Origin of the sequence: Streptomyces sp. XM4193 (assembly GCF_023072595.1) — a bacterium.
Taxonomy (GTDB): Bacteria; Actinomycetota; Actinomycetes; order Streptomycetales; family Streptomycetaceae; genus Streptomyces.
This window is the reverse complement of the sequence record NZ_JALLGK010000002.1, coordinates 402,192-517,534: the sequence shown is the minus strand read 5'-3', so window position 1 is coordinate 517,534 and position 115,343 is coordinate 402,192. Positions and strand designations below refer to the sequence as shown.

At 72.3% G+C, this 115,343-nt stretch carries 89 protein-coding genes, 1 other RNA gene and 4 pseudogenes (2 of these 94 cut by a window edge); 41 read left to right on the top strand and 53 right to left on the bottom strand.

Annotation, left to right across the window (positions count from 1 at the left end; all coding sequences use genetic code 11):
• From MTQ01_RS09480 to aztA, 4 genes are all read right to left on the bottom strand, one after another.
• Positions 1-1,148: the 5' portion of a glycine C-acetyltransferase gene (locus MTQ01_RS09480; protein ID WP_247488543.1), read on the bottom strand. It extends 61 nt beyond the left edge of the window; the window shows 1,148 of its 1,209 coding nt (coding positions 1-1,148); it begins with the start codon at positions 1,146-1,148; the stop codon falls past the left edge of the window.
• Positions 1,149-1,287: 139 nt separating this feature from the next.
• Positions 1,288-2,316, bottom strand: coding sequence for an L-threonine 3-dehydrogenase (gene tdh / locus MTQ01_RS09475; protein WP_247488541.1), 1,029 nt, complete (start codon positions 2,314-2,316; stop codon positions 1,288-1,290).
• 526 nt (positions 2,317-2,842) lie between these two features.
• Positions 2,843-3,043: a CsbD family protein gene (locus MTQ01_RS09470; RefSeq protein WP_247488538.1), complete on the bottom strand. Its 201-nt coding sequence runs from the start codon at positions 3,041-3,043 to the stop codon at positions 2,843-2,845.
• Between the two features lie 379 nt (positions 3,044-3,422).
• A complete protein-coding gene (gene aztA, locus MTQ01_RS09465; protein WP_247488536.1) occupies positions 3,423-4,175 on the bottom strand; it encodes a zinc ABC transporter ATP-binding protein AztA in 753 nt (250 codons plus the stop codon).
• 51 nt (positions 4,176-4,226) lie between these two features.
• Between aztA and aztB the strand changes: the two genes are divergently transcribed.
• The 6 genes from aztB to MTQ01_RS09435 all read left to right on the top strand — a co-directional run bounded on the left by aztB (position 4,227) and on the right by MTQ01_RS09435 (position 13,838).
• The gene (gene aztB / locus MTQ01_RS09460) at positions 4,227-5,135 is read left to right on the top strand and encodes a zinc ABC transporter permease AztB (RefSeq protein ID WP_247488534.1); all 909 of its coding nucleotides are present in this window, start codon (positions 4,227-4,229) and stop codon (positions 5,133-5,135) included.
• Positions 5,132-6,388, top strand: coding sequence for a hypothetical protein (locus MTQ01_RS09455; RefSeq protein WP_247488533.1), 1,257 nt, complete (start codon positions 5,132-5,134; stop codon positions 6,386-6,388). Before aztB ends, MTQ01_RS09455 begins: the two co-directional genes overlap by 4 nt.
• Positions 6,385-7,452, top strand: a complete 1,068-nt coding sequence (gene aztC, locus MTQ01_RS09450) for a zinc ABC transporter substrate-binding protein AztC (protein ID WP_247488530.1) — start codon at positions 6,385-6,387, stop codon at positions 7,450-7,452. Before MTQ01_RS09455 ends, aztC begins: the two co-directional genes overlap by 4 nt.
• Positions 7,453-7,530: 78 nt before the next feature.
• Complete coding sequence (gene aztD / locus MTQ01_RS09445) at positions 7,531-8,805, top strand: zinc metallochaperone AztD (RefSeq protein ID WP_247488528.1); 1,275 nt, start codon at positions 7,531-7,533, stop codon at positions 8,803-8,805.
• A gap of 265 nt (positions 8,806-9,070) precedes the next feature.
• Complete coding sequence (locus tag MTQ01_RS09440; RefSeq protein WP_247488527.1) at positions 9,071-11,335, top strand: protein kinase; 2,265 nt, start codon at positions 9,071-9,073, stop codon at positions 11,333-11,335.
• A 1-nt stretch (position 11,336) separates the two neighbouring features.
• Positions 11,337-13,838: a protein kinase gene (locus tag MTQ01_RS09435; RefSeq protein ID WP_247488525.1), complete on the top strand. Its 2,502-nt coding sequence runs from the start codon at positions 11,337-11,339 to the stop codon at positions 13,836-13,838.
• Between the two features lie 91 nt (positions 13,839-13,929).
• Here MTQ01_RS09435 and MTQ01_RS09430 read toward each other — a convergent pair whose 3' ends face one another.
• Complete coding sequence (locus MTQ01_RS09430) at positions 13,930-14,505, bottom strand: restriction endonuclease (RefSeq protein ID WP_247489175.1); 576 nt, start codon at positions 14,503-14,505, stop codon at positions 13,930-13,932.
• Between the two features lie 426 nt (positions 14,506-14,931).
• Here MTQ01_RS09430 and MTQ01_RS09425 point away from each other — a divergent pair, with 426 nt between their 5' ends.
• Complete coding sequence (locus MTQ01_RS09425; protein WP_247488522.1) at positions 14,932-15,279, top strand: hypothetical protein; 348 nt, start codon at positions 14,932-14,934, stop codon at positions 15,277-15,279.
• Positions 15,280-15,524: 245 nt separating this feature from the next.
• Positions 15,525-15,881, top strand: coding sequence for a hypothetical protein (locus MTQ01_RS09420; protein WP_247488520.1), 357 nt, complete (start codon positions 15,525-15,527; stop codon positions 15,879-15,881).
• 226 nt (positions 15,882-16,107) lie between these two features.
• Here MTQ01_RS09420 and MTQ01_RS09415 read toward each other — a convergent pair whose 3' ends face one another.
• The 3 genes from MTQ01_RS09415 to glnA (MTQ01_RS09405) all read right to left on the bottom strand — a co-directional run bounded on the left by MTQ01_RS09415 (position 16,108) and on the right by glnA (MTQ01_RS09405) (position 19,613).
• Positions 16,108-17,250, bottom strand: a complete 1,143-nt coding sequence (locus MTQ01_RS09415; RefSeq protein WP_247488518.1) for a Fic family protein — start codon at positions 17,248-17,250, stop codon at positions 16,108-16,110.
• Between the two features lie 179 nt (positions 17,251-17,429).
• Entirely contained in the window at positions 17,430-17,939 is a 510-nt protein-coding gene (locus MTQ01_RS09410; protein WP_247489173.1) for a GNAT family N-acetyltransferase, read from the bottom strand.
• 258 nt (positions 17,940-18,197) lie between these two features.
• Positions 18,198-19,613 carry a type I glutamate--ammonia ligase gene (glnA, locus tag MTQ01_RS09405; protein ID WP_247488516.1) on the bottom strand — a complete coding sequence of 472 codons (1,416 nt, stop codon included), beginning with the start codon at positions 19,611-19,613 and terminating at the stop codon, positions 18,198-18,200.
• A gap of 313 nt (positions 19,614-19,926) precedes the next feature.
• Between glnA (MTQ01_RS09405) and MTQ01_RS09400 the strand changes: the two genes are divergently transcribed.
• Positions 19,927-20,394: an RDD family protein gene (locus MTQ01_RS09400; protein ID WP_247488515.1), complete on the top strand. Its 468-nt coding sequence runs from the start codon at positions 19,927-19,929 to the stop codon at positions 20,392-20,394.
• A gap of 269 nt (positions 20,395-20,663) precedes the next feature.
• On the opposite strand, the gene MTQ01_RS09395 is transcribed toward MTQ01_RS09400, so the two are convergent.
• The 4 genes from MTQ01_RS09395 to lipB all read right to left on the bottom strand — a co-directional run bounded on the left by MTQ01_RS09395 (position 20,664) and on the right by lipB (position 24,169).
• Entirely contained in the window at positions 20,664-21,350 is a 687-nt protein-coding gene (locus MTQ01_RS09395; RefSeq protein ID WP_247488512.1) for a DUF4191 domain-containing protein, read from the bottom strand.
• A 9-nt stretch (positions 21,351-21,359) separates the two neighbouring features.
• On the bottom strand, positions 21,360-21,560 hold the full coding sequence (locus MTQ01_RS09390; RefSeq protein ID WP_247488510.1) for a hypothetical protein: 201 nt from the start codon (positions 21,558-21,560) through the stop codon (positions 21,360-21,362).
• 420 nt (positions 21,561-21,980) lie between these two features.
• Positions 21,981-22,922 carry a lipoyl synthase gene (lipA, locus tag MTQ01_RS09385; protein WP_247488508.1) on the bottom strand — a complete coding sequence of 314 codons (942 nt, stop codon included), beginning with the start codon at positions 22,920-22,922 and terminating at the stop codon, positions 21,981-21,983.
• Between the two features lie 452 nt (positions 22,923-23,374).
• Positions 23,375-24,169, bottom strand: a complete 795-nt coding sequence (lipB, locus tag MTQ01_RS09380) for a lipoyl(octanoyl) transferase LipB (protein WP_247488506.1) — start codon at positions 24,167-24,169, stop codon at positions 23,375-23,377.
• Between the two features lie 274 nt (positions 24,170-24,443).
• On the opposite strand from lipB, the gene MTQ01_RS09375 reads away from it, so the two are divergent.
• On the top strand, positions 24,444-25,910 hold the full coding sequence (locus tag MTQ01_RS09375; RefSeq protein WP_247488503.1) for a regulator: 1,467 nt from the start codon (positions 24,444-24,446) through the stop codon (positions 25,908-25,910).
• A gap of 364 nt (positions 25,911-26,274) precedes the next feature.
• On the opposite strand, the gene MTQ01_RS09370 is transcribed toward MTQ01_RS09375, so the two are convergent.
• The 4 genes from MTQ01_RS09370 to MTQ01_RS09355 form a co-directional block, all read right to left on the bottom strand.
• Positions 26,275-27,150: a Gfo/Idh/MocA family protein gene (locus MTQ01_RS09370; RefSeq protein ID WP_247488501.1), complete on the bottom strand. Its 876-nt coding sequence runs from the start codon at positions 27,148-27,150 to the stop codon at positions 26,275-26,277.
• Positions 27,147-27,518, bottom strand: a complete 372-nt coding sequence (locus MTQ01_RS09365) for an isomerase (protein WP_247488499.1) — start codon at positions 27,516-27,518, stop codon at positions 27,147-27,149. The genes MTQ01_RS09370 and MTQ01_RS09365 overlap by 4 nt, the downstream gene beginning before the upstream one ends.
• 128 nt (positions 27,519-27,646) lie before the next feature.
• Positions 27,647-29,317 carry a PepSY domain-containing protein gene (locus tag MTQ01_RS09360; RefSeq protein WP_247488497.1) on the bottom strand — a complete coding sequence of 557 codons (1,671 nt, stop codon included), beginning with the start codon at positions 29,315-29,317 and terminating at the stop codon, positions 27,647-27,649.
• A gap of 188 nt (positions 29,318-29,505) precedes the next feature.
• Positions 29,506-30,213, bottom strand: coding sequence for a hypothetical protein (locus MTQ01_RS09355; RefSeq protein ID WP_247488495.1), 708 nt, complete (start codon positions 30,211-30,213; stop codon positions 29,506-29,508).
• Positions 30,214-30,525: 312 nt separating this feature from the next.
• On the opposite strand from MTQ01_RS09355, the gene MTQ01_RS09350 reads away from it, so the two are divergent.
• The 4 genes from MTQ01_RS09350 to MTQ01_RS09335 all read left to right on the top strand — a co-directional run bounded on the left by MTQ01_RS09350 (position 30,526) and on the right by MTQ01_RS09335 (position 36,060).
• Positions 30,526-31,803 carry a sensor domain-containing protein gene (locus MTQ01_RS09350; protein ID WP_247488493.1) on the top strand — a complete coding sequence of 426 codons (1,278 nt, stop codon included), beginning with the start codon at positions 30,526-30,528 and terminating at the stop codon, positions 31,801-31,803.
• Positions 31,804-32,067: 264 nt separating this feature from the next.
• Positions 32,068-32,721, top strand: a complete 654-nt coding sequence (locus MTQ01_RS09345; protein WP_247488492.1) for a response regulator transcription factor — start codon at positions 32,068-32,070, stop codon at positions 32,719-32,721.
• 300 nt (positions 32,722-33,021) lie between these two features.
• Positions 33,022-35,064: a hypothetical protein gene (locus tag MTQ01_RS09340; protein ID WP_247488490.1), complete on the top strand. Its 2,043-nt coding sequence runs from the start codon at positions 33,022-33,024 to the stop codon at positions 35,062-35,064.
• Between the two features lie 246 nt (positions 35,065-35,310).
• On the top strand, positions 35,311-36,060 hold the full coding sequence (locus tag MTQ01_RS09335; protein ID WP_247488488.1) for a TetR/AcrR family transcriptional regulator: 750 nt from the start codon (positions 35,311-35,313) through the stop codon (positions 36,058-36,060).
• Positions 36,061-36,109: 49 nt separating this feature from the next.
• Here MTQ01_RS09335 and MTQ01_RS09330 read toward each other — a convergent pair whose 3' ends face one another.
• The 3 genes and pseudogenes from MTQ01_RS09330 to MTQ01_RS09320 all read right to left on the bottom strand — a co-directional run.
• Positions 36,110-38,149, bottom strand: a complete 2,040-nt coding sequence (locus tag MTQ01_RS09330) for a hypothetical protein (protein WP_247488486.1) — start codon at positions 38,147-38,149, stop codon at positions 36,110-36,112.
• Positions 38,150-38,344: 195 nt separating this feature from the next.
• Positions 38,345-41,014 (bottom strand): annotated as a pseudogene (pulA, locus tag MTQ01_RS09325) (pullulanase-type alpha-1,6-glucosidase); the annotation flags it as partial.
• Between the two features lie 250 nt (positions 41,015-41,264).
• Positions 41,265-42,662 (bottom strand): annotated as a pseudogene (locus MTQ01_RS09320) (alpha-amylase family protein); the annotation flags it as partial.
• A 594-nt stretch (positions 42,663-43,256) separates the two neighbouring features.
• On the opposite strand from MTQ01_RS09320, the gene MTQ01_RS09315 reads away from it, so the two are divergent.
• The 3 genes from MTQ01_RS09315 (at position 43,257) to MTQ01_RS09305 (ending at position 46,426) form a co-directional block, all read left to right on the top strand.
• On the top strand, positions 43,257-44,381 hold the full coding sequence (locus MTQ01_RS09315) for an NADH:flavin oxidoreductase (RefSeq protein ID WP_247488484.1): 1,125 nt from the start codon (positions 43,257-43,259) through the stop codon (positions 44,379-44,381).
• Between the two features lie 400 nt (positions 44,382-44,781).
• Positions 44,782-45,786 carry a hypothetical protein gene (locus MTQ01_RS09310; RefSeq protein WP_247488482.1) on the top strand — a complete coding sequence of 335 codons (1,005 nt, stop codon included), beginning with the start codon at positions 44,782-44,784 and terminating at the stop codon, positions 45,784-45,786.
• A 163-nt stretch (positions 45,787-45,949) separates the two neighbouring features.
• A complete protein-coding gene (locus MTQ01_RS09305; protein ID WP_247488480.1) occupies positions 45,950-46,426 on the top strand; it encodes a hypothetical protein in 477 nt (158 codons plus the stop codon).
• A 225-nt stretch (positions 46,427-46,651) separates the two neighbouring features.
• On the opposite strand, the gene MTQ01_RS09300 is transcribed toward MTQ01_RS09305, so the two are convergent.
• The 5 genes from MTQ01_RS09300 to MTQ01_RS09280 all read right to left on the bottom strand — a co-directional run bounded on the left by MTQ01_RS09300 (position 46,652) and on the right by MTQ01_RS09280 (position 53,020).
• A complete protein-coding gene (locus MTQ01_RS09300; RefSeq protein ID WP_374207670.1) occupies positions 46,652-47,719 on the bottom strand; it encodes a LacI family DNA-binding transcriptional regulator in 1,068 nt (355 codons plus the stop codon).
• The gene (locus MTQ01_RS09295) at positions 47,707-49,389 is read right to left on the bottom strand and encodes an alpha-amylase family glycosyl hydrolase (RefSeq protein WP_247488478.1); all 1,683 of its coding nucleotides are present in this window, start codon (positions 49,387-49,389) and stop codon (positions 47,707-47,709) included. The genes MTQ01_RS09300 and MTQ01_RS09295 overlap by 13 nt, the downstream gene beginning before the upstream one ends.
• Before the next feature lie 114 nt (positions 49,390-49,503).
• Positions 49,504-50,466 carry a sugar ABC transporter permease gene (locus tag MTQ01_RS09290; protein ID WP_247488476.1) on the bottom strand — a complete coding sequence of 321 codons (963 nt, stop codon included), beginning with the start codon at positions 50,464-50,466 and terminating at the stop codon, positions 49,504-49,506.
• Positions 50,467-50,471: 5 nt separating this feature from the next.
• On the bottom strand, positions 50,472-51,485 hold the full coding sequence (locus MTQ01_RS09285; RefSeq protein WP_247489169.1) for a carbohydrate ABC transporter permease: 1,014 nt from the start codon (positions 51,483-51,485) through the stop codon (positions 50,472-50,474).
• Positions 51,486-51,751: 266 nt separating this feature from the next.
• On the bottom strand, positions 51,752-53,020 hold the full coding sequence (locus tag MTQ01_RS09280; protein WP_247488473.1) for an extracellular solute-binding protein: 1,269 nt from the start codon (positions 53,018-53,020) through the stop codon (positions 51,752-51,754).
• A 457-nt stretch (positions 53,021-53,477) separates the two neighbouring features.
• Here MTQ01_RS09280 and MTQ01_RS09275 point away from each other — a divergent pair, with 457 nt between their 5' ends.
• The gene (locus MTQ01_RS09275; RefSeq protein WP_247488471.1) at positions 53,478-54,509 is read left to right on the top strand and encodes a LacI family DNA-binding transcriptional regulator; all 1,032 of its coding nucleotides are present in this window, start codon (positions 53,478-53,480) and stop codon (positions 54,507-54,509) included.
• Between the two features lie 168 nt (positions 54,510-54,677).
• Positions 54,678-55,784, top strand: a complete 1,107-nt coding sequence (locus tag MTQ01_RS09270) for a phosphatase PAP2 family protein (RefSeq protein WP_374207698.1) — start codon at positions 54,678-54,680, stop codon at positions 55,782-55,784.
• Positions 55,785-55,903: 119 nt separating this feature from the next.
• Here the strand turns inward: MTQ01_RS09270 and MTQ01_RS09265 are convergent, their stop codons facing one another.
• The 3 genes from MTQ01_RS09265 to MTQ01_RS09255 all read right to left on the bottom strand — a co-directional run bounded on the left by MTQ01_RS09265 (position 55,904) and on the right by MTQ01_RS09255 (position 61,812).
• A complete protein-coding gene (locus tag MTQ01_RS09265; RefSeq protein WP_247489167.1) occupies positions 55,904-58,969 on the bottom strand; it encodes a bifunctional [glutamine synthetase] adenylyltransferase/[glutamine synthetase]-adenylyl-L-tyrosine phosphorylase in 3,066 nt (1,021 codons plus the stop codon).
• Positions 58,966-60,327 carry a type I glutamate--ammonia ligase gene (gene glnA, locus MTQ01_RS09260; RefSeq protein ID WP_211038345.1) on the bottom strand — a complete coding sequence of 454 codons (1,362 nt, stop codon included), beginning with the start codon at positions 60,325-60,327 and terminating at the stop codon, positions 58,966-58,968. Before glnA (MTQ01_RS09260) ends, MTQ01_RS09265 begins: the two co-directional genes overlap by 4 nt.
• 267 nt (positions 60,328-60,594) lie before the next feature.
• On the bottom strand, positions 60,595-61,812 hold the full coding sequence (locus MTQ01_RS09255) for a S8 family peptidase (protein ID WP_374207668.1): 1,218 nt from the start codon (positions 61,810-61,812) through the stop codon (positions 60,595-60,597).
• 363 nt (positions 61,813-62,175) lie between these two features.
• Between MTQ01_RS09255 and MTQ01_RS09250 the strand changes: the two genes are divergently transcribed.
• Positions 62,176-63,933, top strand: a complete 1,758-nt coding sequence (locus MTQ01_RS09250) for an NAD+ synthase (RefSeq protein ID WP_247488468.1) — start codon at positions 62,176-62,178, stop codon at positions 63,931-63,933.
• A 137-nt stretch (positions 63,934-64,070) separates the two neighbouring features.
• Here MTQ01_RS09250 and MTQ01_RS09245 read toward each other — a convergent pair whose 3' ends face one another.
• The gene (locus MTQ01_RS09245) at positions 64,071-65,360 is read right to left on the bottom strand and encodes an aspartate aminotransferase family protein (protein ID WP_247488466.1); all 1,290 of its coding nucleotides are present in this window, start codon (positions 65,358-65,360) and stop codon (positions 64,071-64,073) included.
• 107 nt (positions 65,361-65,467) lie between these two features.
• On the opposite strand from MTQ01_RS09245, the gene MTQ01_RS09240 reads away from it, so the two are divergent.
• Positions 65,468-66,445, top strand: coding sequence for a LysR family transcriptional regulator (locus MTQ01_RS09240; RefSeq protein ID WP_247488464.1), 978 nt, complete (start codon positions 65,468-65,470; stop codon positions 66,443-66,445).
• A gap of 121 nt (positions 66,446-66,566) precedes the next feature.
• On the opposite strand, the gene MTQ01_RS09235 is transcribed toward MTQ01_RS09240, so the two are convergent.
• Complete coding sequence (locus tag MTQ01_RS09235) at positions 66,567-67,784, bottom strand: MFS transporter (protein WP_247488462.1); 1,218 nt, start codon at positions 67,782-67,784, stop codon at positions 66,567-66,569.
• A 274-nt stretch (positions 67,785-68,058) separates the two neighbouring features.
• Entirely contained in the window at positions 68,059-69,084 is a 1,026-nt protein-coding gene (locus MTQ01_RS09230) for an endonuclease/exonuclease/phosphatase family protein (protein ID WP_247488459.1), read from the bottom strand.
• A 444-nt stretch (positions 69,085-69,528) separates the two neighbouring features.
• Between MTQ01_RS09230 and panB the strand changes: the two genes are divergently transcribed.
• The 3 genes and pseudogenes from panB to MTQ01_RS09215 all read left to right on the top strand — a co-directional run bounded on the left by panB (position 69,529) and on the right by MTQ01_RS09215 (position 72,806).
• Positions 69,529-70,392 (top strand): 3-methyl-2-oxobutanoate hydroxymethyltransferase, encoded by an 864-nt coding sequence (gene panB, locus MTQ01_RS09225; RefSeq protein ID WP_247488457.1) that lies wholly within the window; start codon positions 69,529-69,531, stop codon positions 70,390-70,392.
• A gap of 234 nt (positions 70,393-70,626) precedes the next feature.
• Positions 70,627-71,637 (top strand): annotated as a pseudogene (locus MTQ01_RS09220) (ATP-binding cassette domain-containing protein); the annotation flags it as partial.
• 314 nt (positions 71,638-71,951) lie between these two features.
• A complete protein-coding gene (locus MTQ01_RS09215; RefSeq protein WP_247488455.1) occupies positions 71,952-72,806 on the top strand; it encodes an ABC transporter permease in 855 nt (284 codons plus the stop codon).
• Positions 72,807-72,933: 127 nt separating this feature from the next.
• On the opposite strand, the gene MTQ01_RS09210 is transcribed toward MTQ01_RS09215, so the two are convergent.
• On the bottom strand, positions 72,934-76,260 hold the full coding sequence (locus MTQ01_RS09210; RefSeq protein ID WP_247488453.1) for a BTAD domain-containing putative transcriptional regulator: 3,327 nt from the start codon (positions 76,258-76,260) through the stop codon (positions 72,934-72,936).
• A 56-nt stretch (positions 76,261-76,316) separates the two neighbouring features.
• Between MTQ01_RS09210 and MTQ01_RS09205 the strand changes: the two genes are divergently transcribed.
• Positions 76,317-77,084 carry a site-2 protease family protein gene (locus MTQ01_RS09205; protein WP_247488451.1) on the top strand — a complete coding sequence of 256 codons (768 nt, stop codon included), beginning with the start codon at positions 76,317-76,319 and terminating at the stop codon, positions 77,082-77,084.
• 114 nt (positions 77,085-77,198) lie between these two features.
• Here MTQ01_RS09205 and MTQ01_RS09200 read toward each other — a convergent pair whose 3' ends face one another.
• From MTQ01_RS09200 to MTQ01_RS09190, 3 genes are all read right to left on the bottom strand, one after another.
• Positions 77,199-77,426, bottom strand: a complete 228-nt coding sequence (locus MTQ01_RS09200) for a hypothetical protein (protein WP_247488449.1) — start codon at positions 77,424-77,426, stop codon at positions 77,199-77,201.
• Between the two features lie 147 nt (positions 77,427-77,573).
• Entirely contained in the window at positions 77,574-78,284 is a 711-nt protein-coding gene (gene npdG / locus MTQ01_RS09195; RefSeq protein ID WP_247488447.1) for an NADPH-dependent F420 reductase, read from the bottom strand.
• Positions 78,285-78,390: 106 nt separating this feature from the next.
• Entirely contained in the window at positions 78,391-78,669 is a 279-nt protein-coding gene (locus tag MTQ01_RS09190; RefSeq protein ID WP_247488445.1) for a hypothetical protein, read from the bottom strand.
• A 52-nt stretch (positions 78,670-78,721) separates the two neighbouring features.
• On the opposite strand from MTQ01_RS09190, the gene map reads away from it, so the two are divergent.
• Together map and MTQ01_RS09180 are read left to right on the top strand one after the other, a co-directional pair.
• On the top strand, positions 78,722-79,579 hold the full coding sequence (gene map, locus MTQ01_RS09185) for a type I methionyl aminopeptidase (RefSeq protein WP_247488443.1): 858 nt from the start codon (positions 78,722-78,724) through the stop codon (positions 79,577-79,579).
• A gap of 390 nt (positions 79,580-79,969) precedes the next feature.
• Positions 79,970-80,635: a heme oxygenase (biliverdin-producing) gene (locus MTQ01_RS09180; RefSeq protein WP_247488441.1), complete on the top strand. Its 666-nt coding sequence runs from the start codon at positions 79,970-79,972 to the stop codon at positions 80,633-80,635.
• A gap of 55 nt (positions 80,636-80,690) precedes the next feature.
• Here MTQ01_RS09180 and MTQ01_RS09175 read toward each other — a convergent pair whose 3' ends face one another.
• Together MTQ01_RS09175 and MTQ01_RS09170 are read right to left on the bottom strand one after the other, a co-directional pair.
• Positions 80,691-81,359, bottom strand: coding sequence for a YdcF family protein (locus tag MTQ01_RS09175; protein WP_247488439.1), 669 nt, complete (start codon positions 81,357-81,359; stop codon positions 80,691-80,693).
• Positions 81,356-81,532 (bottom strand): annotated as a pseudogene (locus tag MTQ01_RS09170) (UTRA domain-containing protein); the annotation flags it as partial. The gene MTQ01_RS09175 and the pseudogene MTQ01_RS09170, both read right to left, overlap by 4 nt.
• Positions 81,533-81,645: 113 nt before the next feature.
• Between MTQ01_RS09170 and MTQ01_RS09165 the strand changes: the two are divergent.
• A complete protein-coding gene (locus MTQ01_RS09165) occupies positions 81,646-82,740 on the top strand; it encodes a protein-L-isoaspartate O-methyltransferase (RefSeq protein ID WP_247488437.1) in 1,095 nt (364 codons plus the stop codon).
• Positions 82,741-83,345: 605 nt separating this feature from the next.
• Positions 83,346-84,533, top strand: a complete 1,188-nt coding sequence (locus MTQ01_RS09160) for a hypothetical protein (protein ID WP_247488435.1) — start codon at positions 83,346-83,348, stop codon at positions 84,531-84,533.
• A 167-nt stretch (positions 84,534-84,700) separates the two neighbouring features.
• Here MTQ01_RS09160 and MTQ01_RS09155 read toward each other — a convergent pair whose 3' ends face one another.
• Both MTQ01_RS09155 and MTQ01_RS09150 read right to left on the bottom strand, forming a co-directional pair.
• Positions 84,701-86,308 (bottom strand): HtaA domain-containing protein, encoded by a 1,608-nt coding sequence (locus MTQ01_RS09155; RefSeq protein WP_247488433.1) that lies wholly within the window; start codon positions 86,306-86,308, stop codon positions 84,701-84,703.
• On the bottom strand, positions 86,305-87,741 hold the full coding sequence (locus tag MTQ01_RS09150; protein ID WP_247488431.1) for an HtaA domain-containing protein: 1,437 nt from the start codon (positions 87,739-87,741) through the stop codon (positions 86,305-86,307). Before MTQ01_RS09150 ends, MTQ01_RS09155 begins: the two co-directional genes overlap by 4 nt.
• A gap of 102 nt (positions 87,742-87,843) precedes the next feature.
• Between MTQ01_RS09150 and MTQ01_RS09145 the strand changes: the two genes are divergently transcribed.
• From MTQ01_RS09145 to MTQ01_RS24930, 4 genes are all read left to right on the top strand, one after another.
• Entirely contained in the window at positions 87,844-88,866 is a 1,023-nt protein-coding gene (locus tag MTQ01_RS09145; RefSeq protein ID WP_247488429.1) for an ABC transporter substrate-binding protein, read from the top strand.
• 233 nt (positions 88,867-89,099) lie between these two features.
• Complete coding sequence (locus tag MTQ01_RS09140; protein WP_247489165.1) at positions 89,100-90,131, top strand: iron ABC transporter permease; 1,032 nt, start codon at positions 89,100-89,102, stop codon at positions 90,129-90,131.
• Positions 90,122-90,973 carry a heme ABC transporter ATP-binding protein gene (locus MTQ01_RS09135; RefSeq protein ID WP_374207665.1) on the top strand — a complete coding sequence of 284 codons (852 nt, stop codon included), beginning with the start codon at positions 90,122-90,124 and terminating at the stop codon, positions 90,971-90,973. The genes MTQ01_RS09140 and MTQ01_RS09135 overlap by 10 nt, the downstream gene beginning before the upstream one ends.
• 329 nt (positions 90,974-91,302) lie before the next feature.
• Positions 91,303-92,292, top strand: coding sequence for a hypothetical protein (locus MTQ01_RS24930; protein ID WP_282613413.1), 990 nt, complete (start codon positions 91,303-91,305; stop codon positions 92,290-92,292).
• Positions 92,293-92,404: 112 nt separating this feature from the next.
• Here MTQ01_RS24930 and MTQ01_RS09125 read toward each other — a convergent pair whose 3' ends face one another.
• Entirely contained in the window at positions 92,405-93,136 is a 732-nt protein-coding gene (locus tag MTQ01_RS09125; RefSeq protein ID WP_247488427.1) for a bifunctional DNA primase/polymerase, read from the bottom strand.
• Between the two features lie 520 nt (positions 93,137-93,656).
• Between MTQ01_RS09125 and ddaH the strand changes: the two genes are divergently transcribed.
• Positions 93,657-94,466, top strand: coding sequence for a dimethylargininase (gene ddaH / locus MTQ01_RS09120; RefSeq protein WP_374207664.1), 810 nt, complete (start codon positions 93,657-93,659; stop codon positions 94,464-94,466).
• Positions 94,467-94,645: 179 nt separating this feature from the next.
• Here the strand turns inward: ddaH and MTQ01_RS09115 are convergent, their stop codons facing one another.
• The 4 genes from MTQ01_RS09115 to MTQ01_RS09100 form a co-directional block, all read right to left on the bottom strand.
• Positions 94,646-95,713, bottom strand: a complete 1,068-nt coding sequence (locus MTQ01_RS09115) for a small ribosomal subunit Rsm22 family protein (RefSeq protein WP_247488425.1) — start codon at positions 95,711-95,713, stop codon at positions 94,646-94,648.
• 4 nt (positions 95,714-95,717) lie between these two features.
• The gene (locus MTQ01_RS09110; protein ID WP_374207663.1) at positions 95,718-96,839 is read right to left on the bottom strand and encodes a serine hydrolase domain-containing protein; all 1,122 of its coding nucleotides are present in this window, start codon (positions 96,837-96,839) and stop codon (positions 95,718-95,720) included.
• Positions 96,812-98,149: a multidrug effflux MFS transporter gene (locus MTQ01_RS09105; protein WP_247488423.1), complete on the bottom strand. Its 1,338-nt coding sequence runs from the start codon at positions 98,147-98,149 to the stop codon at positions 96,812-96,814. The genes MTQ01_RS09110 and MTQ01_RS09105 overlap by 28 nt, the downstream gene beginning before the upstream one ends.
• 199 nt (positions 98,150-98,348) lie before the next feature.
• Complete coding sequence (locus tag MTQ01_RS09100) at positions 98,349-100,031, bottom strand: alkaline phosphatase (protein WP_247488421.1); 1,683 nt, start codon at positions 100,029-100,031, stop codon at positions 98,349-98,351.
• A gap of 139 nt (positions 100,032-100,170) precedes the next feature.
• Between MTQ01_RS09100 and MTQ01_RS09095 the strand changes: the two genes are divergently transcribed.
• The gene (locus MTQ01_RS09095) at positions 100,171-100,971 is read left to right on the top strand and encodes an SDR family oxidoreductase (RefSeq protein WP_247488419.1); all 801 of its coding nucleotides are present in this window, start codon (positions 100,171-100,173) and stop codon (positions 100,969-100,971) included.
• A 333-nt stretch (positions 100,972-101,304) separates the two neighbouring features.
• Positions 101,305-102,243, top strand: a complete 939-nt coding sequence (locus MTQ01_RS09090; RefSeq protein ID WP_247488417.1) for a PhzF family phenazine biosynthesis isomerase — start codon at positions 101,305-101,307, stop codon at positions 102,241-102,243.
• A 22-nt stretch (positions 102,244-102,265) separates the two neighbouring features.
• Here MTQ01_RS09090 and MTQ01_RS09085 read toward each other — a convergent pair whose 3' ends face one another.
• The 3 genes from MTQ01_RS09085 to MTQ01_RS09075 all read right to left on the bottom strand — a co-directional run bounded on the left by MTQ01_RS09085 (position 102,266) and on the right by MTQ01_RS09075 (position 104,164).
• Positions 102,266-103,168, bottom strand: a complete 903-nt coding sequence (locus tag MTQ01_RS09085; RefSeq protein WP_247488415.1) for a bile acid:sodium symporter family protein — start codon at positions 103,166-103,168, stop codon at positions 102,266-102,268.
• Positions 103,169-103,296: 128 nt separating this feature from the next.
• Positions 103,297-103,533 (bottom strand): hypothetical protein, encoded by a 237-nt coding sequence (locus MTQ01_RS09080; protein ID WP_247488413.1) that lies wholly within the window; start codon positions 103,531-103,533, stop codon positions 103,297-103,299.
• 253 nt (positions 103,534-103,786) lie between these two features.
• Positions 103,787-104,164 (bottom strand): RNA-binding S4 domain-containing protein, encoded by a 378-nt coding sequence (locus MTQ01_RS09075; RefSeq protein WP_247488412.1) that lies wholly within the window; start codon positions 104,162-104,164, stop codon positions 103,787-103,789.
• Positions 104,165-104,318: 154 nt separating this feature from the next.
• On the opposite strand from MTQ01_RS09075, the gene MTQ01_RS09070 reads away from it, so the two are divergent.
• Entirely contained in the window at positions 104,319-105,278 is a 960-nt protein-coding gene (locus tag MTQ01_RS09070; protein WP_247488410.1) for a MerR family DNA-binding transcriptional regulator, read from the top strand.
• 235 nt (positions 105,279-105,513) lie between these two features.
• Positions 105,514-106,281 (top strand): S1 family peptidase, encoded by a 768-nt coding sequence (locus MTQ01_RS09065; RefSeq protein ID WP_247488408.1) that lies wholly within the window; start codon positions 105,514-105,516, stop codon positions 106,279-106,281.
• A 174-nt stretch (positions 106,282-106,455) separates the two neighbouring features.
• On the opposite strand, the gene MTQ01_RS09060 is transcribed toward MTQ01_RS09065, so the two are convergent.
• Both MTQ01_RS09060 and rnpB read right to left on the bottom strand, forming a co-directional pair.
• On the bottom strand, positions 106,456-106,923 hold the full coding sequence (locus MTQ01_RS09060) for a peptidoglycan-binding protein (protein WP_247488405.1): 468 nt from the start codon (positions 106,921-106,923) through the stop codon (positions 106,456-106,458).
• Between the two features lie 398 nt (positions 106,924-107,321).
• Positions 107,322-107,741: RNase P RNA component class A (rnpB, locus tag MTQ01_RS09055), an RNA gene on the bottom strand.
• A 140-nt stretch (positions 107,742-107,881) separates the two neighbouring features.
• Between rnpB and yaaA the strand changes: the two genes are divergently transcribed.
• Positions 107,882-108,688, top strand: coding sequence for a peroxide stress protein YaaA (yaaA, locus tag MTQ01_RS09050; protein ID WP_247488403.1), 807 nt, complete (start codon positions 107,882-107,884; stop codon positions 108,686-108,688).
• A gap of 220 nt (positions 108,689-108,908) precedes the next feature.
• Here yaaA and MTQ01_RS09045 read toward each other — a convergent pair whose 3' ends face one another.
• The 3 genes from MTQ01_RS09045 to MTQ01_RS09035 form a co-directional block, all read right to left on the bottom strand.
• Complete coding sequence (locus MTQ01_RS09045; RefSeq protein WP_247488401.1) at positions 108,909-109,343, bottom strand: SRPBCC domain-containing protein; 435 nt, start codon at positions 109,341-109,343, stop codon at positions 108,909-108,911.
• Positions 109,344-109,420: 77 nt separating this feature from the next.
• Positions 109,421-109,801: a metalloregulator ArsR/SmtB family transcription factor gene (locus tag MTQ01_RS09040; RefSeq protein ID WP_247488400.1), complete on the bottom strand. Its 381-nt coding sequence runs from the start codon at positions 109,799-109,801 to the stop codon at positions 109,421-109,423.
• 103 nt (positions 109,802-109,904) lie between these two features.
• Complete coding sequence (locus MTQ01_RS09035; RefSeq protein ID WP_247488398.1) at positions 109,905-110,912, bottom strand: DMT family transporter; 1,008 nt, start codon at positions 110,910-110,912, stop codon at positions 109,905-109,907.
• Between the two features lie 183 nt (positions 110,913-111,095).
• On the opposite strand from MTQ01_RS09035, the gene MTQ01_RS09030 reads away from it, so the two are divergent.
• Both MTQ01_RS09030 and MTQ01_RS09025 read left to right on the top strand, forming a co-directional pair.
• Entirely contained in the window at positions 111,096-111,395 is a 300-nt protein-coding gene (locus tag MTQ01_RS09030) for a hypothetical protein (protein ID WP_247488396.1), read from the top strand.
• A 279-nt stretch (positions 111,396-111,674) separates the two neighbouring features.
• The gene (locus MTQ01_RS09025; RefSeq protein ID WP_247488394.1) at positions 111,675-112,721 is read left to right on the top strand and encodes a LysR substrate-binding domain-containing protein; all 1,047 of its coding nucleotides are present in this window, start codon (positions 111,675-111,677) and stop codon (positions 112,719-112,721) included.
• A 186-nt stretch (positions 112,722-112,907) separates the two neighbouring features.
• On the opposite strand, the gene MTQ01_RS09020 is transcribed toward MTQ01_RS09025, so the two are convergent.
• On the bottom strand, positions 112,908-114,152 hold the full coding sequence (locus MTQ01_RS09020; RefSeq protein ID WP_247488392.1) for an epoxide hydrolase family protein: 1,245 nt from the start codon (positions 114,150-114,152) through the stop codon (positions 112,908-112,910).
• A 314-nt stretch (positions 114,153-114,466) separates the two neighbouring features.
• A protein-coding gene (locus MTQ01_RS09015; protein WP_247488390.1) for an alpha/beta fold hydrolase crosses the window boundary here: on the bottom strand, positions 114,467-115,343 show its 3' portion. The gene runs 23 nt beyond the window's last position; only the last 877 of its 900 coding nucleotides appear in the window; the start codon falls outside the window, past its right edge; it ends in the stop codon at positions 114,467-114,469.

The window sequence follows — 115,343 nt, the reverse complement described above, 5'->3', positions numbered from 1 at the left end:
CGACGGACGTCGGCGGTGGAGTGGGCCGCCGAGAGCTGGACGCGGATGCGCGCCTGGCCGAGCGGGACGACCGGGTAGGAGAAGCCGATCACGTACACCCCGCGCTCCAGCAGGAGTTCGGCCATCCGTCCGGCCTCCGCCGCGTCGCCGATCATCACCGGGGCGATGGCGTGGTCGCCGGGCAGGATGTCGAAACCGGCCTTGGTCATCTCCTCGCGGAAGAGCGCGGTGTTGGCGTTCAGCCGCTGCCGCAGGTCCCCCGCGCCCTCCAGCAGGTCGAGGACCTTCAGCGAGGCGGCGGCGATGACCGGCGCGAGCGAGTTGGAGAAGAGGTACGGGCGCGAGCGCTGGCGCAGCAGCGCGACGATCTCGGCGCGGGCGGCCACGTACCCGCCGGAGGCCCCGCCGAGCGCCTTGCCGAGGGTGCCGGTGATGATGTCGATCCGGTCCATGACGCCGTGCAGCTCGGGGGTGCCGCGTCCGCCTTCGCCGACGAAGCCGACCGCGTGGGAGTCGTCGACCATCACCATGGCGTCGTAGCGGTCGGCCAGATCGCAGATCTCGCGGAGCGGGGCGAGGTAGCCGTCCATGGAGAACACGCCGTCGGTGACGATGAGCCGGCGCCGGGCGTCCTGGGTGTCCTGGAGCTGCTTCTCCAGATCGGCGAGGTCGCGGTTGGCGTAGCGGTGGCGGCGAGCCTTGGAGAGGCGGATGCCGTCGATGATGCTGGCGTGGTTGAGGGCGTCGGAGATCACCGCGTCCTCGGCGCCGAGCAGGGTCTCGAAGACACCGCCGTTGGCGTCGAAGCAGGAGGAGTAGAGGATCGTGTCCTCCTGGCCGAGGAAGGCCGACAGCCGGGCCTCGAGCTCCTTGTGCACGTCCTGGGTGCCGCAGATGAAGCGAACCGAGGCCATGCCGTAGCCCCAGCGGTCCAGGGCCTGCTTGGCGGCGGCGACGACCTCGGGGTGGTCGGCGAGGCCGAGGTAGTTGTTGGCGCAGAAGTTGAGCACCTCGCCCTTGGTGCCGCCGGCGGTGACGGCGACGGAGGCCGACTGCGGGCTGCCGATGACGCGTTCCGGCTTGTAGAGGCCGGCTTCGGTGATCTCGTCGAGGGTGGTGCGGAGTTCGTCGCGGACGGACGCGTACATGTGTCGTCTCCCGTGGGATGAGGGTGTGGCCTGCGAACGCGGTGCCGGATGCGGGTCCTGCGACCCGGTGCGGTGCCGGAAACGGGTCCGGATGCGGATTCGGATTCGGACCCGGACCCGTGCGATGCCGGGTACGCGGTCAGTCGGTCCAGTTGAGGATGATCTTGCCGCCGCGGGCGGTGGCCGCCTCGTCGAAGGCGGCGTCGAAGTCCCGGTAGTGGTAGCGGCCGGTGATCACCGGGCTGAGGTCGAGACCGCCCTCCAGCAGGACGGTCATGGCGTACCAGGTCTCGTACATCTCGCGGCCGTAGATGCCCTTGACGGTGATCATCGAGGTGACGATCTTCGCCCAGTCCACCGCGAACTCCTCGGCGGGCAGGCCGAGCATCGCGATCCGTCCGCCGTGCGTCATGTTGGCGATCATGTCGCGCATGGCCTCGGGCCGGCCGGACATCTCCAGCCCGATGTCGAAGCCCTCGCGCAGCCCCAACTCGTTCTGGGCGTCGGCGATCCCGGCGTCGCGCACGTTGAGCGCGAGCGTGGCGCCGACCTTGCGGGCGAGGTCGAGGCGCTCCTCGCTGACGTCGGTGACCACCACGTTGCGGGCTCCCGCGTGCCGGGCCACCGCGGCGGCCATCACACCGATCGGTCCGGCGCCGGTGATCAGCACGTCCTCGCCGACCAGCGGGAAGGTGAGCGCGGTGTGCACGGCGTTGCCGAACGGGTCGAAGATCGCGGCGACGTCCAGGTCGACGCGGGTCCGGTGCACCCACACGTTCGACGCGGGCAGGGTCACGTACTCGGCGAACGCGCCGTCGCGGCCCACCCCGAGACCCAGCGTGCTGCGGCACAGATGCCGCCGTCCGGCGAGGCAGTTGCGGCACTTCCCGCAGACCAGATGACCCTCGCCGCTGACGAGTTGGCCCACTTCCAGGTCCTCGACGTCGTCGCCGACGTCCGCGATCTCGCCGACGAACTCGTGGCCGAGCACCAGCGGGGTGTCCACCGCGCGCCGCGCCCAGCCGTCCCAGTCCCGGATGTGCAGATCGGTGCCGCAGATCCCGGTGCGCAGCACCTTGATCAACACCTCGGAGGGGCCGACCTCCGGCTCGGGTACGTCGATGAGCCACAGTCCCGGCTCGGAGTGCTGTTTGACGAGTGCCTTCATGCGGTGCGTGGCTCCAGAGGTACGACGTCGCTGTCGGTGTGCCGGGTTGCCGAGTTTCTCGGGGCTGCCGGGCCTGTCGGGCTCCGCGCGAACCGGACGGGTGAGACGTTCGCCGTGCACGCGCGGTGCGCACCAAGATGCCGACCGGCCACCCTGAAGTCCATCGAGACTTTCTGAAACACTTGTGCAGCTCGCCTTCAAGGCGCAGGTCAGAGGGGCGAAGCGGGGCGTCAGGGACGCCGCGCGGGTTCACCCGGGAGGACCGTGCGCAGTGGCCGGAAAGTGCCGCCGCCGCGCGGGCGCACACCCCGTGCCGGGCGGGGCACGCGCCGCGCCCCGCCGGACGAGCACGCCCCTCCGCCGACGCGGGAGGGGCCCGTACCTCCGCCGCCGGAGCACACACCCGCACGGACGGACGGCGGCGCGCGGCCCTTCGGCCGCGGCCTCCTGCGCGGCGTCGCCCGCGCACGGCAGCGGCGCCGCCGCCCTGCGCGGGCGACGGCGCCGTGTGAGGCGGCGGGGACGCCTACTTGGCGTCGTCCTTCTTGTCCGTGAGGGAGTCCTTCACGCCCGCGGCGCGGTCCTTCACCTCACCGACGGCTCCCTTGGCGTCACCCTTGACCTGGTCGGTCTTGCCCTCGGTCTCCGTGCGCTTGTCACCCGTGACCTTGCCGGCCAGTTCCTTGGCCTTGCCCTTGAGCTTGTCCATCGCGCCGTTGTCGGCCATGGTGACCTCCTCGCATTGTCGCGTGCACACGCCGCAGCCTCCCGGAGGACGCCGCCGCGCGCTGCCCGCGGGATGTGTACAGCCCCGCGGACTTGCGAACCTGCCCAACTTCGGCCGCCCCTAACGTCCGAAGCGGAATCGATTCTCCCGCAACGAGCCAACGGTCGACCCCGCCCCGCTTCACGCCCCGTCACTTCCGCGCCCCGCGCCCCCACATCACGTCGCCCCCGCACCACCTCGCCCGGATCGCGTCGGACGCACGCCTCACCCGGGCCGCCTCGTTTCGGTCGCGTCAGCACCGCACCGTCTCGCGCGGGCCGCGCCGGCACCGCGCCGACCCCTTCGCACCGGGTGACGCCCACGGCCTTCGGGCGCCCCGTCAACTCCCGCTGTGCGCGGGGAGTTTGGGGACGGCCCAGACCTGCTCCACGGCCTCGGCGGTCAGCACGGCACGGGGTGGACCCTCGGCGACGAGGCGGCCGTCCGCGAGGAGCAGACAGTGGTCGGCCTTCATCGCCTCGGGGAAGTCGTGGGTGGCGTGCACGACGGTGACGCCCTGCTCCCGCCCCTCCCGCAGGACCTGCGAGATGCGCTGCCGGGCGGCGGCGTCGAGGCCGGTGGTCGGCTCGTCCAGGAGCAGCAGCGGTGAGCACTGGGCCAGTCCCTGCGCGACGAGCGCCCGCTGCCGCTGGCCGCCGGAGAGCCGGCCGAGCTGTCGGTCGGCGAGGTCGGTGATGTCCAGCCGCGCCATGCACTCCTCGACGATCTCCCGGTCGCGACGGGTGAGTCGACCAAGCAGCGGGCGGTGCGGCCAGCGCCCCATCGTGACGGCGTCGCGGACCGTGAGCGGCAGGGTGTCGCTCACCGCGCTGCGCTGCATCACCAGCGCGGGGCGCTCGGCCGCTCGACGGGAGACCTCACCGGCAGTGGGCGGGATCACTCCGGCGAGCGCGGCCAGCAGCGTGGACTTCCCCGAACCGTTCGGTCCGACGATCGCGGTGGTCGCCAACTCCGGTATGTGTGCGGTGAGTTGGTGAAGCGCGGGACGACGTCCGTACCCGGCGGACAACTCCCGGAGCAGGACCGCCGCGGCGGGCGGTTCGGTGGCGGCGGCCTCTTCGTCGACTGGCATGACAACCCCTTGATTGTGTTGATAACCGTTTTCATTATATGTTCCCTCACCATGGAGTGGTTGTGGAGTCCCTTCGAGGTCGCCTTCGTGCAACGGGCCCTGTGGGCCGGAGTGCTGGTCTCCTGCGTCTGCGCCCTCGCCGGGACGTGGGTGGTGCTGCGCGGGATGGCCTTCCTCGGCGACGCGATGTCGCACGGGATGCTGCCCGGCGTGGCCACCGCGTCCCTGCTCGGCGCGAACCTGCTGCTCGGTGCCGCGATCAGCGCCGCCGTGATGGCGCTCGGCGTCACCGCGCTCAGCCGCTCGCCCCGGCTCTCCCAGGACACCAGCATCGGTCTACTCTTCGTGGGGATGCTCTCGCTCGGCGTGATCATCGTGTCGAGATCGCAGTCCTTCGCCGTCGATCTGACCGGCTATCTCTTCGGCGATGTGCTCGCCGTGCGCCAACAGGACCTGGTGCAGCTGACGTTGGCGCTCGCCCTGGCGGCGCTGCTCGCGCTGCTCGGCCACCGGGCGTTCGTCGCGCTCGCCTTCGACCCACGCAAGGCGCGGACGCTCGGGCTTCGCCCCGCGCTCGCCCACGCCGCGCTGATCGCACTGGTGACGCTGGCGATCGTCGCCTCCTTCCGCGTCGTCGGCGCGCTGCTGGTCTTCGGACTGCTGATCGCGCCGCCGGCCGCGGTGCTGCCGTGGGCGCGCCGCATCACCACGATCATGCTGGGCGCCGCACTCGTCGGCTCGCTCTCGACCTTCCTCGGGCTGCTGCTCTCCTGGCACCTGGGCATCGCGGCCGGCGCCACCGTGGCCGCGGTCGCGGTGCTGCTCTTCCTGCTGTCGACGGCCCTTGCGGCGGTGCGCGAACGCCGCACCGCGCCCGCACCCGCCCGCACACCCCGCTCCTCCCCCGGCTCCGCCGACTCCCCGCAGACCGCTTCGAGAACCGAGGTCGAGACCGTATGAACCCCCGAATACCCCGCCGCGCCGCGGTCGTCGGCGCACTGCTGCCGCTGGTGCTGCTCGCCGGCACGGGCTGTGTGCGCAGCGATTCGGCCGGCGACGCCGGATCGAAGGAGACCGGCGCCGAGGACGCCACCCCGCACGGCTACGTCGAGGGCGCCGAGGAGGCCGCCGAGCACCAGCCCGGGTTGGTCGTGCTGGACCGCGGCACCGGCCGGGTGCGGCTGCTCGACCCGCTGAGCGAGAAGGTCACCGCGCTCGGCCGCGTCCAGGGCGCCGAAACCCTCACCGGCGACGGTCGGTTCGCGCAGGTCGGCACCGCGCGCGAGGCCCATCTCTTCGACAGCGGCGTGTGGATGGTCGACCACGGCGACCACACCCACTACTACCGGGCCGATCCGGCCGCCGTCGGCAGCGTGCCCGGCGGGCGGGTGCACGGCACCTACAGCGACCCCGCCACCACCGCGCTGACCGGACCGGACGGACGGGTCGGCCTGCTGGACCGCGAGAAGCTGGAGGACGGCAGGGCGGTGCGCGTCCGTACGCTCGCCGCCAACGGATCCGCCGGAGCGGCCGTACCGTACGAGCGTCAACTGCTGGTTCCCGTACGGCAGTCGGGCACGGACACCGACCGGATCCGGGTCCACGCGCGCAACGGCGACAAGGGCCGGACGCTGAGCGGCGACTGCCCGCAGCTGGAGGGCCAGGCCGTCACCCCGCGCGGCGTCGTGTTCGGCTGCGCGGACGGCGCGCTGCTCGTCGCCCCGGGCGAGGGGAAGGACGAGAAGCTCACCGCCACGAAGATCCCCTACCCGCAGAAGGTCGAGAAGGCCGACCGCGCACGGGAGTTCCGGCACCGCCCCGGCAGCGCCACCCTCGCAGCCCCGGCGGGCCGGACGGGGGTGTGGACGCTGGACGTCGGCGAGCGCGAGTGGAGCCGTCTGGACGCCGGCCGCCCCGTGCTCGCGGTGAACTCCGTCGGGCAGGGCGAGCCGACACTCGTGCTCACCGACGACGGCACGCTGCGCGCCCACGACGCCGCCACCGGCAAGGAGACCGCGCGCACGAAGCTGCTGTCCGAGGTCCCCGACCCGGACACCGCCAGGCCGGTGATCGAGGTGGACACCTCGCGCGCCTACGTCAACGACCCGCTCGCCGGCAGGGTCCACGAGATCGACTACCAGGACGAGTTGCGGCTCGCCCGGAGTCTGACCGTGCCCGGCGCCCCGACCGACATGGTGGAGACCGGACGATGACCGCCCCCCACGCCCCCCACGTCGCCCACCTGCCGTCGGCCGGAAGCACTGCCGCCCAGCTGCCGTCGGCCGGCGACGCCGACCTCCCGTCGACAGTCGGCGACGCCGCCGGCCGGACGGCCACCGTGCGGCGCGCCGCGCGCGGACGCGGGCCGGTGCTCGCCCTGCTGCTGTTCGCCCTCGCCGCCCCGGCGCTGCTCGCGGGCTGCGGTACGGGCTCGGACCGCGAGCCCACGATCGTGGTCACCACCAACATCCTCGGCGACCTCACCCGCAACGTCGTCGGCGAGGAGGCGGAGGTGAAGGTGCTGATGAAGCCCGGCGCCGATCCGCACTCCTTCGGCGTCTCCGCCCGGCAGGCCGCGGAGCTGGAGCAGGCCGACCTCGTCGTGCACAACGGCCTCGGCCTGGAGGAGAACGTCCAGCGGCACGTGGACGCGGCCAAGGAGTCGGGCGTCCCCGCCCTCGCGGTCGGCGAGGAGGTCGACCCGCTGCCGTACCGCTCGGATGCGAGCAAGGGCGAGCCGGACCCGCACTTCTGGACCGATCCCGTACGGGTCGCGGAGGCGGTGCGGGTGCTGACCGAGGAGATCGTCGAGCAGGTGGACGGCGTCGACCACAAACGGGTCAGGGCCAACGCCGCGGCGTACGGCAAGCGGGTCGACGCGCTCCAGGAGTGGACGGACCGGGAGTTCGCGAAGATCCCGCGCGAGCGGCGCAGCCTGGTCACCAACCACCACGTCTTCGGCTACCTCGCCGAACGCTACGACTTCCGGGTGGTGGGCGCGGTGGTGCCCAGCGGTACGACGCTCGCCTCGCCCAGCGCGGCCGACCTCAAATCGCTCGCCGACGCGATCGACAGAGCGGGCGTGCCCGCCATCTTCGTGGACTCCGGGCAGCCGGACCGGCTGGCCCAAGTCCTGCGGGACGAGGCCGAGTTGGACGTCCGCGTCGTACCGCTGTTCACCGAGTCGCTCACCGCGAGGGGCGGCGGCGCGGCCACGTATCTGCAGATGGCCCGCGCCAACGCCGAAGCCATCTCCGAGGGGCTCCGGCGGCCCTGACCGCGCCCGCCACCCCACTCCCCACACCCGTCCCCCACCCGCTTCCCACGCCCACACCTCGAACGAAGGAAACCGGCCATGTCGATCACCCCTGCCCGAAAGTCCGCCGCCGCGGCTCAGACGCCCGGCACCTCCCGCACCTCCCGAACCGCTCGCGCCTCCCGCACCAGCGCGGCGATCGGCACCGCGGTCGTCGCCGCGCTGCTCCTCACCTCCTGCGGTCAGAGCGACGACAACGACGGGGACAAGAAGAAGAGCGCCTCCGGCTCCGAGGGCAAGAGCGCCGTCAAGGCAACCGAACCGCTGGTCGCCACCTACGACGGCGGCCTGTACGTGCTGGACGGCAAAACGCTCAAGGTCGTGGAGGACATCCCCCTCAAGGGCTTCAACCGCGTCAACCCGGCGGGCGACGACCGCCACGTGGTGGTCTCCACCTCCAAGGGCTTCCAACTCCTGGACGCCGGCGGCGCGGAGCTGACCGACGTCACCTTCCCCGGCGCCGAACCCGGCCACGTGGTGCGGCACGCCGGCAGGACCGTGCTGTTCACCGACGGCACCGGCGAGATCCGCAGTTTCGACCCCGAGGACCTGGGCGACGGCGAGCCGAAGACCGCCTCCCACAAGACCGACTCGCCCCACCACGGCGTCGCCGTCGAGCTGGAGAACGGCGAACTCCTCACCACCGTCGGCGACAAGGACGGCGGCTTCGGCATCAGCGTGCTGGACGAGGACCGCAAGGAGATCGCGCGCAACGAGGACTGCCCCGGTGTGCACGGCGAGGCCACCGCCAAGGACGAAGCCGTGGTGATCGGCTGCCAGGACGGCGTACTGCTCTACCGCGACGGCAAGATCAAGAAGATCGACAGCCCCGACGACTACGGCCGCATCGGCAACCAGGCCGGTTCCGACCGGTCCCCCGTCGTCCTCGGCGACTACAAGACCGACGAGGACGCGGAGTTGGAGCGTCCCGAGCAGATATCCCTGATCAACACCGAGACCGGCAAGCTCGAACTCGTCGACCTCGGCACGAGCTACACCTTCCGGTCACTGGCCCGCGGTCCGCACGGCGAGGCACTGGTGCTGGGCACCGACGGCAAGCTGCACACCGTCGACCCGGACTCCGCCGAGGTCACCGGCTCGGTCGACGTCATCGACAAGTGGCGCGAGCCGCTGGACTGGCAGCAGCCGCGCCCCGCCCTCTTCGTCCGCGACCACACCGCCTACGTCTCCGACCCCGCGCAGAAGAAGCTGCACGCGATCGACCTGGAGACCGGCAAGAAGACCGGCACCGCCGAACTGCCCTCCGCGCCCAATGAGATCAGCGGCGTCGACCTGCCCGGCTCCGCCCACTGACCGCACACGCACCCCGCCGAAGGCCGCCCGCATCCCGGGCGGCCTTCGCACGTCCGCCCCCGCGCACACGCGGGGCGTGTCCACCGGCAACGCGCAGCCACCGGGCACGCGTGTCCGCCGGGCACGCGTGCGCACCTGAGGCCGTGGGGCGGGCGCCGCCCGGCGGCATCCCCAAGAGCCGTGCGGCGGCGGGTGGTTGGGCCGATACGCCCGTACCCGCCCGGCCACTGGCAGTAATCTGACGGCTTCACGTCTTGGGGGTGCGATGAAGCAGTTGGGGGACGCGGACCCGCGTCGGGTCGGCCCGTACACCTTGCTCGGCAGGCTCGGCGCGGGCGGTATGGGCGCCGTCTACCTGGGGCGTTCGGCCGGTGGGCGAACGGTCGCGGTGAAGGTCGTACGGCTGGAACTCGCCGAGGACGACGCGTTCCGGGACCGCTTCCGGCACGAGGTGTCGGCCGCGCGCAGGGTCTCCGGGGGTTTCACCGCCGCCGTCGTGGACGCGGACGTCGAGGCGGCGGTGCCGTGGATGGCAACCACCTTCGTACCCGGCGTCGCGCTGGACAAGGCAGTGCGCGAGCGCGGGCCGCTGCCCGAGCGCACCCTGTGGACGCTGACTGCCGGTGTCGCCGAAGCCCTGGTCAGCGTGCACGAGGCCGGGCTGATCCACCGGGACCTCAAGCCGGCCAATGTGCTCCTCGCCCTCGACGGGCCGCACGTCATCGACTTCGGCATCGCCCGGGCCGTCGACGGCACCGCGCTGACCTCCACCGGAGCGGTGATCGGCTCGGCGCCGTACATGTCGCCGGAACAGGCCGTCGGTTCGCCCCTGACCGAGGCGAGCGACGTCTTCTCGCTGGCCTCGACGATCGCCCACGCCGCGCGCGGCGACAGCCTCTACGGCGACGGGGCCGCCGCGGCGGTGCTGTTCCGGATCGTGCACACCGAGCCCGATCTCGCCCGACTGCCCGCCGGGCTGCGGGAGTTGCTCGCCTCGTGCCTGGCGCAGGACCCCGCCGCCCGCCCGACGCCTCGCGAGATCTGCGACGCCGTCGAACGGGCGGGCGCCCCGCTGACGTCCGCCAGTTGGCTGCCCGACGAGGTGGCCCGCGACGTGGTGGCGCTGCGTTCGGTCATGACCGCGCTGCCCGCTCCCGCTCCCGAGCCCGACGCCGACGCCGACGCCGATGCCGATGGCGCGACGGACCCGCCGACGGTGCTGCTGGGCCGCCCGTCGAAGGAGAACGACCCCTCGCCCGTCGCCGACCGGCGCGGCCCCTCCCGACGGGTGCTGCTCCTCGGAGCCGCCGGCGGCGCCCTCGCGGCGGGCGGGCTCGGAGCCTGGTTCACCCTCGGCGACGAGGACGGCGGTCCCGGCTCGGGCAAGTCCGGTGCGGAGAAGCCGATTCGGCGCCCGGCGGCGGACGACGTCCGGGAGGCGACACTCGCCTGGAAGGTCAAGAGCGCCGAGCCCTGTCCGCAGGTGCTGTGCGCGAAGGACGTGGTGCTGGGTGTGTCGCTGCGCCAGGTCGTCGCGCTGGACGGCGACGGCAAGCAGAAGTGGTCGGTCAACCCCGCCGACCCGCAGACCACCTTCGCGCTCTCCGGGACGATGCCCAAGACCGTCGCCGCGCTGGACGGCGACCGTCTCTACGTGGGCGGCATGTCGGTGACCCTCGACGGCGTCGGCCCCGCCGTCACCGCGGTCGACCTGACCGAGGCGAAATCGCTGTGGACGACGAGGCTCGACCGGGAGCACACCTCGGGCGTCCACGCACTCGCCGGGGTGCGGGACGGCAAGGTGTACACCTTGGGCTTCGGCGACGGCCGCGAGGACGGCTCCGCCTCCTCCGGGTCCCACGTCTGGTGCCTGGACGCCGCCGACCGCAAGACCACCTGGTTCCACGGCGAGAAGGACCACGTCCTGTGGTCCGCACTGCCCTCCGGCAGCGGGACGGTCGTCCTCGCCGGCTCGGAGCGGACAGCCGCGCTCGATTCGCGGGGCGAGACCGACTGGAGCGAGAAGGCACGCTCGCACTCGGTCTTCGCCTTCGGCCCGCACTTCGTCCACAGCACCACCGACGGTCGTACGACCCTGCGCGACACCGCCGGCAAGAAGCTGTGGAGCACGACCGGCCTGGTCGCCTCCGCACGCGGCGACGGCATGGCCACCGGAGAGAAGGAGACCCTGCTCTACGTGCTGCGCGCGGACGACGACGGAGGAGCCACGCTGCGCGCGCTGGATCGCGACAGCGGCAAGGCGTCCTGGCAGGCGCCGCTGCCCGCTCTGCGCAAGGACGGCAAACTCGGCGCCGCACGACTGCTGCACTCCGACGGGAACCTCTACAGCATGGACAACGACGGCGTCGTCTGGGCCTTCAACTCCTCGAGCGGAAAGCCCCGTTGGAAGTACTCCGGCTTCCGCGGCACCGATCCGCTCAAACTCGTCTGGCACGCGGCCCACGGCCGACTCGCCCTCTGCGACCCGACCGCGACGACCATCGCCGTACTGCACGCGAACGGAGCCTGACATGGAGCCGCTCTCTCCCGACGACCCCACCCGCATCGGTCCGTACACACTCCTCGGCCGACTGGGCGCCGGCGGCATGGGCTCGGTCCACCTCGGCCGCTCCAGCGGCGGCCGCACGGTCGCGGTGAAGCTGATCCGGCCCGAACTCGCCGACGACGAGGGGTTCCGCGCGCGCTTCAGGGCGGAGGTCTCCGCCGCGCGGGCCGTCTCGGGGGCGTTCACCGCGCCGGTGGTGGCCGCCGATCCGGACGCGGAGGTGCCGTGGATGGCGACCGCGTTCGTACCGGGCGTCTCCCTCCACCGGGCGGTGACCGACCACGGGCCGCTGCCGGAGTCCGCGCTGCGTTCGCTGCTCGCCGGGATCGCCGAGGCACTGGTCAACATCCACGCGGCAGGTCTGACCCACCGCGACCTCAAGCCCGCCAACGTGCTCCTGGCGCTCGACGGCCCCCACGTCATCGACTTCGGCATCGCCCGCGCCGCCGACGGCACCGCGCTGACGGCGGCCGGCACGGTGCTCGGCACCCCCTCGTACATGTCGCCCGAGCAGGCGCGCGCCGGTGAGGTCACCACCGCCGCGGACGTGTTCTCGCTCGGCGCGACCCTGGCCTTCGCCGCACGCGGCCACGGGCTCTTCGGCTCGCCCGGCGAACCGCCGCTGAGGGTGCTGCGCCGTGTGGCGGAAGAGGAACCCGACCTCGCGGCCGTACCGCCGAGTCTGCGACTGACCGTCGCGGCCTGCCTGGCCAAGTCCCCGCAGGACCGGCCGACGCCGGGTCAACTGGTGGAGTTCGTCCAGCAGTTGGCGGTACGCATCGAGCCGGGCAGCTGGCTGCCGCCGGCGATCGTCGCGGCGGTCGAGGAAGCGGCCGACGTGATGGCGCCGCGCGCCACCGACGCATCCGCATCCGCAGGCGCAGGCGGGGACGCGGGCGGGGCGGGGAGCCCGGCAGGCGGCGCAGGCGGGCCGTACGGCGTCGGCGGCGCAGGCGGACCGTACGGCGCGGGGCCGGCGGGAGCGCACGGCCCGTCCGCACCAGGAGTGGTTCCGCCGCCCCCGTCGCATCCGCCCGCCTCGCCACCGGATTCCGGGCGGCCCTCGCCCTCCCGGCGCGCTCTCGTTCTCGGGCTCGCGGCGGGCGCGGTCGCACTCGTCGGTGGCGGTGGCGCCGCGGTGGCGCTGTGGCCGCGCGGCGAGGAGCCCAACGGCCCCTCGGGCAAGGGCGGTTCGTCGTCCAAGGCGAATCTGGCCGACCCGGGGCGGTCGCTGAGCACCGAGACCGAGGCCAAGCCCCGCTGGTCCGTAACGGTCTCCGGCAACCTCACCGAGATCGGAGGCGCGGGCGAGACGGTCGTTGTCGGCGCGGGGAAGCAGATCCTCGCGTTCAGCCGGGAGGGTCGCGCACTGTGGGGGCCGAACCCGCTCGCCGCCGAGCTCAACACCGGCGGGATGGGCGGCAACGCCTTCGCGGTCGACGACAAGCACGTGTACGCCCTGGTGACCGCACCCTCCGATTCGACTTCCGGCCTCCCCTCCCGCGCGCTCAGAGCGGTCCGGCTGGAGACCGGCGAGACCGTGTGGACGGCGAAGGGCAAGACTTCCTCGGTCTCCATGGCGTGGGTGCCCGGAGTCCTCGGCGACACCGTCTACGTACGCGGCGACACCGCCCCGAAGATCGAGCTTCCCGACGACATCTCGGACTTCCCCACCGACCCCTCCGATCTCGCCTCCGGCTTTCCGAGCGGTCCCGCCGGAGGCAGATCGACGTTCGTCTGGGCCGTCAACACCGGTACGGGGAAGGTGGGTTGGGAGCGAAGTTTCAAGAACACCATGATGAACCAGACCTCTCTTCGCATCCCGTCCACCGGTCGGCGCCTGTTCTGGCTCGCCGACGCGGACATGCAGGGCACCGCGCCGCGGATGTCCGCGCTCGACGCCGACCGCGAGGGCCGTCAGCTGTGGGAACAGCCCGCACCGGGCGGCGGGCACATGGCCGGGACCGGACCCGAGGTCTTCATGCAGTCCTGGTTCGACGGCCCGCACACCTCCGCCGGCGGCCACTTCCTCTACCCGTCCAACAAGCTCTACGCGGTCGATCCGGAGAACGGCCAGGTCGCCTGGTCCTCAACCGAACGGATCGTCTACTACGCGGTGTGCGCCAACGCCGACGGCAGCACGGTGTTCGCCGCCGGGCCCGACCACCAGGGCAAGGTCCTCGTCCACGCGTTCGACGCCAGAACCGGCGACGTGCGATGGGCCGGCCACGTCCCCACGCTCACCACGGGCTCCGTGGCCATCCGCTGCGCCGACGACACCGCGTACCTGTGGACGAACGGCAGGGTGTGGGCGCTCGACGAGGAGGACGGCAGAGCGCGTTGGCACTTCGACTTCCGCGCCGGCACCTCTCCGCTGTCGGAGCCGGTCGCCATGTGGGCGGGCGGCGGCCTCCTCTACGGCCCGGGCGAGGACGGCCTCACCGCCGTGACGACGAGGGGGAGTTGACCAACTCGCACCTGACGTGTGGCGATTGACCAACACCCGCGCGCCAGGCCGATTTTGACGCGCCGTCAGTTGCGCACTGCCGGAACGGCGTTCACGCACGGTAGGTCTCCTTCCACCGCCGGCGGTGGCGGCGGTCCCCCTGCCCGGATCCGTTCATCGGCAGCAGCTCGGGGAGCGGGGTGCCGGTGTTCCACTGGCCGAGCAGGTCACGGTGGACGGCGAGCACCCCGTGGCGCACGGCGAGCGCCATGGCGGGCTTGCTGAAGGTGCAGGTCGCCACGAACACCGCAACATCTGCGCCGTGGTGCAGATAGGCGGTGCCGACGAACTTCTGCATGTCGCCGCTGGGCACGTACCGGTGCGGCGCATAGTGCTTGCACTGCACGACCAGGCGCCGACCGTCCGGCAGCACCGCCATCACGTCGGCCCCCAAGTCGCCGGACTTCCCGCTCACTTCGACGTTCCGGCAACCGTCCCGCCGACAGAGCCACGCGATGTAGCGCTCGAACTCCTGCCAGCTCATCGCGTCCACCTCGGCCAACGATCTGCGACCGGCCGCACGCCCCTCCTCGTCCCGGCGCGCCCGCTCCCCCACACGCAGCAGCCGATCCGTCCGCCACAACCACCACACCAGCCCGCCGACGGAGCCACCGACCGCAGCCGCCAGCACGTACGGCCACACCGTCGACCAGTTCACCACCAGCACGGCGAGCCCCACCAACACCGCCAGTGCCACGTTCCGACGGGCCTCGCGGCGACGCCTCGCCGCCGACCGCCTCCTGCGTTTCGCAACCAACCAACTCTCCGCTCTCACCGCCCGGTTGCGCCCATCCTCACCAGCTCCGACCGGTCCGGAAAGGCCGCAGATCCGGCCGCACGCAGGATGTTCAAGCCATCCCGCCGGCGGCAATCGCCAACCCCGTCGCGCAGCGCCGAAAGCTGCGATACCGTCTCCATAGACACGCGTGTAAGACGCTTGTCCAACTCTCGCGTGCCGCGACGAGAGTGGGGGGCACCACCCGACCCGCCCCAGAGACACAGGCGGGGATCGACGAAGCACCGCGGCACGACCGACAGAACAAAGGGGAGACAGATGACATCCAGCAGACGGCTGACCACCGCCCTCGCGGCGACCGCCCTTCTGGGCGCGAGCCTGCTGACCACCACCGGTACCGCATCCGCATCCGCACCGACCCAGGCGGGCAACCCGTCGGTCCAGTGCACCAAGTACGTGGCCGTCGAGGACCTGAACATCCGCGCGCAGCCCTCGTCCGGCTCCACGTTCCGCGGCACCCTCAAGAGGGGTGAGTCGATCTGCGGCACACCGTCCAAGTCGGGGAGCAGCTACACCGCCTGCGGCAAGACCAGCGCGAAGTGGATGTACTTCTCGCACAAGACCAAGGGCAGGGGCCACGTCGTCGCCACCTGCCTCAAGGGCTGACCGACACCACCCGGAACACCCGCAGCACTCGCACTCCACCGCGCCGCCGTGCCTGCCGCAACACGCGGAGCACGGCGGACCGCGGGCTGCGCAGCGCCCACCACCATTCCGCCCCACACCGCCTGCACGCCAACTCGGCCCGCCCGCGCCCGACTTCACCGTCCGTCGAAGTCGACCCCGGAGCCCGGCCGGGCAACCGCATGCCCACGCCGGGGCGGATCACCCACATCGAAGGAGAGACTCCGATGACCAACAGACGGAAACTGGCCACCGTCCTCACCACCGCCGCCCTCCTCACCACCGGCACCCTCGCCACCGCCGGCACCGCAACAGCCACCACCACCGACGGACCCCAGGGTCCGCCGATCTGCCGCGGCTACGTGGCCATGACCGACACACACATCCGGACGGTGCCGTCGACCACCGGCACGAGCCTGGGCACTCAGAAGAAGGGCACCAACGTCTGCGGATCGAGCCCGATCGTCGGCGACAAGTACACGGCGTGCAAGCAGACCAGCCATCAGTGGATCAAGGTCTACCGCAACAGCAAGCTCTACGGATACGTGGCCGCCGCCTGCATGGCGAACATGCCCGAGTCGTAACCACCCAGCCCGACAACAGCCCTGCTGCCCGCCTTCCCCGAGAGGCGGGCAGCAGCGCCCCCACTCCCCTCGCAACCCCGGCCACCTGGCCGGGTATCACCCGAAACTCTGCGGTCCGACGCCCACGGTCAGCTGCCCGCTGCCCCGCAGAACTATGTTCGATGAGCGACAAGAACCTCGCCACCTCCGGCGGCCACAGGTCGCAGGTCCGACCAGACTCCTGCCCCTACCGCCGCCCGTAGGGTTCGGTCAGCGTCATCGGTGTGCGGGCGAGGTCCAACGCCCTCTCGGGAAAATTCGGTCCGGCCAGGTAGTAGCGCGCCCGAGTACGTCCAACCGGCTCCAGAATGCCGGCACTCACCAGATCCCGCAGGTCCCGCTGCGCCTGCTGACGGCTGAGCCCTTCGGCCTGCTCGTACCGTGAGCGCCGTACGCGGCCCGCGAGCGCCACGTCGTGCAGTGCCGCCAACACCCTTTCGTCCAGGCCGCCTTGGTCACCGAACTTGGCAAGAGCGCTCCAGACGCGACCGGAACGGTCCAGCCTCCCCTGCACCGTCTGCGCCTGTTGGTGGTACGCGGTCAGATTGAACCGGATCCAGCTGCGCACATCCTGGTCCGGCACATAGGTGGCACCGCGGTCGGCCAGCTCGCGGTAGTACTCCCAGGTGTTTCCGGGCCGGCCCAGCCACGCCTCGATCGAGGTGAACTCCGGCGCCAGCACTCCCTCTCGCGCGATCAGCAGCGTCTGGAGGCTCCGCGACATCCTGCCGTTGCCGTCCGCCCAGGGATGGATGGAGACAAGGTGCAGGTGCGCCATCGCCGCACGTACCAGCAGATGCGCATCGCCATCGGCGTCGTTGAGCCATTCGACGAGCTCCCCCATCAGTCCGGGAACTGCGCTCGCGTCCGGGGCGGTATAGGCGGCAATGCTCGCGTCGCGAGCATCCGTGACATAGACCGGACCGGTACGCCACTGTCCTGCCGGCTTGCGCTGGCTGTGACGGTGCCCCTGCAGCATCCAGTGCAACGCGTTCAGCTGACCCTTGCCGTAGCTGAAGTCCTCGGCTCCGTGCAGGGTTTGGATGTACGACATCATCCGCTGGTAGGCGAGGGTCTCCTCGCGGTTCTCCTCCGAGACCTCGACGTCCCGCTCACCAGCGGACAGATCCTCCACATCAACCGTGGAGACCTTGAAACCCTCGATCGAATTCGAGGCGGCGATGGCATCCGCGATGAGGAACTTGCGCAGCCCCGCGGTCCGCTTGGCCGGAGCAGAGCGCACCTGACGCCGCAGATCACCCTGCATACGGTCGACCTCGGCAAGCACGCGCTCGTCCTCTGCGCCGAGGCCTGGTGTCGGATACAGCATGCGGTCAGAATGCTTTGACTCAATCATTGCGTCAAAGGATGTCCCCACCGGTGCAGCTCTTCCTCCCTCCTGCGATTCGCCGAGCAACGGGGCCACGTCGTCCCCTCACGTCTGGGACGGGGTGGGCGCAAGCCGGGAGCACGCCCCGGCAGAGCTCGTCCTGACGACGCGGGAAAGTGCTAGCGGTCTTCCACCGGGCTGACGTAGCAGGTTGCCTGCATGCTCCGACCATCGCCGTAGCGGTGTTCCGCCGTGCCGATCGGTCGCCATCCGAGCCGTTCGTACAGTCGCTTCGCCGCCTGGTCCTTGGCGAGCACGTCGAGCACCAGACGCTGCCCCTGCTCGTGGCCGTAGCCCATGGCGGCACGTACGAGCCGTTCCCCGACAGCACGGCGCCGTGCTTTCCGCAGTACGAAGAGCCTCGCCAGGACGAGGAGTTGCGCCTGGCTCTCTCCGCTCCGCTCGGCCCACAGCACGGCGGCCGCTTCCCCTCGGGGCCGGACAAGAGCTACGTGCCCGGTGATCTCGCCGCCGCTGTCGGCCACCCACGCCTGTCGCACACGGACCGACCTGAGCCAGGATTCCGGCGCGCTCACGCCCTCGACCGGATACCCGTCCGTCCCATGAACCTCGATCAACGCCTTCGCGGCACCGGGCAGGTCGGACTCCCGAAAAGGTCGCACGTCCATGAGATCCACGAGTTCTCCCCACTCTCCGAGCCGGGCAGCCGGAACAGCAGCCCGGTCAAGTCTGCTCCGTCAACAGCCCGGTGAATGCGCGCACTTGTGCCCGGCCGTCCATCAGTGCCCGCCGGCGGCCGAGAGCGCACATCGCCGGCGACCCGCACAGCGAAACGGCCGTGGGCCGCACCTCCCGGACTGGGAAGTGCGGCCCACGGCGCGTGCACGGCCCAGGTCAGAGAGAAGACGCTCTGACCTGCGAGCTTCCTAGAGGTCGAAGTAGAGCTCGAACTCGTGGGGGTGGGGGCGGAGTTGCATCGGGGCGATCTCGTGGGTGCGCTTGTAGTCGATCCACGTCTCGATGAGGTCGGTGGTGAACACACCGCCTGCGAGCAGGTACTCGTGGTCGGCCTCGAGGGCGTCGAGGACCGCCGGGAGGGAGGTGGGGACCTGGGCGACGTCGGCGTGCTCGTCGGGGGCGAGCTCGTAGAGGTCCTTGTCGATCGGCTCGGCCGGCTCGATCTTGTTCTTGATGCCGTCCAGGCCCGCCATCAGGAGCGCGGCGAAGGCCAGGTACGGGTTGGAGGACGGGTCCGGGGCGCGGAACTCCACGCGCTTGGCCTTGGGGTTGGCGCCGGTGATCGGGATGCGCATCGCGGCGGAGCGGTTGCGCTGGCTGTACACCATGTTGACCGGGGCCTCGAAGCCCGGGACCAGACGGTGGTACGAGTTGATCGTCGGGTTGGTGAAGGCCAGCAGCGACGGGGCGTGCTTGAGGATGCCGCCGATGTAGTGGCGTGCGGTGTCCGAGAGGCCGGCGTAGCCCGCCTCGTCGTAGAACAGGGGCTCGCCCGCGGTCCACAGGGACTGGTGGACGTGCATGCCCGAGCCGTTGTCTCCGAAGATCGGCTTCGGCATGAAGGTGGCGGTCTTGCCGTTGCGCCAGGCGACGTTCTTGACGATGTACTTGAACAGCATCAGGTCGTCGGCGGCGGCGAGCAGGGTGTTGAACTTGTAGTTGATCTCGGCCTGCCCGGCGGTGCCCACCTCGTGGTGCTGGCGCTCGACCTCCAGGCCGGCCTCCTCCAGCTCCAGCGAGATCTCGGCGCGCAGGTCGGCGAAGTGGTCGACGGGCGGGGCGGGGAAGTAGCCGCCCTTGTAGCGGACCTTGTAGCCGCGGTTGCCGCCGTCCTCGATGGCGCCGGTGTTCCAGGCGCCCGCCTCGGAGTCGATGTGGTAGTAGCCGGCGTTGGCCTTGGTCTCGAAGCGCACGTCGTCGAAGACGTAGAACTCCGCCTCGGGGCCGAAGAACGCGGTGTCGGCGATACCGGAGGAGGCGAGGTACGCCTCGGCCTTCTTCGCCACGTTCCGCGGGTCACGGCTGTACTGCTCGCCGGTGATCGGGTCGTGGATGAAGAAGTTGATGTTGAGCGTCTTGTCCTTGCGGAACGGGTCGAGGCGCGCGGTGGAGATGTCGGCGACCAGCGCCATGTCCGACTCGTGGATGGCCTGGAAACCGCGGATCGAGGATCCGTCGAACATCAGGTTCTCGGTCGGGTCGAAGGTCTTGGCCGGCACCGTGAAGTGCTGCATGATGCCGGGCAGGTCGCAGAAACGAACGTCGACGAACTTCACGTCGTTGTCCGCGATGAACGTCTTCAGCTCGTCGGCGTTCTGGAACATCCAAGTCCTCCTAGGCCCGCCGCGCGAGGACGGGGTTTGCAGCTCTTTTCGCAGTGCCAGTGCGGTGGCCTGCGGGCTTGACCCTAGGCATACGGGATTTCTCTCGCATGACCCAGTTGTTTCGCCGGTGTTAACCGACGAGCGGCCCCATTTGCCGCCTTTCGGGGAGCCGGGCGGAAGGCTTCGATCAGCGGTTCCCCGCCCTCGCCGTCCACCCGTCGTCACCGTCCTGCTGCGAGTCTCCGACCGGCGGCGGAGCACCGCAAGCCCGGGCGGCGTACGATGCTCCGCGCCCGCGCGCTACCGTGGACGGGTGGACAATCGGCAGGTACTTGGATCGTGGCTCTCCGGCCCCCGTGCGGCAGCGGAGCAGATGGGCGTCGAGTTCGGCTACCGGGGCGAGCGCCTCGGTCTGCCCAAGGAGGGGCCCGGCTCGGTCGCCGCTCCGGGCCGCCGCATCGCGGCGATCTTCGTCGACTGGTTCCTCTGCCTGCTGATCGCGTTCGCCATGCTGAGCGGGGGCGAGGCGCAGTCGACGAGCAACTGGACGCTGGTCGTCTTCGGCGTCATGACGTTCCTCACCGTCGGCACGCTCGGATTCACGCCGGGCAAGCGCGTGTTGGGGCTGCGTGTGATCGCGCTGAACGGCGGCCGGCTCACCGTCCCCCGTGTGCTGGTGCGCACCGTGCTGCTGCTCCTGGTGATCCCCCCGCTGGTGTGGGACCGGGACGGCCGCGGCCTGCACGACCGCATCAGCGGCGCCGTCCAGGTGCGGATGTAGCACCCGCGCCGAGCGCCTGACAGCTCCGGTGGCTCGGAGGTCGCGCACCGTGGGCCGCGGGCTTCCCCGCCGACCCGTGGCCGCGCGGCGGCGTACGGCGTCCGCGGACGGTCGACGCACAGTGCGTGCCGCCCTGCCCACTCCACGAGCCGCCGACGCGAGCGGGCAGTGGGCGGACCGGGGCCGGAGACAGCAGGCCGGTGGGTGGAGACAGAGAAGCGGGGTGGGGACGGTCGAACCGTCCCCACCCCGCTTCGCGTCGTGGGTGATCAGCGCGGCGGCGCCTTCGGCATCTTCATTCCCTTGGGCATCGGGCCCTTGGGCATCGGCATATTGCTCATCAGATCGCCGACGGCGCGCAGCCGGTCGTTGACCTCGGTGACCTGACCGCCGGGAAGCACCCGGGGCTTCTTGACGATGGTCTGCCGCAGCTTGCGCAGCGGCACCTGGCCCTCGTCGTTGCCGACGACGATCGGGTGCACCGGGACGTCGCCGAGCAGCCGCGACATCTTCTTCTTCTCCGCGTTGAGCAGACCGCGGACTCTGTTGGGGTTGCCCTCGGCGACCAGCACCACGCCGGGCTTGCCGACGACACGGTGGATCACGTCCTGGTTCCGGTTCATCGCCACCGCGGGGGTGACGACCCAGCCTCGGCCGATCCGGTCGAGCACCGCTGCAGCCGCTCCCGGTTGGCCCTCCATCTGCCCGAAGGCCGACTTCTCGGCACGCCGTCCGAAGACGATCGCCGTAGCGAGGAAGGCCAGCAGGAAGCCCAGGATGCCCAGATAGATCGGGTGCCCGATCAAGAAACCGATACCGAGGAGCACACCGAAGGTGACCAGGCCGACACCCAGCAGAATCAGACCGATCCAGCGATCGGTCCGCTTGGTCATCTTGTAGGTGAGGGCGATCTGCTTGAGTCGCCCGGGGTTCTCGGAATTTTCCTTCCTCGCCATGGGAAGAGTTTACGTCGCCACCGAAGCACCTTCAGCCGCGGCCTCGAGCACATGCTCGGTCTCGGTCCGCACACGTGCCCTGCTGCGGTCCTCCAGCACGGCGTTCCAGGCGTTTCGCCGGGCCGTCTGCTGCTCGCCGCGCATCAGGACGGACTCGAGAGCGCGCAGCGCTCCGGCGAGGGACGGACGGACAGGAACGGCAGCCGACATGGCGGTGATCCCCTTCGAGGGCACGGGCGGGAGCGGACGGGCGGTACGGGTACTGCGGGCGGTGCGGGTACTGACGGGCGGCACGGGTACTGCGGGCGGTGCGGATGCGACGGGCCGGTACTGGGCGGAGCACCAAGACCACGGCGCACACTTTGTGTTGCTAAAGCATCACCCTCTGGTGTTACCACCAGATGTCGTCGCGGTCAAAAGGCTCGAAAGGAACTGAGCCGCGCGTCACACCGGAACGCGCCACACCAAGACTGGTGCCCCGCACGCCACTTCGCGCGCGAAGGTCACCCGGGCACCGCACGCACCACGCACGCGGCACCCGCACGGTGGTGGTGCGGGTGCCGCGTGCGTCGCGGTGTCGTACGAGGGGTGCGGGACTCAGGCGGCCCGGCCTCGGTCGCCTCGCGGGGCTCAGGCGGCCTCGGTCGCCTCGCGGCGCTCGACGGCCTGCTTGTACAGCCGGCCCGCGCGGTAGGAGGAGCGGACGAGGGGACCGGACATGACGCCCGCGTAACCCATCTCCTCGGCCTCCTGCTGGAGCTCGACGAACTCCTGCGGCTTCACCCAGCGCTCGACCGGGTGGTGGCGCGGGCTGGGGCGCAGGTACTGGGTGATGGTGATCAGCTCGCAGCCGGCCTCATGCAGGTCGCGGAGCGCCTCGCTGACCTCCTCGCGGGTCTCGCCCAGGCCCAGGATGAGGTTGGACTTGGTGACCAGCCCGTCCTCGCGCGCCCTGGTGATGACCTCCAGGGACCGCTCGTAGCGGAAGGCGGGGCGGATGCGCTTGAAGATCCGGGGCACCGTCTCGACGTTGTGCGCGAGCACCTCGGGGCGCGAGGAGAAGACCTCGGCGAGCTGCTCGGGGACCGCGTTGAAGTCGGGGATCAGCAGCTCGACGCCGGTCTCGGGCATCCTGGCGTGGATCTGGCGCACCGTCTCGGCGTAGAGCCAGGCACCGCCGTCCTCCAGGTCGTCCCGCGCAACGCCGGTGATGGTCGCGTAGCGCAGCTCCATCTGCTCGACGGACTCGGCGACCCGACGCGGCTCGTCCCGGTCGAACTCGGCGGGCTTGCCGGTGTCGATCTGGCAGAAGTCGCAGCGCCTGGTGCACTGTTCACCGCCGATGAGGAAGGTGGCCTCGCGGTCCTCCCAGCACTCGAAGATGTTGGGACAGCCCGCCTCCTGGCACACCGTGTGCAGTCCCTCGCGCTTGACCAGGGACTGGAGTGCGTTGTACTCCGGGCCCATCTTGGCTCGGGTCTTGATCCACTCCGGCTTGCGCTCGATGGGGGTCTGGCTGTTGCGGACCTCCAGGCGGAGCATCTTGCGACCGTCGGGTGCGACAGCGGACACGTCCGGCTCCCTCAAACTTTTGATTCTTCGGCTCAGACCAGAGTACGCCCACGGGTCTGCGGGACATCACCGGCGTCAACCCGCTTTAGCAAGGCCTCTATTCCCCGGACACACCCGGGCGGCGCCCCGCGGCTCGACCCGGAGCCGCCCTTCGGCGGCCCGTGGGCGCTCGTTCGCGCCCGACTTCGGCAGTACGGGTCGGTAGGGCTACAGCGGGTGCACTTCTCGGACGAGGAGGTGCACCCGGGGCGAACTGCGCGATGTGTCGTAGGTCATGTGCCCGGACCTGGCCGGGACGTACGTCATCTGCCGTACGTCCGGCTGTCCAAGTGCCCTGGTGCCTACGTCGTGTGCCCTGGGGAGGGTGCCCTACGCACAATTCCTCAGGGCAGTTGACGTCGGTGCGCCGATTCGGGTCCGCTCGCCGGACGCAGCGCGCGGGACGGTGCGCGTCAGCCGGCCCGGGTCAACTCGACGGACTCCAGCACCGTGCGCAGATGCCGCTCGACGGTCGGCAGCACCTCCTCGATCGGGACCTCGCGGCCCAGCTCGGCGGAGAGCGAGGTCACTCCGGCATCCCTGATGCCGCAGGGCACGATCCGGTCGAAACCGGTGTTGTCCGGGGCGCAGTTGAGAGAGAAGCCGTGCATCGTCACGCCCTTGGCGACGCGGATCCCGATCGCCGCGAGCTTGCGGTCCTCGCCGCGCTGGCCCGCGTTGGAGGGCGCGTACTCGGGGCCCATCAGCCGCGCGTCGTACTCCTCGTCGGGTGCGGGGGCGTCACCGATTCCGCCGGCCAGATCCAGCGACAGCCCGGCGCGGGCGGCCCGCTGCTCGACCGGGTCGCCGAGCACCCACACTCCGCTGCGCCCCTCGATCCGGGTCGCCTCCACACCGAAGTCGGCGCAGGTGAGCAGCAGTGCCTCCTCCAGCCGCCGGACGTGGGCGACGACGTCGACCGGCCGCGGCAGCTTCAGGATCGGGTAGCCGACGAGCTGGCCCGGCCCGTGCCAGGTGATCTTGCCGCCGCGGTCGACGTCGATCACCGGGGTCCCGTCCAGCGGACGCTCGCTGTCCTCGGTGCGGCGGCCCGCGGTGTAGACGGCCTGGTGCTCCAGCAGCAGGCAGGTGTCGGGGATCTCGTCGTCGATCCGGGCGGCGTGCACCTCTCGCTGGCGCTGCCAGGCGTCCCGGTACTCGACCGCCTCGTCGCCGAAGCCCAGACGGACAAAGCGCAGCTCGCTCACGACGGCTCCTCACCGTGCAGTCACACAGGCGCCGCCCGCGGCCGTCCGGCCGGGCCCCGCCTCCTCGTTCCGTCACTCTACGGCGCGCCGACAACCGGGCCGTCAGCACCCGAGAAGGGGCAGCTCACACGTACGGATGAATACCCCCGCATGCGGAAGAGGACCCATTGCGGGCCCGCTACATTCGCGCCGTTCACGCCGTTTCGCCCCGGACACCTGCTCCCGGGTTTCCCCGGCACGCGACCAAGCCGAGAGGCAGGAGACCCAAGCGTTGATGTCGACGGACCGACCCGCGCCACCGCGCACCCCCAACCGGCAGCTCGCCGCGCTCATCTCCGAGGCGGGCTTCTCCCACGCGGGGCTGGCGAGAAGGGTCGACCAGCTCGGCCTGGAGCACGGCCTTGACCTGCGCTACGACAAGACCTCCGTCACCCGCTGGCTGCGCGGCCAGCAACCGCGCGGCACGACACCGGCGTTGATCGCCGAGGTGTTCACCCGGCGGCTGGGGCGGCGGCTGACCGCGCAGGACCTGGGGCTGGACGCCTGCGCTCCGGTGTACGCGGGGCTGGAGTTCGCCGCGGGCCCGGGCGAGGCGATCGACATCGTCTCCGGGCTGTGGCGCAAGGACACCGGCCACCACGCGGAGCTGCGCAAGATCGCCTTCACCTCGGCGGGGCTGGTGGTGCCCAGCCGCGACTGGCTGATCGGACGGCCGGACGAGCGGGTGGCCAGCGTGCCCTCCCCCGCGCCCGCGCGGGTGCCCACCCAGGGCGGCCGGCCGGGTTCGCCGCCGGCGGCGCGCGCCGAGGCGTACCCGCTCCAGGAACGGGGCCCCGGCGAGCCGGTGACGCACGGGGACATCGCGGCGCTGCGCTCGGTGGGCGAGATGTTCCGGGCGCTGGACCAGGCGCACGGCGGCGGGCACGCCAGGCCCGCGCTGGTGCGCTATCTGGAGCTCGAGGTCGAGCCGATGCTGCGCGGCGTCTACGGCGAGCAGACCGGGCGCCGACTCTTCGGCGCCGCGGCGGAGTTGACACGGCTGGCGGGCTGGACCGCCTTCGACATCGCGGCGCACGGGCTGGCCCAGCGCTACTTCGTCCAGTCCCTGCGGCTGGCGCAGGCCGCGGCCGACCGCGGGTACGGCAGTTTCGTACTGGTGACGATGAGCCGGCAGGCGGTGCATCTGGGGCACGGCCGGGAGGCGGTGCAGCTGGCCCGGGTCGCCCAGCAGGGCGTGGGCGGCGCGGCTCCGCACGTCGTGCAGTCGCTGCTGCACTCGGCCGAGGCGCGCGGCCAGGCGGCGCTCGACGAGCCGCGCGCCGCCGAGGCCTCGTTGGCCAGAGCGGAGCAGGCGATGACCGACAGCAGGCCGAGCGAGGAAGTCCCGCACTGGGCACGGTACTTCGACGAGTCGCGGATGGCGGCGGACTTCGCGCACGCCTGCCTGGCGCTGCGTCAGTACCGCAGCGCGGCCACGTACGCGGAGAGGTCGCTGCGGCACAGCGGCGGCGACCGCGCACGGAACCGCCTGCTGTGTCAGGTGACGCTGGCCGCGGCGCGGCTGGGTCTGGGCGAGGTCGAGCCGGCCTGCACGCTGGCGCTGGAGGCGGCCCGGGCGGCGGTACACATGCGCTCGGCGCGGGCGATCGAGGCGGTGCGGGAGTTCGAGGCGCTGCTGGAGCCCTACCGCGACGCCCCGCCGGTGCGCGGCTACCGCGACCGCGTCGCCGCTCTGGGCTGAGGCGCCGCCCGCGCACAAGAAGCGGGGCCGGGCAGAGGCGCGGGGTGAGCAGGGCGCGGGCCCCGGCGGAGGCGCGGGGGTGGGCAGGGGCGCGGGCCCGGCGGCGAGCGGCCCGGGTGCGCGAACAGCCGTCGTTCTCCGGGGAGTTGAGTGGCGCCGGGTCGTCCGCGCCCGGCCGCGACGCCCCGGGCGGCGGCCGACTCCCCTGCGCCGCAACGGACTCGGCGCGGCGCAGGCACGGCCGCCCGCCGCGGAAGCGTCCCCGTCACATACGGCCCTCGGGCAGCGACGGCGCCGTGCCCGCCTGCTCGGCCGTCCGGCGTGCCGCTGCTCCTCGGCGGAGCGGCGGCACGCCGGATTCCGCTCAGAGCGGCGGGAGTTGGGCGTCCGCGGCTTCGAGCAGCCGGGTGACGCGGACACCGAAGTCCAGGTCGCAGTCGTGCCGTTCGGGAGCCATCAGCGCGTCGATGGCCCGGCCGAAGGCGGCTTCGGCCGGCGCCTCGCGCTCCGGCATCCGCACGACCCCGGCGCTTCCGCGCAGCTCCGCGCTCACACCGGCCGCCGCGGGCGGTACCGAGTGGGTGACGGTGACCGTGCTGGAGGCCCCGTTCACGTGCCGCAGCACCAGGTGGACGGTGTCTCCGGGGCCCCTGACCGCTGTCACACCGCTCGGCTCGACCTCGCCGAGCGCGGGCAGGAGCACCGAGAGGGCGTGCGGACCGATGTCCCAGAGCGCGCCCTTCTCCTGCCGCCAGGGAGAGGCCGCGTACGGCGATTGGGAACCGCCGAAGACCGGCGAGTACCAGTCGGCACGACCGGCCGACCAGCCGCCGGTGACGCGCTGTTCGGCGATCCAGCGGGCGGTCTCGGGCGAGAAGCGCAGGGTGAAGAAGACCACCGAGCGGACCCCGGCACGTTCCGCCGCCGCGGCGAGGCGTTCGGCGGTGTCGCCGGTGGTGGCGACCGGCTTGTCCAGCAGGAGGTGGCAGCCGGCCTCGGCCGCCCGGATCGCCAACTCGGCCTGTACGTCGGGCGGGAGCGCCACGGCAACGGCGTCGCAGTCGGCCAGCAGCGCGTCGAGATCGCGGTGGGCGGTGGTGCGGTGCTCGGCGGCCAACTCCTGTGCCGCTTCGGGCCTGCGGCCCCAGACACCGACCAACTCGGCCCGCGGGTGCGCGGACAGCGCGACGGCGTGGGTGCGGCTCGCCCAGGGGCCCGTGCCCAGAAGTCCGAACCTCATGCGGACGCCTGGAGCTTGTGCGAGACGTACGTGGCCGGGTCGAGCTCGCTGACGTGCGCGGACAGATGGAGCCGCCGCCCGGGCCTGGCCGCGAGCCGCTCCTTGAGCGAGGCGAGTACGCCGGCGGCGAGTTCGGCCTTGGCCTCCCTGGTGCGGCCGGCGTGGATCGCGACGTCCACGTGCACCATGTCGACGTCCTCGTCGCCGTCCGCGATGACGCCGTCCTGGATTGGGCGCAGTACGGTCTTGCAGCCCGCGACCTGCGCGCCGACCGCCTTCTCGGTGATCCGGTGGAGATCGCGGCCGAGGGCCCTGCTGTCGAAAGTGCCGGTCAGTGGTGCGGAGTAGTCGACTGTCAGATGGGGCACGGCGACTCCCTGATGCGGTGGCGGGCTGTCCGCCTCTGGCGGTTCGCGCTCCAGGGTATGGCCCGATCGGCGGTGGCGCGGGGAGCGGTGCCGGTCCGCTGCTCCACGGACCGGCACCGCCCCGCCTCTCAGGAGCGTCCCGCGGAGTCCGGCGCCTCGTCCGGCACCTCGGAGCGGCCGGAATCACCGGCGGTGGCGAGCGTTTCGCCGTTCCCGCCCGCAGCGCCGCTCCCGCCCGCGGCGCCGTCGCCGTCGGGTCCGCCGGCGGGTCCGCCGTCACCGTCCGGGCCGCCGGACCCGCCGGACCCGCCGTCGCCGTCGGAGCGCGTGCGGGTGCGTGCGCGGAGCCCGAGTGCGGCGTCCAGCGCCAGGAAGGCCAGCAGGCTGATGCCGAGCAGCGGCATGAACCAGCCCACCAACGCGGTCACTCCCACCAGTGGCAGCCACCAGGTCACCGGCACCTGGCGCCAGGTGCCGCGCGGGTGTGCGCGGCCGAAGGCCAGACGCGGGCCGTCGGTGGGCCTGCGCTGCCACCACATGCGATAGCCGAGCACGATCATCGCGACCACCGAGAGAGCGAGCGCGAGGAGCATCAACTGGTTGGGCAGGCCGAAGAGTTGACCGTTGTGGAGACTGACGCCCCAGCTGCTGAGGGAGGCGAGCAGCGGGTAGTCGGCGAAGTCCAGGCGGTCGGTGAGTTCGCCGCTGGAGGCGTCGAGTGCGACCTGGTCCATGCGCTGCGGGAGTTGGGTGTCGATCTCCTTGACCACGTACGCGCCGGGAACACCGTCCTCGCCGACCGCCGGCGGCAGGATCTCCAGCGGGCCGGAGAGGCCGTGCTCGTCCTGGGCGATCTCCACGATCCGGTCGACGGCGAGGATCGGATGCTCGGAACCGTCACCGCCGCCCTCCCCGTGGCCCTCGTGGCCCTCGTGGCCCTCGTGACCCTCGTGACCGTCGCCGCCGGAGCCGCCGTGCTCCTCGTGTCCCGCACCCGGATCGGTGGAGATGACCGGTGTACCGCCGCCGACCTTCTCCCGCAGCTCGCTGATGTTCCCGCCGGCGTAGGCGGACCACGTCAGACCGGTGGCGGAGAGCATGATGACGCCGAGCGCCGCCCAGAGCCCGATCAGGCCGTGCAGCGAACGGGTGCGTCGCAGGCCGGTGGTGCCCTTCAGCCGTCGCTGGGAGCGCCTCCTGCCCAGCCACAGCAGCACACCGCCGAGCGCCACCACCCACAGCCAGCTGGCCGCCAACTCGCTGTAGAGGCGGCCGGTCTCGCCGAAGTGCAGCATGCGGTGCAGCTCGGACACCCAGGCGCGGTACGGCAGCGCGCCGGAGCTTCCGTAGCTGTCCAGCGCGCCGCGGACCTCGGCGGTGTAGGGGTCGACGAAGACGGCGAGCAGTCTGTTCTCGGCGGCGCTCGGGTCGTCCAGCATCACGCGGGTGGTGGCGCCGGGTTCGTCACCGGGGCGTACCGCGCTCAACTCCCCGTCGGGGTGGGCTCGTTGGGCCGCGGCGACCTGTTCGGAGAGCGGCAGCACCTGTTCGCCGACCGGAACGGTCAGCTCGTCGGAGTACAGGACCTTCTCCACCTGGTACGAGGTGGAGTAGAGCGCCCCGGTGAGCGCGGCGACCAGCAGGAAGGGTGCGATGAGCAGCCCGGCGTAGAAGTGCAGCCGCATCACCAGGGGGCGGATCGGCCGCAGGCCGGAGCGGCGGGGCGCGGCGGACTTCGGCCGGGAGGAGGGCGGCGGGGGGTCGGTCTCGACTTCTCGCGCAGGAGAGGATGAGGACATGTCTGGGTGTTCCCTTGTCAGTGGCGACGTTGGCCATGGGGGACGTCGGGAGTCACGAGCGGGCACCGGGCAGCCGTGCGGGCACGACTGCGCGCCGGGTCGGCGGGTGCGGGTGAACTCCTCGACGGCGCACGGCGGTTGCCGCACGCCCGGCACGGGGCGCGGGACCGTGCGGGCCTCTCGCAGGTTCAGACGAGGGCGACCGCCGGGAGGTCCCGCCGAGGGCGCGGCGGTGCGCGGCCGTGGCGCGAGTGGGCCAGCAGTACGGTCCGCGGCGCGGCCGGCGCGGCCACGGGCCGCGGCCCGGTGGCGGCCGACGGCTCCGGCGCCGGGGCGAGCAGCAGTACGAGCACGGTGTGCGCCCGGTCGCCCAGCAGTCGCAGCAGCGTGAAGAGCGCGGCCTCCCCACGCCACAGCCACAGGGCGCAGCCGAGCGCGGCCAGCAGGTGGACGGAGGTCATCGCGGGCGAGCCGTGCACGGCGCCGGCCAGCAGGGCGTCGGACCCGTCCTGCGCCGCGCCGTGGTGGCCGCCCGAGTGTCCGACGGTCGCGGCGGTGTGCGTGCCCGGGTGGCCGTGGCCGGCCGGGGGCGGATGCCCCGCGGCCGGGTGTGCCGCGGGCGGTGTCGGGGCGAGTCGCGCGAAGAGCAGATGCAGGCCGGCCTGGAGTACGAGCAGCGCGCCGCCGATCGCGTACGGGCCGCGCCGGCGGGAGACGCCCGCCCAGGCCAGCGCGCCCACTGCGACGCAGGCGGCCAGCAGCACCCAGGGCGGTACCGCCCGGCCCGAGACCGTCGCGTGGCCGGCACCGGCGAGTACCACGCACACGGCTGTGAACAGCGTGGCGCGTACGGCGCGGAGCGGCGCGGCTTTGGTCTGGACTATTCGGGGCGGCATGGTGGCGGAATCATGGCACGGTCATCGACTCGCGTCTGCGGTCGGTACAGGAATTTTTCCGCTCCGATTGGGTCGCCGCTCCGAGTTTATTCGCCAACAACCCCGCAGGCCAGGGACGTTGGCACGGCCCGGCCGGTCGACCGCCGACCGGCAGCCGACCGCGGCGGCCGTCGGGGTGTACCTGGGTGCACCCCGACCTCGGGTGGGAGACCCCGTGCCCCGCGGGCCCGCGGGCGGCAAGAATCAAGGGGCACACCACAGTGCGCACAAGGACCTTCAGCGCACACAAGGATCTTCGGGAGAGGCTGAGGCATGGACGGGACGACGGGGGTGCGGGGCGGAATGATCGCCGCCGTACGGGGATTCTGGTTGGGGCTCGTCGCGATGACGGCGGGCATCGTTCTGGGTTCGCTGTTGCTGGTCTCCCTGGCACTCGTGCCCGCCGCCGGCATCGGGCTGCTCACCACCCCGTACGCGGTGCTGGCGCTGCGGGCGTACGCGAACAAGCACCGTGAGCTGAACGGGGCGTGGGCCGGCATCCCGGTGAGCAGCGCGTACCACAGGCTTCCGACAGAGCGGGGGCTCTCCGGCCACTTCAAGCGGTTCCTCGCGCTGGTGCGCGACCCCTCCACCTGGCGCGATCTGCTCTGGGTCCATGTGGACGGCACCGCGGGCGCCGTGCTGGCGATCATCCCGCTGGGGATGATGGCGCAGGGCGTCTTCGGGGTGCTGCTGCTGTGGCTGTGGGACCCGATCACCTCGGGCGGCGCCGGCGACACCCACTGGTACCTGTTCGTACCGGTCGACTCCTTCTTCACCGCGCTGATCGCCGCCGCACTGGGCGTGCTGCAGCTCGTCGCCGGGCCGCTGCTGGCCCGACCGCTGATGCGGGTGCACGGCCGTCTGACCCACACGCTGCTCAGGCCGCCCCCCAAGGCCGCGCTGACCCGCAGGGTGAGCGAGCTGTACGAGACCCGGCACGACGCGGTCGACAGCTCGGCCGCCGAACTGCGGCGCATCGAACGCGACTTGCACGACGGCGCACAGGCCCGGCTGGTGGCCATGGGCATGTCCCTGGGCACCATCGAGGCACTGATCGAGAGCGACCCGGCGACCGCCAAGAGGCTGATCAGCCAGGCACGGGAGAACTCGGCCGAGGCGCTGACCGAACTGCGCGACCTGGTGCGCGGCATCCATCCGCCGGTGCTCGCCGAGCGCGGGCTGGGCGACGCGGTACGGGCCCTGGCGCTGCGGATGCCGCTCACGGTGGAGACGGACGTCCGGTTGCCGGACCGGTTCGAGGAGCCGGTGGAGTCCGCGGCGTACTTCGCCGTCAGCGAGGTGCTGACCAACGCGGCCAAGCACTCGGGCGCCGACCGGGTCTGGCTGGATGTGCACTACGAGCGGGACGCGCTGCGGATAGCGATCACCGATTCCGGCAGGGGCGGGGCGGATCCTGCCGGCGGCACCGGTCTGAGCGGTGTGGAGCGGCGGCTCGGCCCGTTCGACGGTGTGCTCGCGGTCAGCAGCCCGCCCGGCGGCCCGACCATGGTCACCATGGAGATCCCCTGCCGCCCGGTCGGCCCCTGACCCCGGTGGCTCGGGTCGCGCGCCCGAACCGTGGACGCGCGACCCGAGCCGTCCGGCCGCCTCCGTACGGCCGCCTCCGGAGCGCAGGTGTCCGCCCCGGCACTCCCGGACGTTCGACGGCCGGAGTCGGCCACGCTTCGGCCGACTGCGGTGCCGGGGCACCCTGTTGTAGTTTCGGGCGGGCGCCTCTCCCGACCCGCCCCTCCCGCTGGTGCCACTCCCTCTCGTCCCGCTCCCCCACCCCTTCGCTCCCCCGGAGAAACCGTGCGCGTCGTACTGGCCGAAGACCTCTTCCTCCTGCGCGACGGACTGGTGCGGATGCTGGAGGCGTTCGGCTTCGAGATCGCCGCCGCGGTGGAGAGCGGACCCGAACTGACCAAGGCGCTCGCCGAGTTGCGGCCGGACGTGGCGGTGGTCGACGTACGACTGCCGCCGACCTTCAGCGACGAGGGCCTGCAGTGCGCCCTGCGGGCCCGGCAGGAGCGGCCCGGGCTTCCGGTGCTGGTCCTCTCCCAGCACGTGGAGCAGCTGTACGCCTCGGAGTTGCTCGCCGACGGCAACGGCGGGGTCGGCTATCTGCTCAAGGACCGGGTCTTCGACGCCGAGCAGTTCATCGACGCGGTGCGGCGGGTGGCCGCGGGCGGCACAGCGATGGACCCGCAGGTCATCCAGCAGCTGCTGACGCGGCGCGAGCGCGACCGTCCGATGGCCGCACTGACACCGCGCGAGAAGGAGGTCATGGAGCTGGTGGCCCAGGGCCGTTCCAACGCGGCCATCGCCGAACGCCTGGTCGTGACCGAGCGGGCCATCGCCAAGCACACGGCGAACATCTTCCAGAAGCTCCAGCTGCCGCCCGCGGAGGACAGCAACCGCCGGGTGCTCGCCGTGCTCGCCTATCTGGACCACGGCAGCAACTGACACCCTGCCGCCGTCGCCGGACGGGTGCGACTCTCGCGAATCGGCGCGAACAAGCTTGTGCGGCGCGGCAGTTGTACGGACGAGGACGGGCCGCTGCGGGACAGGGCCCGGCGGACGGCGGCGCGGCCGGGCTGCGGGCGCGGACGGGTGCCGCAGGCGGTGAGCTGGGCAACGAGACCGGTGCACGGGCCGGTGCGCGGGCCGGTGCGCGGGCCGGTGAGGCTGCGCGGCGAGCGGTGTCGGCGCGGCAAGTGACCAACTGCGGATTCACTCGTTCTGCTCAATGTGGCCCCTTCAGACGTGACTTCCGACCGCGTGGACCGAGCAGCCGGTACAGCGCCGGACAACGACGAGCAGCAGCCCGGCGGCGCGGCACCGCCGGACCCGCGCGACCCCTGCGACCAGCCGACTCGGGCGTCGGGGTCCGGCCCGGTGCCCGTGGACCTGGCCGAGTCGGCGATCGTCGAGCACTATGCGCGGCTGGTGCGGCTCGCCCATCTGACGCTTCCCGCCTCGATGGGGCGCGAGCGCAGGGTGTTGACGGCGCACACGGTGGTGCAGCGCGCGCTGCCCAGGGGCCGCGCGGCCGACGATCCCCGGCTGCCGGCGCAGCGCGGACCCGGCGGCGGAGTCGCCGACGCGGGGTACGCATACGTACGGATGCGGGTGGTGCGCCGCGCGCTGGACGCCGAACTCCCCTGGCGGATCGGCCCGTTGCGGCTCGGCCGCGGTCCCAGGCCCCGGCTCGGCCTGCCGCGGGCGGCAGGGCTGCGGCTGCTGCCGCGGGTGTGCAGCGAGGACGAACTCGCCCTGGACCGCGCCCTGTCCGAGTGCTCGGGCGAGGGCCGGGCCGCCTTCGCACTCCGGGCGCTGGAGGGGCTGAGCGACGACGAGGTCTACGACCTGCTGGAAGCGCTCGGCGTCGGAGATCCGGACGACGCGCTGGACGAGGCGGACGAGGTGCCGCTGCCGGCCGGCAGCCGCGATGTGCCGCCGGCCGGCTGGGGGTTGGACCCCAGCGTGCTGCGGGCGCGTCCGACGGATCTGCTGCGCCGCCGCCAGCACGGCCGGGCCCTGGTCGTCGGGTTGGCGGCGCTCGCCGTGCTCGGAGTGCTGCTCGGACTGCCGGGCGAGGGCTGGGGCCCGAGTGGTGCCGCCGCACCCGCGTACGCCCAGAACCCGGCGGCCCAACAGGCTCTGGACCCCGAGAAGTTGGTGCGGGTCTCGGCGAACGCGTGGCGCAAGTCGGCCAGGACCGACTTCTCCGTCTGGCCCGCCCGCGGCGAACTCCTGGACGACACCGGCCTGTTGAGCCGTGCGCTCGCGGTCTGGGCCCGGCCCGGCCGGCAGGTCGAGGTCACCGCGACGCCCGGCACCCAGACCGGCCCGGCGGCCGGCCCCGCCCAGCTGCTCTACGCCGGCGAGGCGGACGGCGCCGCCCTGGTGCTGCTCCACGACGGACTGCGGCTGGTGCGGTACGCGGAGCCGGCGGGCGGTGAACAGGGCCCGGTGGGCCTGGACTTCGCCCGCACCGACGGCGCCGATCCGGCCGGCTCCTCGGCCGCGCTGCTGACCCGCAGCGACTCCAACTCCCGCTATCTCACCGCTCCGTGGGTGAGCAGGCTGAGCACGGTGGACCTGCTCGAGCCCGACGACACCGGCAAGGAGGTCGGACGCGGCAGCGACGGGGTGAGCGATCCGCTGCCGGCGCCGCCGCTGGGCACCGGCCGCTGCGAGAGCTGGCCGGCGCTGCGCGCACAGACCAAGGGCGAACGCCCGTACCTGCTCACGGATCTGGGGGAGATCGTCCCGGCCAGGCTCACCTTCGGCAAGCCGAGCACCTCTCCGGTCGACGCGCTCTCCGAGCCCGCTCGGCGGCTGCTCGCCGCCTCCGCCTGCCAACTGCCGGTGCTGAGCGGTTCGGGGGTGCGGTCGGTCAACTCCTGGCAGTTCGGCTCCCACCAGCTGCCCGAGAACGCCGGGGCCGCCTCCTGGGTGTGCACCAGGGCGGACACCTGGCGCGGCAGCCAGGGCCAGGCGTACGCGCAGTTCAGGGCCCCGGCGCCGGCCGGCACCCAGGCCGCGGTGGTCGGCCGGGCGAAGGGCGGCGCCGAGTGCGGAGCACGCGATCCGCGGGCGCTGGCCGGTGCGCTGTGGAAGTCGCCCGGAGGCACCTGGTACCTGCTGGCGGTGGGCAGCGACGGGGTCACCTCGATCACCGCCGACGGCGGCGTGCAGGCGCGCACGGAGGGGCGGCTGATGATGACGCCGGTCGAGCAGGGCGCGAAGGCGCAGCTGCGTGCGACGCTCGCGGACGGCGGGGAGCTGGGGCCGCTGAAGTGAGCGCGGCCGGTGCCCGGTTCGCGGTCCCGCGTCGGTCGACGCCGACACCGCGGACCGCGTGCACCTCGCGCGAGCGAGCGCACCCGCCCGGGGCCGGTGCACACACCCGTGACCCGGGCGGCTCCTCCGGGCCGACCGCACGACACAAGTGCTTGCATCATGCACCGAACTCCCGTGCGCACGACGCCCGTTGAGTCCGCACCGTTCCAACTCCGGGGATTCACCGGCAGGTTCTAAGGTGGACGGATGGCAACCGCGCTTCGACGCAGAATGGACACGGAGCAACGCCGACAGCAGCTCATCGCCGTGGCGCTCGAACTGTTCAGCACCCGCTCCCCCGACGACGTGTCCATCGACGACATCGCCACCGCTGCCGGGATCTCCCGGCCACTGGTCTACCACTACTTCCCCGGCAAACACAGCCTGTACGAGGCCGCGGTGCAGGTCGCGGCCGACGAGCTGACCGCGCTCTTCGCCGAACCGGCCGAAGGGCCGCTGACGGACCGTCTGGACCGGGTGCTGAACCGCTACTTCGACTTCGTCCAGGAGCACGGTCCGAGCTTCTGCGCCCTGCTGCGCGGTGGCACCGCCGGCGGCGTCGGCCCCGGGGCGGCCCGCGCGGGTGCCGCGCTGGAGGGCGTGCGGGAGAAGGCGTACGAGCAGATGCGCCGGCACCTGCGGCTGGAGGACCCCGGGCCGAGACTGAGGCTGCTGCTCACCTCGTGGGTCCAGCTGGTCGAGACGGCGGCGTTCAGCTGGGTCACCGAACGCGCCGTCCCGCGCGAGGAGTTGGTGCCCCGCCTGGTGCACGACCTCGTCGCGCTCACCGCGGTGACCGCGGCCCACGACGAGCAGACGGCGAGGATGCTGCGCACCCTGGTGGCGGGCGAGGGCCCCGACGGCCCGCTGGCCACCCTGGTGGCGCGGCTGACCGGTGTCGCGGCCGGACCGCCCGTCGACGCCCCCGGCACGACGGCTCTCACGCCGGCGCCCTGACCCGGCCCACCCGCGGGCGCGACCGCAACCGCCCCGCGGAGCGGCCGCGTCAGCCCTGGGGTGCGGCTTCGCAGGGCGCCCCGGAACAGACGTCCACGATCCTCCCGGTGCGCAGGAACTCGCCGGTCTGGGCGCGGGCGGCCTTGTCGTTGCGGGGGTCGCCGTGCGGGTCGGCGCCCTCGCCGGGCGCGGTGTTGGTCAGCGGCTGGTAGGGCGCACCGCTGTCCCAGACGACCATCGCCGAGCCGGTCGCGGCGGGGTACTCCAGCGGCTCGATCGCCCAGTACGGCTCCTTGTCCGGGTTGCGGCCGTCCGCGACGGTCGGCCGGTGGATCCTCGCCCCGACGGTCCGGGCCTGGACCTCGGCGGCGGTCGGCGAGACCTGGTGGTCACCGAAGGCGACGTGCATCAGCACCCGGTGCTCGGGGGTGCCCGGCAGCGGGTCGTCGGTCAGGTGCTGGGCGTATCCGTTGGTCTCGCCGCGGTCCCAGAGCATCTGGATGAGTGCCAGGTTGACCTGCTGGTCGAGCTTGTCCGGGTAGGCGGTGTCCACGATCTGCTCGAAGGGCGCCCAGTTGCTGCTGCGGTTGAGGAGCGTGGAGAAGTTCATGCCGGGGACTCCGAGCGCCGAGCGTTCGACCTCGGTGGAGACGGCGGTCAGCGCGCCTCCGATGATGCCGCCCTGGCTGTTGCCGTAGTAGGCGAGATCCGCGTCGGCGTCGAGCACCGAGGTGCCGGAGTCGTTGCGGAACGCCTCGTCGGAGGCGAATCCGTCCTTGTGCGTGAGCAGCCTGCCGAGCCACAGGCCGTTCAGGATGCCCTGCTGGAGCCGGTCCGGCACCGCCGGGAACTTGCCGAGGTCCTGGAGGGTTTCGGCGACGAACGAGAGGTCGTCGGAGGACATCCCGGCCCATTTGGTGGCGCAGAACGCCAGGTTGTGCTCGGCGGCCATCGCGGTGATGCTGCCGGAGCCGACCTCGCCCTCGGCCCCGAGCAGTCCGTGACCGTAGAGCGCGGGCACCGCGGGGTCCTGGAGGGCCTTGCGCGGGATCTCGCACTGGAAGGAGGCGATCTGCTTGTTGCCCTCGGTGCGCCGCGGCAGACCGTTTTCGTCGTACTCGAAGCCCGCACCGGGCGGTCCGCCGGGCCGGTCGAGGTAGCTGGGGATGTTGAAGACTCCGCGCACGGAACGCGCGATCGGGTCGTCCGCCGGGTTCTCGGTCACCTCTCCGACCACGAACTCGGGTGCCGCGTCGCCGAGTTGCCCGAAGGAGTCGTCACGCAGATGCAGCATGCGCTCACTCAGGGAGCGGGTGCTGGCCACGGTGAAGTCCCAGGCGAGGTAGGTGTGCTCGGTCTTGACCCCGGCCTTCTCCAACCCCTCGAAGGCGGGCGCCAGTTGGCGGGCACGCTCACGGAGCGCCGCCCGGTCGGCGCTCTCGGCCCCACCGTCGTGCTTGCCCGCACGGAGATCGGCGAATGCCGCGGGCGCCTCGATCGGCTTGCCGTCGGCGTCCTTGAGGTCGCGCAGCGCGACGGCGTAGTCGTGGCCCGCGATCAGGTTCCGGGCGGGTCGGACGATCAGTGCCTGTCGGTTCGGATCGGGGGCGTTCGCGTCCAACTCGGCCCAGTACGGCCAGCGTTCGCCGGTGGTGAGGTCCAGCAGCACGATCGGCGCGTCCTCCTCCAGCGAGCTGCCGATGTCGGTGATCGGCGCCGCGCCGGTGCGCTCCAGATCGAGGCCGGGAACGCGGGCCAGCAGCATGGAGCCCGGCGAGAAGCCGTCGCTGCGGTTCCACTCGGTCGGATCGATCGCCGTGCCCCGGACGTTGCGGGGCATCGACGCCGGGTCGAAGTCCACCCGCCGCCCGGTGTCGGTCGAACTGTCCTTCCTGGTGTGCCAGTTGCTGGGGAACGGCAGCAGGCAGGCGGCCGGGTCGATCGGGTCGCAGCCCTGGGCCGACGTGTTCGGCTGAGTGACCGGTTCCGGTGCCGCACGGGCCGACGCTCCCGGAACGAGCAGCGTCGCCCCCAGCGTCGCCGCAAGTGCCACCGCGCCCATGACCGAACTCGCTCGAGTCGCTCGCATGCGCTCACTTATCCCGCGCGCGGCCGCTCTTGTCTACGCACCGGGGTGACAAGGTTGCTGCGGGTGATCACCACTGCGGCCCCGAGTGCGCAACGGGCCGCCGTACGCACGGAGTCGGTGCTCCGGGCGTACGGCGGCCACGGGCTCGCGGCGGGGGCTGCGCGCGAAGCGGGCCCGCCGGGACGAGGTGCCGGGTCAGCCCCGGCCGTCGAAGACCGCCACCGAGCGGCCCGGCACGGTGAAGGTGCCGCTGCCGGAGTCGAACGAGGCGGACTTGATCCGCTCGTCGGCGCCGCCGGCCTGCACCCGGTGCAGCGCGTACGATCCGCCCCGCGCCTGCGCCACGGTCTGCTCGGCGGTCTCGGGGGTCGCGTTGAAGACGACCAGCAGCTCGCCCAGCCGCATGGTCACCACCCCCGGCGTCTCCTCTGTGCCGGACAGCGGGAAGCTCAGCTCGCGCTGGACGTCCGCGGTGCTCGGCTGGGAGAAGGCCGGCTCGGTGGTGCGGATGGTGAGCAGGTCGCGGTAGGCGGCCGAGGCTCCGTCGATCTCCGCGCAGCCCGGCCGCAGTTGCGGCAGCTTCAGCAGCGGCGCGGCGTACGGCCAGTACTGCTCGTTGTCCCATGCGGGCGGAAGGCCGCGGCCGAAGCCGTTGCCCGCGGAGCAGTCCCAGTTGACGGTGTTGTACCAGTCACCGGAGTTGTAGGAGTTGCGATCCAGCGACTTCGAGCGCAGCAGGTCGGTGCCCGCCTGGCTGAGCGCCGGGCCCTGGGAGAGGGCCGCGGTGGCCATGGCCAGGACCTGCATCCTGGCCCGGTCGGCCGCCGAGGTGCCGGTCGGCAGCTTGTAGGCGAGGGCGTCGTAGAGGGACTCGTTGTCGTGGGCGTCGGCGTAGGCGAGGGCCTCGCCGGGCGCTGCCGCGTAGCCGGCCGGCGAGCCGTTGTAGTCGACCTCCGAGCCCTTGACCTGCCGCCCCGCGGTGTCGGTGAAGGTGTAGTCGGCGAGACCGCCGGTGAGCCCCACCTTCAGCAGGTCCTGGTAGTGCAGCAGTCGGGCCCGCTGCTCGTCCCGACTGCCGTTGTCGGCTGTGTCGTTGGGGTCGGTGTAGAGACCGGAGGCGAAACCCTGGACGCCCGGTTCCTCGTCGAAGGGGCCACCGCCGCGAACGGCGTCGCGCGCACGGTCGCTGAAGGTCGCGATGCCGGTGCCCGCCATGTTGGCCTGGGAGGCCTGCTCGAAGCGTGCGTCGTCCGCGATCTCGCCGAAGTTCCAGCCCTCGCCGTACAGGAGGATCCGCTTGCCGTCGACGCCGTCCTTCTCCGGGGTCAGCTCGTCCAGCGCCTCGCGGACCGCGAGGATGTTCTCCTTCGGGTGGTGGGCCATGAGGTCGAAGCGGAATCCGTCGATCTTGTACTGCTTCGCCCAGGTGACCACCGAGTCGACGACCAGCCTTCCCATCATGGTGTGCTCGGGCGCGGTGCCGGGGCAGCAGGTGGAGTCGGCGACGGCGCCGTCCTCCATCAGCCGCTGGTAGTAGCCGGGCACGATGCGGTCCAGCACCGACTTCTCGTCCTGGCCGGCCGCGTAGGTGTGGTTGTAGACCACGTCCTGGACGACCCGCAGTCCGCTGTCGTTGAGCGCGCGGACCATCTGCCGGTACTCGTGGGTGCGGCCGGGCCCCTCGGGGTCGGTGGCGTAGGAGCCCTCGGGCACGGTGTAGTGCAGCGGGTCGTAGCCCCAGTTGTACGCGTCCTCGTCGCGCACCGCGCCCACGCACTTCTGCTGCTCGGGCGAGTCGGCCGGCAGCGAGGCGAGATCGCAGTCGGGCACCGCCTGGTCCTCGGTGCGCTCCGGCGTGGTGGCCAGATCGTAGGTCGGCAGCAGATGGACGTGGGAGGTGCCGGCGTCGGCCAGCTTCCGCAGATGCCGGCTGCCGTCGCTGTCCTGCTCGGTGAAGGCGAGGTAGCGGCCGGTGTGCTCGGCGGTCGGGTCGGCGACGGAGAAGTCGCGTACGTGCAGCTCCTGGATCTGTGCGTCGCGCGGCTGCGTCGCCGGCGGCTTGGAGTAGGAGTCCCAGCCCGGCGGGGCGAGTTCGGGGTCGTCGAGGTCGACGACGAGGGAGGACTCGGAGTCGGCGGTGAGCGCGGTGGCGTACGGGTCGGTGACGCTGTTGGTGACCATCTCGCCGACGGTGGGCGCCCAGACCTTCACCCGGTAGCGGTAGGGCTTGCCGAGCCAGTCCCGCTCGCCGGAGGCACGCCACACACCGGTGGTGTCGTCGCGCTCCATCGTGCGCTGTTCGCCGTCGAGTTCGAGCTCCACGCTCTGCGCGGTCGGCGCCCACACCGAGAGACTGGGGGTGCCGTCCTCGGCGAACACCGGCCCCAGCTCGGCCTCTTGGGCCGCGCTGCCGTAGAGGTCGTCCAGAACTCCCGGGATCTGTACGCCGCTTGCGGCGGTGAGCGCGCCGTCGCCGTCGCGCTGGGTGGCGACGAGCTGGCCGCGGGTCGCTTCGGCGACACGGTCCCGGTCGTCCTCGGCGATCGAGTACGCGGCGTGCCCCGCGAGGTGCGGGAAGGCGGCGCGCTGCTCGTCGGTGAGGCCGCCTTCGACCTTGGCGAGCTTCAACTCGTGCGGCGCGCCGGAGAGTTCGCCGTCGACGAGCTCGGCGCCGCCGTCCGGGGCGTAGTGCAGTCCGGCGGAGGAGACGCCCTCGTCCGACGGCCACACCACGGTGTTCCGGTCGATCCACAGGGCCCGCGACTGCGACAGGTCCAGGGCTGCGGAGGTGGGCGGTTCGGCCTGCGCGGCGGCAGGGCCGAGCGTCGCCAGCAGCCCGGCCGCCAGCACGGCGGACAGCGCGCGGCGCGCGGATTTGGGGAGCACGAGAGGGTTCTCCGTTCGCGGGAGCGGGGTGGCGACGGGAAGCGCAGGGGGCGCGGCCGAGCCGGTGGCGGGGGTGGAGGTGGGGACGGGGGTGCGAGGCGGGGACGGGGGTGCGAGGCGGGGTGGGTGCGGGGCGGGAGGGGTGTGGGCGAGAGGTGGCGAGGCGTGTCGTGGTGCCGACGGGTGCGGCGGGCCCGGCCGGGTGGCAGGGCCCGCCGCGGAGCGGCTACCCGCGACCGCTGCCGCAGTCGGTGGCGTCCGCGTGCAGGGCGAGCGCCGTACCGGCGGGCAGCTCCACCTGAACCGAACCGCCGCTCACCGAGACGGAGTTGCCGCTCTGGACATCGCAGTAGTCACCGTCGGGCAGCGAGGTCGCGACGGACTCGCTGACCTGGCCACCGCCATTGTTCAGCGCCACGAAACCCTTGTCGCCGCGGCTGAAGGCGATGGCGTCGCCCCCGTTGTCCCACCACTGCTCCAGGCCGGCGTCGCCGACCGCGTTGCGGAAGCCGACCATCGAGGAGATCTCGCGCCACTCGTGCTCGCAGTTCCAGGCCTCCTGGTCGCAGGCCGCGGCGCCGCCGGAGGGCGGACCGGCGTCCTTGTCGTCGAACCGGTAGCCGGAGTGGACGTCCGGGCTGCCGTAGGGGTGGGCGAGCATGAAGACGTGCGCCAGGGTGTAGGAGGCGTTGTCCCGGTAGTTCAGGGTGTCGCCCACCCGCTCGGTGTCGTGGTTGGCGACGAAGACGGCCGAGTTGCCGCCGTCCATGAAGCCCTCGCCGAAGTTCTGCAGACCGGCCAGGCCCCCGCCCTGGAACGCGGACTTCAGACCGCGCGCGTAGCGGAACTCCTGCACATCACCGTTCTGGAGGTACTCGCCGGGGTCGACCGCCTCGCCCGCGCCGTGGATGGCCTCCTGCTTCCAGTAGGCGTTCGGATCGTCCAGCTTGGCCTTGATCGCGGCGAGGTCGTCGGTGGGCATGTGCTTGGCGGCGTCGATCCGGAAGCCCTCGACGCCCATGGAGCTGAGGTCGTTGAGGTAGTCGGCGATCCGCTGCTGCACCTGCTCGCTGCCGGTTCGCAGATCGGAGAGGCCCACGAGCTCGCAGCCCTGCACCTGGCCGCGGTCGCCGTAGTCCTCGATGTCCCGGCGGCACTCGTTGAAGTCGGAGTCGCCCCAACCGGCCTTCGGGTAGCTGTACTTGGTGTACTCGGATCCGCCGGTGCCGGTGCCCTCGCCCGCGCTCATGTGGTTGATGACCGCGTCCGCGACGACCTTCACCCCGGCGCCGTTGCAGGTCTCGACCATGCTCTCGAACTGCGCGCGGTCGCCCAGGCGTCCGGCGATGTCGTAGCTCACGGGCTGGTACTGGGTCCACCACTGCTCGCCGGTGATGTGCTCCTGCGGCGGCGAGGTCTGGACATAGCCGTAGCCGGCCGGTCCCAGGGTGTCGGTGCACGCCTTCGCGATGGCGTCGAACTTCCACGAGAACATCACCGCGGTGACGTCCCGTTCCGAGGGCGGTGCGGCCTGGGACTGCGGTACGGCGAACAGGGCGCCGACGACTCCGGCGCTCAGAGCGGCGCCCACGGCGGTGGCCTTCCTCGCGCGCGAGGACCACGACAACCGGGACGGCCAGGACAGCCTGCGGGTTCTCCGACTCACGATGCCTCCAGCTCGATGGGGGGAATACTGCTGCTGAAGCGTCCGCGGGCAACGCTCGGCGCCCGCGGGGCAGTTGCTGCGGTGGGGGTGCTCGGGACTGCGGATGAGGGGGTGAGCGCCCGGGGGCGTACGCCTCGGTCTGCTGCGCGGCCGGCGGCGTACGGGAGGGCCGCCACTTGCCTGCAAGAAATTGTGCAAGTCCCTGGAAGCTCTTCCGAAACCCGACCGTAGAAGCCCCGCCAAGCACCGTCAAGGCTTTGGACACAGAGACGGCAAGCGCCAACGGCCGTTCCGGCGCGGGCTTCTGCAAGGGTTTGCAGACTCGGCACGCAGCTCCCCGACCGAGCCGCCGCCGACCCGGCCCCGGCTCCGCCGTCGACCCGGCCCGACCCGGCGCCGCCGCCAACCCGACCCGGCGCCTCAGCGGGACAGCCGGAGCGGGGCGCCGTCGCGGAATAGCGGGCGGCACCGGGCGGTTGGGACCACCGTCGGCACCGACGCGCCGGAGCCGGCCGAGACGGCACACCCCCAACTCCGCAAGGGAGTCAGCGAGCCATGTCCACGATCGACACCGCTTCCGACACCACGACGCCCGCCCCCGCCTCCGTCAGCCTCTCCGATATGGTCCGCCCGGTGACCGTCGCAGGACTGGAGCTGTCGAGCCCGTTCGTGATGGCGCCCATGACCCGCAACTTCTCGCCGGGCGGCGTGCCGACCGAGGAGGTCGCGGCCTACTACCGTCGCCGGGCCGAGCACAAGGTGGGCCTGATCCTCACCGAGGGCGTCTTCCCGGACCACCCGAGCGCGGGGGACGCACCCGCGGTGCCCCGCCTCGCCCCCTGGTCCGCGGACGGCTGGCGGCGGGTGGTCGAGGAGGTGCACGCGGCGGGCGGCAAGATCTTCCCGCAGCTCTGGCACATGGGCGGGAACCAGCCGATCGAAGCTGCCGGCCCGGTCGTCACCCCTTCGGGGATCGACGGCAGCGCCCGCCGTCGCGGCGAGGCGCTGACGACGCCGGAGATCGACGAACTGGTGCAGCGCTACGCCGACTCCGCCCGCCTGGCGTACGAGCTGGGCTTCGACGGCGTGGAGATCCACTCCGCCCACGGCTATCTGCTGGACGCCTTCCTCTGGGAGGTCACCAACCGGCGCCGCGACGAGTACGGCAAGGACCTGGCCGGCCGCACCCGGCTGACCGCCGAAGTGATCGCCGCGGTACGGGCCGCCACCTCCCCCGACTTCCCCATATCCGTGCGGTTCTCGCAGTGGAAGGGCGAGGACTACGGCGCCCGCGTCTCGCACTCCCCCGCGGAGCTGGAGGCGCTGCTCACCCCGTTCGTGGAGGCGGGGGCGACGATTCTGCACCCCTCCACCCGCCGCCACTGGGAGCCCGGCTTCGAGGGCTCGGAGCTGAGCCTGGCCGGCTGGACGAAGAAGCTGACCGGGCTGCCCACGATCGTGGTGGGTTCGGTCGGGTTGAACACCCCCTTCCTGGAGCGGGGCGAGGTCGGCACCGCCGACGTGGGCCCGCTGCTGGAGCGCTACGAGGGCGGCGAGTTCGACCTGATAGCCGTCGGCCGGGCGCTGTTGGCCAACCCCGACTGGATCACCAAGACGGCCGCGGGCCGCTTCGACGAGCTGACGCCGTGGGCGAAGGGCGTGGACGCCAAGCTCTGGTGACCCCCGCAGCCACCGCCCCGGGTACGCGTTCGGCATCCACCGACCCGCGCCCGGGGCGGTCGCACGTGGTCAACCGGCCGCCCCCGCACGCCCGTTGGGGCTCGGCCGTCCCGCTCCGGGCGGCCGGGGCCTCGAGCCGCCCCGCGCCGCGGAGTCGCGCCGTACGACGCCCGGCCCGTACGACGCCCTGGTCCGTACGACGCCCGGCCCGTACGACGCCCGGCCCGTACGACGCCGGGCCCGTACGACGCCCTGGTCCGTACGACGCCCTCGTCCGCCGACAGCCCCTCGACCCTGCGGGCCCTCAGACTTCCGAGGTACCGGAACCCGGCCGACGACCCCACTCTGTACTCAGAGGTTCGGACTACCGACCGGACCCGGCAGGGCTTGAGGGGGGACCGTGCCGATGTTTCGAGAGCCGCGACGAGCGCCGCGGGGCTCACGGGGGCCGAAGCGAGGAAGCGGCGTCGCCGTACTGGCGGTGGCACTGGCCGGAACGCTGCTTGCCGGATGCAGCGACGGCTCCGAAGCGCCCGAAGAGTCGTCGCTGCCGGGCGAGGGCGCGTCCCGAGGCGGGAAGCAGGCCGCGCCGCTCACCGAGGCGCAGCTGCACCGGGTCGACTCGGCGGAGCAGCGGCTGATCAGAGCCTGCATGAAGAAGGCCGGCTACCGCTACTGGATCTCCGACAGCCTCACCACGGACGAACGCCGTTCCGTCGGCTACGTGTTGGACGACGTCGACTGGGCCCGCGAGCACGGCTACGGCGGCCGTATCCAGCGGAAGGTCGAGAAGGAACGAGCCGAGGACCCGAACATCGCCTACACCGCGCAGCTCTCCCCCTCACGACGACAGGGCTACGACCGTGCCCTGGCCGGCGGGCAGCGCAGCAGCGACGATCTGACCGCCGAGCTGCCGGGCGGCGGAGAGGTGGCCCGCCCCTCGCGCGGCTGCATGGCACAGGCTCAGCATGAGCTCTACGGCGATCTGCCGACCTGGTTCCGCGTCTCGACGATCGCCGACAACCTGACCACGTTGTACGTCGACCGCCTCAAGCGCGACGCCCGGTTCACCGGAGCGGTCGGCAGATGGGCGGACTGCATGAAGGAGCGCGGCCACGACTACCGCTCTCCCGACCGCCTTCGCGCCCAACTCCCGGACCTGACCGAAGGGTTGGACGCGAAGAAGGCACACCGCGTCGAGGTGCGGCTGGCGGTCGACGAGGCGCAGTGCGCAGACAGCAGCACGCTGGGGCGGACCGCCCGCGAGCTGGAGCGCCGCTATCGGGCGAAGGCCGTGGACGACCGCTACTCCGACGAGATCCGCCGCCATCGCAGGATGCAGCAGGCCGCCGTGCACAACGCCCGCGCCCTGACGAACAACGAACGACAAACGGCTGACGGCTGACGCCGCGACGCCGAAACCCTTCCACACCCCCCACTCACAGCTCCGTGGCCGTGCGCCACGGTCGGGCCGCAACGGGCCCGGGACCGCCCGAACACCTTCGGGGACCACCGCAGTACAGCAAGAGCAGTCGACCAAGAGCACAGTCCAAGAGGGGAACACCACCATGCGCAAGACTTTCGGAACGCTTGCAGTTCTCGGCCTCGCCGGGGCCGGAGCGCTCGTGCCGCTCTCCGGGGCCCAGGCCGCCCCCGCTCCCGCGAAGGCCCCGTCGGCCGCCGCACCCGCCTCCGCCGCCTGCGACACCGCTTACCGCAACGCGGCCTGGGGCTACATGTACAACTACGCCAACTTCCACTGCGGTTCCTACCTCGGCCGCACCAAGGGTGACGGCAACGGTTGGAGCACCAAGATGCGGACCACCTCCTCGGTGGTGAACAAGGGCACGTACTCCAACGGCTACAACGTGATCAAGTTCTACAGCGGCGCCAACTACACAGGTGGCCACTCCTGCCTCAAGCAGTCCGAGTACTACGTGGACAACCTGAGCCGGAACACCTTCACCAACGGCACCAACGTCAACAACAACATCAAGTCCCACAAGTGGGTGCGGACGGCCTCCTGCAGCAAGTTCATGAGCTGACCCGCCACCCGCACCGCCAACAGCGCGTCGCCCCTCGCCCGCGGAGCCGCCGCCCCGACCAGGCGGTGACACCTCCGGACCGGCACCGGCGCGACGCAGGGCACGCACCGACCCTCCTCGGTGCGTGCCCGCACGCATGTCACGGCTCCGGCGCCGGACCGCCCCGGAAGCGCGAACCCGGCGCTCCCGGCGCCCCGGCGCACTTCCCGCGCCCGCTTCGACGGACTACCGCGCCGCCGCCGTGGAGGCGCGCACCACCAGCTCCGGTTGGAAGACGAACTCCGCGTGCGGCACCGGCGATCCGCCGATCTCCTCCAGCAGCGTCTGCACCGCGGCGTTGGCCATCGCCCGTACGGGCTGACGCACCGTGGTGAGCGGCGGATCGGTGAAGGCGATCAGTTCGGAGTCGTCGTAGCCGACCACCGACAGCCGGCGCGGTACGTCCAGTCCCCGCTCCCGCGCGGCCCGCACCACTCCCAGCGCCATCAGGTCGCTGCCGCAGACGATGCCGGTGCAGCCGGCGTCCAGGAGAGCGCCGGCGGCGGCGTGGCCGCCCTCGACGGTGAACAGCGTGTGCCGCACCTCCCCCTGGGCACCCGTCTCCTCCAACGCCCGTGCGAACCCCTCGGCCTTGCGGGCTGCGGGCACGAACCGGGCCGGGCCGACCGCCAGTCCGATGCGCTGGTGCCCCAGATCGGTCAGATGCCTCACCGCGATCCGGGCCGCGGCCCGGTCGTCGGGCGAGACGAACGGCGCGGCGACCGCCTCGTTGTACCCGTTGACCAGCACGAACGGTACGCCGCGACCGGCCAGCCGGTCGTAGCGCGCGGGGTCGCTGGAGAGGTCGGCGTGCAGTCCGGAGAGGAAGATGATGCCGGTGACGCCGCGTTCCACGAGCTGGTCGACCAGCTCGTCCTCGGTGGCGCCGCCGGGCATCTGGGTGCCGAGCACCGGCGTGTACCCGTAGCCCGAGAGCGACTGCTCGATGACCTGGGCGAAGGCGGGGAAGATCGGGTTGGTGAGCTCGGGGATGACCAACCCGACCAGTCCCGCGCTGCGTTGGCGCAGCCGTACGGGACGGTCGTAGCCGAGCACGTCGAGCGCTGCCAGGACCTTCTGCCGGGTGGCGGAGGCGACCCCCGCCTTGCCGTTGAGGACGCGGCTGACCGTCGCCTCGCTCACCGATGCCTGGGCCGCGATGTCGGCGAGGCGGGCGGTCGACACACCGCGCCCGGACACGGCGGGTGCCGGGTCCGGGACGCGGTCGGTGTCGAGCGAGGTCATACGGTCCACCAGACGACCGTGTCGGCGGGCAGCAGGCCGTCGGCGTCGGCGAAGGGGCCGCTGGCCAGCAGGGTGCGCCGCTCGGGCGGGAGCCCGTCCACCGTGCTCAACGGCACTGCCGCGCCGGTGGTGTTGGCCGCGCAGAGGAAGGCGCCGCGCCGCAGGGCGAGCACGCCCTCGGGCGCTGCCAGCCACTGGACCGCGTCGCCCGCACCGAGGTCGGGGTGGTCGCGGCGGATGGTGAGCGCCGCGCGGTAGAGCTCCAGGGTGGAGTCCGGATCGCCCTGCTGGGCCTCGACGCTCAACTCGCCCCAGCCCTCGGGCTGCGGCAGCCAGCTGCCGCCCTCGCCGAAGCCGTGCGAGCTGCCCCCGACCGTCCACGGCAGCGGCACCCGGCAGCCGTCGCGCAGCCCGTCCTGGCCGTTGTCCTTGAAGAACGAGGGGTCCTGGCGCACCTCGTCTGGCAGGTCGAGGACCTCGGGCAGTCCGAGCTCCTCGCCCTGGTAGACGTACGCCGAGCCGGGCAGCGCCAGCATCAGCAGCGACGCGGCGCGGGCGCGGGCGAGACCGCCGAAGCGGGTGCGGTGGCGCACCACGTCGTGGTTGGAGAGCACCCAGGTCGTGGGCGCCCCGACCGTGCGCATGGAGTCCAGCGACTCGTCGACGGTCGCGCGCAGCGCCGCGGCGTCCCAGTCGGTGCCCAGGTAGTGGAAGTTGAACGCCTGGTGGAGCTCGTCGGGGCGCAGGTAGAGGGCGGTGCGGTCGGCGCTGGGAGTCCACGCCTCGGCGACGCCGATGCGCCCGCCGCCGTACTCCTCCAGCACGGTGCGCCAGGAGCGGTAGATCTCGTGGACGCCGTCCTGGTCGAAGAAGGGCAGGACCTGGTTGCCGAGCAGCCTGAGCTGTTCGCCGCGACCCATGTCGGGCAGGCCCTCGGCCTTGACCATGCCGTGGGCGACGTCGATGCGGAAGCCGTCCACGCCCATGTCGAGCCAGAAGCGCAGCACCGAGCGGAACTCGTCGTGGACGGCGGGGTGGTCCCAGTTGAAGTCGGGCTGCTCGGGCGCGAAGAGGTGGAGGTACCAGTCACCGGGTGTGCCGTCGGGATCGGTGGTGCGGGTCCAGGCGGGGCCGCCGAAGATGGACTCCCAGTCGTTGGGCGGGAGTTCGCCGCCGGGTCCCTTGCCGGTGCGGAAGTGGTAGCGGTCCCGCAGCGGGGAGCCGGGCCCCTCGCGCAGCGCCTGCCGGAACCACTGGTGCTGGTCGGAGGAGTGGTTGGGGACGAGGTCGACGATGATCTTCAGGCCGAGGCCGTGGGCGTCGTCGATCAGCGCGTCGGCGTCGGCGAGGTCGCCGAACATCGGGTCGATGGCGCGGTAGTCGGCGACGTCGTACCCCGCGTCCGCCTGCGGCGAGGCGTAGAACGGGCTCAACCAGACGGCGTCGACGCCGAGTTCGGCCAGATGCGGCAACCGCCGGCGGACACCGGCGAGGTCGCCCATTCCGTCGCCGTTGCCGTCGGCGAAGGATCGCGGATAGACCTGGTAGATGACGGCGTCGCGCCACCATTGCGGCACACCGCCCGCGGCGGGGTTCGAGGCGGACGTCGCGGCGGGCTCCGCCGTGGTGGTCGCGGCGTTCGCTGCGGGGGTGGCCGGTGCGGCAAGGTGCTGGGTCATGGCATCCCTGGAGAGTGTGGTGTCGGCAAGGTGCGGCGCGCCGGCCGCCGGTGAGGCGGCGCGGTCAGTTCGGGACTGTTCGGGGCCGGACGGGTCTCGGCCGGATCGGTCCGCTCACGACTTCACCGCCCCGGCGGTCATTCCGGAGACCAGGTAGCGCTGGGCGAAACCGAAGACGATCCCCGCGGGTACGGCGATGATCACGGCCGCCGCGGTCATCGAACCCCAGTCGGCGGAGTACTGGTTGACGAACGTCTGGAGTCCGCCCGCGAGGGTGAGGTTCTCCTCGCCGGTCATGAACGCGGTCGCGTAGGCGACCTCCGCCCAGGCGGTGACGAAGGTGTAGAAGCCGGTCACCGCGAGACCCGGCTTGGCCAGCGGCATGATCAGCCGCCAGAACGTGCCGAACGGGCTGAGGCCGTCGACCCGCCCGGACTCGTCGATGGAGACCGGGATGGTGTCGAAGAAGCCCTTCATCATCCAGGCGCAGAACGGCACCGCGATCGTCAGATAGGTGATGATCAGTCCGACCGGCTGGTTGAGCAGGCCGAACTGCGCCATCAGGTTGTACAGCGGCACGATCAGCACCGCCATCGGGAACATCTGGGTGATGAGCAGCGTCCACATCAGCGGACGCATCCCGGGGAAGCGGAAGCGGCTGAGCGCGTAGCCGGTGGTCGAGGAGATCAGCACACCGATGACGGTGGTGCCGAGGACGACCAGCAGGGAGTTGCCGAACCAGTCCAGGAAGTGGGTGTCGGCGATGACGTGGCTGTAGTTGTCGAAGGTGAAGTTCCGCACCAGGTCGAGCGTGAAGGCGTCCGAGTTCGGCTTGAACGAGGTCACCAGCAGCCACAGCGGCGGGAAGACCGCGATGAACGCCGCCAGCAGCAGGCCGCCGTGGAGCCCGAAGGACGCCAGCGGGCCGCGCCGGTGCCGTCGGCCGGACTCCGCGGGACGGGCGGGCCTCTTCTGCTTCCCGCTCGTGCCGGTTGCGACGCTCCGGGCGCTGTCGCCGCGGTCGGTGCTCGTGGCGCGGCCGGTGGTCGAATCGGTGCTGGTATGTGGGGTGTTCATGGTGCTCACCACACCTCTCCCTGCTTGCGGAGGACACGGCGGTAGACCACGGCGAAGGCCGACAGCAGCAGCAGGATGATGACACCCCAGGCGGCCGAGGTCGCGAAGTCGCGCGGGCTCTCGAGGAAGGCGAGGCGGAACGCGTAGGTCACCAGGATCTCCGAGGAGTCGCCCGGCCCGCCCCTGGTGAGCAGGTAGATCACCGGGAACATGTTGAAGGTCCAGATGGTGCTGAGCAGGATCACCGTGGAGCTGACCGCGCGGATGCCGGGCATCGTGATGTTGACGAACCGCTGCCACGGTCCCGCGCCGTCCATCTCGGCGGCCTCGTACAGCTCGCCGGGGATGGACTGGAGCGCGCCGAGCGTGGCGACGAGCATGAACGGAACGCCGAGCCAGACGTTGACCGCGATCACCGAGACCTTGGCCCAGGTCGGGTCTCCCAGCCAGGCGATGCCCTCGACGCCGCCGCCGTCGAGCACCGCGTTGAACAGGCCGTTGCGCTCGTTGAACAGCAGCCGCCAGGCGAAGACCGAGACGAAGGCCGGGATGCCCCAGGGCAGGATCAGCGCGATCCGGTAGGCCGCACGCCCGCGCACCTTGCGGTTGAGCATGTTGGCCAGCGTCAGGCCGATGGCGAAGGTGAGGCTGACGCAGGCGACGGTCCACAGGACCGTCCACCCCAGCCGGCCCCAGAACATGCTGTCGCCGAGGATGGCCGAGTAGTTGTCGAGGCCGACGAACTCGTAGGTGGCCTCGATGGTGTTGACGCCGATGGTCCGCTCGACGTTCGCCTCGTTGGCGTCGGTGAGCGAGAGGAAGAGACCGCGCGCCAGCGGGTAGCCGACGATCACCGCGATCACGAGCGCCACCGGGGCGATCATCGTCCAGGCGTACCAGTGCCTGCTCAAGGTGCGGCGCAGCGGCCCGGGGGCTCCCCCGCCGCCCTTGGCCCTGCCCTTGCGGGGCGGGCCGCCGGAGTCCTCGTCGGCCTCGTCGGTCTGCGCCGCCGACTGCATGGTCTTCGCCACGTGTCGGGTCGTCCTTCCCGGTCTCGGGTGCGCGCCGCCGCCGCTGTCCGCGTGCGGCCGCGCGCACTTCTCACGCCTGCTGCTGTGCAACGCCCGTAGCCGGTGCGCGCCTTGGTCCGGGGCCGGTCGGCCGCCGGGCCGAGAGGCATGGGCCGCGCGTCGCGGTGTGTGCGCCCGCGGCTGTCAGGTCTCGCGGGCGCACACACCGTCCCGGCCGGCCCTGCGGGGAGCAATCCCCACAGGGCCGTCGTGGGCTACTTCCAGTCCTTCAGAATCTTTCGGTAAGCCTTGCCGACGTCCTTGGCCGCGTCGCTCGGCGAGGTGCGACCGGAGAGGACCTCCTGCTGCGAGACCTTGATGGGCTCGAAGAGCGAGTTGCCCTGGGCGATCCAGGGGCGCTGCACCGCCTTGTCGACGGCGGGCTTGAAGAACTCCACCATCTCGTTGTTCTTCACCGACTCCGTCTCGTACACCGACTTGCGGGTCGGCAGCAGGCTCAGCTCCTTGGTGGTGCGCTCCTGGACCTCGGCCGAGCCCATGTACTTGGCGAACTCGTAGGAGGCGTCCAGGTTCTTGGAGCCGGCGTAGACCGAGAGGTTCCAGCCGCCCTGCGGGGAGCCCTGCGCCTTGTCGCCCGCCGGAACCGCGGCGACGCCCAGGTTGTCCTTGTCCTTGAACTCCTTGCCGGCCAGCGAGTCCTCGATCGCCCAGGGGCCGTTGACCTGCATGGCCGCGTCGCCGTTCTTGAAGGCGGACTGGCCGTTGTCCCAGCCGTCGGAGAGGTCGGTGATGGCCGCCTTGGAGTCGACCAGGGACTTCATCTCCTCGAACGCCCGGACACCGGGAGCCTGGTCGATGGTGACCTTCTTGGCGTCCGCGTCCACCATGTCGCCGCCCTCGCCGTAGAGGTAGGGCAGGAACCAGTACGGGTCGTCGCCGCGCAGGTAGAGCGCGGTCGCGCCGGTCTTGTCCTTGATCTTCCCGGCGTCGCGCTTGATGTCCGCCAGCGACTCCGGCACCTCGACGCCGGCCTTCTTCAGCAGGCGCTTGTTGTAGAAGAGCGCCAGGGTGTCGGTGACCTGCGGCACGGCGTAGGTCTTGCCGTCGAACTGGGTGCTGCCCCAGGCGGTTTCGAGGAAGTCGTCCTTGCCGTCGACGGCGGGGGTGTCGTCCAGCGGGGCGAGGTAGCCGAGGTTGGCGAAGTCGGCGACCCAGGCGACCTCGGTGCGCATCACGTCGGGTGCGCCGGCGTTGCCGCCCGCGGCGTTCTTGAACTTGTTGTTCGCCTCGCCGAAGTCCACGCTGACGTGCTTGACCTTCACCTTGGGGTGCTTCTTGGTGAAGTCCTCGGCGATCTTCTTGTAGACGCCCTGCTCGGCCTCGTTCGAGGTGTCCCAGAAGGTGACGGTCCCCGCGATCTCGCCGGAACCACCGGACTGGTTGTCGCTGTCGCCGCCCCCGCAAGCCGTTGCCGCAAGTGCCACTGCCACAACCACCGCGGTGGTCGCTATCCCACGCCGCATGATCAAGTCCTCCAGTGATTCGCCCGATTTGGGGGGCCGTACGCTGCCGGCTTCCAGCACGCGGCGCATCGCCCAGTTCCCCACGGGCCGCACCTTCGCGGCGCCGGGCTGCGAGGAAATTAACAGGGCTGCAAGCCATCCGAAAGACTTTGCGGCAATTTTCTGCAAGACATTCGTCACGACGCGGCAGAACGATCACGGCACCCCCCGGCACCCCCCCGTCCCCGCAGCGCACAGACACAGCCCCCACACCTCCGCACGCCTCGCCGCGCACCGGCACCGGCACCCGCACCCGCACCCCGCCGCACCTCCCCGTCCCGCACAGTCCGCACCCACACCCGCACCCCGAGCCGACCCACCCCCGTCCCGCACCCCGCCGCACACCCCGGCGGAACCCTCAGCCACAGGCGGCAACTCGCTGTAGGCAGCGGACGATACGGCCGGTACAGTCCGGGATGTGACCGCACGACTGGCCGACATCGCATCCCAGGCGGGGGTCAGCGAGGCGACGGTCAGCCGAGTGCTCAACGGCAAGCCCGGCGTCGCCGCGGCCACCCGGGAGTCCGTACTCACCGCGCTCGACCTCCTGGGATACGAGCGCCCTCCGCGGCTGCGGCAGCGCAGCGCCGGGCTGGTCGGCCTGATCACGCCCGAGCTGGAGAACCCGATCTTCCCGGCGTTCGCCCAGGTGATCTCGCAGGCGCTGACCCGCCAGGGCTACACCCCGGTGCTCGCCACCCAGACCCCCGGCGGCTCCACCGAGGACGAGCTGACGGAGATGCTGGTCGACCGCGGCGTCGCGGGCGTCATCTATGTCTCCGGTCTGCACGCCGACACCACCGCAGGCACCCAGCGCTACGAGAAACTGCGCGCCCAGGGGGTGCCGTTCGTCCTCATCAACGGCTTCTCCCCCGCGGTGCGCGCCCCGTTCGTCTCGCCGGACGACCGCGCGGCGATGCATCTGGCCGTCGGCCACCTCGCCTCCCTCGGGCACGAGCGGATCGGGCTCGCTCTCGGTCCGGCCCGCTTCGTCCCGGTCCAGCGCAAGCGCGAGGGATACCTCGCCGCCGTGGACGAGCATCTCGGCCTGACCGGTGGCGACGCCGAGGAGTTGGTCGAGCACTCCCTGTACACGCTGGAGGGCGGCCAGGCCGCCGCGGGCGCGCTGCTCGCCCGCGGCGCGACCGCGGTGGTGTGCGCGAGCGACATGATGGCGCTGGGCGCCGTGCGCGCGGCGCGCCAGGCCGGACTGGACGTACCGCGCGAGCTGTCGGTCGTCGGCTTCGACGACTCCCCGCTGATCGCATTCACCGACCCGCCGTTGACCACCGTTCGACAGCCGGTCACCGCGATGGGGCAGGCGGCGGTGCGCGCGCTGCTGGAGGACGTGGGCGGTACGCCGACGCCGCACACCGAGTTCGTCTTCCATCCCGAGCTTGTCGTACGCGGTTCAACTGCCTCTGCCCGGACCGCACATCGCCGCCTCTGACGCCGCTGCACGGCCTCTGTCAGAAGTCGGGGGAGCCAGTGGCACCTTCGGAGGAGAGCAGGCGAGGAAGACCCACCTGGGGGATGATCGGAGGAACGGGCCGGTCTGGCAGACTGATCCGTCATGGGGGCACCGACCACGAGACCTGGGGATGAAGAACGGGTGGCCATTGCGATGCCGGACGCCGAACAACAGGCGTCACAGCCGGGGGGAGTTCCGAGTGCGCTCGGGCGGAAGGTGCGCCGCGCGCTGCGGGACCGCTCGCCGCGCCGGCCGCGCATCTGGTTCGAGATCGCGCTGATCGGCGTCAGTTACTGGGTCTACTCGCTCATCCGCAACGCGGTGCCGGAGCACGAGGCCACCGCGCAGAACCACGCCCGCTGGATCTGGGACGTCCAGGACTCCATGGGCCTGGCCTTCGAGCGCACGGTCAACCACGCGTTCAACGACGTCACATGGCTGATCGTCGGCATGAACTACTACTACGCGACGCTGCACTTCGTGGTGACCATAGCCGTGCTGGTGTGGATCTACCGCCGCCAGCCGGGGCGCTACGCGGCAGTGCGCACCGCGCTCTTCGCGACCACCGCGGTGGCCCTGGTCGGCTACTACTTCTACCCGCTGGCGCCGCCCCGTCTGATGGACGGCATGGACTTCGTCGACACCGTCGTCGTCCACGGCACCTGGGGCTCGATGGCCTCCGGCGACATGGCGAACGTCTCCAACCAGTACGCGGCGATGCCCTCGATGCACATCGGCTGGTCGGCGTGGTGCGGGGTGATCATCCTGCTGCTGGCCAAGCGCCGCTGGGTCAAGGTGCTCGGTGTGCTCTACCCCGCGGTGACGCTGGTCGTGATCGTCGCCACCGCCAACCACTTCTGGTTGGACGCGGTCGGCGGTCTGCTCTGCCTCGGCTTCGGTTTCGGCCTCGCCCGCTGGTGGTTCCGCGCCCATCCGCAGCAGCTGCCCGCGACGTTCGCCGAGCGCACGGAGTCCGGCACCCGGCGGGGAGAGTCCGAGGAGACGGCGGCTGTGCCGCAGACCTCGGCCGCGACGTCTCCCGCCCCTGCGGAGGCCGAGCCGGCCCGGGAGCCCGCGCCGAAGGAGCCCGTACCGGCCGCTGTCAGCGTGCCGGCGCCCGGGCGCGCACAGCGCGAGCGCGGCGAGCAGGTGGAGCACCCGCAGCACACCGGCCTCTCCGAGCGCGGCGGCCGTACGCCGGTGGGCGCCTCGGCGGTGGGTGCGCACACCGAGGGAGAGCCCGAGAAGCCGTAGACGCAGGCACACAGAACCGGCAGAACCCGCAGGCCGCGGACGGCGGGCGGCGGGCGGCGGACGCGCGGTGGGGCGGTGCGGGAGATCCCGCACCGCCCCACCGCGCGTCCGCCGCCGGCTCAGTCCTCGTAGAAGAGCCGGTCGACCACCGCACGCGCCCGGCGCGTGGTGCGGCGGTAGTCCTCCAGCACCTCGCCGCTGGCCCCGATCTCCGCCTGCCCGGCGGAGGAGGACGGCTCGTGGCCGAGGTAACGGCCGACCGCCGCCAGCTCTCTCGCCTCGGACGGGAAGGTGTCGCCGGGGCGGCCCCGTACCAGCATCACTGCGTTGCGGACCCGGGTGGCCAGCAGCCAGGCGGCGTCCAGCACCTCCGCGTCCTCCGCGTCGATCAGTCCGGCCTCCAGGGCGGCGGCGAGCGCGGGCCGGGTGCTGGTGGTGCGCAGCTGCGGGACGCGGGAGCCGTGGCGCAGCTGGAGCAGCTGGACGGTCCACTCGACGTCCGAGAGTCCGCCGCGCCCGAGCTTGACGTGGGTGGTGGGGTCGGCGCCGCGGGGCAGCCGTTCGCCCTCCATCCGCGCCTTGAGGCGGCGGATCTCGCGCACCGCGTCCTCGCCCGGCCTGTCCTCGGGATAGCGCAGCGGGTCGACGAGCTCGATGAACCGCGCGCCGAGCTCCTCGTCGCCGGCCACCGGCCGGGCCCGGAGCAGTGCCTGGCTCTCCCAGACCGCTGACCAGCGCCGGTAGTACGCCCGGTAGGAGCTGAGGGTGCGCACCAGCGGACCGGACTTGCCCTCCGGCCGCAGATCGGTGTCGATCAGCAGCGGCGGGTCCGAGCTCGGGAGCTGGAGCAGTCGCTGGAGCTCGGTCGCCACGGCGAACGCCGCCTTGTTGGCCTCGCCCTCCTCGACGCCCTCCCTGGGCTCGTGGACGAAGAGGACGTCCGCGTCCGAGCCGTAGCCCATCTCGCGGCCGCCGAAGCGGCCCATGCCGATCACCGCGAAACGGGTGGGCAGTTCGTCGCCCCAGCGGGCCCTGGTGGCGGCGCGCAGCGTGCCGGCGATCGCGGCGGCGTTGACGTCGGAGATGGCCTCGCCGACCCGGTCGACGGTGGGCGCGGGGTCCTCGTGCGCGGGCACGCCCTCGGTGCCGTACGCGCCGATGAGGTCGGCCGCGGCGGTGCGGAAGAGTTCGCGGCGGCGCACTCCTCGGGCCGCGTCCACGGCGGCCTCGGCGCTGTCGGCCCGGCGCACGGCGGCCAGCACCTCCTGGGTGAGTGCGCGGCGGCCCCTGGGTGCGAGGCCCTCCGGCCCGCCGAGCAGGGCGACCGCCTCGGGGGCGCGCAGCAGCAGGTCGGGCGCGAGGCGGCCGGCGGAGAGCACTCGGGCCAGGTTCTCGGCGGCGGCGCCCTCGTCGCGCAGCAGTCGCAGGTACCAGGGCGTCTTGCCCAGGGCGTCGGAGACCTTGCGGAAGTTCAGCAGTCCGGCGTCCGGGTCCGCCGAGTCGGCGAACCAGCCGAGCAGTACGGGCAGCAGGGTGCGCTGGATGGCGGCCTTGCGGCTGACGCCGGACGCCAGTGCCTCCAGGTGCCGCAGGGCGGAGGAGGGGTCGGCGTAGCCCAGCGCCTCCATCCGCAGCCGGGCCGCGTCCAGGCTGAGTCCGGCCTCGCCGGGGGCGAGTTGGGCGACGGCGTCCAGCAGCGGGCGGTAGAAGAGCTTCTCGTGGAGGCGGCGCACCACGGAGGCGTGGCGCTTCCAGGCGCGGGTCAGCTCGGTGACGGGTTCGGCGCGGAACCCGACGCCTCGTCCGAGCCTGCGCAGATCGGCCTCGTCCTCGGGCACCAGATGCGTGCGGCGCAGCTTGTGGAGCTGGATGCGGTGCTCCATGGTGCGCAGGAAGCGGTAGGAGGCGTCGAGGGCGGCGGCGTCCTGGCGTCCGACGTACCCGCCGGTGGCGAGGGCGTCGAGGGCGACCAGGGTGGTGGAGCTGCGCAGTGTGGTGTCGCCCCGGCCGTGCACCAACTGCAGGAGCTGTACGGCGAATTCGACGTCCCGCAGCCCGCCGGGGCCGAGCTTGAGCTGGCGCTCGCGCTGGCCGGCGGGGATCTCGGCGATGACCCGGCGACGCATCTGCTGAACGTCGGGTACGAAGTTCTCCCGTTCCGAGACCTGCCAGACCATCGGTTCCAGCGCCTGGCAGTACGCCGCGCCGAGCGTCTCGTCGCCCGCCACCGGACGGGCCTTGAGCAGCGCCTGGAACTCCCAGGTCTTGGCCCAGCGCTGGTAGTACGCGAGGTGGCTGGCCAGGGTGCGCACCAGCGGCCCGTTGCGGCCCTCGGGGCGGAGGTTGGCGTCCACCGGCCAGATGGTGCCCTCGGCGGTGGTGTCGGAGCAGATCCGCATCAGATGGGCGGCGAGCCGGGTCGCGGCCTGTACGGCCGGTGCCTCCTCGGTGTCGCCGACCGCCTCGGCGACGAAGATGACGTCCACGTCGGAGACGTAGTTCAGCTCCCGCCCGCCGGCCTTGCCCATGGCGATGACGGCGAGCCGGCAGGCGGCGGCGTCCTCGGGGGCGTCCGCCTCGGCCAGGGCCAGGGCGCGGCGCAGCGTGGCGGTGGCCAGGTCGGTGAGTTCGGCGGCGTTCTGCACGAAGTCGGCGGTGCCGCAGACGTCCCGGGCGGCGATGGTGAGCATGGCGCGCCGGTAGCCGACGCGCAGGGCGTCGGGGTCCCGTACGTCGGCGAGGGCGGCTTCGAAGTCGGCGACCCCGGGGTTGAGGTCGGCGGACTCGTAGACGGCGAGGGTGTGCCAGTCCTCGGGGTGGGTGGCGAGGTGGTCGCCGAGCGCCTCGGAGGCGCCGAGGACGCCCAGCAGCCGGTCCCGCAGCGGTTTGGCCGAGCCCACGGTGCGCAGCAGGGTCCGGCGGGCCGTCTCGTCGGGCTGGGCCTCGACCAGCCGGATCAGCCCGAGCAGGGCGAGATCGGGGTCGGCGGTGGCGCCGAGCGCGTCCAACAGGACGGCGTCGGTGCCCAGTTCGCCGAGTTCCTCGGTGGCCAGCAGCCGGGCGGCGGTGGCGGGGTCGTTGAATCCGTAGCGCAGCAGCCGGGTGGAGGCGCTGCGGCGGCGCCCGCCGGAGTCGCCGCCCCGCTGGCCGCGGTACGGGTCGGGTCGGGTCGGGTCGTTCGTCACAGCGCGGGCAGCGACTTGCGCAGTTCGAAGGCGGTGACCTCGGAGCGGTACTCCTCCCACTCCTGGCGCTTGTTGCGCAGGAAGAAGTCGAAGACGTGCTCTCCGAGTGTCTCGGCGACCAGTTCGCTGCGTTCCATCAGGTCGATGGCCTCGCCGAGGTTCTGCGGCAGCGGGGAGATGCCCATGGCGCGGCGTTCGGCGTCGGTGAGCGCCCAGACGTCGTCCTCGGCGCCGGGCGGCAGCTCGTACTCCTCCTCGACGCCCTTGAGTCCGGCGGCGAGCAGCACGGCGTAGGCGAGGTACGGGTTGGCGCCGGAGTCCAGCGAGCGCACCTCGACGCGGGTGGAGCCGATCTTGCCGGGCTTGTACATGGGGACGCGGATGAGCGCGGAGCGGTTGTTGTGGCCCCAGCAGATGTAGGAGGGCGCTTCGCCGCCGGCGCCGGCGGTGCGCTGGGTGCCGCCCCAGATGCGCTTGTAGGAGTTGACCCACTGGTTGGTGACGGCGGCGATCTCGCCGGCGTGGCGCAGCAGTCCGGCGATGAACGAGCGTCCGACCTTGGAGAGTTGGTACTCGGCGCCGGACTCGTGGAAGGCGTTGCGGTCGCCCTCGAAGAGCGAGAGGTGGGTGTGCATTCCCGAACCCGGGTGCTCGGAGAAGGGTTTGGGCATGAAGGTGGCGTGCACGCCCTGTTCGAGGGCCACCTGCTTCATGACCAGGCGGAAGGTCATGATGTTGTCGGCGGTGGCCAGCGCGTCGGCGTACCGCAGGTCGATCTCCTGCTGGCCGGGGGCGCCCTCGTGGTGGCTGAACTCGACCGAGATGCCCATGGATTCGAGCATGGTGATCGCCTGGCGGCGGAAGTCCATGCCGACGTTCTGCGGGGTGTGGTCGAAGTAGCCGGAGGAGTCGGCGGGCGTGGGCCGGCTGCCGTCGACGGGCTTGTCCTTGAGCAGGAAGAACTCGATCTCGGGGTGGGTGTAGAAGGTGAATCCGAGGTCGGAGGTCTTGGAGAGCATCCGCTTGAGCACGAAGCGCGGGTCGGCGTAGGAGGGGGATCCGTCGGGCATCAGGATGTCGCAGAACATCCGCGCGGTGCCCGGTGCCTCCGCGCGCCAGGGCAGGATCTGGAAGGTGCTGGGCGCGGGCTTGGCGATCATGTCGGACTCGTAGACGCGGGCGAAGCCCTCGATGGCGGAGCCGTCGAAGCCGATGCCCTCGTCGAACGCCTGCTCCAGCTCGGCGGGGGCGATGGCGACGGACTTCAGAAAGCCGAGTACGTCGGTGAACCACAGGCGGACGAACCGGATGTCCCGCTCCTCCAGCGTCCGCAGTACGAATTCCTGCTGCTTGTCCATTGTCGCCATTCACCCATCGTCGCTGGTCAGACCTGCTACGAGCGGCTGCCGGGGGCTGGGCCGCGCACCTGAGCATCCCACCACACGGTTTCCGGCGCATTGCGTACGCCCCACGGGCTGTCGGGGTGTTGCGCGCGCGGACGGCCGGTCCGGATCGCGGCGGGACGCGGTTCGGCCCACGCGAGGCTCGCGTGGGCCGAACTGCGGTGCTGGGGTGCGCAGTTGGCCACTGCGCGGTTCGGGCGTGCGGCGCCCGGGGTGGAGTCGTTACTGCACGACGCGCAGCAGCAGGTTCGGCGAGCCGCTGCCCGGGTTGCCGACGACACCCTCGGTGGCGGCACCCTCCAGCGCGGCCGAGACGTCCGCCGGGGCGGCGTCCGGGTTGTCCGCGAGGTAGAGCGCGGCGACGCCGGCGACGTGCGGCGAGGCCATCGAGGTGCCGGAGATGGTGTTGGTGTCGGTGTCACCGGTGTGCCAGGCGGCGGTGATGCCGGAGCCCGGGGCGAAGATGTTCACCGCGGAGCCGTAGTTGGAGTAGGTGGCACGGCTGTCGGTCTGCTCGGTGGCGCCGACGGTGATCGCGGTGTCCACGCGGGCGGGCGAGAAGTTGGCGGCGTCGGCGGAGGAGTTGCCGGCCGCGACCGCGTAGGAGACGCCCGCGGCGATGGAGTTCTCCACGGCCTGGTCGAGCGCCGCGTCCGCGCCGCCGCCCAGCGACATGTTGGCGACGGAGGGGCCGTCGGCGTTCTGGGTCACCCAGTCCACACCGGCGACGACGCCGGCGGTGGTGCCGGAGCCGTTGTCGTCCAGCACGCGGACGCCGACGATGTCGGCTTCCTTGGCGACGCCGTACGCGGAGCCCGCGGCGGTGGAGGCGACGTGGGTGCCGTGGCCGTTGCCGTCGCTGGCATCGTCGTCGTCGTCGACGGCGTCGTAGCCGTGGACGGCGCGACCGCCGAAGTCCTCGTGGCTGATGTGCACACCGGTGTCGATGACGTACACGGTCGCACCGGCGCCCGCGCTGTCGGGGTAGGTGTAGCTGTCGTCCAGGGGCAGTTCGGCCTGGTCGATGCGGTCCAGGCCCCAGGACGGCGGGTTGGCCTGGGTGCCGTTGATGCTGACCTTCTGGTTGGCGAAGACCTGGTCGACGGCCGGGTCGGCCGCGAGCTTCTTGGCGTCCGAGGCGTCGAGCTCGGCGGCGTAGCCGTTGAGCGCGGCCTTGTAGGTCTGGGTGACCTTGCCGTCGTACTTGCCCATCAGGGACTTGCCGTCGGCCGAACCGGCCTTCATCTGGCCCTGCTTGAGCGTCACGATGTAGCTGCCGTCGATCGCGTCGGCGGAGCTCGCTCCGACGATGGTGCCCTCGGGCGCCGAGCTGGCGGCGTTGGCGGGGAGGGCGACGGCGAGGCCGATCGCGCCGGCGGCGACCGCCGCGGCGATGGTGAGGGAAGCGCGGCGTCTGTTGTGGGTACGCGAACCTGCCATGGAGAAGAAGCCTCCTGATGTGGGGGTGGCGCTGTGGGGGGTGCGTTCAGCGAGCTGTTCGCCGTCCGGGGGCCCGCACCGCGGCTCCCGAACGTGATCCACCTCACCCGATTGACGCGGGCAGAACAAGAGACTTCCGGGTGGGGATTTCATGGAGCTTGCGACGAGAGCGTCACCGTTCCTTCACAGCCCAACACGCTTGCGGCACAAGGAGTTCGGGCAGTGTTCGCACTTCCCCGACGGCCGGAGAAGAGCCGCGAAACCGCTCCCACCTGCATCGGAAATCCCGCCGTAGGCACCGCGTCGCGGAGGTCACTCCGCCCGGACCCCCCATAACGTCAAAGTGACGGTTAGTCTGTCCCCGTGCCTCAACTACGCCTGGCCCTGAACCAGATCGACTCCACCGTCGGCGACCTCGACGGCAACCGCGCCTCCGTGCTGCGCCGCACCCGGCAGGCGGTGGCCGACGGCGCGCATCTGGTGGCCTTCCCGGAGATGACCCTCACCGGCTACCCGGTGGAGGACCTCGCGCTGCGTCCGTCCTTCGTCGAGGCCTCCCGCACCGCGGTGCGGGAGTTGGCCGCCGAACTCGCCGCCGAGGGCCTGGGCGAGGTGCCCGTGGTCGTCGGCCACCTGGACCGCGCCGAGGAGGAGCGGCCCCGGTACGGCCGCCCCGCCGGCGCCCCGCGCAACGCCGCCTCCGTGCTGCACCGCGGCGAGATCCGGCTCACCTTCGCCAAGCACCACCTGCCCAACTACGGCGTCTTCGACGAGTTCCGCTACTTCGTCCCCGGGGACACCCTGCCGGTGATCCGGGTGCACGGCGTCGATGTGGCGCTGGCCATCTGCGAGGACCTGTGGCAGGACGGCGGCCGGGTGCCGGCCGCCAGGGAGGCGGGCGCCGGGCTGCTGCTGTCGGTCAACGCCTCGCCCTACGAGCGAGACAAGGACGACACCCGGCTGGAGCTGGTCCGCCGGCGCGCCCGCGAGGCCGGCTGCACCACCGCCTATCTCGCGATGACCGGCGGACAGGACGAGCTGGTCTTCGACGGCGACTCCATCGTGGTGGACGCCGAGGGCGAAGTCCTCGCCCGCGCGCCGCAGTTCGCCGAGCACTGCGTCCTGCTGGACCTGGAGCTGCCCGCGGCGGCGCCCCGGCCGCCGAGCGGCGTGGTCGCCGACGGGCTGCGCATCGACCACCGCACGCTGAGCGCCGACCCGCTGCCCCGCTACGAGGCCGAGCACACCGGCGGCCTCGCTCCCCCGCTCGGCGATCTGGACGAGATCTACACCGCCCTCGTCACCGGCCTGCGCGCCTACGTCACCAAGAACGGCTTCCGCTCGGTGCTGATCGGCCTCTCCGGCGGGATCGACTCCGCGCTGGTCGCCGCCATCGCCGTGGACGCGCTCGGCCCCGAGCAGGTGTACGGCGTCTCCATGCCCTCCCGCTACTCCTCCGGCCACTCCCGCGACGACGCCGCCGAACTGGCCGAACGCACCGGTCTGCGGCTGCGCACCACCGCGATCGAGCCGATGTTCGCCGCGTACATGGAGGCGCTGGGGCTGACCGGGCTGGCCGAGGAGAACCTCCAGTCCAGGCTGCGCGGCACCCTGCTGATGGCGCTGTCCAACCAGGAGGGCCACATCGTCCTCGCCCCGGGCAACAAGTCCGAGCTGGCCTGCGGCTACTCGACGCTCTACGGCGACTCCGTCGGGGCGTACGGGCCGATCAAGGACGTCTACAAGACCACGGTCTTCGCCCTGGCCCGCCGCCGCAACGAGGCGGCACTCGAACGCGGCGAGACCCCGCCCATCCCGGAGAACTCCATCACCAAACCGCCCAGCGCCGAGCTGCGCCCGGACCAGGTCGACACCGACTCGCTGCCCGACTACGAGGTGCTCGACCGCATCCTGGAGCTGTACGTCGACCGCGACCGCGGCGCCGAGGAGATCGCGGCGCAGGGCTTCGACCCCGAGCTGGTCACACGCGTGCTGCGGCTGACCGACACCGCGGAGTACAAGCGGCGGCAGTACCCGCCGGGGACGAAGATCTCGGCCAAGGGCTTCGGCAAGGACCGCCGACTGCCGCTGACCAACCGCTGGCGGGAGTCGGCCGACTGACCTCCGCAGACCCGCCGCCCCCGGTCGGGCCGGGTCCCGTGCGCAGAACGACCCCACCGGCCGCGGTACGCCCCTGCGGGGCGTGCGCCGCGGCCGGTCGCGGTGCGCCCGGGCCGGTCCCGGCGCGGGCGCCCGGCTCAGGCCACGTCGCCGAGTGCGCGGTCGAGCAGGTCGACGCCCCGCTCCAGCTCCTCCTCGGTCGCCGTCAGCGGCGGCGCGATCCTGAACACCCCGCCCATGCCCGGCAGTTGGACGATGTTCATGTGCAGCCCCAGCTCGTAGCAGCGCTGGGTCACCGCCGCACCGAGCCGGTCGGTGGCGCCCTCGCCCTCGGCGACCAGCTCGACACCGAGCAGCAGCCCGCGCCCGCGTACGTCGCCGACGACCTCGTGGCGCTCCATCAACCGCTCCAGCCCCGCGCGCAGCCCGGCGCCGGACTTGCGGGCGCGCACCTCCAGGCCCTCCTCGGTCAGCACGTCGAACACCGTGTTGCCGACGGCGGCCGGCAGCGGATCGGCGACATGGGTGGTGAAGAAGAGGAAGCCGCGGTCGTGGGCCTGCTGCTCGATCTCGGCGGTCGTCACCACGGCGGCCAGCGGCAGGCCGGCGCCGAGGGTCTTGGAGACGGTGAGGATGTCGGGCACGACGCCGTCGTGCTCGAAGGCGTACCAGTCGCCGGTGCGGCACAGCCCGGTCTGCGCCTCGTCGAGGATCAGCAGCATCCCGCGCTCGCGGCACTTGGCGGCGAGCGCCGCGAGGTAGCCGGGCGGCAGCTCCACGACACCGCCGGAGCTGAGGATCGGCTCCACCAGGCAGGCGGCGAGGCTGCCGACGGACTGGGCGTCGATCAGGTCGAAGCCCAGATCGAGCTGGCGCCGCCAGTCCAACTCGCCGTCGGCGCCCAGCAGATCGGGGTGGAAGCGGTCGGGCACGGGCAGGGCGAAGTTGCCGGGTGTGGCCGGGCCGTAGCCCTTGCGCCCGGCGCTGTAGGTGGCGTTGGCGGCGGCCTGCGTCATCCCGTGCCAGCTGCGCGCGAAGGAGACGATCTCGTGCTTGCCGGTGACGAGCTTGGCCATCCGCACGGCGGCCTCGTTGGACTCGGCGCCCGTGGTGAGCAGCAGCACCTTCTCCAGCGGGTCCGGCAGCGACTCGGCGAGGCGGCGGGAGAGTTCGACCACGGGCGGGCTGAGCATCCCGCTGTGCAGATGGTCGAGTTCGGCGATCTGGCGCTGCACGGTCTCCACGATGCGCGGGTGTGAGTGGCCGAGGATCGCGCTCATCTGGCCGGAGGTGAAGTCGAGCAGCTCCCGGCCGGTCTCGGTGACGATCGTGGTGCCGGAGGCACGCACCACGAGCTCGGGGGAGAAATCGGCCCGGCCGCTGTAGCGGACGAGGTGTCGGGCGGCGTCTGCTGCGTGAGGAGGCATGCCCCGACCATAGGAAGACCGCCCGCACACGTCCATCGCACAGTTTCGACGAGTCTGTTCGGCGCAGCCGTACGGATCGCCGGCCGCGGGGACCGTACGATGCCGGGGTGCTGAACTCCGGACGCCTGCGCCTGCTCAGCCTGCTGGAGACGCTGGGCACCGTGCGCGCCGTGGCCGAGGCCACCCATCTGAGCCCCTCCACCGTCTCCCAGCAACTGGCGGTGCTGGAGCGGGAGACCGGTTCCACCCTGCTGGAGCGGGTGGGCAGACGGGTGCGGCTGACCCCGGCGGGGCTGCTGCTGGCCCGTCGCGGCAGGGACATCCTGGACGACATGGCCGAGCTGGAGGCCGAGCTGCGCGCCATCGACGAGGAGCCGGTGGGCACCGTGCGACTGGGGCTCTTCCAGAGCGCCGTCTATCCGCTCGCCGTCCCCGCGGTGCGTCGGCTGGCCGTCACGCACCCCCGACTCCGCGTCGAACTGCTGGAGTTGGAGCCGCACGAGAGCGCGCAGGCGCTGCGCTCCCAGGAGGCGGACGTCGTGGTGACGACCGCCGACTACGGCGACCTCTCCTGGCAGACGGACCTGGAGGTGACGCCGCTGGGCGCCGACCCGGTGGTGCTGGTGCTCCCCCGCGGCCACCCGCTGACCTCCCGCACCGCAGCGGTGGGCCTGGCGAGCTGCGCCCAGGAGCGGTGGGCCTGCGACCGGCCGCGCTCGTACATGGCCGAACTGACCCTGCGGCTCTGCCGGGAGGCGGGGTTCGAGCCGCGGGTGGTGTGCCGCTTCAACAACTATCTGCTTCAGCTCAAGCACGTGGAGTCGGACGGTTCGGTGACGCTGCTGCCGTCGCTGGCGGTGACGCCCGAGCACGCGGTCGTCACCCGCGAGCTGAGCCCGCCCTCGTACCGCAACGTCTCCCTCGCCGTACGCCGCACCACCACCCAGCGCGCCGCGGTGACGGCGGTGGTGGCGGCGCTGCGCGACCACCCCGACATCCCGGCGCTGAGCAGCCCCCGGCGGTCGACTCCGCCCGTCGGCCCGCGGGCGCCCGGGAACTCCGCACCCCACCCGCCCGACGGCTGAAAACCGGCGGTGACGGCTGACGGTGGCGACGGACGACCGGCGGTGGCGACCGGCGGTGGCGACCGGCGGTGACGGCTGACGACCGGCGGTGGCGACCGGCGGCTGACGGCCGGCCGGCGGGTTACCGGATGTCGGCGTGGGCCGCGGCCTTCCGCCGGATCGGGCTGCGGCCGACGATGCGCGAGACACGAGGGCGTCCGCCCCGGTCCAGGGCGCCCGCGACCAGGGCGATGACCAGTCCCACCAGGGCAAGTCCGGCGCCCACCAGGGTCGGTGAGGTCCAGCCCCACCCTGCGGAGATCGCCGCGCCGCCGAGCCAGGCGCCGGCGGCGTTGGCCAGGTTGAAGGCCGAGTGGTTGGAGGCGGAGGCGAGGGTGGGCGCGGCGTGGGCGCTGTTCATCACCAGCATCTGGAGCGGGGTGGTGGTCATGAACCCCACCGCACCGATGACCGTGACGGTCACCAGCGCCGCCCAGGTGTGGTGGGCGGTGTAGTGGAAGAGCACCAGCACGACGCTGAGGGCGGCCAGCGATCCGTAGAGGGTCGGGCGCAGTGCGCGGTCGGTGAGCGGTCCCGCGACGAAGGCGCCGAAGGTCATGCCGATGCCGAACAGGGCGAGCACCCAGGTGACGGAGGAGTCGGCGAGTCCGGTCACCTCGGTGACGGTCTTGGCCAGGTAGCTGTAGACCGCGAACACCCCGGCGAAGCCGAACACCGCGGTGAGCAGGCCGAGTACGACCTGGCGGTTGGCCAGCGCCCGCAGCTCGCCGCCGAGTCCGCCTCCGCGCTCCAGCGGCAGGCGCGGCACCAGCGCCCAGAGCGCGGCCATGGCGAGCAGCCCGATCGCGGTGACCACCAGGAACGTGGCCCGCCAGCCGAGTTCGTGGCCGAGCGCCGTACCGGCGGGGACGCCGAAGATGTTGGCGACGGTCAGCCCGAGGAACATCGTCGCCACCGCGCGGGCCCGCCGCTCCGGGGCGACGAGCTGGGCGGCGACCACCGCGCCGACGCCGAAGAACGCACCGTGCGGCAGTCCCGCCAGCACCCGGCCGGCGAGCAGGGTGCCGTACCCCGGTGCCAGTGCGGAGGCGAGGTTGCCGACGGCGAAGAGCGCCATCAGCCAGATCAGCATGCGCCGCCGCGGGACACGCACCCCGGCGGCGGTGAGCAGCGGTGCGCCGATGACGACACCGATCGCGTAGGCGGAGACGAGGTGGCCGGCGGTGGGCACCGAGGTGCCGAGGTCCTCGGCGACCGCGGGCAACAGGCCCATCATCACGAACTCGGTGGTCCCGATGCCGAAGGCGGCGACCGCCAGGGCGAGCAGGGCCAGAGGCATGGCTGTTCCTTCGGGTTCTCGGAGGGAGGCGGGCGAGGTTATGTTCTCTCGCGGAACAAATACTCTCACGTGCCTGTTCCCCGCCGCGCACACCAAGGGCCACAAGCGGCGAGGATCACAGTGGGAGGCCGCACCGAGAGCCAAGGCCGGACGCGGCGGCTCACACCCCGCACACGCCGCTCCCCCGCTCCCGCACACACGACCGCCCCCGCACACAGAGAGCGGGGGCGGGGGCGCACCCGAGGGGCGGACCGACCCGGGGCCGATTGGCCGGTTACAGCTCCACGGAGGCGGCGACCGGCAGGTGGTCGCTGCCCGTTCTCGGCAGCGTCCAGGAGGAGACCGGCTCCAGCCCCTTGACCATGATCTGGTCGATCCGCGCCATCGGGAACGCCGCGGGCCAGCTGAAGCCGAAGCCCGCCCCCGAGGCCCCCTGGGTGGAACGCATCAGGGAGGTCACCGGGGCCAACGCGCGGTCGTTCATGGTGCCGTTCAGATCGCCGAGCAGTACGACCCGCTCCAACTGCTCGGAGGCGATGGCCCGCCCCAGCTCCTCGGCCGCGTCATCGCGCTGACCGGCGGTGAAGCCCGCCTTGAACTCCACCCGCACGGACGGAAGATGGGCGACGTAGACCGCGATGTCGCCGTGCGGGGTGGCCACCGTGGCACGCATCGCCCGGGTCCAGCCGATCTTGATGTCGACCTCCCGGACGTCGGTCACCGGGTGCTTGCTCCACAGGCCGATGGTGCCGCGCACCGCGTGGTGCGGGTAGTCGGCTGCCAGGGACTCGGTGTAGGCGGAGGAGGCCTTGGCCGAGGGCAGCTCCTCCAGGGCCAGCACGTCCGCGCCGGAGGACGCCAACTGCTCGGCGGTGCCCGCCGGATCGGCGTTGTCGGCGTCGACGTTGTGGGTGACGACGGTCAGTCCGCGCTCGCCGCCGTCGCCGCCGGTCTTGTCGGTGACCAGACCGCCGAAGAAGTTGAGCCAGATCAGCAGTGGCACGAGCAGCGCCACCAGCGCGGTCGCCGAACGCCGCAGCAGGGCACAGCCCAGCAGCAGCACGATGCCGATGCCGCACCAGGGAAGGAAGGTCTCCAGCAGGCTGCCGAGACTGCCGATCGCGTTGGGCACCTTGGAGTGCAGTGCGATGAGGAGCCCCAACAGCAGGGCGAGAACGGCGAGAATCCTGCCGCGACGCCACACACCGGCCCGCCAGCCGAGCCGCGAAGCGCCCCTGCCGCCCACCTCGGGCTGGTCGGTGCCGACCGAACCCACCCCCGTGGTGTCCACCCCTGCCATGCGCTGTCCTCACTTACCCGGGTACTGCCGGCGGCCGACCGGGCGAATGCGGGGGGCGACCGGGAGGACCCGGGACCTGGCGACCACTCGCGAAGAGTACGCCACAGCCGGCTCCTCCAGAAAACGTGCGCGCCCCGCCTCGCGACGGACCGTTCCCCGCTCATGACGAGTACGGGGCACACGAAGGTTCCGGCTGCGGGCAACTGATCCGCGACGGTTCCGCGAGCACGTATTTCACGCCAAGAATTTCAGTGACCCTCTGTCATCAACGCAGCGTGCGTAGGGCGCCACTTGGAACCCTCGGTCACCGCGCGCCGGTCTGCGCCGCTCGGCGGCGGGTGTGTGGCGCAGCCCCTTCCACGCCGTTCCCACCGATGTCACCATGGCAGGAGATCCGGGGACGCCGTAGGGGCGCCTCGAGACGAGAACACAGGAGCCAGTGCAATGACGCATGCCCAAACGGCTGCCGACAGCAGCAAGGCGCTCTACGGAGGAGTCCACACCGGGCGCAAGCGCAGGGTCACCGCGCGTGACCTCGTCCTTGCCAAGGAACGTGGCGAGAAGTGGCCGATGCTCACGGCCTACGACGCGATGACCGCGAACGTCTTCGACGAGGCCGGTATCCCGGTGCTCCTCGTCGGCGACTCGGCGGGCAACTGCCAGCTCGGGTACGAGACGACCGTGCCCGTGACACTCGACCAGATGACCATGCTCTCCGCCTCGGTGGTGCGCGGCACCAGCCGCGCGCTGGTCGTCGCGGACCTGCCGTTCGGCTCGTACCAGGAGGGGCCGACCCAGGCGCTGCGCAGCGCCACCCGGCTCGTCAAGGAGGCCGGGGTGGGCGCGGTGAAGCTGGAGGGCGGCGAACGCTCGCTGGCGCAGACCGAGTTGATCGTGTCGGCCGGCATCCCTGCCATGGCCCACCTCGGGCTCACCCCGCAGTCCGTGAACACCATGGGCTACCGGGTGCAGGGCCGCGCCGAGGAGGACGCCCACCGTCTGCTGCACGACGCGAAGTCGGCCCAGGAGGCGGGCGCGTGCGCGGTCGTGCTGGAGCTGGTGCCGGCCGAGTTGGCCGCCGAGGTGACGCGCTCGCTGTCCATCCCCACCATCGGTATCGGCGCGGGCCCGCAGACGGACGCGCAGGTCCTGGTGTGGGCGGACATGGCCGGTATGACGGACGGCAGGCTGCCGCGCTTCGTCAAGCAGTACGCCCGACTGCGGGAGCAGCTCGGGGACGCGGCCAAGGCGTTCGCCGAGGACGTGGCCGGCGGCGCGTTCCCGGCCGAGGAGCACACCTTCCACTGATGCGGCCGGGGCGCGGGTGACACCGGCAGGGCACGGGAGGACCCGACCCGGCCGGACGGCCGCACCCGCCCGACACTCACGTCGGCCCGACAGCCACGCCGGTCCAGTGCGTGTGCGCCGATTCAGTTCATCGGCGCACACACCGGGTCGATCCCGTGCACCGCGACAGCCCTCCCCTCGACTTCGGGGGAGGGCTGTCGGTCGTTTGTCGGTGGCCGCTGCGAGGATGCCCCCATGGTGGGCAACAGTGGTACCGGCACGGTGGGCCTGACGGCTCCGCCCCGGGGCGGCGGTGCGATCGAAGTACGCGGCCTGGTCAAGCACTTCGGTCCGACCCGGGCGGTGGACGGCGTCGACCTCACCGTCGCCGAGGCGAGCGTGCACGGCGTCCTCGGGCCGAACGGCGCGGGCAAGACCACTCTGGTGCGCTGCCTGTCCAGCCTGCTGGTCCCGGACGGCGGCACCGCCCACGTGGCCGGCTACGACGTCGTTCGCGAACCCCGCCAGCTGCGCCGGGTGATCGGGCTCACCGGCCAGTACGCCTCGGTCGACGAGAAGCTCTCCGGCTGGGAGAACCTCTACATGATCGGGCGGCTGCTGGACCTCAGCCGCAAGGACGCCCGCCGCAGGGCGTACGCGATGCTGGAGCGCTTCTCCCTGACCGAGGCGGCCAAGCGCCCGGCCGCGCAGTACTCCGGCGGCATGCGCCGGCGGCTGGACCTCGCCGCCTCCATGATCGGGCGGCCCCAGGTCCTCTACCTGGACGAGCCGACGACCGGCCTGGACCCCCGCACCCGCAACGAGGTGTGGGAGGAGGTCAAGCGGATGACCAGCGAGGGCACCACGGTGCTGCTGACCACTCAGTACATGGAGGAGGCCGAGCAGCTCGCCAGCGATCTGACGGTCATCGACCGCGGCCTGGTGATCGCCGAGGGCAGGGTCGCCGAGCTCAAGGCGAAGGTGGGCGGGCGCACCCTGCGCATCGAGCCGCTGGTGAAGGAGGAGATCCACCACATCCTCGGCGCGCTGGCGCAGTCCGGGATCGTCGGCGCGGCCGACGCCACGCTCGATCTGGACGAGGGCGTCGTACAGGTGCCGATCGTCGGGGACGAGCAGCTCACACAGGTGATCGGCCTGGTGGGCCACTACGGCTTCCGGCTGACCAACATCAGCACCCAACTGCCCAGCCTGGACGAGGTGTTCTTGGCCCTGACCGGGCGCAAGACCTCGCCGCGGCCGGAGGAGGAGGCGCCCGGCGCCGCGCCGCCCGCGCCCCACCACCCGGGTCCGGACCCGGCCCACCGCCCCGCGCCCGAGTACGGCCGGGAGGGTCAGGGTGCCCGTCCCGGCCGGGCCCCCGGCCACCCCGGCGGACAGCAGGGCGGGTACGGCGGCCACCCCGGCGCACCGAGCGGACAGCAGGGCGGGTACGGCGGGCCGGCCGGTCGCGTCGGCGGCGCTCCCGGCGGGCCGGCGCAGCACGGCAACGGCCCGGGCAACGGCCCCGGCGGGCGCGGCGGCGGTCAGGGCCCGCAGGACTCACTCCAGGGGATCGGCATATGAGCGCGGTGTACACGGTGGAGCCCGCGGAGGACCACCCGGCGGAGCAGAGGCAGAGCGGCGGGGCCCGCCCCGGCGAGGGCCGAATAGGTCTGCGGGCCAATCTGCGGCACATCGGCGCCCTGGTCCGGCGCAACGTCATGCACTTCAAGGCAGACCCGGAGTCGATGTTCGACGCGGTGCTGATGCCCATCATCTTCACGCTGCTCTTCGTCTACGTCTTCGGCGGCGCCATGACGGGCGGCGAGGGCAACTACGTCAACTACCTGCTGCCCGGTCTGATGGCGATGGGCGGAATGACGCTCGCGATGTCGGTGGGCACCGGTATCAACGAGGACTTCAAGAAGGGGGTGATGGACCGCTTCCGCACCATGCCGATCGCCCGTTCCTCGGTGCTGATCGCCAAGGTCGTGGTGGAGATCGGCCGGATGGTGGTCTCCTCCTTCATCCTGCTGGTCGTCGGCTTCATCCTCGGCTTCGAACTGCAGACCGGCCCGCTCCAACTCCTGGGCGCGGTCGGCCTCTCGCTCTACTTCGGCGCCTCGCTGACCTGGATCTTCATGCTGCTCGGCCTGTCGCTGAAGACCCCGCAGGCGGTGCAGGGGCTCGGTGTGCTGGTGATCATGCCGCTGCAGTTCGCCTCCTCGATCTTCGCCAGCCCGGCCACCATGCCCGGCTGGCTGGAGACCTTCACCGATCTGAACCCGATCTCCCAACTCGCCGACGCGGCGAGGGGTTTGATGAACGGCGAGGGCGAGGTCGCGGGGCCGGTGATGATGACCCTGTTCTGGGGCGCCGCGATCACCGCGATCACCATGCCGCTGGCGGTCCGCAAGTTCCGCAGCAAGACCTGACACACCCGCGCGCACCGGCGTCCGGACCGGGTGCGCACGGCCTCGCGCCGCCGGGCGCGCGCTGCTGTGCGCCGCCCGTGGCCCCCGCGACAACCCCCGGGCGGTCCCCGGCGGTTGTCGCGACCGCTCAGATCAGGCCGATCGCCTCGCTCAGGCTCAGCTCGGCGCCGCCGCGGTACGCCTCCTCGTACGCCGTCGCGGGCAGCGCCGACCTGGCCGCGCGCTCGGCGCGGGCGCGGCACTCCTGGTGCAGCAGGCTGAGCCGGGGCGTCTGCGCGCCGTGCCGCGCGTCGAACGCGCCGAGCAGCGAAGCGGCGTCCGACGGCCGGTCCAGCGCGGCAGCGGCCTCCGAACCGTGCAGCAGCGTGACCCCGGCCAGCTCGGAGGCGAGCAGCCGACCGACCGGATGCCGGACCCGTTCGGCGGCCAGCAGCAGCCGGGTGCGGGCCTGTTCGGGCCGCCCGTCCAGCAGCTCCAGCCAGCCGTAGAGCGCGTCCACCATGCCGTGCACCAGCCGCTGCTGCTCCCGGCGACCGACGAACTCGGCGAGCAGCGCGTCCAGATGGCCGCGGCACTCCCCGGTCCGCCCGGTCCTCCCGAGCAGGGTGGCCAGATAGATCCTGGTCAGTGTCAGGGTGTCGCTGCCCAGCCGGTCGCCCTCCGCCAGCGTCCGGCGCAGCAGCCGCTCGCCCTCCTCCGCCCGGCCGTCCTCCACCAGCAGATTGCCCAGCCGGGCCCGGAACAGCTGCTCCTGCGCCAGATCGCCCAGCTCGCCCGCGATCCGTACGCCCTCGCGCAAGTCCTCTATGGCGCCGGTCAGTTCACCGTCGGCCTCCCGGATCTCCGAACGTCCGGAGAGAGCTTCGGCGATCCCCCAGCCGTCCCCGAGCCGGCCGAACAGCTCCAGGCTCTCGTCCGCGTCGGCGACCGCGCGGGCACGCAGTTCGGGCGTGGCGCCGCCGCGGAGCCGTGAGCGAAGCCGCAGCGCGGAGGCCAGCTCCCAGTCGTCGTCCAGCTTCCGGCAGCCGGCGACCGTCCGGTCCAGATCGTCGCGCAGCGACTCCACCTCGCCGGCCAGCAGTCTGGCGTAGTACCAGAGGGGGCCGACGCTGTGGCACACCTGAGGCTGGTCGGGCCGGTAGCTGTCGATGACCGCCCGCACCAGCCGCACCTGGCGCTCGTCGTCGAGTTCGGACTGGTCGGCCACGGCCAGCCCCAGCATGCGCACCTGCCGCCGCGCCTCGGGCAGCAGCTCCCCGTCCAACGGCGGCGGCACATCGGTGCAGCGCGTCGACACGTCGGGGGCCGGCCGGCCGGTGGCGAAGGGGTCCGGCCCCAGAGCGGCGGTGGCTGCGCACCACTGCCGGGCGTCGCCGCGGTGGTTGCGCAGCTGCCAGAACCACCCCATGCTCAGCGTCAGGCTCAGCGCCTCCTGCTCGTCCCCGGCGTCCACCGCCCGGTGCAGCGCGGCGCGGATGTTGTCGTGTTCGCGCTCCAGCCGGTCCAGCTCCCGCAGCTGCTCGGGGCCGCGCAGCAACCGACGGGCGGTACGGGCCAGTTCGCGGTAGCAGACCAGGTGGCGGCGCTCGACCGCGGTCCGCTCGGCCGACTCGTCGAGGCGCTCGGCGGCGTACTCGGCGACGGTCTCCAGCAGCCGGTAGCGCATCGCGCCGTCCGGCGTCACCACCGGCACCAGCAGCGACTTGTCGACCAGCGAGCCGAGGACGACGGCGACGTCCCGGGTGTCGACCCCGCCACCGCCGCAGACGTGCTCGGCCTGCTCCAGCGCGACACCGCCGGAGAAGACCGCGAGCCGCCGCAGCACCTCGCGCTCCGCGGTGTCCAGCAGCTCCCAGGACCAGTCGACGACCGCCCGCAGCGTCTGCTGCCGGGGCAGAGCGGTCCTGCTGCCGCCGTTGAGCAGCCGGAACCGGTCGTCCAGCCGGTCGGCGAGCTGCCTGGGGGTGAGCGACCGCAGCCGGGCCGCGGCCAGCTCGATCGCCAGCGGCAGCCCGTCCAGCCTGCGGCAGATCTCGGCGACCGCCTCCGGGTCCTGCGCCGCGCGGAACCCCGTACGGCCCGCCGCGCCGCGTTCCTCCAGCAGCCGCTCGGCGGTCTGCTGCGGCAGCGGGTCCACCACCAGCACCGACTCCCCCGCCACTCCCAACGGCTCCCTGCTGGTGGCCAGCACCGTGACCGCGGGGCACTGCACCAGCAGCGTCTCGGCGAGTTGCGCGGCGGCGTCGACGACGTGCTCGCAGTTGTCCAGGAGCAGCAGCATCCGCCGCCCGACGCAGAGTTCGGCCAGTTCCGCGAGCGGGTCGGGAGGGGCGCTGTCGGTGACGGTGCGCAGTCCGTGCGCGGCTGTCGCCCTGCTGGCCGTGTCCCGTCCGCCCAGCGCGGTGAGCACCGTCTCGGGGACGGTCGCCGCCTCGCGCACCGGCGCCAGTTCGGCCAGCCACACTCCGTCCGGCCACTGCGCGGCCAGCGCCTCGGCCGCCTCCAGCGACAGCCGGGTCTTGCCCGCGCCGCCGGGGCCGAGCAGCGTCACCAGCCGGAAGGCGCCCAACTCGGTGCGGATCGCGGCGAGTTCCTCCTCGCGGCCGACGAAGGAGGTCAGCCGGGTCGGCAGGTTTCCGGGCGGCCGGACGGGCTCGGCCGGCTCCGCCGGGGACGGCCCGCCGGCCGCCTCCGGGTCGGCCGCGGGCAGCGTCTGGGGCACGGCCTGGGTGAGCAACTGCGCGTGCAGGGCGCGCAGTTCGGGCCCGGGGTCGGCGCCGAGCAGCTCGGCCAGCTCGGTGCGCACCGCCTCGTACGTCGCCAGTGCCTCGGCCGGGCGGCCGGCGTCCCGCAGGGCGCGCAGCCGCAGCGCCTGCAGCGGCTCGTCCAGCGGGTGTTCGGCGCAGAGCACCGCGAGATCGGCGAGGGTGGCGCCGGCCTCGCCGAGCGCGACGCGCGCCTCCGCGCGGGTGCGCGCGGCCTCCAGTCGGCCGGCCTCCGCCCGTACCGCCGCCGCTCCCCCGGCGTCCGGGAGGTCCGCGTAGGGCGAGCCCTGCCACAGGCCCAGCGCCTCGTCCAGCAGCTCCACCGCGCCCGCCGCGTCACCGGCCAGAAGCGCCCGGGAACCGGCGTCCGCCAGCTGCTCGAAGCGGCCGGCGTCGACCTGCGCGGGCTCGGCGACCAGCCGGTATCCGCCGCCGCCGGAGGCGATCGCGGAGTGGTCCAGCGCTCGGCGCAGCCGCCCGACCAGCGCCTGCAACGCGCCCTGCGCGTCGGCCGGCGGATCGCTGTCCGCCCAGACCGCGGCGATCAGCGCGTCCGTACGTACGTCCTGACCGGGGGTCAGCGCCAGTGCGGTCAGCAGGGCACGCAGCCGCGCGCCGCCGATCGGCACCGCGCTGCCGTCATCACGGTGCACGCGGGTCGTTCCGAGGATCTGATAGCGGTAGCCCACGGGCCCATTCTCCCCTCGATCAACGGCGCAGGTCAGTGCAGGTACGTTGGTGGCCCATGGAAGCCACCCGGGCGCACCACCGGACAACCGCCCCGTTCGCCGTCCCGGTGGCGCTCGCCGGCACCTCGGGGGCGGCCGTGTGGTGGGATCTGCCGCCGCTGACGGGGCTGTGGGTCTTCGCCTTCGTCCTGGTCGCCTGGCTCCTCTCGCTCTCCCTGCACGAGTACGCGCACACCGTGGCGGCGCTGCACGACGGCTCCGGCTCCCGGGAGTCGCTCCCGGCGACGCACGGTGCGCATCCCCTGCTGAGCGTGCTGCTTCCGGTGCTCTTCCTGGTCATGGGCGGCATAGGGCTGCCCGGCGGAGCTGCCCCGGCCGAGCGCCGCGGGGTCGCCGGCCGGTCACGACGCGGCCTCGTCGCCCTGGCGGGGCCCGCGACCCACGCGCTGCTCGCGCTGGCCCTGGCCGTACCGTTCCGGCTGGGCGCGATGGACCAGGCGCCGCTCGCCTTCCGCTTCGCCCTGGCCTTCGTGGTGATGCTCCAGGTCACGGCCGCGCTGCTCGGCCTGCTCCCGGTCCCGGGGCTGGACGGCTACGGGGTGCTGGAGCCCTGGCTGCCCCGCGGTCTGCGCCACCGGTTGGAGCCGGCGGCGCCGTACGGGCTGCTGCTGGTCTTCGCCTGCCTGTGGATACCCGCGGTCGACGGCGCGTTCTGGGACTGCGTCTATCCCGCGCTGGAGTGGCTGGGCGTGCGACAGGACGACATCTACTACGGGCTGGAGTTCTTCCGCTTCTGGCAGGAGGAGCCCGTCGTGCGGCTGTGAACCGCCGTGCACGGGGCGGCGGTCGGGGCGCGGGACGCTCACGCGCGAGGCGTTTCAGGCGCGAGGCGTCAGGCGCGGCGTTTCAGCCGCGCGGCGTTTCAGCCGCGCGGCGTTTCAGGCGCGGGGGCCGCCGGCGCAGCCGGACTGCGGCTGCCGGGCGGCGGCCTCCGCGCGCTGCCGGTCGATCTGCGCCTTGCGCCAGTAGAACCACGTCATGTTGGACGAGACGCCGAACATCAGCACCCAGACGATGCCCAGCCAGCTGCCCTGGACGAACGAGACCACGGCCGCGGCCAGCGCGAGGACGCAGACCAGCAGGGAGTAGACGGCGATACGGGGCATGGGGCGACCTTCGGGGTGCGACGGGCGGCGGAACGCCACCATTGTCCCCCATGCCCCCTCGACGTCCTCGACGGGCTCGGGGCCGCGACGGGTTCGGTGAGCGACGGGCGCGACGGGCTCAGAACCGGACGGGCGCGGCCCGCGGGCTCAGATGTCGGTCAGCCGGACGCCCGCGTGCGCCTTGTAGCGGCGGTTGACGGAGATCAGGTTGGCCACCAGCGACTCGACCTGGTGCGCGTTGCGCAGCCGCCCGCCGAAGACGCCCCGCATCCCGGGGATGCGCGAGGCGAGCGCCTGCACGATCTCGCAGTCGGCCCGCACCTCGCCGAGCACCAGGACGTCGGTCTCGATCTTCTCGATGTCCGGGTCCAGGAGCAGCACCGCCGACAGATGGTGGAAGGCGGCCGTCACGCGGGAGTCAGGCAGAAGCGCGGCGGCCTGCTCGGCGGCGCTGCCCTCCTCGGGCTTGAGCGCGTAGGCGCCCTTCTTGTCGAAGCCGAGCGGGTTGACGCAGTCGACGACGAGCTTGCCGGACAGCTCTTCGCGCACCGCCTCCAGCGTCGCGGCGTGCCCGTCCCAGGGGACGGCCACGATCACGACATCGCTGCGTCGGGCGCACTCGGCGTTGTCGGCGCCCTCGACGCCGTTGCCGAGTTCCTCGGCCGCGGTACGGGCGCGGTCGGCGGCGCGGGAGCCGATGATCACCTTCTGGCCCGCCCGGGCGAGCCGGCGGGCCAGCCCCCGGCCCTGGTCGCCGGTGCCGCCGAGGACGCCGACGACGAGCGAGGAGACGTCCGGCAGGTCCCAGGGGTCCTTGGGAGCGGGCTTGGCGGATCCGGTGTTTTCGGAGGTTGTCATACCAAGATCCTGCCAGCCCGCGGCGGCTTTTCGGGCGCTGTTCGGACGGAACCTTCAGGTCCGGTGCGGGCCGCGCACCGCGCCGGGCCGTGGTCGGTGTTCGTCGTCAGCGCCCGCCGCCCTCCGGGGCGTCGCCGGGACCGCCGCCCCGGCCCTCGTCGGAATCCCCGCTCCGCGGCTCGGCATCCTGCCAGCGCGGGTCGTTGCTCCACTTCACGTTCCGCTCGTGCGCGATCTCCATCGCCTGCGCGGCCTCGTCGCGTGACTCGTACGGTCCGAGGCGGTCCTTGGCGGGGCACTCCGGGCCCTCCTCCACCTTCCGGTGTTTGAGGCAGTAGTACCACTCGCCCGGTTTGCCAGTCGTTTTGCGTTGGAAGAGTGCCATGGCTTCATGCTGCCCCGAAGGGGCGCTTCACACCACGGCTAGACTCTCGGCCATGTCTGGCCAGTCAACTCTCGTCCCCGGCAAGGTCTCCCCGCAGCGAGGCGTACCCGCGTCGATCACGCGCCCCGAGTACGTCGGCAAGGAGGCGCCGACCCCGTACACCGGTCCGGAGGTGCAGGACGCCGAGACCGTCGAACGGATGCGGACGGCCGGACGCCTCGCCGCGCAGGCGCTGGTCGAGACGTCGAAGCACATCGCGCCCGGTGTGACCACGGACAAACTCGACGAGGTCGCGCACGAGTTCCTCTGCGACAACGGCGCCTACCCCTCGACGCTCGGCTACCGGGGTTTCCCCAAGTCGCTGTGCACCTCGGTCAACGAGGTGATCTGCCACGGCATCCCGGACTCCACGGTGATGCGCGACGGCGACATCGTGAACCTGGACATCACCGCGTACCTCGGCGGCGTCCACGGCGACAACAACGCAACCTACCTCTGCGGCGAGGTCGACGAGGAGTCCCGGCTGCTGGTCGAGCGGACCGAGGAGTCGCTGCGCCGGGCGATCAAGGCGGTCCGCCCCGGCCGCCAGATCAACATCATCGGCCGGGTCATCGAGTCCTACGCCAAGCGGTTCGGCTACGGCGTCGTACGGGAGTTCACCGGGCACGGCATCAACAGCTCGTTCCACTCCGGGCTGATCGTCCCCCACTACGACGACCCCCGGGCGACCACCGTGATCCAGCCGGGCATGACCTTCACCATCGAGCCGATGCTGACACTCGGCACGCACGAGTGGGACATGTGGGAGGACGGCTGGACCGTCGTCACCAAGGACCGGCGGCGCACCGCCCAGTTCGAGCACACCCTGGTGGTCACGGACTCGGGGGCCGAGGTCCTGACCCTGCCCTGAGACCAGTCCCCACTGCGCTTCCTGCGACTTCGCGCCCCGACCGGCGAGCACCCGGCCGGGGCGCGACGCTGTGCGGGGCCGGTGTCGGGAGAGCCCGGTGTCGGGAGGGCCAGTGTCGGGAGGCCCGGTGTCGGGAGGGCCCGGTGTCGGGAGGGCCCGGTGTCGGGAGAGCCCGGTGTCGGGAGAGCCCGGTACTCGGTGTCCGGATCTCGCGCCCCGCACGACCCGGGGCGGGCCCGTTTGTGGGTGCCGGGACGGGGATACGCTCAAGTTACCGACAGAGCGTCGGAAAGGGATTGACTTAGGTAAGCCTAAGTAGCATTATCTGCGGTGGCGGTGGCGGAATACCGCCGCCCCTTCCCTTTCGTCCTGGTTCACCGGAGGCCCACCTTGGCCGCGTCCGACTCCACCCCGTTCTCCACGCTGATCCGTACGGCCTCGCAGAAGCAGCACACCGAGGCCGAGAACTCGTCCTTCATGAGCGATCTCCTGGGCGGCAGGCTCGGCGTCGACGCGTACACCCGCTACACCGAGCAACTCTGGTTCGTCTACCGCGCGTTGGAGGAGCCCGCGAGCCGGCTCCTGGACGATCCGGTGGCCGGGCCGTTCATCCGCTCCGACCTCTTCCGGGTCGCCGCGCTGGAGCGCGACCTGTGCCACCTCCACGGCGGCACCGACTGGGCGGCCGACCTGCGACCGCTGCCCGCCACCGAGGCGTACGCCGCCCGCATCACCGAGGTCGCACGGGAGTGGCCCGGCGGGTACCTCGCCCACCACTACACCCGCTACCTCGGCGACCTCTCCGGCGGCCAGATCATCCGCGGCACCGCCGAGAAGACCTGGGGCTTCGAGCGCAAGGGCGACGGCGTGCGCTTCTACGTCTTCGAGTCGGTCGGCAACCCCGCCGCGTTCAAGCGCGAGTACCGCGAACTGCTCGACGCCGTACCGGCGGACGATCTGGAGAAGCAGCGGATCATCGACGAGGTGAACCGCACCTTCGACCACAACACCGCCGTCTTCCGCGACCTCGGCCGCCACTTCCGCCTCAGCGCCTGACGGCTCACCGTCTCCGTGGCCCCACCGACCGGCGGGGCCACGGAGACGGCCGCGCTCACCCCCGCGCCGCCGAAGCGCCCACCAGGCGACTGGTGAAGCCCGCCGCACACAGGCGCCGGAAGGCCGCGTCCACCTCGGCCGGGACCTCCTGGGCGATCATGAAGCCCTGCCCGGGGTAGACCACGAGCCGCTGCAGGGCGCCGACCAGCATGTCCACAACCTTCTTCGCGTCACCGATCGCTGCGACGTACTCGTCGAAGCCCAACTCGGCGGAGGCGCAGAGGACTTCGACGTCGGGCCACAGTCTGCGCGCAGTGGCGTACGCCCTGCGCTCCTCGTACGGCTTGCTCACCAGCACGACCGACGCCACCTCCACACCTTCCCGCGCCAGCAGCGCACGGGAGAGGGTGATGTTCTCACCGGTGTTGGTCGCCCTCGGCTCCACCAGCACGTGCGAGGCCGGGACCCCGAGAGCGAGGGCACGCTCGCGGTAGTGCACCGCCTCGCCGCGGGGCATCGAGGCGCGTGTGGTCGCGCTGTTGGCGCCGGTGAAGAGCAACCGCGGCACCGCACCGGCGAGATACAGGCGCGCCGCCACGTCGGCAACGCCGAGATCGTGACTGCCCAGCCCCACCGCCACCGAGGCCGACTCCACCCGGTGTCCCATCCGATGGTACTCCCAGACCAGCAGCGCGTCCGCGCGCTCGGCCTCCGTCAACCTCATGTCGCCCCGCCCTCCCCGGCGCCGGAGTCCGGCAGCCTGAACTCGTACTGCCAGACGAACCGCGAGGCGGCGTGCACTCCGACCGCGTACTCGACGACCGTACCGTCCGCTGTGCGCGTGGTACGGCGCAGCTCCACCACCGGCTCCCCTGGCGGCAGCCGCAACAACCTCACCGTCGGGCGTGCCCGAACGGGCCGAGTGGGAGTTACCACTCGTGTCGGGCGGCCGCAGAAGTAGGGGGGCGTTGGTGGATTACCGTGGGATCTGTGCGGGGGAGCTCGCGGCCATGGGTGCGTTCAGGTCCCCTTGGCTGCGACCGGCTTTCGAGGCGGTCGACCGGGAGCTGTTCGCTCCCAGGAGGTTCTGGACCCAGGAGCGGGGCGCAGACGGTCTGCATCCCGTGGTCGACCGCGAGGCCGACGTCGAGTCGTGGCGCCGGCACGTGTGGGGCGCTCACCGCTCGCTGATCACGCAGATGGACGACGGACGCACCCCAAGGTGCGGGCCTTCCCGCGGTGACTTCACTTCGTCCCTCTCGGCACCGGACATCGTGTTCGAGAAGCTCAACCTGCTGGAGGTCGAGCAGGGAAACCGCGTACTGCACCTCGGCACCGCCTCGGGCTACGACACCGCGCTGCTGTGCGAGGGGGCCGGCGCCGGGAAGATCACCAGTGTGGAGGTCGACCCCGCGCTCGCCGCGTGGGGTCGCGCCAACCTCCGCAACGCCGGGTACGGCGCCGAGTCGGTGTGTGGCGACGGGCTCCTGGGCCACCCGGGCTCGGCGCCGTTCGACCGCATTCTCACCAGCGCTTCGGTGCGGGAGATCCCACGCTCCTGGCTGGCGCAGGCCGCCGAGGGCTGCGTCATCGTCGCACCGTTCAACACCCGTTATGCGGCAGGCGGGTTGCTGAGGCTGAGAGTTGCCTCCGGTGTCGGCCGCGGGCGTTTCGAGGGGACCGCCTGGTACATGTGGGCCCGGGGTCATCGTCCGGTGAACACAGTTGCTCCCCTCGGCGAGCCGCGCAGATCGGCCTCCGTCATCTCCCCCGCCGAGGTCGTGGACCGGGGCCACGCACAGGACTTCGCTCTCGGTCTGCACGTGCCCGACATCGCCTTCGACCAGCGCGGGGAGGGTGAGCAGCGCCAGGCGCAGTTCTGGGACGACGCGGGTACGTCGGTTGCGCTGGTCGACCACGGCAGATGGTGGCGTCCCGGTGCGGTGCGGGCGTGGGGTCCGAGGGACCTGTGGCCGGAGGTGGTGCACGCCTACACGCGGTGGCGGACGGCGGGCAGGCCACACTTCACCCGGTACGGCGTCACCGTCGACACGGATGGCCACCACTTCTGGCTCGACGAGCCGGAGCAGCTCCTCGGGGTGTGACCGCTTGCCCGCCAACTGGCCCTGGGCGCAATGGACTTCAGCCGGCCGGAGCGGTGCGGAGGCACACCGGCGGCGCCTGCCGGCTCTGTCTCCGGCCCCAGTGACCAGGATCACTGATCGGTTCGCAGCGCTTTGACGCCGTATCGACCTGCGCGCCGACCGGAAGCGCTCCGCGCCCTGTCCGTACGCGTCTAACGTGACGGTTGGTCACACGCTGTGGCTGCGGGGGCAGTTGTGACGGGCTCGGGAGAGCACGTGCCCGCCGAGCACCGTGCGGCCGATCGGGGCGTGGGCAGATCGGTGCAGGGAGCGAGTGGATGAGTCAGATGTACGGCCAGCCGACGGTGTCGGGAGTCGGAGGGGGCGGGCCGACGGGTACGGGGGCGGCAGGCGACGGTGCGCTGGCGCGCGCGACGGTGGTTCTTGCGGCCGGTGAGCGGTTGGTGGCTTCGGCGGAGGTCTGGCCCGGGACGGGGCTGAAGTGCCCGAGGCGGTGGCGCCGTCCGAAGGTGTTGCGCGGGCAGCGGATGCCGGGCGACCGCTGGGAGGGCGTCAAGGACGGTATGTGGACAGTTCTTCACGCGCCCGGCTGGCCCCTTCGGCGCATGAGCGACTTCTTCGACCACCTGTTCGGCAGGATCTTCGGGTTCGGTTCTTCCTCGGGCAAGTCGGGGCCGGAGCCGCTCGGGGGCGTACGAGGCAGCCTCGCGCACATGTTGGCTGTCGCGCTGTACCCGCGAGCGACCACGACGGACGTGGTTCCGGTGCTCCAACTGACCGACCAACGGCTGCTGTTGACCTATGTGCAGCGGAGCCGGCGAGGCAGTCCGCACGGCGCGGCGGAGCCCGGCCCGTCGGTACCGACAGCGCAGATCGCCTGGGTGCGGTTGCACGACACCAGTGAGACCAGCGGCGTCTACGACCTGGGGTTCACGGACTCTTCCTGGGTGCGCATGCGGTTCGAGGAGCCGGTACCGGCGCTGGTGTCGGCGCTTCCTTCAGCCGACCCGGTGCCTGTACCCGCTCCTGCGGTCGCTTCCCCTCTCGCGCACGCGCCCGAGCCCATCGGCGAGGCTGCGCCCCGGCCGGGGACCACCGCCCCCTCCGCCACAGGTGCGCAGTGCCTCTCGCCGTTCGAGCCGGCGGAGCGGTGGAGCGGGTACACAGGCAGGGAGCGGGAGGTCGTGGAGCGGGCAGCGCTGGTGCTGCCGGCCGACGAGCGGCTGGTGGCGTCGCATCACCTCAGCCCCGGGCACCGCCTTCGTCGGCCCCGCAGAAGGCGCAGGCCGCTCGCGTTCGACGGGTTGCGAATGCCCGGGGACCGTTGGCGGGGGTTCTGGCGGGCGTTGGGCCGGTGCCTGTTGGTCGGCCTCACTCTGTGGGACCTGCTCGGACACCCCTTCTCGCTTCTCCTGGATTACCTCTCGGAACGCCATCCGCGCGGCAGGGGCCGTGCGCTTGGCGGCGGTTGGGACAGTCAGGCGGGCCGGTTCGCGGCAGCGCTCTTCCCGCGCGCACCGACCACCGGGGTCACCCACCTCGTACAGCTCAGCGATCGGCACCTGCGGGTGGTGTACGTACAGTGCGCCCGCGCGCATCCGTCGATGCTGGGAGCGGTGGACTCGGGCTTCACTGTGGACCGGTCCGAGGTGGCGTGGTTGCGCCCCCGCCCGGACATCGGCCGCCAGTCCTGCGAGTTCGGCTTCCGTGACGGGTCGTGGGCGCGGGTCTCGCTCGCCGCGCCGAGCCGACGCGACTTCGTGGACGCCTTTCCGGTGGGACCGCCGCGCTGAGCCGCGGCGGTTCTGCCCAACTCCCGGCGCGAAGCCGTCGTGGGACGCCTGACGATCGGGCACGCGCGTCCCCGGGGTGCGCCGGGCGCCGCGAGGCCGGGCGTAGCGACACGGCCGTGCCCGCCGGTGGAGGGTCCGGCGGGCACGGTGTGAGGAGGGCTGGACCGTCAGCTCTCCGTGGAGCGGCGGCGGGTGGCGTACACCGCTGCCGCACCGATCGTGGCCAGGACGGCGGCGCCGCCCAGGAGGGGAACGGTGGGACCGCTCGCACCGGTGCTCGCGAGGGCCCCGGACCCGCCCACGGTACCGGCCGTGCCCGAGGAGCCACCCACCGAGGCGGGGTCAACTCCGCCTGCCGAGCCGCCGCTTGAGCCGCCGGAGGAGCCGTCGCCGTCCGGCAGGTCGGCATCGTCGGAGAGCGAGACGGCCGCGGTCACCGGGTCGAGGGCCTCGCCCTCCTCGTAGAAGCCGCCGAACGCCTCGGCGCCCTGCTTGGTGAGGGTCGCCGGCACGTCCTGGAGGGTGATGACGTCGTCCTCGGGCGTGAGCGAGTCCGCGGCGACGGTCAGCTTGGCCAGGGCCAGGCCCTTGTGCTCGGTGACCTTGCCGGACTCGCGGTCCTTGGAGGAGACGTCGGCTATCAGCGAGCTGCCGCCGGCCTTCGCGTCGATCCTGAACGCGGAGAACTTCAGCTCCAGCGCGTAGCCGTCGCCCTCGGCGTGCGCCAGGAAGTCGACCCCGCCGTCGAAGGCGGCGTCCAGTGCCGGGGTGTCGGCGTTGTACTCGCCGTTGCCGCCCGGGAAGCGGTAGCCGTCGCCGTTCTCCTTCGCGCCGCCCTTCAGCTCGACCTTGCCCTTGCCGATCGGGCCGACCACGTACTTGCGGAAGGACTCCTTGACGCCCCAGTCGAGGTTTCCGTCCACGACGGTGCCGGCGTCGGACGGGGCGTCGGAGCCGCCGCCGGTGGACCCGCCGGAGCCGGTGGAGCCGCCGCCGGACGTGCTGCCGCCGGTGGTGCCCGCGCTGTCGCCGGAACCACCCGTACCGCCGGAGCCACCCGTACCGCCGTCGCCGCCGGAACCACCCGTGCCACCCGTACCGCCGTCGCCGCCGGAACCGCCCGTGCCGCCCGTACCGCCCGTACCGCCGCCGGTGGCTGCGGACTTGACGGTGAGGCTGGCGGGGTCGAGCTCGGCGCCCTCCTCGTACATGCCGTTGAACGCCTCCGCGCCTTCGGCGGTGAGGGTCACCGGGATGTCGTCGAACGTCATCTCGCCGCCGTCGCCCCTGCCCGGGGCGACGTCCGTGAGGTCGAGGTCGGCGAGGTCGACGTCCTCGGTGGTCTCGCCGTTGAGGGTGACGTCCGCGATGATCTTCCCGGACTCGCGGTCCTCGGTGACCAGTTCGACACCGGCGAGCTTGATGTCGAAACCGTGGATCTTGGAGACGAAGTTGACGCCGCCCTCGAAGGAGGTGTCGACCGCGTGGGTGCCGGTGTCGTAGGTCCCGGTACCGCCGGAGAAGGTGAACACGCCGTTGTTCTCGGCCTGTTCGGCGCCCTCGTCGACGGTGATCTCGCCCATGGCGATCCCGGTGACGTACTTGCGGAACGACTCCTTGACGCCCCATTCCAGGGTGCCGTCGGTCAGTTCGATCGACGCGGCGGCCTTCGGCGCTCGCTCGGCGGCCAGCGCGGGGTAGGCGAACGCGGCGGTGGCCATGAGCGCCGTGGAAGTGGCGGCGGCCAGCGCCACACTGCGTGAGATCGCGGTCATCTTGGGGCCTGCTCCTCGGAGTTGACGGATGTGGCGGCCGTACGACGGCGTCGCACGAACCAGGTTGCGCCGGCCGCGACCACGAGGAGCGCGGCGGCCAGGGTGAGCGGCAGTACGGGCGTGCCGGAGTCGCCGGAATCGGTGGCGGCGGACGCCGTGGAGTCCGTGGCGTCCTTCCCGTCCGACTGCGCGCTCTTCGCGGGGGGTTCGGTGGTGGGCTCGCTGCCGAGGTCGGGCAGGGCCGGCAGTTTCGCGTCCTCGTCCAGGGCCACGGCGAGGGTCAGCGGGTCCATCTCGGTGCCCGCCCTGTAGAGGGAGCCGAAGAGCTTCGCCCCGTCCTCGGTGAGTTCGGTGTCGGCCTCCTCCACCAGCAGCAGGCCCTTCTCGGGCTTCAGCGGTGCGTCGAAGGTGGCGATGGCGGTGCCGTCGGCGCGCAGCGTCCCCTTGTTCTTCTTCACCGAGACGGAGAGCTTCTCCAGCGTCAGATCGAGGTCCTTGCCGGTGAAGTGCACGCTGCCGCCGAAGTCCGCGCTCAACTCGCCCTTCTCGGCGTCGAAACGGCCCTTCTCGCCCGGGAAGCGGTAGAGCGCGCCGCCGTCCCGGGCGCCTCCCGAGAGCTTCCAGCGGCCCTCGGCGATGGGTCCGCCGACGTACTCGCGGAAGGTGCGGCGCACGCCCCAGTCCAGAGCGGCGTCGGCGACGGTGCCGGCCTTCTCGGAGGTCCCGTCCTTCCCGGGCTTCTCGGACTCCTCGGCCTTGCCCGGCCCGCCGGGCCCGTCCCCGGCCGAGGCCTCCTTGGCCGGCTTGACGTCGACGGAGAGGCTGATCGGGTCGAGCGGGGTGCCGGCCTCGTAGTAGCCGGCGAAGGACTTGGCGCCCTCGGCGGTGAGGGTGGCGGGTACGCCGTTCAGCGCGACGGCGCTCCCGCCGCCCCGCATGTCGACGCCGCCGAGGTTCAGCGAGGCCATCGGCACCTGGCGGCGGTCGCTGATCTGCCCGCTGCCCCTGGCCTTGCTGCGGATGTCCGCGTACAGGGTGCCGGTTCGGCCGCTGATGCGGACGGTCGGACTGCTGACGGTCAGGTCCAGTTCGTTCTCGCCGTCGGCCTTGGTGTGGCCGGTGAACCGTACGCCGCCGCCGAACGCGGAGCTCAGCGAACCGGCGTCCGGATCGTAGGCGCCGGAGGCGGAGTGGAAGCGGAAGAGCTTCTCGCCGACGGTCCCGGCGCCCCCGGACAGGCTCCAACTCCCCTTGGCGATGGGGCCGGTGACGTAGTTCTGGAAGGAGCTCTTGATGCCCCAGTCCAGTCGGCCGCCCTGCACCGTGCGGTCGGCGGCGTCGGCCGTCGGTGCGGGCGGCACGAACAGCAGCGCGCCGAGCAGCGCGGCGAGCAGGGCGGTGGTGTGGAGACGCGAGGTTCTGCCCGTGGGCATGCGAAGTCCTTCCGAACGGACCCGGGAGCGAGAAGCAAAGTAAGGCTAACCTAAGCTATCGGCGAGCGCGTCGGAACCCCCGAGTATGGAAGGCAGTGCACCGTGCATCCACCTAAACGCCAACTTGGTGCCGTATCGGCCCTGTTGGCCCTCGTACTGGTGGTCTCCGGCTGCGGGGGTTCCTCCTCCGCCGGAGACGGGAGCGGCGGCGGGGACGGGAAGAAGTCCGGCGCCACCGCCATAGCCGACCGGGTGGAACCGCTCCCCGGCCCCGCGCCCGAACCCGAACTGCCGGTGACGGTCGAGTCCGCCGACGGCCGCGAGGTGACGGTCCGGAGCGCGGAGCGGATCATCCCGCTCACCGGCTCGCTCTCCGAGCTGGTGCACTCGCTCGGACTGGGCGAACGCGTCGTGGCCCGCGATGTGACCGCGACCTTCGAGGAGGCCGAGAAGCTGCCCGTGGTCACCCGCGCGCACGACGTCTCGGCCGAAAGCGTGCTCTCCCTCAAGCCCACGCTGGTGCTCGCCGAGAGCACGACGGGCCCGTCCGAGGCGATCGGCCAGATCCGCGACGCCGGGGTTCCCCTGCTGGTGATTCCGCCCGCCCTCGCGCTGTCCGACGTGGCCGAGCGGATCGACGCGGTGGCCGGCGCGCTCGGCGTCCCCGAGGCAGGCCGGAAGCTGAAGGAGCGCACCGAGAAGCGGATATCCGCCGCGCGCAAGGCCATTCCTGACGCGAAGAAGCCGAAGGTGGCGTTCCTCTATCTGCGCGGCGCCGCTTCGGTCTATCTGCTCGGCGGGGCGAAGTCCGGTGCCAGTTCGCTGATCGAGGCCGCGGGCGGGGTGGACGCGGGCAAGGAGTCCGGGCTGAAGAAGGACTTCACGGCGATCACCAGCGAAGCGCTCGCCAAGGCCGCACCGGACGTGATCCTGGTGATGTCCAAGGGCCTGGACTCGGTGGACGGGGTGGAGGGGCTGCTGAAGATCCCGGGCATCGCCGAGACCCCGGCCGGCCTCGACCGGCGCATCGCCTCGGTCGACGACGGAGTGCTCCTGAACTACGGACCGCGCACCGACAAGGTGATCCGCTCCCTGGTCGAGCAGTTCCACGGAGGCGGACAGTGACCTCCACCGCCCACGACGCGTCACCCGGCACGGGCGGCACGGACCCCGCAGACGGTACGGGCGGTGCAGGCGGTACGGGCGGTGCTGGCGGCGCAGGCGGTACGGGCTCCACTGACGGCACCGCCCGTCCCGCGGGCGCCGGCGGGCGTACGGTCGCGCTCGTCAAGTCGCCGCCGCCCGACGGGAGTTCGCCGCCGTCACCGACGTCCACGGCGGCGGGCGCCTCCCGTCGACTGCCGCGCGCCCGTGTTTCGCTGCTGACGCTGGGACTCGCGGCCGGTGTCGTGGTGGCCGCGCTGCTGGCGGCCGGGATCGGCGCCTACGACATCCCGATCGGTGACGTGGTCGGCTCGCTGCTGCACCGGGTGGGGCTCGGCGGGGCGCCGCTGGACCGGGTCGGCGAGAGCGTGCTGTGGAACGTACGGCTGCCGCGTGTGGTGCTGGCGATGCTGGTCGGCGCCTCCCTGGGCTGCGCGGGTGCGTTGATGCAGGGCGTGTTCGGCAACCCGCTGGCCGAGCCGGGCGTCATCGGCGTCTCGGCCGGCGCCGCCGTCGGCGCGGTGGCCTCGATCGCCCTGGGGCTGACGTTCCTGGGCAACTGGACGCTGATCGTCTGCGCCTTCGTCTCGGGGCTGATCACGGTGCTGGTGGTCTATCTGCTCTCCCGGGCCGGCGGACGGACCGAGGTCGTCACGCTGATCCTCACCGGTGTCGCGGTCAACGCCTTCGCCATGGCGCTGATCGGCCTGGCCATCTTCTTCGCCGACAACGCGCAGATCACCCAGATCACCTTCTGGCAGCTGGGTTCGCTCTCGCAGGCCACCTGGCCCAAGGTGCTCGCGGTGCTGCCGTGTGCGCTGGCCGGTCTGCTGCTGGCGCCGCTGTACGCGCGGAAGTTGGACCTGCTCTCGCTCGGCGAGCGGCAGGCGCGCCACCTGGGCGTGGACGTGGAGCGGCTGCGGATCGTGCTGGTCCTGGTGGTGGCGCTGCTGACGGCCGCGGCGGTCGCGGTCTCGGGCATCGTCGCCTTCGTCGGGCTGCTGGTGCCCCATCTCCTGCGCATGGCGGCCGGGCCCGGTCACCGCTTCCTGGTGCCGGGCAGCGCCCTGGCCGGCGCACTGGTGCTGCTGGTCGCCGATCTGGCCGCCCGCACTCTCGCGCAGCCGGCCGAACTGCCGCTGGGGGTGCTGACCGCGTTGGTCGGCAGCCCGTTCTTCTTCTGGCTGCTGCGCAGAACCCGTCGCAAACAAGGAGGTTGGGCGTGATCAGGGACCTGCTCGCACCACTGCGCTCGCTGCGCCGGCCGCCGCTGCCGCCGGCGGCGGCACCGCCCGGAGCCACCGTCGCCGCGGTGCGGGGGCTGCGGGTGCGGCTGGGCGGACGCACGGTGCTGGACGGCGCCGACCTGGCCGTCACCAGCGGGCGAGTGCTGGCGCTGGTCGGCCCCAACGGCGCCGGCAAGTCGACCCTGCTCGCCGCGCTCGCGGCCGATCTCGTCCCGGAGGCGGGCGGTGTGGAGATCGACGGCAGGCCCGCCGCGCACTGGAGTGCCGTCGAACTCGCCCTGCGGCGGGCGGTGTTGCCCCAGTCGGCGGCGCTCGCATTCCCGTTCACCGTCGGCGAGGTGGTCGCCATGGGCCGGGCCCCGTGGGCCGGTACGCCGTGGGAGGACGAGGACGAGGAGGCCGTCGCCGAGGCGATGGCGCTCACCGAGGTGACCGAGTTCGCCGCGCGTCCCTTCTCCGCGCTGTCGGGCGGTGAACGGGCCCGGGTGGCCCTGGCCAGGGCGCTCGCCCAGCGCACCTCGCTGCTGCTGCTCGACGAGCCCACCGCGGCACTGGACCTGCGGCACCAGGAGCTGGTGCTGCGGCTGTGCCGGCAGCGGGCCGCGGACGGAGCGGCGGTCGTGGTCGTGCTGCACGACCTCGGGCTCGCCGCGGCGTACGCGGACCGGGCTGCGGTCGTCGCCGACGGCCGGATCGCCGCCGACGGCGTGCCGCGGGAGGTCTTCACCCCCGAGCTGCTCTCGCCGGTGTACGGGCAGCCGGTCGAGGTCGTCGCCCATCCGCGCACCGGTGCACGGCTGGTGCTCCCGGTACGCGACTGACCGGCGCCCCGCCGCACCGCGCGCCCGCACCCGCACCCGCCCGCACCCGGGTCGGCCCGTACGGACCGGCTCGCGTGCGGGCGCAACGGCGGCCGTACCGGCGCGCGTGCGGACCGTCGTGCGGGCCGTCGTACGGGCCGGTGCGGGCACCGGCGCCGGCCTCACCGGCGCCCTCGCGCCAACGCCCGCCGCACGGGCCGCAGATGCCTCCCGTCGTACGGCGGCACAGGCGGTGCCAGGTAGGATTCGGTGCCGCGGACAGGGAGTCGCGCCGGTTTGGGGAAGCACCCGGAGACCGCGGTTTTCCGGGACTTGGGGAGGGCACGGGCATGAAGACGCGAGTGCTGGCGGCAGCCGTGAGCACCGTGGTGCTGACCGGGACGCTGTCGGGCTGTATGACGGTGCACGGCCAGAACGCGGTGGTGCCCGCGACCACCGAGGCCGAGGCGCAGAAGGTCCTCGACGGTTACGTCTCCACCGCCAACAAGGCGCTCGCCCAGCACGACCTCAAGCTCAACGCCACGGTCGAGCGCGGCGCCCTCGGCGAGGGGAGCCAGGCCTACATCCGTACGCTCCGGGCGCTCGACCCGGAGCGGAAGCAGACCCCGCAGCCGGTGAAGGTCAAGGACTCCAAGTTCCACATCCCGCAGCAGGCGGGCTGGCCCAAGTTCTTCGTCGTGGACACCGCCAGCAATGTGGAGCAGAACGCCGATTCCGGTGAGAACAGGCTCCTGCTGGCGTTCACCCGGCAGAGCGTGGACGAGCGCTGGAAGGCCTCCTACCAGGCGGTGGTGGCGGCCGGCGACGTCCCGGAGTTCGCGGAGGACGAGGACGGCCACGCCGACGACGTCCCGATGAACGAGGACGGCGGGCTGATCACCGCGCCCGGCGAGCTGAGCAAGGCGTACACCTCGTATCTGGGCAGCGGAAAGGGCGACTTCGCGGACGGGCCGCAGACCACCGGCAAGCGGGAGAAGCGGGCGAAGGTCAAGCCGCGCAAGGGAGCGCGGACCGAGTTCGCGGACCTGGCGGCGAACAACAAGATCTACGCACCGTTCGCGCTGCGCACCAAGAGCGGGGACGCGCTGGCGTTCTTCACCATGCACCAGCACACCAAGCAGACCGTGGCACCGAACATCGGCATCAGGCCGCCGGTGCGCCCCGGTGCGAAGGCCCTGCTGGAGGGCGAGGCCAAGGTCTCGCTGACGGAGGTCTTCGTCCTGCAACAGCTGGTCCGGGTGCCGACGGTGGAGAACAAGTCGAACGGCATCGTCTTCCTGGCCCAGACCGCCCAACGCACCGCCGCCAAGGGCGAGTAGCCCGGACGGGCAGCCCGCCCGGCCGGCCCGAGGGCAGCAGGCCCGGGGGAAAGCGGGCGCGGGCCGCGCGCGGGCGGCGTTCGGCCCGCGGGGCGCCCGGTGGGCGGACGGCTCAGCGCACCGGCCAGGAGGCGCGCTCGTACTCGGGGAACTCGTCGGGCTGGGCGGCGACATAGACCGCGCAGGCGTCGGTCAGCGCCTCCAGCAGCGTCAGCGGATCGGGCAGCTCGCGCTCCGGAGCGCGCACCCAGCTGAGTCCGGCGCCGCCGTCGGCCTCCAGCCGCGAGGGCGGCAGAAGCACGTAGCTGCCGCGGCAGTGCCAACGCATCCCGGGATGCTCGTCCATCGTCTCGGGGTGGCAGTCCAGCTCGCACGGCCACCACTCGTCCTCGTCGTCCGGGGTGCCGCGGGTGGTGGTGTAGAAGTGCATCCGGCCGTCGGAGGTGGCGGCCACCGGGCCGACCTCCACGCCTTCGCGCTCCAGTCGTTCCAGCGCCGACTCGCCGGCGCTGAGGGGGACGTCCAGCACGTCGTGGGTGAGGCCGGTGGCGGTGATGAAGTTCGCGAGCGGGCGGCTGCGCGCCCAGCGCAGGATCTGCTCCGGGTCCGAGGACGCCTGGGTCTGCCAGGCGAACGAGACGGGGTGGCGGCCGGGAGTGGGGCAGCCGATGCGCTCGCAGGAGCAGCCGTAGCCCTCCGGACAGGCAGCGGGAGCGAGCGGGAAACCAGCCGCCGCGGAGGCGAGCAGCAGATCCTCCCGGGCGCGTGCGGCCTCGGCCGCCGTGTCGTCCGCGCTCCTGGAACGGCGGCGCAGCCACTGGGAAAACCTGCCTTCGCGTTCCATCTACCGCCTCACTCCAGACCGGGCCGTGGACCTGCCTGAAGGGTACGGAACACGGGTGCCGTATCCGGCCGGAATCCACGGAACGCTGTCCATCACTGACCCCATCCTGCGCCCTCTCGGGCCGAAACGGGAAACCGGGGTGGTCACAGTGCGTTCCGGCACCCTCGGAAAAGCATCCCGTTATGGAAGTTTCCACGGATACTCCCGAAACATCCGCTCTCACCGGGCGCGGCGACCTCGTGCGGGCGTTCCCAACGCCACCGCGGGCGCGGGAAGTTGGCCCCGGGCGGTGAATCCCGTCACACTCGGAGCGGTCGTCCGAGGCCCCGGAGGTGCGCCGGAGGCCCGGCACACTCCGCGTTACCACACCAAAACCACCGGATCCCGCTGTGCACGGGCCCTCCGGCCCGCAGGACGGTTGGCGGCTGCAGCCGGAACCAGCCGCAAGAACTGCTGCGTTTTCCCGGCGATCGGTGGACCATGTCCGCAGCAGACACGGCGATCCCGTGAGGAGCTTTCGTTGTTCGCAGTACGTCGCTTCCTGATGTGCCCACCGGAGCACTTCCGCGTCACCTATTCCATCAACCCCTGGATGGATCCGAGCAAACCCGTCGACCTGCCGCTGGCCGTCGCCCAGTGGGAGGCCCTGCGCGACCGCTACCGGGCGCTCGGCCACACGGTCGAGGAGCTGGAACCGGACCCCGACCTGCCGGACATGGTGTACGCGGCCAACGGTGCCGTCGTCGTCGACGGGAAGGTCCTCGGCGCACGGTTCGCGCATCCGCAGCGCGAGGCCGAGGCGCTCGCCCACCGCGAGTGGTACGCCTCGCGGGGCTACACCGCCTTCCACGAGCCCGAGCACGTGAACGAGGGTGAGGGCGACTTCGCCGTCACCGCCTCCTGGCTGCTCGCCGGTCGCGGCTTCCGCAGCAGCCCGCTCTCCCATCCGGAGGCACAGGAGTTCCTGGGGCGGCCGGTGATCGGGCTCGACCTGGTCGACCCGCGCTTCTACCACCTGGACACCGCACTGTGCGTGCTGGACGACTCCGGCGACAGCGAGGTCATGTACTACCCGCCGGCCTTCTCGCCGGGCAGCCGGGCGGTGCTCGCCAAACTCTTCCCCGACGCGATCATCGCCGAGGAGCAGGACGCGCTGGTGCTGGGCCTGAACTCGGTCAGCGACGGCCACCACGTACTGCTTCCGCAGGCCGCGATCGGCCTCTTCGAGCCGTTGCGCGAGCGCGGCTACGAGCCCATCCCGATCGATCTCTCCGAGCTGCTCAAGGGCGGCGGCAGCGTGAAGTGCTGCACCGCCGAACTGCGCGGCTGACCCGGCCGCACACCGGACGCGTCGCGGCCGGTCGCACTCCCGGCGACCCCGGGAGGCGACCGGCCGCCGTCACGTCCGCGCACGCGCGTGCGGACACGTGCACCTTCCGGGCACGCGTGCAGGTCCGGGCACGTGCGCGTCCGGGGCACGCGTGCAGGTGCGGCGGCGGATCGGAACGTTCAGTCCGTCTGAGGCTGTGTCCCGGCCGGCGGCCAGGGGTCGCCCCACTCGGCGCCGCGGGCCGCACGGTAGCGGGGCTTGTCGCGCTTGGTGACGGTCCTGCGGCTCAGTCCTCCGCCCTCCTCGCACAGTTCGAGCAGCACCTGCCCCTTGCGCAGTTGGGGGTGGCGCACGATACGGGCGGGCGCGGGCTCGCCGTCCGGCGCCGACCCGCCGCCGCCCTCGGACTCACCGGCCGGCACGTCCCCGCCGGCCGACACGCTCCCGGGCGGTGCGAGGGCCTGGCTGCGCACCGCGGCGACGTAGGAGAACTTCTCGTCCTCGTGCCCCAGGGAGCCGCCCTTGATCTGCCGGTGCAGCGAGGAACGTGCGACCCGTACGGCGAAGTGGCACCAGTCCTCCCCGGGGACGATCGGGCAGGCCCCGCTGTGCGGGCAGGGCGCGAGGACCGTGCGGCCCGCCTCGACCAGCGCCCTGCGGGCGGCGAGCACTCGGGCGTACCCCTCGGGCGTCCCCGGCTCGACCACGACCACGACGGGCGCGGCCTCGGCGGCGGCCCGTACGGCCGCGGCGCGGTCCTCCCCGGTCAGCTCGCCGAGGACGTAGGAGAGCGTCACCAGGTCGCTCGGCGCGAGTTCGAGGTCCGGGCCGATACGGGCGCGCCGCCAGTCGGTGGCCGGCAGGGTGCGTCCGGCGAGCTCGCGGCCCAGGGCGAGCGCGGGCTCGGCCCAGTCGAGCACGGTGCTCCGCGCGCTCCCCCGCCAGGTGTCGGCGACGGCCCACACCGCGGCGCCGGTGCCACCGCCGAGGTCGGTGTGGGTGGTCGGCGACCAGTGCGGAACCCGGACCGCCAGCTCGGCGAGCGCGGCTCCGACGGCCGCGAAGGTGGCCGGCATCCGGTACGCGGCGTACGCGGTCGCGTCGGCACGGTCGCGCAGCACCGGGGCGCCGGTGGGGGTCCGGCCGCGGTAGTTGGTGATCAGCCGGTCGACCGCGGCGGTCGCCTGCCGCGGTGGCAGACCGGCCAGTTGGGCGGCGAGCGCCGCACGGAGTTCTTCGTCGTACACCGGTTCAGTCTAGGGAGGCGCGGACGGGCGCCGGACCGCGCACGGCGCGGGCGAGACGGGTGGCGGCGCGGGCACGCGGCCCGCTGTCCGGCGGGGTCGGACGCACCGGATGCACGGTGGTGGCGAGCAGCACCAGGAAGGTGTCGGTGGCTCGGTCCAGGACCAGGCTGGTGCCGGTGAAGCCGGTGTGCCCGGCGGCTCCCCGGCCGGCCAACTCCCCCATGAACCAGGGCTGGTCGACGGCGAAGCCCAGGCCCGGCGGGTCGAGCAGCAGCGCCACGCTCTCCTCCCGCAGCACCCGCACCGCACCCGCTCGGCCGCCGTCCAGCAGTGCGCGGCAGAACACGGCGAGGTCGGCGGCGGTGCTGAAGAGCCCGGCGTGACCGGCCACCCCGCCGAGCGCGTGGGCGTTCTCGTCGTGGACGACTCCGCGCAGCATTCCGCGGTCGGCCTTGGCCCAGGGACGACGCTGGTCCTCGGTGGCCGCGGCGCCGGGTGCGGGCCCGTAGCCGGTGGCGGTCATCCCCAGCGGACCGGTCAGCTCGGTGTGCAGCCAGACGTCCAGCGCGGTGCCGGTGACGCGCTCGACCACCTGTTGCAGCGCGATCAGGTTGAGGTCGGAGTAGCGGTGGCCGCGGTCGGGCAACAGCGCCTGGGACCACAGCAGTTCCAGCCCGTGGCCGTCGTGGAAGGGCAGTTCGGGCCGGAGGCCGGAGGTGTGGGTGAGCAGCTGCCGCACGGTGACGGCCGCCTTGCCGGCCGCGCCGAACTCGGGCACGTACCGGCTCACCGGGGCGTCCAGCTCGAGCAGCCCGCACTCCCGGGCCCGCAGCGCCGCGACGGCGGTGAAGAGCTTGGTCAGCGAGGCGAGGTCGAACCGGGTGCCGGTGCGCATCGGCTCGGGCCGGGCCAGCGGGGTGCGGGCGTCCGCCCAGCGCTGCGCCCAGCCGGTCGCGCGGTGCACCGCGAGGTACGGACCGCGACCGGCCGCCAGGACCGCGCCGCCGCACCAGTGCGCGGCCGGCAGCGCGTCCAACTCCCGGGTCATCGCGGCCAGTTCACCGGCGTCCAGACCGGCCTCCTCGGCGCTGCCCGCGCTCAGCTCCCGCTGCGCCACGGACGGCACATCCCCAGGTAGCAGAGCGCGGCCAGGCCGACGGTGCAGACCTGGACGACGGCCATCGGCACGGCGGTGTGCTCTCCCGCGACGCCGACCAGCGGCGAGGCGATGGCGCCGATCAGGAACTGCGAGGTGCCCAGCAGCGCCGAGGCCGAACCGGCGGCGTGGCCGGCGCGCATCAGGCCGAGCGAGTTGGCGTTGGGCAGCACCAGCGCCATGCCGGACATCAGCACGAACAGGCCGGCGCTGGTGGGCAGCAGGCCCACCTCGCCGAAGACTCCGGAGGTCATCAGCAGCAGGGCGACGGCGGCGCTGCCGATGACCCCGAGTCCGACCATCAGCACCCGGTCCAGCGAAACCCGGCCGACCAGCACCTTTCCGTTGAGCTGGCCGACGGCGACCATGCCGATCGAGTTCGCCATGAAGAGCAGGCTGAAGGTCTGCGCGGAGGCCCCGTGGATCTCCTGGATGACGAACGGCGAGGCGGCGACGTAGGCGAAGAGCGCCGCGAAGCCCAGCGAGCCGACCAGCAGATAGCCGCTGAAGGCCCGGTCCCGCAGCAGGGCGCGCATGGTGCGCAGTGCGGACGGCACTCCCCCGCTGTGCCGCCGCTCCGGCGGCAGCGTCTCGGGCAGCCGCCGCCAGGCGACGATCGCCAGCAGCACGCCGATGACGGCGAGGATGACGAAGATGCCGCGCCAGTTGGTGAACCGCAGCACCTGGCCGCCGAGGACCGGCGCGAGGATCGGGGCAATGCCGGAGATCAGCAGCAGGGTGGAGAAGAAGCGGGCCATCGCCAGACCGTCGAACAGGTCGCGCACGACGGCGCGGGCTATGACGATGCCGGCGGCGCCCGCGAGGCCCTGGAGGAGACGTACCGCGGTAAAGGTCTCGATGGTCGGCGCGAGGGCGCAGCCGACGCTGGCGACGACGTAGCAGATCATGCCGACCATCAGCGGTCGTCTGCGGCCGAACTGGTCGCTCATCGGCCCGACGATGATCTGGCCGACGGCCAGGCCCAGCAGGCAGGTGGTGAGCGTCAGCTGCACCTGCGCTGCCGGGCTGCTGAGCTCGCCGGAGACCTCCGGGAGCGCCGGGAGGTACATGTCCATGGACAGCGCGGGCAGCGCGGTGAGGCTGCCGAGTATCAGGGTGATCAGCAGACCCGCGCGCTGAGGTGCGGTCAGCCGTGCCAGGGGCGCGGCTTCGACGGGGGCACCGGACTCGGCGGGGGTGCGGGAGTCGGTGCGACCGGCTGCGTCGGAGGAGCCTTCGGGGGAGGTCGTGGCCAGGGGTGTGGGACCGGAGTCGGTCATGTACCTCTCTCCAGGGGGAACGTTAGCGGTATGGACCATTCTCCCAGCCAGGACGCCCGGCGGCCCAACGGGTATTCCCCGCCGGGCCGTTGACCAGCGACAACACAAGAGCCTGTGGCAACTGTCACAGCGCGCGGCCCGGGCGGCCGCGCGGCGGCGACGGGTGTTCCCGGGTCGGCGGCCCCGGAAACACCGGGTCTCACAGGGCCTTGAGGCCCGGGGCGCCCGCCGCCGACTCGAAGGAGACGGCGGTGCTGATCGCGCCGCCGGGGGTGGTGATCCGCTCCAGCGTCCGGAAGTCGGCGCGCAGCCGCTCCGCGGTGAGGGTCAGCAGCAGATAGCCGCGCCGCCCGTCGAAGTAGTGCAGATGCGGGTTGGCCGCCATCAGGGCCTCCCAGTTGTCCGGTCGGCGTACACCGTCGCCGCCGCTGGAGATGGAGGTGGTGACGAGTTCCACACCGACGGGAGGGGAGGTGGTGTCGTCGAAGTCGCGGTGGATGTCGAAGGCGTAGTGGACGTGGACGTCGCCCGTGAGGACCACCAGGTTCGCCACCCCCGCCGCCTCCGCGCCGGCCAGCACCCGCTCCCGCGAGGCCGGGTAGCCGTCCCAGGCGTCCATGGACAGCGGGAACGGGCCCTGCACCCGGTCGCGGCGCCGGGAGAACACGGTCTGCTGCGGCACCAGGTTCCACACCGTGCCCGAGTCCCGCCAGCCGTCCAGCAGCCAGCGCTCCTGGCCGGCGCCGGTGATCGTGCGGCGCGGGTCCTCGGACTGCTCGTTCGGGACCTTCCAGCCGTCGCCGTTGGCCTGGTCGTCGCGGTACTGGCGGGTGTCGAGGACATCGAGCTGGGCGAGGCTGCCGTAGCGCAGCCTGCGGTAGAGCAACAGCTCGGCGCCCTCGGGGCGTTGGGGCCGGCGCAGCGGCATGTTCTCCCAGTACGCGCGGTACGCCGCCGCACGCCGTACCAGGAACTCCTCCGGCGGAACGTTGTTCTCGGGCTTCTCCGGGACTCCGCCGGCGTAGTTGTTCTCCGTCTCGTGGTCGTCCCAGGTGACGATCCAGGCGTGGGCGGCGTGCGCGGCCTGCAGGTCGGGGTCGGTGCGGTAGAGGGAGTAGCGCAGCCGGTAGTCCTCCAGCGTGACGGTCTCGCGGTTGTAGACCGGCGGGATCCGGCGGTCGGTGTAGTCGCGGGCGCCGCCCTTCGCGTCGATCGGGTACTCGTAGAGGTAGTCGCCGAGGTGCAGCACCGCGTCGAGGTCCTCCTCGGCGAGGTGGCGGAAGGCGGTCCAGTACCCCTGGTCGTAGCGCTGACAGGAGACCACGCCGAACCGCAGGCTGCCGGGGTCGGTCTCCGGCCCTGGCGCCGTACGGGTGTGGCCGACGGGGCTGGTCCAACTCCCGGTGCTGAAGCGGTAGTAGTAGTCGGTCGCCGGTTCCAGTCCGTCCGGCTCGACGTGGACGGCCCAGTGGTACTCGGGGTGCGCGGTGGCCTCGCCGCTGCGGACGGTGCGGCGGAAGCCGCGGTCGCGGGCGAGTTCCCAGGCGACGTTGACCGGCTTGCCGCTCAGTCCGCTGCCGGCCTCGTACGGTTCGGGCGCCAGCCGGGTCCAGAGCACGACGGAGTCCGGCAGCGGGTCACCGGAGGCGACGCCGAGGGTGAACGGCTCGGTGTCCAGCCGGGTTTCGCGGGCCGGGGCCGCGGTGGCGGTGGGCGCGGGCAGGTTGGTGGAGAACGCCAGCGCCGCGGCGGCACCGGTCACGGTGAGGAACCGGCGGCGGTTCAGATGGCGGGCGTGGGAGAGGAGTTCGGCGTCCGCTGTCGCGTGCGCGGACCGGCCGGCGGGCAGGCCCGTGGAGGTGCTCGCTGGATGCGTCGTCATGGTGGTGAGTGCAGCGGCCGGGGATGGCGTCGCGTTGGCACGTACGCGTCATACTCCTTGCGGGTCGGTGGCCTGCCGGTTGCGTCCCGGCAGTTGGGCCCTCGACGGCGAGGGAGCCGATGTCTCGTACCCTGCCGCCATGACGACGGAAATCAACGGGCCGCTGAACGAGCGGGGCGAGACCGCCGCGAACGCCACCCGGACGGCCGTGGTGACGGGCGCGGGGTCGGGCATCGGCCGCGCCGTCGCGGTGGCACTCGCCGGCGCGGGCTGGTCGGTCGCGCTCGCCGGCCGCCGGGCCGAGGCGCTCCGCGAGACCGCCCAACTCGCCACCGGCAGCGACCGGTTGGCCGTGCTGCCGACCGACGTCACCGACGAGTCGGCCGTCACCGCGCTCTTCGCGGACACCGCCGCCCGCTTCGGCCGGGTCGATCTGCTCTTCAACAACGCCGGCTCCTTCGGCCCCGCCGCCTCTCCCGACGAAGTGGACTACGCCGACTGGCGTTCGGTCGTCGAGGTCAATCTCAACGGTGCCTTCCTCTGCGCCCGCGCCGCCTTCGCCGCGATGCGCGCCCAGGACCCCCGCGGCGGCCGGATCATCAACAACGGCTCGCTCTCCGCCCACACGCCCCGACCCCACTCGATCGCGTACACCACCACCAAGCACGCCGTCACCGGACTGACCAAGTCCCTGTCCCTGGACGGCCGCCCGTACGGCATCGCCTGCGGTCAGATCGACATCGGCAACGCCGCGACCGAGATGACCGCGCGGATGCGCACCGGCATCCGACAGGCGGACGGCAGCACCGCGGTCGAGCCGGTGATGAACGCCGACGACGTGGCCCGCACGGTGCTGCACATGGCGGACCTGCCGCTGGAGGCGAACGTCCAGTTCGCGACGGTGATGGCGACGACCATGCCGTACGTGGGACGCGGCTGAGGCACACGCGCGGGGCGCCGTCGCGGCCGGCGGGCCGGACGCGCGGGCCGGACGCGCGGAGGTGCGGACTCCGACTCGGGGGCGGCTGCGACGCGGCGCGGGCGGCTCCGGCGCGAACGCGGGCCTGCGGGCGGTCGCGGGGCCGGCGGGCGGTCGCGGGGCAGGGCGCGCGACGTACAGGGTGGGCGCGGGCGGCGCCGCACACGCGGGGAGGCGCGCGCGGGGCGCGGGGACACGCCCACCGGCCGGGAAGTGCGCGGTCCGGGAACGAACCGCGGGCCGACGGTTGTTGGAGGTGGCAGAAGCGTCCCGAACAGCTGTGAGGAGACCCCCGTGTCCGGTCCGGAAGTGCTGCGCTACACCGCCTTCTCCGAGCACCCCGAGGGCGGCAACCCCGCCGGTGTGGTGCTGGACGCGCAGGGTCTGGGCGACGCCCGGCTCCAGGAGATCGCCGCCGAGGTGGGCTACTCCGAGACGGCCTTCCTCATCCCGTCGCCCGCGAATCCTGCCCGAAGCCCCTCAGCCGGACCCGCAGCCGACTCGGCCGACGGCTCCGCAGACAGCCCTGCACACGGCTCGGCCGACGGCTCGGCCACTGCCGAACGCGGCTTCACCGTGCGGTACTTCAGCCCGCTTGCGGAAGTCGCCTTCTGCGGCCACGCCACGGTCGCGGCGGCGGTCGCGCTGGCCGAGCGCCACGGGCCCGGCGACCTGGTCTTCACCACGGCGGCGGGCACCGTCCCGGTCGAGGTGGACGAGCAGCTGCGCGCCACGCTGACCAGCGTGGCGGCCCACATCTCGCCGATCGGCGCCGAGGATCTCTCGGAGGCCCTGGAGGCGCTCGGCTGGAAGCCGTCGGAGCTGGACCCGGCGCTGCCCGCCCGGATCGCCTTCGCGGGCAACGACCATCTGGTGCTCGCCGCCGCCTCCCGCGCCCGACTCGCCGATCTGCACTACGACTTCGAGCGGCTGCGCGCGCTGATGACCCGGCTGGGGCTCACCACGCTCCAGTTGGTGTGGCGCGAGTCGGACGCGGTCTTCCACGTCCGCGACCCGTTCCCGGTCGGCGGCGTCGTCGAGGATCCGGCGACCGGTGCGGCAGCCGCCGCCTTCGGCGGCTATCTCCGGGAGCTGGGCCTGGCCGAGCCCGGCGCGGTGCTCACTCTCCACCAGGGCGAGGACATGGGCAGACCCGGCACCCTGACGGTCGCGCTGCCCGCGGCCGGCGACTCCCGGGTGCGCGTCTCGGGCCGTGCCGTGCGGATCGGCTGAGGACGGCCCGGCCCCGGCTGCGCTACCCCGCCCGGGTCCCGGCGTCCTCGACCGGTGCCGTACGCGGTGCCAGCGCACGGAGCGCGAAGCCCGCGCCGGCGGCGGTGAAGAACATCAGCACGCTGTAGACGGCCGCCGGAATGGCCATCTCGGAGTTGTCCAGCAGGCTCGGGCTCAGCGCGATGGTCATGGCGAGCGTGGTGTTGTGGATGCCGATCTCCATGCAGGACGCCACCGACTGCCCGTGGCCGACGCGGGCGAGCCGCGCGACGCCGTACCCGATGCCCAGCGAGATCACGCTGAACAGCAGGGTGATCAGACCGACGTCGGCGACGTACTCCCCGATCCGTTCGCGCTCCTGGAGGAGTGCGCCGACGATCGCGCCCAGCAGGATCAGCACCGAGGCGATCTTCACCGGCCGCTCGGCACGTTCGGCGAACGCCAGCGCACGTGCGCGCACGAACATGCCCAGCACCACCGGGATCAGCACGATGGCGAAGACCTGGAGCGTCTTGTCGAAGCGCAGGCCCACCCCGTCGCCGCCGTCGAGGAAGTGCGCCACCGACAGGTTGACCACGACTGGCAGCGTGAAGACGGCGAGCACCGAGTTGATGGCGGTGAGCGAGATGTTCAGCGCCACATCGCCGCCGAAGAGGTGCGAATAGAGGTTGGCGGTGGTCCCGCCGGGCGAAGCGGCGAGCAGCATCATGCCGACCGCGAGCGCGGGCGGCAGATCGAAGCCGACGACCAGCGCGAAGCAGATCGCCGGCAGCAGGAGCAACTGGCAGAAGAGGGCGACGAGTACGGCGCGCGGAAAGCGCGCCACCCGGCGGAAGTCGGCGACCGTGAGGCCGAGACCGAGGCCGAACATGATGATGCCCAGCGCGGCCGGCAGCAGTACGGAGAATATCGAGGAGTCTTCCACGGGCACAGAGTGCGGTCGCGACGACGACCAGTCCACTGCCCGGAGTGCGGCCTTTGCCTCACGCCCGACGGCGCGTTTGTCATCCGGGTGCTAGCCGGAGGCGAAGGCTGCCCTGCCGCGCGTCCGTCTCAGGGGTCCTCGGGCCGGCCGGCCGGCCACTCCTCGGCCTCGTCGACCCAGTGGACCTGCTCGGGGTCGTCGAAGTCGATGTCCGGGAAGACCTCCCGCACCCGGCTCTCGACCTCCTCGTGCGCCAACGGCTCCCAGCCCACTCCTCGCAACCACACCAGCCGGTAGCGGTTGTTGTCGCCGAACGACCCCACCACCACGGGATACTCGGGCTCCGCCGGACGCTTCTTCTCCATACCCAAGCGTGGGCACAGACGGCGCGCTCGCGCGAGCGGAGCGCCGCCACCCGTGCGACGCCGCCGAAGCCCCACGCCCGCCCCGCTCCCGACCGGCGCAACGAAGACCCCGCCGCACCGCTGCTCGGTCGCATCGCTGCCCGGTCGCACCGCTGGTCGGTCGCACGGCGACGGGACGCGTGCGCACGGGCGCCGGGGGCGCGGGAGCGCGTCGGGTACGTGGCCGTCGGCGCGGTCTCCGGGGGCGGCAGGGTCAGGGCTGGAGGCGCTGGAGGCGGTCGGTCTCGCGCCGGTCCCGCTTGGTCGGCCGTCCGGCGCCGCGATCCCGGCGGCCGGCGGGTGCGACCGCCTCGCGCGGCGGCGGGGGCGGGCTGTGGTCGACGTACGCGGTGGCCGCGACGGGTGCGCCGACCCGCTTGCGCAGCGGCGTCACCACCTTGACGACGAACTCGCGACCGGCGTGCCTGAGCCGTACCTCGTCGCCCGCCTTCACCGGCTGGGCGGGCTTGGCCCGATCGCCGTTCACCCGCACATGCCCGGCCTTGCAGGCAGCCGCGGCCAGCGACCGCGTCTTGACCAGCCGCACCGACCAGACCCATACGTCCACACGGACACTGCCTTCTCCAGCCATGCCCCGAGCCTAAGGGAGGAACGGTCGGGGCTTCCGGCCTCCCGCGGATCCGTCCGACTCCCGCGCGCAGAGGCTGGACCCTGCCCAAGGGGCAGCGCTCATGCTGGTGGCGCACCGTGCGGTCGCGCGGTCGACCCGGGAGCCCAGGAGAACGATGAGCAACGATCTGACCACCGGCGAGTTCGCGACGCTGACCGGGCTGTCGCACAAGGCGCTGCGCCTCTACGCCGAGCGCGGCATCCTGTCGCCCGCGGCCGTCGACGCGGCGTCCGGGTACCGCCGCTACGACCGCTCCCAGCTGCGCCGCGGGCTCAGCGTGGACCTGCTGCGCCGCGCGCAGGTGCCGTTGGCCGGGCTCGTCGGAGCGGAGAGCTTCGACTTCGCGAAGTGGCGCGAATCGGTGGAGCTCAGAAGGCACTTCGAGGACTTCTACCTGGCGGTCGCCGAGCACGTCGCCGACTTCGACCCGGCCGACTTCACCGCGCACAGTGAACCGGCGGACGCGCTGGACTGGGTCGGCGTGGTCGTCGACATGAGCATTCCGGAGGACGCCGAGGGCCGGATCGAGATGTTCTCCGCGCTGGCCGTCGACACCCCCGCCGTCGAGCGCGCCTTCCACGACGCGTTGGCGGAGCTGGGCCGTGCGCCCGCCGAGATGGCCTGGACCGCGGTGCCGGAGAGCGCGACCCGCAGCGGCGCCGGGCCGATGGTGCTGGCACGCCCCGGGCCTCCGTTGGACCGGGCGGCGCGCACGCTGGTGGAGGAGCGGGTGCAGGCCCGTACCGGCCAGACGGTCGGCGCGGTGAACGGCACGCTGCCGCAGCGCGTCGAGATCACCTTCGCCAGGACCGCCGCCGCCGATCCGACCGGCGTGCAGGACGCCGCGGACGGCTACCTCCAACTGCTCGCCTTCGAGGACCACATCCGCCGCAACGGGCTCGACGCGGTCGCCCTCCTGGGCCGCCAGGTCGTCCGGGGCCCGGCGGTCTTCGGCGGTGCGCTCCCGTCGGCGGAGGAGTCCGGCCGGAACGGTACGCGCGGCGAGGCGGCGTCGGACAGCGGCGCGGGAGCGGGCGGCGACCCGGTGACCGTCTTCGACGTACGGACCGGGTGACGGGCGGGCACGCCCCACAGCCGGCCCGGTCGCCGGTCGCCGGTCGCCGGTCGCCGGTCGCCGGTCGCCGGTCGCCGGTCGCCGGTCGCCGGTCGCCGGTCGCCGGTCGCCGGTCGCCGCGGGTGATGATTGCACTGCGCAGGGTTCCCGAGGTCTTGTGGGCGGGATGCGGTGGTCCGACACTGGCGACGCCCGTACGGACTCCCCGTCCCCCGCACCCCTCCAGGAGGGTGAAATGACCCCGGTCACCACGCAGTTGAGGCACAGACCCGGCAGCCGCGCAGTCCGCGCCCGAGCGGTGGCGCTCCTCGGGGCGCTGTGCGCGGCGCTCGCTCTCGGACTCGCGGCCCCGCACCCGGCCGCCGCCTCGGGCCCGGACACGACAACAGCTGCCGCGCCGCAGAGCACGCGCACACCGGCCGCGGTGGACGCCGTACGCGGCGGGCAGACGCTGTTCACCGGCGGCGGTCGCTGCATGGTCGCGTACAACGCCACCGACGGCAGCGACTACTTCGGCCTGATGGCCGGGCACTGCGGCACCGCGGGCACCCAGTGGTACGCGGACGCGGGGCTCACCGTGCCGGTCGGCACGACGCACGCGGCACAGTTCCCCGGCTCCTCCTGGTCGGTGGTGCGCTACACCAATCCGGATCTCGACTACCCGAGCGAGGTCGTCGGCGGCGGCGCCCCGGTTCGGGTGACCGGCGCGGGCAGTCCGTCGGTGGGCCAGTCGGTCTGCCGGTTCGGGTCGACCACCGGGCATCTCTGCGGCACCGTGCTCGCGCTCAACCAGACGATCAACTACCCCGAGGGCGCCGTCACCGGCCTCTTCAGCACCAACATCTGCGCCGAACCCGGCGACAGCGGCGGTCCGGTGCTCGCAGGAGGCACCGCGCTCGGCATCCTCGTCGGCGGCAGCGGCAACTGCGCGACCGGCGGCCGGACTTACTACCAGCCGGTGGTGCCGGTCCTCTCCACGCTCGGACTGACCATCGGCTACTGAGCCGACTGCCCGACCGGCGTGCCGGCGGTGACCGCGGCACCGGTCGGACCCGGTGCCGCGACGAACGGCCGTCGCCCACGTACGAGAGCGGCGTGCCCGAGTGGGGCACGCCGCTCTCCGGTGGCCTGCGCGCCGTCGCCGCTCAGCGACGGCCCGGCCGGGCTCACCGAGGGATCAGAAGGCGTTGGCCATCCGCTTGAAGGCGGCCTTGGTGCCGGGCCCCGCGATTCCGTCGATCGCGCCGGTGTATCCCCGGTGCGCCTTCAGGTAGCGCTGGAGCGCCTTGATGGTGTTCGGCCCGACGATCCCGTCGATCTTGTCGTTGTACTTCCAGTACTTCTTCAGGAAGCGCTGCATCGCCTTCCAGCTGTTGGTCCCCAACTTGCCGTCGATGGCGCCCTTGTAGCCGTGGTACGTCTTCAGCCAGCGCTGGAGCTTCTTCGCCTGCGTGGCGGTCAGGCCCAGGTTGTTCACCGCCAGCGTGGTGACGTCGCCGTCGAAGGCGCTCGCCGTCGCCGGCTGGGTCTGCTGGGCCGGCGCGGCCTGTGCGGCGGCGACACCTGCGCCCGCGAGGGTTCCCGCCGCGATGCCGGCGACAGCGGTGAGGCTGACGACGGTCCTGGCCATGAGTCGATTGCGCATCTTTCTTCTCCCGTGGGTGGTTGCGAGCGGCACCGGGCGCGGTCAACGCACGGATGCTGAACTGCCTCCGCCGACCCGGGCCGGGGCGCTGCTGAAGCGGCCCGACTGTCCGTGTGGCGGCGGCAGTTGAAGAGTGGCGCACCAGAACCGACGCACACCAGCATTACCGGACCAATGACGCCATAGCGGGACGTGTACCTCGTTGAGCTGCTGGGACGGATGCGTCCCTGAGCGCGGACCGGGACGCGGTCCGTGTCTGACGCATCGTCACAGCACCGCGCGCACGCGGGGGTTGAGGGATTTCAAGCCGAACAGGCCGTCCGCGGCACCGCGGGAGAGGTCGCGCCGCCGATGCGCCGGATACTGCGGGAGCGCAGCCCGGCGGGGCGCGGCGAGGGCAGACGAGCCGTGCTGTACGCCGGATTCTGTCTCCGACGGGCCTTGCGGCCCGCCGGGAGGCGGTCATCCATCTGGGACCGATGTCACCATCGACCTCGTGCGGTCCACCCGCGAACTCGGGCGAGCAGCCCTCGAACATTCGCGCAGGCCGGCCTCTCGCGAGGACGGCCGTTCTTGACCTTGCTCCGGGTGGGGTTTACCGAGCCGCCCAGGTCACCCTGGGCGCTGGTGGTCTCTTACACCACCGTTTCACCCTTACCGGGTGCCGTACGGATACGGCCCCGGCGGTCTGCTTTCTGTGGCACTTTCCCGTGGGTCGCCCCAGGTAGGCGTTACCTACCACCCTGCTCTGCGGAGTCCGGACGTTCCTCGGCGGGTACGGCTCTCACCGGGCCCGACGCGACCGCCCGCACGACTCGTCTGCCGACCGTCATCCTACGCGGCGCCCGGGGGTGCGATTCCCGCCACCGGGATCGAGCGCCACCGGGGAACGCGTAACCTGGCAGGCTGCCGTGCCCGCCCCGCACGGACCCACAGAACGCACCGAGGAGAGTGACCCGTGCTCGTACTGCTGCCGCCGTCCGAGGGCAAGGCCAAGGTCGAGAGCGGTCCCGCACTCGACCTGGAGGCGCTGCGACTGCCCGCGCTGACGGCGGCGCGACGGGCGGTCCTGGACGAGCTGGTGGAGCTGTGCTCGCAGGACGAGGAGAAGGCCCGCGAGGTGCTGGGCCTCAGCCACGGCCTGCGCGCCGAGGTCGCGGTGAACGCGGCACTGCACGGGGCGGCCACCCGCCCGGCCGGCGAGATCTACACCGGCGTCCTCTACGACTCGCTCGATCTGGCGACGCTGGACGCGGACGCGCGGGCACGCGCACGGGAGTCGCTGCTGATCTTCTCCGGGCTCTGGGGCGCGGTCGCCGTCGACGATCCGATCCCCGCCTACCGATGCTCGGGCAACATCAAGCTGCCGGGCGTCGGCGGCCTCGGGCCCTACTGGCGCGAGCCGCTGGAGGAGGTGCTGCCGGACGCGGCGGGCGAGGGCCTGGTGCTCGACCTGCGGTCGGCCGCGTACGGGGCGATGTGGAAGCCGAGCGGCGCGCTCGCCGAACGCACCGCGACCGTACGGGTGTTGCACTCCCGTCTCGTGTCGGGCGTGGAGAAGCGCACGGTGGTCAGCCACTTCAACAAGGCCACCAAGGGCCGTCTGGTGCGTGCACTGCTCCGCACCGACGCGTCCCGGGCGCCGCGCACGCCGGAGGAGTTGGCGACGCACCTGGGCGAGCTGGGTTTCCGGGTCGAGACCGCTCCCCCGACACGCGCCGGCCGCACCTGGCAGCTGGACGTCGTCGTCACCGACGTGCACTGAAGCCCGTCCCTCCGGCCCGTCGTCACCGACGGGCGGTGAGCGGGGAACGACCGCCCCGCACGACCGGCCGGCCCGGCCGGGCTCACGACCGACCCGCACGCACGACCGGCCCGGATCGACCCGAACTCCCGGGCGCGGACTCCCGGGCGCGGACTCCCGGGCGCGGACTCCGGATGCGGACTGCCCGGGCGCGAAGGGCTGCCGACGCGAAGGGCTGCCGCTACGCGTCGAGCGCCGCAGCCAGCGCGTCCAGGCAGGCGCGCCAGCCGGTGCTGACGCCGTCGGCGGTCGAGGGATCGGTCATGACGTGGGTGAAGACCAGCAGGCAGCCGGCCGGATCCTCGTGCAGCTCGATCCTGAGGTGGTCGTCTTGCTCGCGGTCCGGGTCCGCCGGGTCGTGCTCGTCGAAGGCGAAGAGCAGCGGCGGTTCGAAGTCGGTGACGGTGGCCGGGTAGATCGTCCCCTCGCCGTCGTCGAAGGAGATGCGCCCGCCGACGCGGGGCTCCAGCCCCACCACGCGCAACGGGTACCACCTGCTCAGCTCGGCAGGGTCGGTCACCGCCTGCCAGACTCTCTCCCTGCCGTGCGCCAGCCGGCGCTCGAAGCGCAGGGCCGGCCTGCCGCCGTGCGTGGTGAGGACACCGTTCTCGTTCATCGCGCTCACTGCTCCTTCGCCGCACCGAGCGGCTTCCGTGCGGACTGCTTCGCCCGCCTCTGCTCCTGCTCCCCGGCTCACTCGCCCCGCTGCGAACCGCCTTCGCCGTCCGGGCACTTCGGGCCCCCGGAGCCGTCCGCACGGCCCGGCTGCTCGGGCCGGGCGTCCAGGTGGCGCTCCAGTGCGTCGAGGCTTTCGCCCCACAGCCGACGGTAGGGCGCCAGCCAGGCGTCCAGCTCGGCCAGCGGCTGCGGTCGCAGCTCGTACCACCGCCGCTGGGCATCGACGCGCACGGTGACAAGCCCGGCCTCGCGCAGCACCCGCAGATGCTTGGAGACCCGGGGCTGGCTCATCTCCAGCTCGTCGACCAACTCCCCCACCGGCCGGGGACGTTCGCGCAAAAGGTCCAGAAGTCGCCGCCGGGTGGGGTCGGCCAGTGCGTCGAAAGGCAGGCTCACCCCACGAACATAACCGCTCGGACATATAACATCAACGGCATATAGGAGCGCCGAGGCAGGGCATCCGGAAACCCGACCTCTTCGGAAGCGGCGGCTGTCCGTCTCAGGCCGGCCGGCCGCAGCCCTCGCCCTCGGCGTCCCGGGGCTCCGTCCCGTGGACGGACGGCTCGGCTTGGACTGCGGCGGGGCTGTGCGCGGCCACCACCCCGCGCTCCCCGCCGCGCGCCCGCGCGTCCGCACGCGCCGCGCCGACACCGGCGAGCACCACCAGCAACGTCCCGAACGCCTGTACCGGCGTGGGGCTCTGGGAGATCAGCACCAGCGCCGCGACGGTGCTGACCGCCGGCTCCAGCGCCGCCAGCGTCCCGTAGGCGGTCTTGCCCATCCGCTGCAACGCCTGCATCTCCAGCACGAAGGGAATCAGCGGCATCAGCACCGCGATCCCGGCGATGGCCGCGGTGTACTCCCAGGTCAGTCCGGCCAGCGCCGCCGGAGCCCCGACCGGGGCCGCCACCAGGGCGGCGACGGAGAGGGAGACCGCGAGTCCGTGCCGAGCCGGCAGCCTGCTCCCGACCTGCGCGGTACCGATGACGTACAGCGCCCAGCACAGGGCCGAACCGAGCCCGAAGAGCACCCCGGTCAGGCTGGTCGAGCCCGACCACGGCTCGGTCAGGAGCAGCACCCCGCCCGCCGCGAGCGCCAGCCACCCCAGCTCCAGCACCCGCCGCGAGGAGGCGACCGCCACCGCGAGCGGGCCCAGCAGTTCGATGGCCACCGCTGTGCCCAACGGCAGCCGGGCGGCGGCCTCGGAGAAGAGCAGCATCATCCCGGCGCTCACCGTGCCCAGCAGCGCCATGCTCAGCAGATCCGCACGTGTCGTACGGGCCTCGCGCAGCACGCGCAGCAGGGAGCGCCCGGTGATCAGCAGCAGGAAGAGCGCGGCGAAGCTCAGTCGCAGCCACGTCGTGCCGCCCGGCGTCAGGGCGGGGAACAGCTTGGTCGCGAGCGCGCTGCCGGTGTGCAGCAGGGCGATGGCGACCAGCACAAGCACGGCGCCCGACATCTGCGGGAGCTGCGGGCGGGAGGCGGCGGAAGTCCGGGCATCGATCACCGGAACATTGGAGCCGACCTGCGTTCTTTCTGTCCACGGGCCAGTTGTGGACGCGATGTCCACCATCGGTGGACGAACAGGGGGCGGCCCGTCGCCTCGCTCCTCGGGGACCTCGCCGGGCCACACCCCGGGTCGTGGACGATGAGCAGGACCTCGTACCGCACGGGCGATTTCAGGAGCGAGATGAAAGACCTTCTCGAGGCGTTGGACAACGCCTGGGACATCGAGACAGGCTTCCTGGGGAAACTCAGAGAGGGAAAATTCGATCCGGCAGACGGAGAGGCCTACGTAAAACTCCTTGCCACCATCCCGCCGCTGGGCGATGTCGCGAACACCCAACTGGTGCGCCTGATCTGGTTCTCGCCGACTTTCATCGAATGGCAGATCGACCGCGCCACTGACGAGATCACCGGCGGCGAACCACTACGAAGGATTCAGAATCAGGTGCACGAGGAAGTGATCAGGATCATCGGTCTGCCATGAATCTCTTTCGTCCCGAGTCAGGGTGGATCGTCGGCCACGGCTGGATCCGCAGCCCCACGGTCGAGGGAACGTCGGGCCGGGTTGCACAAGCATGGCTCGGCCTCCGACCGAGCCACTGAATTGCGATCCCACCGCACTTCCCCGCAGCCGGTTCGCCCGGCGGTGCCCTGTCGGACAAATCTTCCTTTCCACGGCCTGCCGGGTTCGTTCACCCCTCCTCTCTCTCCCACTCCGTCCCGCAGAATAGGTACACCGAGGACGCAGGAGGACGATGGAGCTATGGACCACCATCCCCTCCCCTTAGACGCCGAACCGACCTCCCCTCCGCAGGACTCGGGGGACCCAAATTCCCCGGAGATCCCGGAGGGTGAGCGGGCGGCACTGCACGGCGCGTTTCCTCACGGGCGCCGCGAACTGCCGGACCTGGGGCGGCTGCGGCTGCTGGTGGAGCTGAGGCGGCTGGGCACCATGGCGGAGGTCGCGGCGGCCACCGGTTACGGCACTTCGGCCGTCTCCAAGCATCTGGCCGTGCTGGAGCAGGAGGTCGGCGCGAAACTGCTCGCCCCGGTGGGCAGGCGGGTGCGGTTGACGCCTGCCGGGGAGCGGCTGGTGGAGCATGCGGTGACGATCCTGGCGGCGGTCGAGGAGGCCCGTGCGGAGCTGCGCGGCGAGAGCGAACCGGTGGGACGGGTACGGGTCGCCGGCTTCGTCACGGCGGTGGAGCCCCTGCTGCTCCCCGCGATCCGGCGCCTGCGGGAACGTCACCCGGGCGTGCGGGTGGAGGTGCACGAGCACGAGCCGGAGCAGTCGGTCGAGCTGCTGCGCGCGGGCGAGGTGGAGTTGGCGCTGATCTACGACTACAGCCTCGTACCGCGCACCGTGCCGCCGGACCTGAGCGTGCGGCGGTTGGAGGAGCAGCCGCTGTATCTGGTGGTGCCTGCCGGTGACAGCGCCGCCCCGGCCCCCTTCGGGGAGCTGAACGCGTACGCCGAGGCCGGCTGGATCACCAACTCGCGCGGTTCGGACGACGACGAACTGGTGCGTCGGGCCTGTGCGTTGGCCGGCTTCGAACCGCACATCGCCCACCGGGTGGACAGCCTCAGGCTGGTCAACCGTCTGGTCGGCGCAGGTCTGGGCGTCGCCGTTCTGGCCGAGGCCGGCCGCCTCGCCGACCAGGAGGACGTGCGCTATCGGCGGCTGGACCCACTGGCCGGCAGCCGTCGCAGCTTCCTCGTGGTGCGCACCGGACAGTGGAGCTGGCCGCCGATCGCCGCACTCGCCACCGCCCTCCAGGACGTGCTCGACGCAGCGGCCGAGGACTCCTGAACCGGCGTCAACCGGTGGCGTGCTGCGTGGAGTTCGGGCGCATCCGGCCGGTCGCGGCGCGCATCCGGCCGGTCGCGGCAGGCATCCGGCCGGTCGCGGCGCGCGTCGGCCGGTCGTGGCGCGCATCCGGCCGCCCGGACCGGCGGAGGGCGCCGTCGGGCGGCTCCGCCGGCCGCGCGGCAGCGCTCAGGGCCGTCGGCCGCGGAAGGTGCGGCGCAGGTCGTCCACCCAGGCGTCCGGGTTCTCCCAGGGGATGAAGTGGCCGCCGTGGTCATGGGCGTTGACGTTGACGTGGTGGAACCAGGCTCCCTGCGGGCCGTTCTCGAACGCGCGGACCCGTTCCTCCGCGCTGTGGACACCGGGCGGGTTCTCGTAGCCGACGAAGGTCAGACCGACCGGCGCCTGCACCACGGGGGTGCGGTCGTGGGACGGCGTCCAGGGGAACCGGTTGGCGTTGGCGTAGTAACGCATCGAGGTGGCAATGGAGTTGTTGACCCAGTAGATGGTGGCGTGGGTGAGGAGGTCGTCCTTGCTGAAGACGTTCTCGACGTCTCCGCCGTTGTCGCTCCAGGCGTTCCAGCGCTCCAGCAGCCAGGCGAGAAGCCCGGCGGGCGAATCGCTGAGGCCGTGGGCGAGCGAGGCCCCGTCGAGCATGTGCACCGCGAGATGGGAGGCCGAGCGGCGGTCCATCTCGACGATGCGGGCGCGCACCTCGGCGGGCTGGTCGTCGGTGAGCGGACGGTTGCGCGCGAAGTCCCAGGCGCGCGGCCCGTTGAAGAAGTCGAGCGGCAGGCCGGAACCGATGTGGACGCCGTACAGCTCGTCGGCGTACTTGTGGCCGAGCTGGCTGGTGACGATCCCGCCGATGTCGCAGCCCCCGGCCGCGTACCGCGCGTACCCCAGCGTCTCGGTCATCAGGGTGTGCCAGAGGTCGGCGACCTTCCAGAAGTTGACGTCCGGAAAGCCGGTGAGCGGGCCGGGGAAACCGAAGCCGGGCAGCGAGGGCACGATCACGTCGAACGCGTCGGCCGGATCGCCGCCGAACGCGGCCGGATCGGCGAGCGGATCGACCACCTTCGACCAGTGCCAGAACGTCCACGGCCAACCGTGCGTGAGGATCAGCGGGATCGGACGCGGCCCGCGGCCCGCCCTGCGCATGAAGTGCAGCGGGACTCCGCCGACCTCCACCCGGTAGTGCTCGTGGGCGTTGATCGCCGCCTCCGCCGCGCGCCAGTCGTAGCCGTCGCGCCAGTGGGCGACCAACTCGCCCAGGTACGAGGCGGGCACGCCGTACGACCAGTCCTCGTTGCCCTCGTCCAGTGGTGGCCGGGTCAGCGCGAGACGGGCGCGCAGATCCTCGAGCGCCTCCTCGGGCACATGGATCGGAGTGGGTTCCAGCGGAAACGGGTGCGGCGCAGCCGGGACGTTCATGGCGTGATCCCTTAACCGGAGTGGGTGAACCGGCGAACGCGACCACAGGGGTTCGGCGGCGCCGGCAGCTCGGACGGCCGGCGCCCTTGCCGGTCAGCAGCCCCATACTGCGCCCGCGGACGCGGCCTGCCACCGCGGCGCACACGAATCCGGCCACTCGCGCCCGGGTCGTGCCGCCACCTCCGCACGGTTGCCGCTGGGCAGCGGGCCCGTTCAGGGGGCCGGTCGGGGCGGGGTGGGTCGGTGCGGGGTGGGAACGGAGTCGCAGAAGGGCCCAAGTCCCTGGCACACGTGGGCACATGGAGGGGGAGACGTCACGTCCGCGGCGCACGTGACGTCCCCGGTGCACGTTCCAGCAGAGTGGTCAGCACAACGTCCGAGTGCGTCCAGAGCAGGGCACCCCCGGCCTCCGGCAGCAGATGGCGGGCCGCCGAGGGAATGCTGCGGGCGAGCGATGCGCCGTGGTCCGGGGAGTGAACCGGGCTGGTGTCCGAACCGCCGTACCAGAGGTCGACCGGCACCGTGATCCCGCTGAGGTCGAACGGCCATCTGCCCATCGCGAGGACCGTGTCACGGGCGTAGCCCGAGGGGCCTTGCGCGAACGCCTCCTCCATCGCACGCCGAAAGGCGACCCGGAAGGCGGGCTCGGTGTACACCGCGCGATCCACCTCGGCGCTGGTGGTGCTGATCACCTCCCAAAGGGAGTCGAGACTCCCGAAGGCCGCGAAGTCGGACTCGGCCGACTGCGGGTCATCGGACACCGCCTCGACCATCCGCGCCACCTCCGGAGTCAGCGAGCCTGCGAATCGCGGGTGGGCGAGTTCGTCACTGCCGGACACCACGGCCACCGCGTTCACCAGGCCGTGCGCCGCAAGTGCGAGAGCGAACGGCGCCCCCTGCGAGAACCCCACGACAGAGGGCAGGCCGAGCCCGAGTTCCCGGATCAGGCAGCGGACGTCCCCGGCCCAACTGTCCAGGGAACGACCGGAGTCCGGGTCCGATGCGCCGAGGCCGGGCCTGTCGAGGCCGATCAGACGAATCCCGGCAGCGTCGACGAGCCCGCCACCGAAGCCGAGTCGTCCACTGGTCGCGGCCCCCGGGCAGAGCAGGACCGCGGTGCCGTCGGCCGGTCCCCACTCCGACCAGCCCAGATGTCGTCCGTCCGGAAGCCGGGCCCGGCCTCGCCGAACC

Coding starts and splice junctions, on each gene's coding strand:
- tdh (WP_247488541.1), bottom strand. CDS start 2,316: ATGAAGGCACTCGTCAAACAGCACTCCGAGCCGGGACTGTGGCTCATC.
- MTQ01_RS09470 (WP_247488538.1), bottom strand. CDS start 3,043: ATGGCCGACAACGGCGCGATGGACAAGCTCAAGGGCAAGGCCAAGGAA.
- aztA (WP_247488536.1), bottom strand. CDS start 4,175: ATGCCAGTCGACGAAGAGGCCGCCGCCACCGAACCGCCCGCCGCGGCG.
- aztB (WP_247488534.1), top strand. CDS start 4,227: ATGGAGTGGTTGTGGAGTCCCTTCGAGGTCGCCTTCGTGCAACGGGCC.
- MTQ01_RS09455 (WP_247488533.1), top strand. CDS start 5,132: ATGAACCCCCGAATACCCCGCCGCGCCGCGGTCGTCGGCGCACTGCTG.
- aztC (WP_247488530.1), top strand. CDS start 6,385: ATGACCGCCCCCCACGCCCCCCACGTCGCCCACCTGCCGTCGGCCGGA.
- aztD (WP_247488528.1), top strand. CDS start 7,531: ATGTCGATCACCCCTGCCCGAAAGTCCGCCGCCGCGGCTCAGACGCCC.
- MTQ01_RS09440 (WP_247488527.1), top strand. CDS start 9,071: ATGAAGCAGTTGGGGGACGCGGACCCGCGTCGGGTCGGCCCGTACACC.
- MTQ01_RS09435 (WP_247488525.1), top strand. CDS start 11,337: ATGGAGCCGCTCTCTCCCGACGACCCCACCCGCATCGGTCCGTACACA.
- MTQ01_RS09425 (WP_247488522.1), top strand. CDS start 14,932: ATGACATCCAGCAGACGGCTGACCACCGCCCTCGCGGCGACCGCCCTT.
- MTQ01_RS09420 (WP_247488520.1), top strand. CDS start 15,525: ATGACCAACAGACGGAAACTGGCCACCGTCCTCACCACCGCCGCCCTC.
- MTQ01_RS09415 (WP_247488518.1), bottom strand. CDS start 17,250: ATGCTGTATCCGACACCAGGCCTCGGCGCAGAGGACGAGCGCGTGCTT.
- MTQ01_RS09410 (WP_247489173.1), bottom strand. CDS start 17,939: ATGGACGTGCGACCTTTTCGGGAGTCCGACCTGCCCGGTGCCGCGAAG.
- glnA (WP_247488516.1), bottom strand. CDS start 19,613: ATGTTCCAGAACGCCGACGAGCTGAAGACGTTCATCGCGGACAACGAC.
- MTQ01_RS09395 (WP_247488512.1), bottom strand. CDS start 21,350: ATGGCGAGGAAGGAAAATTCCGAGAACCCCGGGCGACTCAAGCAGATC.
- MTQ01_RS09390 (WP_247488510.1), bottom strand. CDS start 21,560: ATGTCGGCTGCCGTTCCTGTCCGTCCGTCCCTCGCCGGAGCGCTGCGC.
- MTQ01_RS09375 (WP_247488503.1), top strand. CDS start 24,444: ATGTCGACGGACCGACCCGCGCCACCGCGCACCCCCAACCGGCAGCTC.
- MTQ01_RS09370 (WP_247488501.1), bottom strand. CDS start 27,150: ATGAGGTTCGGACTTCTGGGCACGGGCCCCTGGGCGAGCCGCACCCAC.
- MTQ01_RS09360 (WP_247488497.1), bottom strand. CDS start 29,317: ATGTCCTCATCCTCTCCTGCGCGAGAAGTCGAGACCGACCCCCCGCCG.
- MTQ01_RS09355 (WP_247488495.1), bottom strand. CDS start 30,213: ATGCCGCCCCGAATAGTCCAGACCAAAGCCGCGCCGCTCCGCGCCGTA.
- MTQ01_RS09350 (WP_247488493.1), top strand. CDS start 30,526: ATGGACGGGACGACGGGGGTGCGGGGCGGAATGATCGCCGCCGTACGG.
- MTQ01_RS09335 (WP_247488488.1), top strand. CDS start 35,311: ATGGCAACCGCGCTTCGACGCAGAATGGACACGGAGCAACGCCGACAG.
- MTQ01_RS09330 (WP_247488486.1), bottom strand. CDS start 38,149: ATGCGAGCGACTCGAGCGAGTTCGGTCATGGGCGCGGTGGCACTTGCG.
- MTQ01_RS09315 (WP_247488484.1), top strand. CDS start 43,257: ATGTCCACGATCGACACCGCTTCCGACACCACGACGCCCGCCCCCGCC.
- MTQ01_RS09305 (WP_247488480.1), top strand. CDS start 45,950: ATGCGCAAGACTTTCGGAACGCTTGCAGTTCTCGGCCTCGCCGGGGCC.
- MTQ01_RS09295 (WP_247488478.1), bottom strand. CDS start 49,389: ATGACCCAGCACCTTGCCGCACCGGCCACCCCCGCAGCGAACGCCGCG.
- MTQ01_RS09290 (WP_247488476.1), bottom strand. CDS start 50,466: ATGAACACCCCACATACCAGCACCGATTCGACCACCGGCCGCGCCACG.
- MTQ01_RS09285 (WP_247489169.1), bottom strand. CDS start 51,485: ATGCAGTCGGCGGCGCAGACCGACGAGGCCGACGAGGACTCCGGCGGC.
- MTQ01_RS09280 (WP_247488473.1), bottom strand. CDS start 53,020: ATGCGGCGTGGGATAGCGACCACCGCGGTGGTTGTGGCAGTGGCACTT.
- glnA (WP_211038345.1), bottom strand. CDS start 60,327: ATGGACAAGCAGCAGGAATTCGTACTGCGGACGCTGGAGGAGCGGGAC.
- MTQ01_RS09255 (WP_374207668.1), bottom strand. CDS start 61,812: ATGGCAGGTTCGCGTACCCACAACAGACGCCGCGCTTCCCTCACCATC.
- MTQ01_RS09245 (WP_247488466.1), bottom strand. CDS start 65,360: ATGCCTCCTCACGCAGCAGACGCCGCCCGACACCTCGTCCGCTACAGC.
- MTQ01_RS09235 (WP_247488462.1), bottom strand. CDS start 67,784: ATGCCTCTGGCCCTGCTCGCCCTGGCGGTCGCCGCCTTCGGCATCGGG.
- MTQ01_RS09230 (WP_247488459.1), bottom strand. CDS start 69,084: ATGGCAGGGGTGGACACCACGGGGGTGGGTTCGGTCGGCACCGACCAG.
- panB (WP_247488457.1), top strand. CDS start 69,529: ATGACGCATGCCCAAACGGCTGCCGACAGCAGCAAGGCGCTCTACGGA.
- MTQ01_RS09215 (WP_247488455.1), top strand. CDS start 71,952: ATGAGCGCGGTGTACACGGTGGAGCCCGCGGAGGACCACCCGGCGGAG.
- MTQ01_RS09205 (WP_247488451.1), top strand. CDS start 76,317: ATGGAAGCCACCCGGGCGCACCACCGGACAACCGCCCCGTTCGCCGTC.
- MTQ01_RS09200 (WP_247488449.1), bottom strand. CDS start 77,426: ATGCCCCGTATCGCCGTCTACTCCCTGCTGGTCTGCGTCCTCGCGCTG.
- npdG (WP_247488447.1), bottom strand. CDS start 78,284: ATGACAACCTCCGAAAACACCGGATCCGCCAAGCCCGCTCCCAAGGAC.
- MTQ01_RS09190 (WP_247488445.1), bottom strand. CDS start 78,669: ATGGCACTCTTCCAACGCAAAACGACTGGCAAACCGGGCGAGTGGTAC.
- map (WP_247488443.1), top strand. CDS start 78,722: ATGTCTGGCCAGTCAACTCTCGTCCCCGGCAAGGTCTCCCCGCAGCGA.
- MTQ01_RS09175 (WP_247488439.1), bottom strand. CDS start 81,359: ATGAGGTTGACGGAGGCCGAGCGCGCGGACGCGCTGCTGGTCTGGGAG.
- MTQ01_RS09165 (WP_247488437.1), top strand. CDS start 81,646: ATGGGTGCGTTCAGGTCCCCTTGGCTGCGACCGGCTTTCGAGGCGGTC.
- MTQ01_RS09160 (WP_247488435.1), top strand. CDS start 83,346: ATGAGCGACTTCTTCGACCACCTGTTCGGCAGGATCTTCGGGTTCGGT.
- MTQ01_RS09155 (WP_247488433.1), bottom strand. CDS start 86,308: ATGACCGCGATCTCACGCAGTGTGGCGCTGGCCGCCGCCACTTCCACG.
- MTQ01_RS09150 (WP_247488431.1), bottom strand. CDS start 87,741: ATGCCCACGGGCAGAACCTCGCGTCTCCACACCACCGCCCTGCTCGCC.
- MTQ01_RS24930 (WP_282613413.1), top strand. CDS start 91,303: ATGAAGACGCGAGTGCTGGCGGCAGCCGTGAGCACCGTGGTGCTGACC.
- MTQ01_RS09125 (WP_247488427.1), bottom strand. CDS start 93,136: ATGGAACGCGAAGGCAGGTTTTCCCAGTGGCTGCGCCGCCGTTCCAGG.
- MTQ01_RS09105 (WP_247488423.1), bottom strand. CDS start 98,149: ATGACCGACTCCGGTCCCACACCCCTGGCCACGACCTCCCCCGAAGGC.
- MTQ01_RS09100 (WP_247488421.1), bottom strand. CDS start 100,031: ATGACGACGCATCCAGCGAGCACCTCCACGGGCCTGCCCGCCGGCCGG.
- MTQ01_RS09095 (WP_247488419.1), top strand. CDS start 100,171: ATGACGACGGAAATCAACGGGCCGCTGAACGAGCGGGGCGAGACCGCC.
- MTQ01_RS09080 (WP_247488413.1), bottom strand. CDS start 103,533: ATGGAGAAGAAGCGTCCGGCGGAGCCCGAGTATCCCGTGGTGGTGGGG.
- MTQ01_RS09075 (WP_247488412.1), bottom strand. CDS start 104,164: ATGGCTGGAGAAGGCAGTGTCCGTGTGGACGTATGGGTCTGGTCGGTG.
- MTQ01_RS09070 (WP_247488410.1), top strand. CDS start 104,319: ATGAGCAACGATCTGACCACCGGCGAGTTCGCGACGCTGACCGGGCTG.
- MTQ01_RS09065 (WP_247488408.1), top strand. CDS start 105,514: ATGACCCCGGTCACCACGCAGTTGAGGCACAGACCCGGCAGCCGCGCA.
- MTQ01_RS09060 (WP_247488405.1), bottom strand. CDS start 106,923: ATGCGCAATCGACTCATGGCCAGGACCGTCGTCAGCCTCACCGCTGTC.
- MTQ01_RS09045 (WP_247488401.1), bottom strand. CDS start 109,343: ATGAACGAGAACGGTGTCCTCACCACGCACGGCGGCAGGCCGGCCCTG.
- MTQ01_RS09030 (WP_247488396.1), top strand. CDS start 111,096: ATGAAAGACCTTCTCGAGGCGTTGGACAACGCCTGGGACATCGAGACA.
- MTQ01_RS09025 (WP_247488394.1), top strand. CDS start 111,675: ATGGACCACCATCCCCTCCCCTTAGACGCCGAACCGACCTCCCCTCCG.
- MTQ01_RS09020 (WP_247488392.1), bottom strand. CDS start 114,152: ATGAACGTCCCGGCTGCGCCGCACCCGTTTCCGCTGGAACCCACTCCG.